Source organism: Klebsiella sp. CN_Kp088 (assembly GCF_040064335.1).
GTDB classification, from domain to species: domain Bacteria; phylum Pseudomonadota; class Gammaproteobacteria; order Enterobacterales; family Enterobacteriaceae; genus Klebsiella; species Klebsiella aerogenes.
Window position 1 is genome coordinate 285084 of sequence record NZ_JBEAIQ010000001.1, and the last position, 113584, is coordinate 398667.

Here is a 113584-nt window from a genome sequence, read left to right on the forward strand (position 1 = left end):
CCACCGTATCGTGGAAGCGACAAAACTGGCCTTCAGCCTGCGAGATAAACATATTACCGATCCGCTGCACCTGGACGTGGATATTCAAAGTTTGCTGTCCCCGCAGGCGTTACAACCGCTGGCGGAGAAGATCGACGACCAACGCGCCGCGCCATGGGGCGCTGGCAAAGGCCCCGGCGATACCGTCTGGATGGGGGTGATGGACAGTAGCGGGCTGGCGGTCTCCTTTATCCAGAGTCTCTATCATGAGTTTGGCAGCGGCGTGGTGCTGGCGGACAGCGGTATTGTCTGGCAAAACCGCGGCGCGTCGTTCAGCCTCGACCCGGCGCATTTGCTGGCCCTGACGCCGGGCAAGCAACCCTTCCATACCCTTAATCCCGCTGCCGCGCGCCTGCACGATGGGCGGGTGATGGTTTATGGCTCAATGGGCGGCGACGGGCAGCCGCAAACGCAGGCGGCGCTGTTCACCCGTTATATCCTGCAGAACATCCCGCTTCAGGAGAGTATTTCTCGTCCGCGTTGGCTGCTTGGGCGCACCTGGGGACAGACGTCGGACTCACTAAAAGTAGAAGGCCGCTTTGCGCCGCAAACCCTCGCCCGGCTCAGGGAACTGGGGCATGAGGTTGAGGTACTGGCCGACTTCAGCGAGGCCATGGGACATGCCGGGGCCATTGTCCGCCATCCTGACGGCCTGTTTGAAGGCGCGTCTGACCCGCGCAGTAACGGCGCCGCCGCTGGCTATTAGGGGGAGAAGCATGAAACAAACCGAAAAAGAGTGGCGCGACTGGCTTCGACAGATGGAGCAGATCCTCGCCCTGGAACTGGATGAATCGCGCCGAGCTGAGCTGCTGGCGCAATTTCGCCGCATTGCCGATATGGCTGAACCGCTGATGGCCTATCCGCTCGATCAGCGTCTGGAAATCGCCGGAGTGTATAAAGCATGAAGCTACATCAGATGACCATTGCCGGGATCCAGCAGTCGCTGAGTCGCGGTGAATTTAGCGCCAGAGAGCTGGCTCGCCAGACGCTTGATGATATTGCGCAAAGTAACCCACTGCTCAATGCCTGGACGACTGTCACCGGGAAACGGATGCTCGACGAAGCGGACGCCATTGATGCCCTACGGCGCACGAATCAGCCGCTACCTGCGCTGGCAGGCATTCCCTACGCGGTCAAAAATCTGTTTGATGTCGCGGGAGAAACCACCCTCGCCGGCGCCCAACTGTTCAGCAATAACCCGCCTGCCCGCGTCGATAGCTGGGCGGTAAGTCAAATCCAAAGCGCAGGCGGCCTGCTCAGCGGGATGCTGAATATGGACGCCTATGCTTACGGTTTTACCACGGAAAACAGCCACTATGGCGCGACGCGTAATCCGCACGATCTTAACCGCATTGCTGGCGGATCCTCCGGCGGCTCAGCGGCGGCGGTCGCCGCCGGGCTGGTTACTTTCTCGCTCGGTAGCGACACCAATGGTTCAATCCGCGTTCCGGCATCCCTGAGCGGGATTTTTGGTCTCAAGCCAACCTTCGGCCGTCTGTCGCGTACCGGCAGCCACCCTTTTGTTCCCAGCCTCGATCATATTGGTCCGTTTGCTCGTACGGTAGAGGATTTAGCCACAGTCTACGATGTTCTGCAGGGGCGAGACGTCAACGACGGGTTTCAGGCCGAACGCGGCGTCGCCCCAGCTACGCCGCATCTGCGATATGGCCTCCAGGGGCTGCGTTGCGCGGTTTTAGGCGGCTATTTCAGCCGCTGGTGCGATGACGATGCCCGCGCGGCGGTGGCTCGGGTCGCCCGCTATCTCGAAGCCTCTGAAGAGTATCTCTTCCCCGAGGCGGAGCTGGCGCGCGCTTCTGCTTTTATCATTAGCGCTTCTGAAGGCGGAAACCAGTACCTGCCAGCCTTACGGCGTGAGCCGGAGCGCTTTGAACCGCACTCGCGCGAACGTCTGCTGGCGGGAGCGATGATCCCTTCCGCCTGGTACCTGCAGGCGCAGCGCTTTCGTCGCCACGCTCAGCAGCAAGTCGCGTCGCTATTCACCCATGCCGACGTGCTCATCGCTCCGGCAACACCGTGCAGCGCCACGCTTATTGGCGAGCAGACGATGGAGATCAACGGCGAGTCTTTACCGATACGCGCCAGCATGGGCATGCTTACTCAACCAATCTCCTTTATCGGTCTGCCGGTGGTGACCGTCCCGCTACGTACCGCGACGGGGCTGCCTGTCGGGGTGCAGTTAATTGCCGCGCCGTTTAATGAACAGGCTTGTCTGCGCGCCGCCTATGCGCTGGAAGCGATGGGAATGACCGATTCCCGCCCGGTGGAGGTTGCCGCATGATCGCGTCGCAAGAAATCAATCTTCCGCAAGTGGTCGCCGAAGTTACGGCGGCCTTTTATCGCTATGAACAGGCGCTGGTGAGTAACGATATCGCAGTGCTGGATGCGTTGTTCTGGCACGATACGCGCACGGTTCGCCTCGGCGCCGGGGAGAATCTTTATGGTATTGATGAGATCCGCGCCTTCCGCGCCGCGCGCCCCGCCGCAGGGCTTGCACGGGAGCTACGCCATACGGTGATCACCACCTATGGGGAGGATTATGCGGTATGCAGTACCGAGTTCACCCGTGAAGGTAGCGAACGTATCGGCCGTCAGCAACAAACCTGGGTTCGGTTTGCCTGTGGCTGGCGTATCGTTGCCGCACAGGTTAGTTTGATGGGACATTGATGCCGTTGTTTGTCGTCCCCTGCTTGCGCTGCGCTTAGCAGGGCTACCAACTCACAATGGCACGGACCGTAGATACTGTTATCGATTTGCAACTTTTTTAAGAGGTTTTCCCGGACGCGGCGCGTTGCGCCTTCTCCGGGCTACCAAATCGCATTGTGCTGTAGCCCCGGTAAGCGGCAGCGCCACAGGGGATTTTGAGATCGCTAGCACCAGTAGTGTCAGTCATCATGGTGAATAAATTAAAGGCAGGCCGCACGGACCGTAGGTCGGGTAAGACGTTAGCCGCCACCCGACAAAATAACGGCGCAATGGGCCTGCCGCTATGGCTGGTACGGATGCACCTGCCGCCAGTGGTCGGCAATCTGCTGGCGGGTACAAATCCACACGCGCTCATGCTGCTGCACGTAATCGAGAAAACGTTGCAGAGCGCGAAAGCGTCCGGGGCGGCCCAGCAACCGGCAGTGCATGCCGATAGACATCATTTTCGGCGACGTTTCACCTTCCGCGTACAGCACATCAAAGCTGTCTTTCAGATAGGTATAAAACTGTTCAGCGGTATTAAATCCCTGAGCGGTGGCAAAGCGCATATCGTTAGCATCGAGCGTGTAAGGCACGATGAGATGCGGTTTACGCTGCCCGTCGGCGCAAGGCACTTCCGTCCAGAACGGCAAATCATCGCCATAATAGTCACTGTCGTAATCAAACCCGCCATGTTCCACCACCAGTTGCCGGGTGTTAGGGCTATCGCGCCCGGTATACCAGCCGGTGGGCGGTTTGCCAAACAGGTCGGTCAGCACCTGCACCGCTTTATGCAGATGGTCACGCTCCTGTTCAATCGCCATATGCTGATAGTGGATCCAACGCCACCCGTGGCTGACCACATCGTAGTTGGCCGCTTTGATCGCCGCGACGATATCCGGATGACGCGCCAACGCCATCGCCACGCCAAATACCGTCAGCGGTAACCCCCGCTCCTGAAAGGCATGATGGATACGCCAGAAACCCGCGCGGCTGCCATATTCATACAATGAGTCCATCGACATATGGCGATCGGGATAGCTGGCAGCGCCAATGATATCGGAGAGAAACTGTTCAGAACCCGCATCGCCGTGCAGGACGTGATTCTCGGCGCCTTCTTCGTAATTCAGCACAAACTGCACCGCGATACGCGCCTGGTTTGGCCACTGCGCGTGCGGCGGTTTTCCCGCGTAGCCGCGCAAATCGCGCGGATATAATTCTGCTGCAGGTATCATCTCCCACCCCTTCATTTAATCATTAAACACGGCAAATTTACCGCTAAGCGTTTTACGTTCCGGATAAGCTAAATCGCCGTGCTTGCTGGTTGTCAGGCCTAGCGACACCAGAGATTCGACCATCTTCACCGCCGCGCTGACGCCATCAATAACGGGTACCTGAAGTTCCCGGGTCAGTTGCTGCGCCAGGGTCGCCATGCCGCCGCAGCCCAGCACGATAGCGCCGCAGCCATCCTCCTGTAGCGCCTGAATACAGCGGGCGCGTACTTTTTCCTGCGCCACGCCGCTGCCATCTTCCAGCGCCAACACCGGTAGATCGATCGCATGCAGACCGGCGCAATGCTCATGGAAACCATACTGATGTAGCAGATGGCGAGCGATAATCAGCGTGCGCGGCAAGGTAGTGACCACCGAGAAGCGGGTAGCGACCAGCGTCGCCATATGCATCGCCGCTTCGGCAATACCAATAACCGGCCCCTGGGCCAGTTCACGGGCGGCAAGTAACCCCGGATCGCCAAAACAGGCGATAACGTGCCCGGAAACGCCCTGCTGCCGCCCGGCTTTTATTTGCTCTAGCACGCCGACGGCGGCGATGGCTTCGTCAAAATGCCCTTCAATCGACGGCACGCCGTCTGGTGGACAGACTGCGACAATATCGGTTCCTGGCGACGCCGCGGCGCGGGCCGCCTCGGCGATAGTTTGCGTCATACCGGGATCGGTATTGGGATTGATGACTTGTATACAGATGGTGGACATTACCGCTCCTTATAGCCGGCAAACAGCCGGGCGAAATCGGGGACTGACTCCCCCGTGCGGGAAAAACATAAACTGGCGACGATGTGTTCAAAGTGATGATTTAGCGCCTCGGTCAGCGCGGTCAGCGCTTTTTCGCGTAACAGGCCGACAAGGCGCTCGTGGTCATCGCAGCGGCACCCTTGCCGCCACGGCGCGCCCCAGGCGGCAATCACCAGCGATGAGCGTTGACTGAGCCGGGTGACCATCTCCGTTAGCACCTGGTTGCCGGAAATGGCCTGTAACTGAATATGAAAATTAGCGGAATGGCGGATAGCAGCCGGGCCATCATAGGCCTCATGCGCCAGTTGCTCCTGCTGAATAATGGCTTCCAGCGCCGCCAGATGCGGAGGCTGGCAGCGTTGAAGTACATCCGGCAGATTCGCTACTTCCAGTAGCGCGCGGGTGCGGAATATTTCCCGCGCCTCGTCAACCGTCGGACTGGCGACCTGTGCACCACGTTTGGGCGTTAATGTCACCATTTGCACAGCGGCGAGTCGTTGCAGCACTTTACGTATCCCCGTGCGGCTGACGCCGAACACCTCCGCCAGCGCCTCTTCCGGCAATTTGCTGCCAGGCAGCAGTTGTTGCTCGACAATCGCGGTCAGCAAGGCCTCGTAGATAGACTCATCCTTGTCATGCAGTCCGGCTGCGGCCTGCAGCGGATTTTCATTGCCCATTGGTCCACTCCACTTTCCATTTTGATATCAAATCGTATACATAAAATAAATATTTTGTATACAAGATTAACCATTCTGGCCTGAATCCTGCAACGCCTTCCGCTATCAACGGCACAACGTTTGTCTTCAGAGGAGCAGGATCCATGCCAAATACACAAAACACGCATCAGCTCAACGCCGGAGACCCGGCATCAGGCTACAGCCCGCGTCTTTGCAACGAGGATCTGGCGCCGACGCGCGAGCAAAACTGGAACTGGTACAACATTTTTTCTTTCTGGATGTCGGACGTGCATAGCATGGGCGGCTATGTGGTGGCGGCGAGTTTCTTTACGCTGGGTCTGGCGAGCTGGCAGGTACTTATCTGCCTGTTGGCCGGAATTGTTATCGTCCAGCTTTGCGCCAATCTGGTGGCCAAACCCAGCCAGATTGCCGGCGTGCCCTATGCGGTCATCTGCCGTCAGGCGTTCGGCGTCTTCGGCGCCAATATTCCAGCGGTGATACGCGGGCTGATTGCTTTCGCCTGGTACGGGATCCAAACTTATCTGGCTGCGAACGCCTTAATGCTGGTGCTGCTGAAGTTCTGGCCCTCGCTGGCGGCAATGACGCAAACGTCATTGCTGGGTCTTTCATCGCTTGGCTGGATCTGTTTCGCCACCATGTGGCTGTTACAGGCGATGGTGTTCTGGCACGGCATGAGCGCGATTAAACGCTTTATTGATATCGCCGGCCCGGCGGTATATGTGGTGATGCTGGCGCTGGCGGGCTGGATTGTATACAAGACAGGCCTCGACGGTATCTCCTTTACCCTCGCCAGTAAGACGCTGACCGCCGGTGAGCAAAGCTGGCAGATGATCACCGCCACCGCGCTGGTGGTCTCCTACTTCTCCGGTCCGCTGCTTAATTTTGGCGATTTCTCCCGTTATGCCAGAAGCATGGGCGAAATTCGCCGCGGCAACCGCTGGGGGCTGCCGTTTAACTTCCTGCTGTTCTCGGTGGTGACCGTAGTAATCGTCTCCGGGACGCAATCTTTATTTGGCCGGATGATCACCGACCCGATTGAAACGGTGAGCCATGTGGGTAACGATCTGGCGGTGGCCATCGGCCTGCTGACCATGATCACCGCCACTATCGGCATCAATATTGTCGCCAACTTCGTCTCGCCGGCATTTGATTTTTCCAACTGCGCGCCGCACAAAATCAGCTTCCGCACCGGCGGGATGATTGCCGCCGTCGGCTCGATACTGCTCACCCCGTGGAATCTGTTTAACTCCCCTGAGCTTATCCACTACACCCTGGATGTATTGGGAGCGTTTATCGGGCCGTTGTTCGGCATTCTGCTGGTTGATTTCTATTTGATTAAACGCGGACAGGTATCGATCGACGATCTTTTCGATGATACCCCGAAAGGCAAATACTGGTACCGCAACGGCTTTAACCCGAAGGCCATCGCCGCGCTGCTGCCCTCGGTGGCGGTCGGCCTGATTATCAGCTTTATTCCCGCTCTGCATGAGGTGGCCAATTTTAGCTGGTTCATCGGCGTGCTGTTAAGCGGCAGCCTGTATCGCTGGATTGCCCGCGACGAGCGGCAGGCCGCTTCCTCCGCCCGCTTTACCCCCGGCGCGCTGGCGCAGAAAGAATAATCCCGCCCGGCCGCGGTGCCTTCCGCGGCCTCCTGGCATTAAATTTGCAATATTTGCGCAATAGCTATCAACCTACTTATATAAGGCGGCAACATGCTGGAATACCACACCGCGCTACGCGGTGCGTTTTTTGATATTAGCCAACCCGCCGCCAGCGCTGACGATATCGCCCGCTACGCGCGATATATTGATGATGGCGTGCTGTTTATTTACGCCGGGAAGATTCAGGCGCTACTGCCATGGCAGGAAGGCGAAGCATTACTCGATCCACATAAAGGCTATCGCGATCTGCGCGGTAAACTGCTGCTACCGGGGTTTGTCGACGCCCATATTCATTATCCTCAAACCGAAATGATCGGCGCCTTTGGCGAACAGCTGCTGGAATGGCTGACCACTTATACCTTCCCGGTGGAAAGCCAGTTTGCCGATGAACGGTACGCGGCCGATATCGCCCGTTTTTTTGTCAACCAGTTGCTCAGCCATGGCACCACCACCGCGCTGGTGTTTTGTACGCTTCATCCTGCGTCCGTGGAGGCCCTGTTTACCGAGGCGTTGCGCCTGAACATGCGCCTGCTGGCCGGTAAGGTGATGATGGATCGCCATACGCCGGAGTATTTAACCGAAACCGCCGAACAGAGCTATCGCCAGACCCGCGAACTGATCCAGCGCTGGCACCAGCGAGGCCGTCTGGGCTACGCTATTACGCCGCGTTTTGCCCCCACCTCCACACCGGAACTACTACAAGCAGTTCAGCGGCTGCGGGAGGAGTTTCCTGATACCTGGCTGCATACCCATCTCAGTGAAAACCTTAATGAAGTTGCGTGGGTAAAGCAGTTATGGCCGGAGCATGAGCACTATCTTGATGTTTATCATCACTATCAATTGACCGGAGCGCGCAGCGTCTTCGCCCATGGGATCCATCTGGCGGAGAAAGAGTGGCGGTGTCTGCATGAGACCGGTTCGGCAATCGCCTTTTGCCCGACGTCAAACCTGTTTTTAGGTAGCGGGCTATTTCGCCTGCCCGCCAGCTGGCAACATCAGGTCCGGATCGGCATCGGCAGCGATGTTGGCGCCGGGACCACCTTCAGCCTGCTGCGTACCCTCGGCGAGGCCTATAAAGTGGCGCAGCTACAGAGCTATCGCCTGCGCGCCAGCGAAGCGTTTTATCATGCGACGTTGGGCGGCGCGCACGCGTTACGCCTGGATGACAAAATTGGTAATTTCCAGTCGGGAAAAGAGGCCGATTTGGTGGTTATCGACCCGGCGGTGACGCCGCTACAAAAGCTGCGCGGCGCACGCTGTCATGATGTCTATGAGCAGCTGTTCGTATTGATGACCTTAGGCGATGAACGAAACATTAGTGAGACCTGGGTCAATGGCCAACAGGTATGGTGTAACGAAGGCTGAACCGCTGCCCGGCGCTTCATTCTGACCGGGCGGCGGACTCAACTTAACTTCCGCGATAGGTCGACCAGCCGCCGGGGGCAATTAAAAACGGCAGATGAAAATGGTCGTTGTCCTCGACGGTGATCATAAAATCGATCTGCGCCTGCCGGTACAGGGTCTGACGACCATCGCGCGCAAACCACGATTGCAGTTCGGCCACCAGCTGATAGTTTCCGGGACGCAGTTGTCCCGTCGCCAGTTCGCCCAGACGGCCATGGCTGTCCGTCACGCCTGACGCCAGGCTGCGCCCTTCGCATATCAAGGTGACCGCCACGCCTTGTGCAGGCTTGCCGGTAGAAATATCAAGAATATGGGTGCTCAGGGTGATCATTCGCTAATAACTCCCGCCAGTCTGAGTAAGGTGATTTCACGTAATTGTTCCAGTGCCGCTTCAATTTCCTGCGCGTCATTATGGGTCAGCCGTTGGGTCAGCGCCTGCAGGATCTCGGCGGCGCTGCGCCCTTTGGCGCGGATCAGAAACACGCGGTCAAAGCGGGCTTCGTAACGGGCGTTCCCTTCTTTCAGCGCCCGAGCGATATCGGCATCATCGGCATTAACCTCCGCCTGCTCCTGGCGAGACAGCGCGGCATGCGCTTCCCCGCCCGTCGGCTTTTCCCCGATCCGCGGGTGGGCGCAGAGCGCCCGCGCCAGATCTGCCTCTCCCCAGTGCTGCATCAGTTGTTGCGCGCGGTCTGTTAAGGCCGTCAGTGTGGCATAGGGCCGCTCCAGCGCCAGCGCTTCGCGCCAGGCGGGGAGCGCCACGCAGGGTTCGAGCAGTCGCAGAGCTTGCGCCTGCGGCAACTGATTAAAGTGGTTGAGTGTTATCATCATTGCTCCTTGCCGCTGCCGTCATGGCGGCTTTCTCTTGCGGAATAATCAGATTCAGTACAATCGCCACCAGCCCGCCGCTGGTGGCCGCAGATCCAAACAGGTTACCGATGATGGGCGGGAAATGGGCAAGGAAAGCGGGAACCGCCTCAATGCCGAGGCCAAAACCAAATGCCAGGCCCACAATCAGCATATCGCGGCGGGTTAGCGGGTTCTGGGTGATAATGCGGATCCCGGCCGCCACGACACAGCCAAACATGACCATCGTCGCGCCACCTAACACCGGCGTGGGGATCTGGCGTAGGATCTCGCCGAATGGCGGAAACAGCCCAAGCAGAATCAGCAATACGCCAATATAACGCCCGACATAGCGGCTGGCGACGCCGGTCATCTGGATGACGCCGTTATTCTGTGCGAAGGTCGTATTGGGAAACGCGCAGATCGCCGCGGCGATCAGGCAGCTAATGCCATCCGCGAGGATCCCGCCTTTCAGGCGCGAATGAAACGCGCCGTCATCGATGGCCTGTTTTGAGATCAGGCAGTTGGCGGTTAAATCGCCGACGGCTTCAAGAATGCAAACCAGCGATACCAGCGCGACCGGTAAAAATATGGCGCTATTAAACTGAAAGCCAAAAGGAAATATCGCCGGCAGACGAAACCAGCTATCGCCGATCGGCGCCAGATGAAATTTTCCGCTCAATGCGGCGGCAATACAGCCCACCGCCATGCCGATGACCACCGACGATAAACGCAGCCAGCGGTTTTTCGCGCAGCTCAGCACCACGATAATCCCTAACGTTATGCCGCCCAATGCGATATTGCCCGGGCTGGCGAAATCCTTCGCGTGCTCGCCGCCGCTCCAGTTAATAATACTGACCTTTATCAGGCTAATGCCGATCAGCGCAATGACGCTGCCGGTAATAATCGGGGTAAAAAGTTTTTTCAGCGGTTCGATAAAGCGGCTGACGACGACCGGTACCAGCGCGGCAACAACGTTGACGCCAAACAGCATGGCCATAATGTCCTGCGGGCCGCCTCCCTGCGCTTTCACCCACATGCCGCCGGCAATCGCTACGCCGAGAAAAGCGAAGCTGGTGCCCTGCATACAGATCATCCCCGCACCGATCCCCCAGACGCGGTTAGCCTGCAGAAAGGTGCCAATCCCGGAAGCCATTAGCGACATACTAATTAAATATGGCAGCCATTCGCCAAGCCCCAGCGCGGCGCCAATAATCAGCGGCGGCGTAATAATGCCGACCAGCCCTGCCAGCACGTGCTGTAAGGCGCTAAAAAAAGCCGGCAGCGGCGGGATGCGCTGCTCCAGGCCATAAAGCAGGTTGCTGTTCTTTTCATCAGACATGGGGTCACCGTCTCGTCGTGGATAAGCGTTCACGATGTAGTGCACAAAGCAGGCCACATTGCTTATTCCCTCTATCTTTATCCACGTAACAATCGCTTTATCTTTTATTTATCAGCGAAATAGCTAAATTAAAGAGCGGGTATTCTGTAACGATCGTTGGCGCGGGGCGCTGAAACTTTTGATTCCTTAATTCATAAAAAGAAATCTTTGATTCATAAAAAGGCAACATAATCGCAACTTTGCCCTCCTTTGGTGCATCTCCCCGCCATCACCCGTCCGTTTTCCGCTGATTTCGCAGGTTCTGCTACCTGGTATGCAAATTGCTGAACCCCTTAAACAACACACCTAAGGGGAAGACAATGAAAGCAATCGTGATTGGCGCGGGAATCGGCGGGTTGAGCGCCGCGGTGGCGCTACGTAATGCAGGCATCGCCTGCGAAGTGTTCGAAGCGGTAAAAGAGATTAAGCCGGTTGGCGCCGCGATCTCTATCTGGCCCAACGGCGTCAAGTGTATGAACCGCCTGGGGATGGGCGAGATCATCGACGCTTATGGCGGCCCGATGCATTATCTGGCGTATAAGGAGTATCAACACGGGGAAACGCTCACACGGTTCAGTCTTGCGCCGCTGGTTGAACGTACGCAGGGCCGCCCTTCGCCAGTGTCGCGAACGGAACTTCAGCGTGAGATGCTTGATTTCTGGGGGCGTGAGCAGGTGCAGTTCGGCAAGCGGGTCACCCGCGTGGAAGAGCATACCGACGGCGTCACCGTCTGGTTTACCGATGGTAGCGAGGCGCACGGCGATATGGTCATCGCCGCCGACGGCAGCCATTCGGCACTGCGGCCATATGTGCTCGGCTATACGCCGGAACGCCGCTATGCTGGTTACGTCAACTGGAATGGTCTGGTCGACATTGATGAGTCCATTGCCCCCGCCGATCAGTGGACGACGTTTGTCGGCGAAGGCAAACGCGTGTCGCTGATGCCGGTGGCGGGCGGACGCTTCTACTTCTTCTTCGATGTGCCGTTGCCGGCCGGGTTAGCGGAAGATCGCCTCACCCTGCGCGACGATTTAACCCGCTACTTCGCCGGCTGGGCGCCGCCGGTGCAAAAGCTTATCGCCGTACTCGACCCGCAGACCACCAACCGGATAGAAATTCACGATATTGAACCTTTTGATAAGCTGGTGCGTGGCAAGGTGGCGCTACTGGGCGATGCCGGGCACAGCACCACGCCGGATATCGGCCAGGGCGGCTGCGCGGCGATGGAGGACGCGGTCGTGCTGGGTAATGTACTGCGCGACAATAGCGATATTGTCACCGCGCTGCGCCAGTATGAAGCATTGCGTTGTGAACGGGTGCGTGACCTGGTGCTCAAAGCGCGTAAACGCTGTGATATCACCCACGGTAAGGATATGGCGTTAACCAAAGCCTGGTATCAGGAACTGAAAACGGAAACTGGCGAGCGTATTATCAACGGCTTGTGTGAAACCATTCAGGGCGGGCCATTAGGCTGAGAGTGAGCAGCGCTACGCATCTCCTCCATCACCAGCGTTAGTTTTTGAATCGCCATTTGCGCCGGACGAGATAGCTGGCGCGATGGCGCGGTGCATAGCGCCAGAGTCAAAGGTCGCAGCAGCTTATTACGTAGCGGCACAAACGCCAGCAAACCGTTGTTTACCTCGTCCTGCACGTCCAGCAGGCTCAGGACCGTCACCCCGCCGCCTTTAAGCACCAGCGATTTAATCAGACGAATATCATTGCAGCTAACGGTGTTGGGCGGCGAAAAATCATAATGGCGATAGAGCATTGCCACCCGGTCATGCACTATTAACGGCGCGCCGGGAATAATATGCCGTTCATCGCTAAGTTCCCCCAGCGAGATCGCGGGCGCGGCGGCAAAAGGATGGTGCGGATGCAGTACCACCCCGACTTCCATTTCAATAAACGCCAGTACGTTGAGACCCGCCTGACCTTCAGGATCGAGGATCAGACCAAAATCGACATCGGCCTGACGCACTCTGTCGCTGATGCTCTGGCTATCGGCGACCTGCAACATCAGTTCCAGCCACTCGCACTGGTTGATAATCTCTGCCAGCGCCGCGGCAAAACTCCCTTCGGCCAGCGCCTGCACCATACCGACACTCACCGTTCCGCGTTTTAGCCCCTGCAGTTCATCAAATTTCTGTTGGGTCACGCGAAACTCTTTTTGCCAGCGCAGCAGATTGTCATACAACAGCTCGCCTGCGGTGGTCATCCGCAAACCTTCCGGCAGCCGTTCAAACAGCGGCGTGCCGAAGGACGCTTCAGCCTGCAGTATCTGGCGGTTAATCGCCGAAGCCGAAATATGCAGTTTTTCCGCCGCCCGGCGCAGGCTGCCGCTGCGGGCCACTTCCATAAAATAATGCGCAAAGCGCGAGAAAGGACTCATCGGTTACCTGTACTGATTTTTGCAACGGATAGCTGAATTAATGCTGATGGATGTCAACACCCTACTATGGCAACAATAAACTCACAACAATTAAACAATCAACTTAGCCATCAGGAAGCAAGACGATGAACAGACAACCGCTCGCGCCCCCCGCGCATTGCACCTTTGAACCCCAGGACTGGCTGCGGCTGGCAAAATGCTGGCATCCGGTGGCGCGCAGCGCTGATATCGGCCCGCAACCAGTGAAAGCCACCCTGCTGGATGAAAAACTGGTTATCTATCGCCTGCACGAACGAGTCGTAGTCGCCCGCGATGTCTGTCCCCACCGCGGGGTACCATTGACGTTAGGTTTTCATGACGAAGAAGGTATCATTTGCCCTTATCACGGCCTGCGCTTTGGGGAAGATGGCCGCTGTAACCGAATCCCCTCCAGCCCAAATCAGCCGATACCGGCGAAATTAAATCTGACCTGCTACGCGGCGGAAGAACACTATGGTCTGGTGTGGGTGTGTCTCGATTATGATGCTGACAATCCCCCGCGGTTACCGACCATGCCGCACTGGGCAGACGACGGATTCCAGCAACTGACCTGCCCGGCGTTTGAGGTCAATGGCTTTGCAGGCCGTCAGGTTGAAGGGTTTCTTGATGTGGCGCATTTTGCGTGGATCCATACCGACACCTTCGCCGATGCGGAGAATCAACAGGTTCCTGACTACCTGCCTGAGGAAACGGAAAACGGGTTTGTCGTCGACTACTGGAGCACGGTCGGCAATTATCCGGCAAGCGCCGGTTACCGGGCTCCGGAGGGTTTTCAATGGCTGCGTCGCTTTGAGATGCATTTGCCCTTTACCGCCACCCTGACGATTCATTTTCCCGGCGAAGCCCGGCTGGTTATTATGAATGCCGCCTCGCCCGTCTCATCACGGGTCACGCGGATGTTTGCCCCAATCGCCCGCAATTTCGACCTGCATGTGCCGGTGGAGGAGGTCTACGCCTTCAACCTTCGCGTTTTTGAAGAAGACCGGCTGATGGTCGAGAACCAGCGCCCGGAGACGCTACCTCTGGATCTTACCCTGGAAGCACATATTCCAGCCGACCGTAGCTCAATTGCCTACCGTCGCGGCTTGAAGCGGCTGGGTTTCGGTGAGTTTTTCCTGGTCTGAGCAAGGAGTTATACGATGAGTACTCTAATTGAGGTGGTTGTCGATGGTCTCTGGCGTGAAGGAGAACATAATCTGGCGGTCAGGCTGGTGACGCCTGACGGCGACCCATTACCCGCATGGCAGCCCGGCGCCCATATCGATCTGCACCTGGCGAACGGTGTGACCCGTCAGTACTCACTCACCGGCAGCCACCGCAGGCTGGAACGTTATCTGATTTGCGTGGCGCGATCGGCAGAGTCGCGCGGCGGTTCGCGCTACATCCATGAGACGCTGCGACCGGGTCAGAGGCTGATGATTTCGCTACCACGAAACCAATTTGCCCTGCAGACGGCGCGACACGTCACCCTGATGGCCGCCGGGATTGGCATTACGCCGCTGTATAGCATGGCCCGGGCGTTAGCGGCGCAAGGAAAGCCATTTACCTTACAGTATTACCTCAACCGACGGGAAAACGGCGCCCTGGTAGCCGCGATTGCCCGCAAGCTGGCACCTGAAAACGTGAGGATTTATAGCTCAGCTAAAGGCGAGAGCCCGCGAGAAAATCTGGCTGGCAGATTGCGCGCTCCTCACCGTGAGGAGCGGATTTACGTGTGTGGTCCGGCGGGATTTATGGCCGCCGTGCGCCAGGCGGCGGCCATACAAGGCTGGCAGGCTGAGCAGATCCATGAGGAGGCGTTTCAGGCGTCAATGCCCGCCAACGACGTTCGGCAGGAAGAGACGTTTACGGTAACGCTCGCCTCTTCTGGCCAGCGCTGGCCTGTCGCCGCCAATCAAACCATCGCGCAGGTATTGCAGGAAAATGGTGTGGCAGTGCCGCTCTCCTGTGAGATGGGGATTTGCGGCGCCTGTCTGACCAGGGTGGTTGAGGGAGAGGTGGATCATCGTGATACGGTGCAGTCAGCAGCAGAAAAATGCGCCATCGTGCAGCATGTCGCGCTGTGCTGCTCCCGCAGCCGCAGCACGAATTTGCTTATTGATTTATAAAATAAGGCCAGGCTAAAACTGGCCTGTTGCCGCCCTTTTCTAACGTGAAGCGCGGCGCAGCGTCTGGCGCTGAATATTAAGCTGTTTTCGCCAGACCCTGTTATGTAGATAAAGGGCGTTTGCACGGTAAAAAGTCTGGCTATTAATGCATCGGATACCGCCTAAAATGAATACTAGCCCCAGCACGGCGCTAATGAGAAATCCTGGTTTTAGTCCGGCGCCGAATAATGCCCCCAGGCAAACAGAAAGAAAATAAACAATCGCAACCAGACCGCTAAAAGCCATCAAAGCCAGTGATAATTTAAGCGCCAGAAAATTGCCTCTGGCAACGAAGTACATCGTCAGTACCATTATCAGACTATAAATTAGCGATACAGGCACAATCGCCGCCATCACGGCATACTGCGGCAGCCCAAATAGCTCGAACACCGCCAACCAGAGATAAGGTTGAGCCAGGGCAAAAGCGAACATGCTCAGAATCATAGCCCCTACCAGCGGTATTCCTGACATATGCCAGCCGACCGGTATACCCATCCGGTCTTTTAATCTGTCTTTAAGCTTTTCAAGCTGCTGCGGATCGTTAGTGTCCATTTTTCGAGAAACAACGGCACTTAAAATAAGGTTTCTGGTAATATATTTCATGATTATTATTAATGAGTTCCCAACAAGGAGAATGACTGAATAAGGCCAATGGCATATTGTGTTGAGGCCCTCATATTTTGCGGATTACGGATTGTTCCAGTCATGGCGCTACCCGCAAATGCGGAGGTATTCACTACCGCCGTGGTTAATTCACGTTGTAAGCTTCTCTGTAAGGCATCAGAAGGAAAGCGTTTGGGATAAAACCCTGCACGCATAGCGGCTTTAATTCCTGTATTCGATATTCCAGGGTTTTGCGCACGAATAATTTCTTCCGTAATTCGGCGACGTTCCGCACGGTTTAGCCCTTTAAGCCAGGTTATCACATTCGTTGAAGTGCTAGCTTTCATCATCTTATATGTTTCTATCGTGCTTCTCAGCCCAGCTCCGGCACCCGCAAGCGAAACAATATCTAATGCGGTACTTGTTGCCACATACCATGATTCGCTGTCGAGCCATGTGACTACATCATCATGATCTGTTGCAATCAGGGTAATACGACCTAAACCAATAAAACATTGCGCGACTGTAGCTACCGTTCCCGCAGTAATAATCGCAGCAACAACACCGGATGCCCCTGCGGTTATTGGAACGGCGGCACCTGCGCCGACAGCCAAAACTCCCGTTACGACAGCCGCACCGCATGAAATAGCCGTTGAGGTGATCTCGTTTGCCAGGGATGGCGTCTGAATCGTATGATTTAGTGCTTTGGTGGCATTATATGCCGAAGGTTGAGCATTTATTCGGGTAACGATAACGTGGGTGACGGTGCTTTTATTTTCCTGAGCAATATTTCTGGACGGTCTAACAAGCCACTGCTGGCTACCGTCAGAATAAATAATACCTGCATGGTTAAAATCTCGGGAACAATCCAATTGATTGGCCAGAGCCTTAAAATCAAAATCATTGCCTGAGGTCAGTCCCAGACTCCTTGCAAAACCATAATCGGGTAAATTGTTTTTTGCAAACTCTCCAGGCATTGTCATTGATTCTCTCCATGCATATGGGCATCTATTTTATGCCCTAAAGGTTAATTGCTATAGAAATATAAAAATTCAGGATTATTCCGAATGGCCGTTGTTACTCCACTTACCCCATCGCCTGGGACATCAGGCTAAACAGACGTACATCATAGCTGTGGCGGCAAATATCCCCCTTCACCATTGCCAACGGCCGATCCGCCAGCGTGAACCCGTTTTGCCCAAGCCAGTGGGTAAACGATTCATGCTGGCCTTCCGGGCAATCGAGGCGCACAAACTCGCCGGCAAGCGTCGTCAGAAAACTAGCGCATAACGCCTGCGCATGATCGCTTCGGCTGGCCACCACCGGCCCGATTACATAGCCTCGGCCCATGCGGCGACAGGCGGCCCAGGCGCAAATCTGCTCCTGGCTATTGCGGATAACGGCAAGGTGCGTGTTGGCCAGCAGCCAGCGGATAAGACGCTCTCGTTGGGCGCCCCAGGCCTTGCCATCCAACAGAGCTAGCTGTGATATATCGGCGACCGTCGCGGCAGAGATGCCGATGCCCGAAGAAGCAACGGCAGGTAATGCGTGGGCGTGCCATTGCTGGAGAAATCCTGCCGGACGGAAACCAAACTTACGATATAACGGTTCTCCGGCAGGCGTGGCGTGCAGTTGGATAGTGCGGCTGCCCAGCCTCTCTAATTGAGCGGCAAAGAGCTTCTTGCCAAGCCCTTTACCCTGCAGCTGTTTAGCCACCAGCACCAGGCCGATAGTGGCGTAATGTTGACCCCAGCGCCAGCATAGCGTCGTGCCACAGAGTTCGCCTCCTACTTCCGCCACAATACCCTCACCTAGCGTGAAGGCGCACAGCCAGTCTTCACGACGATGCGGCCAACCCATCTGCTGGCTAAGCATCAGGCCACCGCTAATATCGGAGGCCCGCATTTTTCTCAACACGATTGCCATCTCCCGGTCACCCCTCAGTTGGCGGCGGTGAACTGGCGCGGCTGGCGTTTTCCTGCGATAAGCGCCAGAAATCATGCCCGGCGGGATACTGGTAAAGACGCAGTGAAAACTGCCCGGCCACGGCGGTAATGTATTCAAAAATAGCAGACTGGGTGTTCTCGTAATCCATCCACAGCGTCGAGGAGGTAAAGCAGTAGATTTCCAGCGGCAGCCCGGACGGCGACGGTTTTAACGTTCGCGCCACGATGTACATATCTTTAATGATATCTGGCCGTTCGGCGAGATAGCTCATCAGGTAATGGCGAAACAGCGTCAGGTTAGTCAACCCGTTATCAATAAACCAGCGATCCGCGACGCCGCCCGGATCCCGGCCATCCAGTAATTTACTGAGCGGCTCACTCACCCCACGGATTGCCAGCATCGGGGTTAACATCTCCTGATTCAGAAAGGTTACCGAGTGCTGATCGATATTAATACTGCGCATGATCCTTCGTGCGCCGGACGAGAACATCGCCTGCCAGTTGGTATACGTTTCTGTAAGGAAATTCTTGGTCGGAATACGCGAAATGGTGTTGTCCCAGTTACGGATAGTAATGGTATGCAGCGCGATATCCGTCACTTCCCCGCTCAGGTTCTTGTCTGGCATTTCGATCCAGTCGCCCAGTTGCAGGACATCGTTGGACGATAGCTGGACGTTGGCCACCAGCGACAGCAAGGTATGTTGAAACACTAACATCAGCACCGCCGCGACGGCGCCGAGGCTGGAAATGATAATCACCGGTGATTTATTCGACATCACGGCGAGGATCATAATCGCGGCCAGAATGTGAACTAAGATTTTGCCTATCTGGATATAGCCTTTGATGGAGTGGTTTTTGCGCTTGGTCTTACGCAGATAAGAGCTATTGACGATATCCAGCATTTCGTTGAAGAAGATCGACAGAAAAATAAAAAACAAAATTCCGCAGATGGTATTAATCGCCGTTACCAGCGATGCCGGCATATTGGGCATAAACTGCAGAACATAGTAGACGATAATAACCGGAATGAAGTTTGACAGTTTCTCGGCGATACGGCGGTCTTTTTCCAGCGGTACGTCCTGTTTATGGCTGGCGAAGAACACCTTGCGTATCACTTTAATCAGCAAAAACTTGCACAAAAGATGGGCAAAGATGCCGGAGACGACCAGCAGAATAAGGTTAAAGCCGATCGCTAATGCCGGATTACTTTCAATAAACGTCAACAGATGATTCAAATACGCCATGCGTTATCGCCTGAATAAATATGCCCTTTTGTATTAGCCCTTCACTCTCGGCTATTAATACAAAAATTTAACCAATGTGCATCATGACATGTCAAAGCCGGATAAGTCCACGCTTTGCGCGGGTGATCACATTCATTGTATAAATATGTTCATTTGCATTAATGATGCTCTGCGCCCACTATTAAGGGGCCCGAAATGAGGACATATCAACTCCAGGAGGAAACATGTTCAAAGCACTTGCCGCCATCGTCGCACTCACCGCATCCGCCAGCGTTATGGCGCAAAGCGATGTTACGCTGACTTCACTTGCCAAAGATAATGCGACCAAAGCGTCGTTCAGCCAGATGGTAAAAGACCATAAGCTCCCGGCTTGGGTTAACAGTGGTGGTACCGGATCCCCGGCACAAACCGTGAAACTGGGATCTGAATCCTGGCAGGTATTAAGCGCCTGTAAACCACACGATTGTGGAAGCGAACGTATCGCCGTGATCTGGTCTGAAAAATCCAAACAGATGGCGGGCGTCTTCTCAGTGGTTGATGAGAAAACATCGCAAGAAAAACTGACCTGGCTTAACGTCAGCGATGCGCTGTCGATTGATGGTAAAACCGTGTTGTTTGCCGCGCTGAGCGGCAGCCTTGAAAACCATCCTGACGCGTTTAATTACCCACAATAAACAAAATCCCTGGCTATCCGTTGATAGTCAGGGGTTGCTCACCGCCTTTACCACTCCCTATTTGCGCTGCCGGCGTAGTTTGCCCGCGAGAAGAGCCAACCGCTGGCTACGACAATAAATCGTGAACAGCACGAATCCCTGGCGGTTAAATATTAGCCGGCAACACAGTAATGCCAGCGCGGCGAACGCCAGCGGCCAGAGACTTTCACCTGCGCTGACCATCGCTCTCAACGCTTGCGCCGCCGTTGACGCTGAGAGGATTAGAAATAGCGCCAGAAATCCCTTCAGCCCGAGGGTATAACCGCGAGCCAGCAACACGCCGCTGGTCAACAGAACAATAACCACCACTAGCGCTGGTACAAAGAAACTCGCTACCCGTATCGGCGCAGAGAATGACGGGAACGTCTGCAAAAATGGTAGCAGATTGAATGCAAAAGCCACTAAGAACAGTGGGAATAGCGCGGCGACCGGAAATGGGTTTTGCCGGGGACGTTCGCCAGGTGGACGCGAAAAGTAGCGTTCAAGTTCTGGCGTGGAGTGATTCAGTGAGGTGCCGTCCCGGCGCGCAATAGCGCGGTCTATCTCCCGGCCATGCTGCAGGAGATCGTAAAAAGGCTTCCCGAGAATGATGTTCAGGTATGGCATCTGGAACGTGTTTCCTACGGCGCCAGCATCAATACCTTGAACTGGCTGGGGACGATGCGCATACCGACCGCATTTGTCGAATTTTGCAGGCTAACGCTGGTTAGACGCGTCGCCGGCGTGCCTTTTAACAACACGGTAAATGCACCGGTCAGATGACGCGACGGCCCCATCACCGTACCTGACGCCACCCCGGTCGCCACGCCGGGGTTATCGCCGTTGGTGAGCGGCGTCACCGTCGCCATATTGTGCGCGGGCATGCCCATAAACAGAATATTGAGCGCGTTAGGGATCGCCGTCGGCCCCAGCGCGATGTCCGGATAGGGAATCGGCGTCGGCGCTGGCATCGGGGTCAGACAGACGTCGGGGAAGGCTAAATCGACCCCGAATAGCTGGCAGTTAGCAAACATGATTAGCTCCTTAACCCATATGGATCTGTTCTGAATCGACTTTGGTAATCGCTTTTGAGGTGATAACCGTATTGTGCGCATGCAGGCGGGCGTAATCTTCCGCTTTCATATCCAGCTGCCCGGCGCGCACCTGCTCGGTCTGCCGGGTAGTGCGCAGCAGATTGTGGCTAATTTGCGTCACCGTTTGCCAGACCGATTCGGCGCGTTTGCCTACAATACGTGACAGTGTCACCCATGCCGAGAGCTTATCGCCGCTGTAGTTCATCTCGCTGATATGGCAGTCCCCCTGCGCGGCATTGACGCACAGGCGCTGACCGCTGAGGCTGAGTTCCCCCTGACTTTGAATATGCAGGTCACCCGGTACGCTGAGCTCCGCCTGGCGGCTTTCATCACGCTCCAGCACCGCTAACAGCCAGATCTGGTTGTCCACGCTGCTGATGAGTACGCGATCCCCAGCCTGCGGCGCGATCAGACAACTGACCGCTCGCCGACAGTGCCAGCCGCGCCCTTCGCTCTCGACGGTCACGCTACCGTCGGCAAAGCAATGGGTCACCGTGCCGGAAGCCTGCGCCGGCGGCATCACCGCCTGGGCCAGTTTGTGATTAATGGTTGTCATCTGTTGTCTCCTTAACAACGGCTGTGGCGCTGGGCGCTCCACGCCTCAGCGGCTAATAACTCTTCATCGTATTCCAGGATCCCCTGGCGGCCAGTAAACAGCGCTTCGTCCTGGCGGGCGCGGTGCAGTCGGGTGCGGGAGAAGGTCGCGCCGCGCAGATCCGCCTGGCGCAGGTCGGCGGCGGAAAAATCGCTCCACGTCAGATCGCAGAGCGCGAATCGCGCCCCGGCGGCCTGAACCTGCTGTAAAACGCTCTGGAACAACCTGCTCTGGCTAAAGTCGGCCTGCTCCAGTATCGCGCCGACAAATATCGCCTGGTCGAACAGGCTGCCGCGACACTGGGCACCGCGCAGATCGGCCTCCATAAACAGCGCCTGGCTGGCGTTCACCTGATTGAGCTCTGCTTCACGCAATGACGCGCCTTTGAAATTGCACTGGGTTAGCTGGGCGCCGTTAAACTTCGCGCCGTCCAGCGGACAATCGGTGAACTGGCAGCCGGTAAAACCCTGCCTTGAATAGTCTTTGCCGCGCTGATCGCACTGGAAAAACACCAGCCGGTCGCACTGCATTCCGTCCAGCGCGGTGTCCCGCAAATCGATATGGTAAAAGGTGGTCAACAGGCCGCGGCTTTGCGCAAAGCTGGCGTGAGTCAGATCAGCCTCATAAAACACGCTGCGTTCCAGCGTTGAACCGCGAAAACGGCTCCTGCTCATCTGGCAACGCATAAACTGGCTGCTTTGCAGCGTCGTCGCCGAGAAATCGCTCTCTTGCAGGTCGCACTGATTAAACACGCAACTATCAAGCGTGGTTTCGACGGCCTGAAGATGGGCCATTTCACACTGATTGAAGGTCGTCTGCTTAAGTTGGGCGCCTTGCAGCTGCAGGTTCTGCAGCTGGCACTCGGTAAACAGGGTTTCATGCAAATTGGCATTTTGCAGATTAGCACCGCGTAGCGACACCTCCTGAAACAGACCGCCGGAGAGATCGCAGCCCTGCAGGTTGATACCATCCAGCGATATTTCATTGAGTGGCTCGCCGTTTTTGATGCGCTGAACGATCTCCTCCGGGCTCAGTATCGTCATATCACTTCTCCATCGCGCTTCGGCAGGGTTTTAATGCGTTTGGTCCATGCGCCGTCCAGCCGCGTGGTTTTACTGGTAAAGGATTGTGAAAGATCGGCGCGGAACAGATTGGCGCCTTCGAAATTAGCTCCGGCAAGCTGGCTTTTTTGCAGCAGCGCGCCCATCAGGTTGGCGTCGGTAAAATCGGCTTCGCGAAAATCGGTGCGAACAAACAGACTGCCGACCAGATTCGCGCGTATAAAGCTGGCATCGCGACAATCGGCCTCACTCAGATCGCTGTTTTCGATTTTTGCCAGCGCAAAGCGCGCGCCCTGTAATGGCGTCTGGCGTAAATTGCTCTGCTGCAGCGTCGCGTGGCTGAAGTCGGCTCCGATAAGTGAGCTTTCCGACACCGCAGCGCTGGCTAGCCATGTTGCAGCGCTAAAATCAGCGCGCTCCGCTATGGTCTGCACCAGCGAACAGCTTTCCAGCGTCGCCTGATGGAAAATGGCATGCTCCAGTTCAGATTGTAAAAACGAGCATTTGTGCAGCCGTGCGTGGCTGAAATCAGGTTGTGCCAGCGTCAGTTCCATAAAGACGCAGCCATCCAACTCGGCGCGATGAAAACGGCAGTCAATCAGGCTGATTTCCTGAAGGATCAGCGTTTTTAGCGTCGCGTTATCGAAAATGCATTGCGCAAACAGCGCGTTCTGTAGCTGACTATCTTCAAAGCGAGCGCCGGTGAAGTCGCTTTGATGGCACTCCGCCAGTACCAGGCTGGCGCCGCTAAAATCACAGTTACGCAGCGACGAATGCTGTAGCTCCGTTCTGGCCAGCACGGCCCCCTGAAAAGAGGCGTTATCCAGCTGACAGTGGCTGAGGTCCGCGCATTCCAGTAACGCCTTTTCAAAATTGGCGCCGCGAAAATCCATGCCGGAAAAATCAACGCCGGTCAGATCCATCCCGCTAAAATTGCCGCCCTGCGCCATGGTACGCTCGGCGCGTTGGCGCAGGATCATCGCCAGATCGCCCTTCAGCCGGACCGCCGGCGGCTGATGCTGCACCGCGGCCAGGTACATCTGATGTAGCGCCTCGCGCGTTTGCGCGCGCTTTTTCTCGCTCAGTTCCTGCTGGTGCTGATGCAGCATCTCCTGCATCCGGTGCATGGATTCGGGGCCGCGCGGTTGGCTTTCATCGTTATTCAACTGCGGATAGTGCGCCTCCATCTCACGCTTGCGCTGTTGTGCATCATTCTCCATTTCCTGCGCCTGACGCTCCATGTCGGCGATAAACTCCGGCAGGTCTTCAAGCTTAGGCAACGTGGGTTCGTCGATATCCGCCAACAGGCTATCGATATCACCGCCGCTGGCTTCAATGGCGGCGCGGTGCTGTTCACGCAGCAGACGAGCGCGGTTTTTCATATTCACCTGCTGCGGACTCGGCGACTGTTCAATTTCATTGTCGATCCACGGGCCGATGGTCTCTTCCGGTATGAGATCTTTTTCACGAAAGGAGAAGAGCGCGCCCTTCTCTTTATCCATTCGCTGGGCCAGTACCTTGCGATAGTGATTAAGCGAACGGGCGGCGCCCTCTTTTTCCAGCGCCGGGATCAGCTGCAGGATGTCGGCGGCATCGTCTTCATTGATACGAATGTGCCCCTGCCAGATAAGCATCATCTGTTCCCGATGGGGAAAGAACCATACCGTGGTGGCGCGTAAGGCAATTTCTTCAAATAGCGTTTCATCCGCGCGCTGGCGATGAATAAAACAGCGAGCCTGCCACGGCGGCAACTGGCCCTCCTGCATTGGTTTCTCAGGATTCATATTCCAGATCCGCCATTTCGCCCCTGGCGGCAAGGTATCCCGATCCTCCCACCATTGGTCCGGACTGGCGGCGTTAAAGACTTTCCAGTCAATATCGCGGGCAAACCCGGGAAACTCCTGTTGTAGCCAACTGGCATCATATTTTTTGCCCATTCGGCTAAAGCGCCGCGGCCACTGGATATCCAACGGGCCAAAACTTGCCGGCTGCGGTTTCTGCTGCGGCGAGCTTACTCTTCCCTCCAGCGGTTCAATATTCGGCAGAGGATGATATTCGCGCCCCTGCTGTTTTACCGGTGCGACACCAAGCCCGTGCGGGTTGTCGGCATAATCACCGCCGCCAAAGGCGCGGCTCCAGTCGAGGCGCATTTCGCTAAACGGCTGCGGTCGGGTCATACGTTGCCCCGTCCACTCGCGATCGCCGAACACCACCAACGACTTACTCAGTTTGTCGATATCGATGCGCGCCACGCAGGCGCTTTTTTCCTGCTGATGATGGGTATAGGCAAAACCGGTGGCAAGAAATTCGGCGCGGACTTTAGGGATGGCCATATCCACCACGCCGCCGCTGGTTTGTAGTTCGTCGGCGGCAAGCTGCCACAGTTCCATCTCGGGGCGCAGCTGCGGGTTTGGCCCCATATCCGTCAACGCCAGCACCGAAACGCCAAGATAATTTTTGCCCTGCCAGCGGAATGGCCGGTTCAGTACGCTCAGGCGTAAGGGTTTAATGATTTTCATAGGAGGTCTTTGTACGTTGCTGAGCAATCAGTGAAATGAGACTCGTGCATGGGAAAATAGCGGGATTACAAAAAAAGCGGCCTGTCGTATAGCGCAATTCTCTGCGGGTTCGCCGGATCGTATTTAATCGTTGTGCCATTACCCGGCTTAAAACGTTCAATGTCGCTGAAATTCAGGGTGTGATTCAGGCTAGCTTGAACTTCCACCTGCTCGCGGGTCTTAAATTTAAAGGTGATACGATAGATCGGTTTACTTCCGCTCCAGGCGCTGGTCTGGTGTGCGGCAATGATATCTGCGTTGACCGCAATCCCGGATTGCAGGACCTCACTGTGGGTGAAACTATCCTTTAAATACGGGTAAACATCCTGATAAAGAAAACGGGCCATGGGATAGATACCAAACACCAGGACAATCAGCCCCATGACGACAAAAAAGAGTATATCCATAGTGAATTAACCAGACTCCCCAATTTGCATTACGGCAATTTTATTGCCACGCCCTTTTTTAACGACAATAGGTAACCCTTCATGTAATAAATGTATTTGTGATGGTGATATTAGCGCCTTGGCGCAAAGCAGTTGGGGGATGCCATCGATGTGAAAATACAGATCGAAAAATAAATTATTACCAAGCATTACATTAGTTTGTTGCCAGAATTCAATCCGCGACCTCAGTAAGTCTCCTCGCCAGCGCTCGCGTTTTAAAAAGATTTTCACTGACTTTAGTTGTAACGATGACTTTCTGAATGTGAAATAGGTGGCTATCATGAATAATATACTTACTGATAAACCAATAATCAAGGGTATCATTTCCCCTGGAGACATATTGGTGATCCATTTTTCAAATGACATAATTATCCCTGGTGGGTTTCAGTTCAGGCTTCACAATTCATGATTTTAGGTAAAAAGACATCTTGGTTTTCTCACAATATAGAGAGACTCCATCACTCCATCTCCCAAGGTGTTGGTAATAACTCTTTGGGATTATCAGGCATGTAGTAGATGTAAATAGTATTGTTTCTCATGATTTTTACCATATTTTGCGGGGAAATATACTGTTTAGCCGTTGCCGTCACCAGACCTGAGTCAGTATTGAAAGATAATTCCATTTTAAGTTTAGTGCTCCCTCCGCCACTCGCGCCAATTTTTTCCATGCTTAATATTTTAGCCTCGGTACGAATGCCATTTGCCTTAAACTTATCATAATTGGAGCCTGAACGATAACAATATAAGAACAAACCAAACAAAATTAAAACGGCTAATATTAATGTTTCCCACATAGAGTCAAACATAATGATCCATTAATGATGAAGTTCACCACATATTAGAAATTCTGTGAGTGTTTTTAAGTGGCCACCTAAATGGCCACGAGCATAGAAGTCTAGTGGATACCCTGTTTATTCATAATCCACATCCATAACAGCCATTCGTTTTGGCGGAACGCCCTCATGCTTTATAGTTAATTGAAGCCCCGGTTTTAATTTTGGGATTTCTGAAGCACGTACTACGGCAGCAGCATTATACTGTTTTGTCGTACCCTCAATGTTCGCCTCAAAGGTAAATACAAAATAATAATCGAAATTATTGGTCGCTTTAGTTTGACGCCAACTTACCAGTGATGCATTTTTGATCTCACCGGGCCAGCGCTCACGGCTTAACCAGTTTTTTATTTCAGTAAGGTCCCCGCCCTCTCCTTTGAGACTTCGCAACGAACCGAACAACAGAAAAAAGCTAAATGCAACCGATGCAATGACAATTAACAAAGAGTGTTGATAAATAAAGTTCATTGTTAGCTCTTTTAGATTTTAAATATAAATAATTGTCACATTATAAAAATAATGGCCTGTCATAAATTACGATTCGTTTAGGATTTTTAGCGTCGTATTTTATTGTTGTCCCATTGCCGGGTTTAAATCTCTCAATTTCTTCAAAGCTTAGCCCCATATCAACACTCGCTTCGGTTTCAACACCTTCAAGAGTTTTAAATTTTAAGGTCAAATGGTATATTGGCTTATTTCCATCCCACATACTAGTTTGATGAGCTACAATAATATCGGCATTTACTGCGATTCCTGTTTTAAGAACAGCGCTTTCAATAAACCCTGCTTTGATCATAGGGATAACGGAACTACGAAAATCCCGCCCAATAATATAGAATGCTATAAAGCATGCTACAAGCAGTATATAAAACCATTTTGTATTTAGAAAATCCATTTAATCAATTCCAGGTTATGATTTTATAGGCAGAATAAAACATCAAATATTACAGCGCCATTAAACATTTAATAATTAACGGAAGTAACCGCTATCTTTACAGGTGTGTCATTACTGTACTTTACTGATAATAACATTCCTTTCTTTAATTTATGAATATCATCGGGTCTTACAATGCCTTTCGCAATGTATTTTTTCACAGAACCGTTTATATTTGCACTAAAATAGAAATCATAAATATAATCATTGCCGTACTTTGTTTCTGTCTGACGCCATGATTCTACCGGAACCTGGATTGTTTTACCGGACCACTTATCTCTCGACAACCAGTTTTTAAGTGCTGAAACTTCAGTTTTATTCGGTTTGAATGCAGCGAATGATATACCTAATGCTATGATTGTCACCACAATGCCAAAGATAAAAGATGGTTCCGTGATGACATTCATAGGGTTGCATCCGTGCTGTTAACAAAAACTATCATCAATAGTTTACTCCATATCTCCAGGAACAAGGTAGACTTTTTCAGGGGCACCGGGGAGGTAATATAAACAAACTGTATTTTTCCTACCAATTTTAACCATTTCTTCCGGAGTTATAAAGCGACGAGCATATGTGACGACAACTCCATCGGGAATCATAAATTCAAATTCAAAATCAAGTTTCATATTTCCGGTGCCAGAGGTACTTATATGTTGTTTACTAATAATTTTAGCTTCAACTTTAATGCCTTCCTTACGAAACTTCTCATCATTATTTCCTGACTTCATTATACTGTATAAGAACCACCCAAAAACTAAAATGGTAATAAAAGCAGGCCACAACATTGAATTTAACATTTAAAAAACTTACATTAACTAATGTTTGCACTACATGTTATGAAAAAATGTAAAGTCATTAAGCAGAGTATTTGTTACTTCCCCCTCTGCTTAATAATGTCAACCAAAATTCCTATCAAACATTTCTGAAGTCAATGAAATAAAAGTTATCTGGCTTATCTTTGTTAACTCTAACTCTAATAACCTTGCCAGAGATTACATCTTCCTTACACGATGTCGGAAAAATCATACCTCTACTGCCTACTACGTTTTCACCATTGTAATCAAATTTAATCGTCAAAATTGCCGAGAGATGGTTGTTTATACGTTGATCACGGTCATACTTCACCTCAACAATCATCGCATCAATATCAACTCCGTTGGCCTTTGTTTTTTTGTCTTGATTCGAAGATAATAAATTCTGGATCAATACATAGATAACAAAGACAAGGACCACAAGTGGAATTATCCAAGCTAATTTAGGCATGATATAAGATAAAAAATTCATATTTCCTTCTAAACAAACATTATTAATGCATGAATAAATTGACTGAAAGTTCCAATCTCAGTTTCAGTCCCCCCCACAGCAAACTTCACTTTTCCACCTATCCGGCGCAACGCAATTCCTTTATTCTCAATCTTTAAACCATTAATTGAAATCCCGACCATTGGTGTAATACCTATCGAGGTTAAATTCATAGTCAAGTCATTGAGCTTAATACTGGCAGAAGCATTTTTATATTCAAAATATTCACCAGGTGTTATTATTTCAACCTTTTCCGCACTGTTTATACTTATTTTATTAGGGGAAGTTATAGTTATTCCCCCTTTTACACTTTCATTCAAGCTTCCGAGGATATTTCTAGCAACATTCCCTTTAATGTCTACTATTTGATTATTATCCACGGTAAGTTTGTCAATACCTTGGATATGCGTTACAACCCCTTTTTTGTATGTCACTCTGGTGGCAGCGGAAACTGCGCTTGTAGAGGCTGCGGCCAAATAATCTGTTGCGTAGAGCTTGGTCCCTGGTGCAGCCATAATCTGCCCAGCGGTATTTTTAATATCAAAAGGTATATTGGGAACTGCACTTTCTGTACCTTTGGCATCGACAACCTGACCAAAGATAACATCTGGCGTTTCGTACATTATCTTCGATGCCGCCAAAGTGCTAACCGTATCACCGCTTTCGGTTACCACATTGCCGGTATAACTATTACTTGAATAACCTGTAACCGATTTAGTTTCACTATCGACAATGCTTTCATTACGTCCATTAGCCGTGATAGCGATGGTTTGCCCGGCATTAAAGGTTTGCGTATCGTGGCCTACCACACTAGTGGAACGCGTATTTAGATGTGAATAGATCGTTTGCTGATGAACAACTTCATTGTGCATCCCTTCAACAGACACGTTCATATTTTTTTCAGAATGCAAATCGACGGACTCTTCACCAAGCTTATCTTCAAAAAACAGGTAACTGGCATTGTCCTGATTCCCATCCTTACTCCGCGTCATAAAGCCCATCCGGGTGGCGTCGCCGGGGAGATCCCATGGCGGCATGCTGGCTTCATTATACACACGTCCGGTGACGATCGGGCGGTCAGGATCGCCGTTGATAAAATCAATGACCACTTCATCGCCGACGCGGGGAATTTGCACGCCACCAAAGCCCTGACCTGCCCAGGCGCTCGACACGCGAACCCAGCAGGAGCTGGTGTCATCGCCTTTAGCGTGGCGGTCCCAGTGAAACTTCACTTTGATGCGGCCATACCTGTCGGTCCAGATGCTTTCCCCTTCAGGCCCGACAACTTTCGCCGTCTGCGGGCCATAGGTGCGCGGCCAGTCGGTTACCTGCGCCGGGCGATAGACTACCGAAGAGGGGATCACTCTAAAATGGATTTGGTGCGAGATATCGCTATTACCGCCGCTGGCGTAGCTGTTCTCTTCAAACAAGTAATCTGCGGCCGTCGTCAAATATTCGCCGTTATCGCTAAAGAATGGCGCATTAGTTAGAGTAAACGTTGCGCCGGGAGCGATGCCCACCGCGGTGGCGGACGCCTGAATTTGCTGATGTTCTACCTGCCAGCGCTCCTGGCGGATACGGGCGTAGAATTCACCGTGTCCGTGATCGACAAACCGCCCCGGCCAGTCGTACACGTCGATACTGCCCGGCGAGGGCGACGCTGGGTTCTGCCGCGCCTGAAACAGCCAGGCGTTAGGTTTACGGAAATCATAGTCATCGAGGCTGTAAATCCCCGGCGTCACGCTATCTTCCAGCGCCCACTGGCCGATCCCCTCTTCAGTGGTAATACCGCCCGATGCCGTCTGGTGGTAGGGAATGGTTTCATAGCCGCTTACCGGTTGATGCTGGGTGGCTGAATCGGTCAGCACCATCGTATGTTTACCCGCCTCGTGACGGAAATGGTAGGCAATCCCCTCCAGCTCCATCAGGCGGCTGATAAAGGCGAAACTACTTTCCTGATACTGGACGCAGTAATCCCAGACGCGGTAACTGCCGTTCAGCTTATCCTCAACGTTGACCTGATATTCACTCAGCAACGTATTGATGATCTGCGGTACCGTCTGCCCCTGGAATATACGCAGGTTGCGGTCGCGTTTCATCGGCCATAAGTCGGGTTCAACGATCAGTTGGTAAGCGGCGTAGCGGATACCGCTCAGTTCAACGGCGCTCACCGCCACGCGGGTAATTTTACCGTTGAAATAACGCGAACTCAGCGCGTTTTGCGTCGGAATGGTCACGGTGACCGGCTGACCAAGCAGCTTGCTGCGATCCAGACGCGCATCGCTGCCAAGCAGCGTTAAGCTGAGCTCAAACATTTCCGACATGGCTTCATGTCCGCTGAGTTTCCAGAAAAGCAGCCCCTCAACGGGGAGCTGAACGGTGATCCTGTTAGACATAATATTATTCCATTCAGGGGGATACAGTTTGTGCAGCGCTAGCTGCGCGTTAACAGTGGGTTCGGCAGATCGACCAGCACCTGTTGCGGGTCAAGGCGCAAGTAGCGTAACGGAATCGGCTTTCCCGGTTGAAAGTTTTGGATACGCGTAATATCAATAACGATATCCCGCTGACCGGTCAGCAATTCACCTTTTTCGTTAACGTAATTAAAATCGACGCTAATATTAATAAACCCGGAATTACCGCCCGAGCGGCTTCTCACATTTGTGATGGTGCCAGACACCGCAACGCCATCATTGTGGATAGCCGCTTTGAGTTTTTTATTTTTCGCATCGCGAATCAGTAATGACGCAAAAATATAAATAAACAGTAGGACCACGGCCAGAACGATTACGTTAGTAAAAACACTCATTTTCCACTCGTCAGTTTTGGCTTATCGTTAATATCTCTTACAAACACAATGGCGTTATCTTTTGGATCTAGTTTTGCCTCATAAGTCACTCCGACCTGCCAGGCATCGAGTGTAATGAGCAAAACCGTTTCCTGGTGCTTTTCCACAAGCCACGTTTTTCCATTATTTAAATCCTGTACCCGCAGATCCATATCAATGACAGGATTGTTATTGATAAATAATCCGGTTTGCCGCATTGCGAGTATCGTAACCTGGATATCGTTTCCGTTTTCGATAATCCGCTGCTCTCGCCGTTGCGAGTTTTTTACTATGCGGTTGGCAAGGTAAAAGCCGATGAAAATAATAACAAACGTCAATACTGCGTTGATAATCCAGCCTGGCGTCATTAAACACTCCTTGTTGTTCGGTGATATCTCGCTAAATGATTAGCCCACCCGCCGTTCATTGCCGGCGGAGGGATTTCGCTGTCAATTGCGCCATCTAGCCCGATGGATTAATAAGCCAGGTTCCCGGTTTGGCGATCTCCAGCGTCTGCTCGCGGGTTTGTCCATTACCCTGCAGGGTAATTTCATAATGTCCCGGCGCCAGTTTCAGCGAGGCGAAGCCATTCGTGGCCGGTTGCGTATTATGTGGTTCACCATTGAGTTTAAGCTTTTCCCCTTCCCGCATGCGCACGTAAACCTGAGCAACAGGCGCCGCCGCCGCGGCAGGTTTGCTCTCTTTAACGGCAACGGACGGAGCGGGCTGCGCGTTAGCGGTCTGCGTTGTTACCGGTGGTGTAACCGCCGCTGGCGGCTGGGTGCTGGCGCTCTGTGCTGGTTGCGCCTCGCTGCCGCCGCCGCTGAACAGCATACCGCCGGCAATAATGCCGACCAGTACGCCTGCGGCGACCATCCCCGGAACCTTATAGCGCCGCCAGTCTGTCGTGGCCGGCGCCTGTTCTTCCTCTTCGACCAGCGCCAGCATGGTGCCGGTTTTTTTGACCGACAAGACGTCATCGATACTGGACACCGGCATTTCAATCAGCTCGGCAAACGCGTCGATTGACTGGGGACGATCTTCCACCCGCAGCGCCAGAGCTTTATCCACCGCCTGTAGCAGCGGCAGCGAGTAACCCGCCGGCTTCAGCTCCGCCAGCGGCTGATAGTTGTCCTGAATACTCCGCACCACGCTCACCGGCGGCGGTGAACCCACGATCAGCGTATGCAGCACCGCGCCGACGGCATAAATATCGGTCCAGGCGCCCTGTTCGCTGTCATTATCGTCGGTATACTGCTCGATAGGCGCATAACCCGGGCGCAGCATGGTTTCGGTTTCGTCGGAGAGATTACCGATGGTCCGGCGCGCCGAACCGAAATCGAGTAGCACCGGCAGGCCGTTATCCTGGATCTGGATATTTTCCGGTGAGATATCACGGTGCAAATAGCCGGCGTCGTGAATGGTTTTAATGGCGCCGAATAGCATCGGCAGCATCCGACGGATCCATGCCTCATCGATGAGGTTTGGCTGTTGTTCGCGCAGGCGGCTCAAGGTGGTGCCGCTATAAAACAGCGTACCCATATAGGCGGTGTCGTTCTGAACCCAAAAGCGCAGCACGTGCAGCAAGTTGGGATGATTAAAGCGCGCCAGCAGCCGCGCCTCCTGGATAAAGCTGTTTAATCCGGCGGAGAACGCTTTGCTGAAGCGCTCGCTACGCAGTACCAGGGTCATATCTTCGTTACGTACCGCCAGCGACGAAGGCATAAACTCTTTTATCGCGATGGTACGTTCCAGCTGATGGTCCCAGGCGCGATACACAATGCCGAAACCGCCGCCGCCAATCACTTCCTTTATTTCAAATTCGTTAAAACGATACCCGACCGGCAGCGCGTTCAGGACAGTCCGATTGTTTTCGTGATCCGTCATCTTAAGACTCACTTTCTGATGGTGTTACGCGGCAAACTGACAATGAAACTCGCCTTGCGCATAGCTGATGCGCAGTTGCGTAAACTGCTCATCGTTACGGTTGGCGGTTAACAGAATTTGGCTCATCTGCGGCAGCAGTGTGTTGGTCAGAATCGCATCGACCATACGCCCGCCGGATTCCACTTCGGTACAACGCTGAACCACCTGCTCGACGACGCTGTCGTCAATCTCGCAGACAATGTTGTGATTGTCCTGCAGACGGCGCTGAATACGCGCCAGCTGCAGACGCACGATTTGCCCCAGCATCGCATCGCTCAGCGGGTAGTACGGCACCACCAACAGGCGGCCAAGCAGCGCTGGCGGGAAGACCTGTAACAGCGGCTGACGCAGCGCGCCGCTCAGCGCTTCCGGCTCGGGCATCAGATCCGGGTCGGCACACATGGCGCTAATCAGCTCGGTACCGACGTTAGACGTTAAGATAATGATTGTGTTGCGGAAATCGATATGGCGGCCTTCACCGTCTTCCATCCAGCCTTTATCAAACACCTGGAAGAAAATTTCGTGCACGTCCGGATGCGCCTTCTCGATTTCATCCAGCAGCACCACGCTATACGGGCGGCGGCGTACCGCTTCAGTCAGCACCCCGCCTTCGCCGTAACCCACGTAACCCGGCGGCGCGCCCTTCAGGGTCGAGACGGTATGCGCCTCCTGGAACTCACTCATGTTGATGGTGATAACGTTCTGTTCGCCGCCGTACAGCGCTTCTGCCAGCGCCAGCGCGGTTTCGGTCTTACCTACGCCGGATGGCCCGCAAAGCATAAAGACCCCGACCGGCTTATTGGGATCGTCGAGCCGCGCGCGTGAAGTGCGCACACGTTTGGCGATCAGATCCAGCCCGTGGCGTTGGCCAATCACTCGCTGGTTGAGCGTGTCGGCCAGGCTCAGTACGGCGTCAACTTCATTTTTGACCATCCGCCCCAGCGGAATGCCGGTCCAGTCAGCGACCACCGCCGCCACTACGTTCTCATCTACCGCCGCGAACAGCAGCGGCATCTCACCCTGCAGGGTTTTTAGCGCCAGCTGTTTTTCATTAAGCGTCTGGCGCAGCGCCGGCTGGGCGTCGTCATCAGCCTCCTGCAATTGCGCGCGCAACGCGATGACTTCATCAACCAACGCGCGTTCCTGCTCCCAGCGACGACTCAAGGTATCGCGTTCGGTTTCCTGCTGCTGACGCGCCTGCTTGAGTTGCTCAATGCGCTGAGCATCGCCAATCGCCACCCGGTTTTCGCGTTGGGCAATCTCCAGTTCCACATCCAGGGCGGCAATGCGCTGCAGGCAATCTTCCAACTGCGGCGGCGGCGCGCTTTGGCTGACGGCGACGCGGGCGCAGGCGGTATCCAGCAACGCGACCGCTTTATCCGGCAACTGCCGCGCGGGAATATAACGATGCGACAGCTTCACCGCCGCGTTGACAGCTTCATCAAGCAGCAGCACCCGATGGTGTTTCTCCAGCGGAGATACGGTACTGCGCAGCATCAGCAACGCTTTCTCTTCATCCGGCTCGTGGATTTGCACCGTCTGGAAACGGCGGGTCAGCGCCGGATCTTTTTCAATATATTTTTTGTACTCCGCCCAGGTGGTCGCGCCGATGGTGCGTAACTGTCCGCGCGCCAGCGCCGGTTTCAGCAGGTTCGCCGCATCGCCGGTGCCCTGCTGGCCGCCAGCGCCAATCAGGGTGTGGATCTCGTCGATAAACAGCACGATCGGCGTCGGGCTGGATTGCACTTCGTTAATTAACGCCTGAAGACGGGCTTCAAATTCGCCTTTCATGCCCGCACCGGCCTGCAGCATACCGATGTCCAGCAGCCACAGCTCAATATTACGCAACGGCTGCGGAACATCGCCTGCGGCGATCCGCCGCGCCAGCCCTTCCACCACCGCGGTTTTGCCGACGCCGGCTTCCCCAGTCAGCAGCGGGTTGTTCTGCCTGCGCCGCATCAGGATATCCACCATCTGGCGGATCTCTTCATCGCGGCCAACCACCGGATCGATTTTGCCCTCCTGCGCCCGCAGCGTCAGGTTCTGTCCGTACTGGGCCAGTGTACCCTGCACCGTCGGCGTCGCGCTCGTGTTGGCCGCCTCCACCGCCGCCTGCTGGCTTTCTTTACTGGCGGCCAGCAGCGTCTCAAAGCTCTCGCTCAAGGCATCGACATTGATTTTGCTAAACTGCGGCGAAATGCCTTTCAGAACGTTAGCCAGATTCCAGGTTTTCAGCAGCCCTATTAACAAATGGCCGCCGCGGATGCGGTTGACGCCATATTTCAGCGAGCCATAAACCCACGCGCGTTCGACGGCGCTATCGATATGCTCAGAAAGGTCGGAGACCGAGCTGGCGCCGCGCGGCAGCGCATCCAGGGCCGCGATGATATCGCGGGTCAGCGCCTGCTCATCAAGGGCGAAATGGCGGATAATGTGTTGCAGATCGCCGTCCTGCTGCTGCATCAGTTGATGCAGCCAGTGCACCAGCTCAACGTAAGGGTTGCCGCGCAGTTTACAAAAGGCGGTTGCGCTTTCCAGCGAGGTAAACAACAGCGTATCCAGTTTGCCGAAGAGTACGGCACGGCTGATTTCTGACATGTTCGGTTCCATTGATAACATTAATAAAGGTGTCAGAGAGCAGACGACATCAAGCGTCGCTCTGCTCCACGCTAAACACTAAATCGCCACGCGGCGCGGGGGCTGGTTGGTGGCCAAGCCAGGTGCTGTAACCCAGTTTGCCGTCGCCGCTGAGGACCGTACCGGGTATTTCATCGCCGCGGATAAGTACCCTGACATCCCATGCATATTCGATCCCAAGATACTGGCGGATCCAGTCGCGTAATTCGTTTACCGCGTTTTCGCCCGGCAGAAAACGGGCGTATTCGGCGGCGCTAAGCGGGCCGATTTCAAGGCGGAATTTATGCTGAACATCGCGTACCGCGACGCCGAGAAACGCCGAGACGCCCAGGCGAGGTAAACGCCTTCCCGCCCCCAGTTGCGCTTGTTCTCGCGAGGTCAGCGGCATCCATTGCGGCACGTTGCTGATCATGTTGACCGGGACTTTGAAGTAATTTCGCAGGATCTTCTCCAGCCCTTCCGGATCCCGACCATGGCGGCTGAGATGGCCTGCGTGGGTGAAACGCGCATGCGGGCTCAGGTCGCCCTTCTCCAGTTGCCCCGGCTGACCCATGCCGATGAGTGAGGCGAGATAGCGCTCAAAGCGGCGGTTATCCGCACGGTCTAACGATACCGTTGGCTGCGCGTCGGCCCAGGCGCGGTAGAACAGTAGCGTCAGGCGGTGATGAAAGAGATCGGCAAAAGCGCTCAGGCTGTCGTCCTGATGATGATGAATACGCTCGCGGGCGTATTCGGTCATATGAACCGGCAGCGGGCCATTAGGGCCGAACAGACCGAAGCTGAGAGTCGATATCTCATGCACCGCGCTATTTGCCCGTTTTTGCGCGCTGGCTAGCGTTGCTGGCGCAAAACCCATTGATGGCGTTTGCCCGATGCGCAGCGATTCAAATTTCGGCAGCGGTGCGCGCCCAAGCGGATAACGTTCGCCCCCTTGTGCGTCAATGCGGCGCAGCAGATGAAAAAGATCGTAGCGCCAGGGCGCGGCGGTAACCTCGCGCCAGAAAACGTCCGCCAGCGGCGTCAGGCGATGAATGGTAGCCAACGTGTCACTCATATCAGCGCCCTTTTCCCCATTCGCGGCGCCCAGTAACCGATTTCGCCGCGCTGCTGGCTACATAAGGTGAATTCGGTAAAGCTGTTGAGCGACACCAACCGGGCAAAGACCCGTTCCAGTACGCTGCCAAACAGCCACGGGCTGGCGCCGGAAAAAGCGCGCTCGTCAACGGTCAAGGTAATGCCGATACCGCGGGCGAAGACGATCGGCCCCGGCTCCGGCACCCGGCGATGAACCGGCTCCAGCACGCAGTGGCGTACCCCTTCGATTTGGCGGGCCACGGCGGTCTCCGCCAGCCCGGCATACAGCCCAAGCAACTGGCGCAGCGCTGCTGCGCCTTCGCCATTTTCACCGTCCATCAGGCTGAGATAGTTCATCTGCAGCTGGCTTATCAGCCGCCAGGTGCTAAGCCCTTCCGCCAGCGCCGGTCGCGGCGGCGTCGGGCCGCTACGCATTTTCAATGTTTTTACCGGTAGCGAATCCGCCAGCACGAATTGCCCCAGCTCCTGTTGTAGCATCAACGGCAGGTCGCGGCTGGTGCACAGCACCTCGGCGGTGATGTAACGCAGATCTTCCTGCCACGGCGCATGCTGCTCATCGACCAGTGAGACAAAGGTCTCAGAGCCGGTATAGCCGGTACGCGTGCCATAGCGCAGCGCGTGTTCGGAAAGCACCCGCTGTTCGCGGCGCAGTGAAAAATAAGCGCCGTAATCTCCGGCATCCTTGCTCCATGAACTCCAGAATGGACGGAACTCGCGATCGTCGCGGTGGCCATCGGCGCTGCCGTGAATTTTACTCACCGAATAGATTTCGTAGTCCAGCGGGCGGATGTTATCGACCACCAGATGGTATTCATGTTGGCTGTCGCTCAGCGACTGGCGGGCGGCGATTTTCGGAAACAGGTTAATCACCGGCGTGCAGTGCAACGCGAAGTGGTTAGCTTCCACCACTTGTTCCAGCCGGTCGTCTGTTTTATCCAGCAGGATAATGATATCGAAGGATTTTTCTTCCTTGCACTGGCCGATTAACTTGCTGAGGCCGTTAATACTGATAAAGCGGAAGCGCGCCGGGAAGGCAAAGTATTCGTGCAGCAACCGGTAGCCGTCAAAATTGCGAAGATCTTCCGGTAGCAGCGCCTGATTGGCGGCGAAACCCTCTTGTTGTATAGCCTCTTCGCTCAGCGAAAAACGCAGCGGATCGCGCCCGGTGGTCTGGCACACCACGCCGACCTGGTGGGCAAGAATCAGCTCCAGCAGGCGCAGCGCCTCAATATCCGGGCCGCTTAAGAAAAACGCCAGCCGGTCAAAGGTCAGATGACCAAGATGTTGAGCCCCTTCACAGCTTATACGCAGGCGCAAAGCGCTGACGGCGCCGCGCTGGCTGAGCCCAAGCGCGGCCAGCGGCACATCGGCGGGGATCCCGCCAAGTTCGGCTTTCTCAATACGCAGCGGCAACAGCGTGACATCGTGCGCGGTGGTATAGCTACAGGTGACGCCGTTTTTCTTCAGTACCTGGCTGTCCATCATCGTACCGCGCGGCACCACGAAACCTTTACTCAGATCGCCTTTATTGATGTCCGGCTGCAGTTCGGCAATCGCCATCGACGGCGTAGGCGCCAGATAATTGGGCGCGATCATCTCAAGCAGGCGCTGTGAAAAACGCGGGAATTCGGCGTCCATTTTTAGCTGCACGCGGGAAGTCAGAAAGGCGAACCCCTCCATCATCCGCTCAACGTAAGGATCGGCGACCTCAATACCGCGCATGCCCAACCTGCCAGCAACCTTCGGATAGCGTTCGGCGAATTCAGCGCCCATCTCACGCAGATAGGCCAGCTCGCGGTTGTAATATTCAAGCAGTTTGCCTTCCATCGTTACCCCGCGTCTTTCAATTCAAAGTGGCCATTTTCGAGATCCACATCGGTACGGAACAGAAACTCTAATGGATACGGTACGCACCACAGCCGCCCTTTAATTTCAATCGACAGGACATTATGTAAATCCAGTGACTGGGTATCAGAAATACAGCGGACCTGCAGCCCCTGCGGCAGAATGCGCGGTTCGAAGCTGATAATCGCCTCGGTAAGTTTGCGCTGAATATCCTGCCACTCAATATCCGACATCCGTTTCCCGGCCAGCGGCGCGACGCCGAAATTAACCACCGAACGGCGCACGTGCGCCAGCGCGTCCAACGCCTGCGGATCGTCATGATTGATGGTATTAAACAGCCACTGCAGATCGCGCAGCACGTGACGGCGCAGCGTACTGTGGGTGATCAGGTTGCTGTTAAGCGGCTCCGATTTTTTCTGCGGCTGATTATCGGTCAGGCGGTCGAGCAGCGACGGCTGCATCTTATCGCGGGCACCAATGGTCTCTTGTTTGCTACGCGCCTGCCAGCCGCTGCGCAGCGCGTCACCGTCGCGTACCGGTTTGTTCATGCAAAACTCACCACGTCGAGAGAGAGAATCGGGAATTCATCGTTATCGTTAAGCCACACTTTCTGCCCATGGCCCTGATACAGCGCGCCTTCGTCGTCCAGCGGCTGCCACTCGGTGGCACGGCCCAACTGAAAGCGTGCTTCCGCCTGCGGCGTGACAGGGTAACGCGCGGGGATCTGACACACCTGCTCGCTTCCATCGGTCAGGCGCACCAGCGCATGGCGCCACACCAGATCGGTGACACTCGCCGGGGCCTGAAAACGAATTTCGGCGATAGCGGCAAACGGCAGCCAGCAATACCGGCCATTGACGATAAGTTCGCAAACCGGGCCCAGACGCGCGTCACCGTCCATCAACCAGTGAAAAGCGGCCGCGGGGGTATCCGCCTGATTGAGATTGCCAGGATTAAGGGGCGCCTGTTCAAAGGCGGCCAGCCGCTGTCGCTGGGCGGTTTCTGAATCGGAACAAAGCGCGGAGGCCAGCGCAGAAAGCCACGGCCACTGGCTGTCCGGCATCTGCGGGCGGGCGCTGCCGGCAAATACCGCATCGCGCTGCTGCTCGCCCTGAATGCTCTGTTCCAGCAGGGTGACCGTTGGCTGGGCCTGCGGCTTCAGCGCCAGCCAGCTTTTTAGCTGCGCCAACGCACGCGTCCAGTTACCGCTCAGACATAGAAACTGGACGAACGCCGCACGTAAATCGGCATCGGCGGGACGGCTTTTGATCTCGCTTTCCAGGCGCTGCAGCGCCGCGCCGACGCTTTCGCCAGCCAGCTGTTGATATAGCGTGTTCATCGTCGCTCCTTAGTTTGCCGCGCGCCATGCGCCGGCCGCCGGGTTACGCAGCAGCGGGTGCAGGCCGTCGATCAGCACAACGTTGAGTTTAATATCCGGCGCCAGCCACGGCGTCCAGACGCTACGCGCCGCCTCTATCCGCGCCTGTAGACGCGACGGATCGTTGGCCAGTTCCTGGGACATTTCGATAGCCAGCGTGCCGGTCATCTGCCAACCGTTTTGCCCGGCGACATAGGGCAGGATCATCCAGCTTTGTTGAGCGTTTTCATTGCTGACTACCATGCGTTGATTATTGACTGCAGTGATGAGTAGTTTATTGGGGTCAGCGGCGGCATTGAGACCCAGGACCGGGAAACCATGTACGAAGGTCACGGTGCTCTGCTTTTCTTTACCGTTAACGGATTGAGTGATGATGGTGCGACCGCTCAGCCAGCCGCCCTTTTCGCAACTACCGGATTCAACGGCGGGGATGAATAAGGCGGCGGCGTTTTCCTGCCAGAAGGTGCGCAGTCGACAGCCGCCCTGCAATGTGAACTCCTGCCACGGCGTGCGGTCGGCGGCGGGAGACAGTTTTTCCGCCTTCTCTTCCGGCGGCAGCCAGGCTGGCGCGACGGGCTTTTCCGCCGCCGCGGCGGTCTCGGCGGGCGCGACTTTTACCGCCCATTTTTTGTTTTTCGCCGCGCTTCCCTGGGCAATATGCCCATTGTTAGCGTCAACCAGCGTCCAGTTCAGCTGCTGTAAACGCGAACACTGATGCTCCATTAACGCGCCGACGCGTGGCAGGAAGTTATCCAGTATTTTAACGTTCTTGTTACCGTTGGCGACGATGCGTAGCGCCACTTCATTAGCGCACCAGCTCTGCGCGGTATTACCCTTGATGTTATCGATCCAGACATCCAGTTTTTGCGAAGGCGATTGCACGATACGGTAGTTTTCCGCCTGTGCGACGCCGGTGGCGGCAAATAGTGCCGCACCCAATATCCAATGTTTCATAAAAATCCTTCTTAGCCTGTCTCAATCCCGCAGGGGGAAAAATTGCGCGGCGTCGGCCAGCGAGTGCAGCAGCGTCGCCTCTTCCGGACTGCCCATCCATACCGCGACGGCGCTGTAGTTGTCTTGCGAAGCCTGGTCGCCGTCATTGTTTCTCTGAAGATACTGATTCATCAGGGTTAACCACTCCTGCGGGGTATTAACCATCTGCAGGGAGGATTTCATCTGCTCTTCGCCGACGCCGTGCCAGAAACCGTCGGTACAGAGCAAAAAGGCATCGCCGTCTTCGACCGGCACCACATCGCTATAGCTGGCTTCCGCACCGTCGCTGGCCATGCCTAACGCTCGGTACAGTAGGTTGCTGTTAATATCGTCGGTCTGATGTCCGGCATCTTTCATCTGTTGGACCAGACTGTGGTCAGTGGTGACGTGGTACAGCCAGCCGCGGCGAAACAGGTATAACCGGCTATCGCCGGCGTGGGCCCAGTAGGCCAGCTTATAATCGCGATCGATAAACAAGCTCACCAGCGTGGTGCCCATTCGCCGATAATCCGGCGTCGCCTGCTGTTGCTGGAGAATGGCGCCGTTGGCCTGCTGCACATACTGGCGAATGGTCTGGGCGTTCAGATGATTATCGCCGTCAAACCGATCCAGAATCGCGTTGCGCGCCAGTTCCGCCGCCACCTCGCCGCCGGGCAACCCGGCAATGCCGTCGCAGACCACAAAGCAGGCGGAGCGCTCACCCACGCATTCGCCGGTCTGATCCTGATTGCTGGCGCGCGTTCCCTGGCGGGAAAGAGAAGCCGTGGTAATGTCCATTATTCTTCCGATCCGCTCTGTGAGTCTTTGTACTGATTCACTTCCATGTCATAGGCATAGAGGAACGCTTCGCCAAACAGGGTGTGGAAATCGTCTTCAATTTCCCCGGCGGTTTCGCCGTAGGTACGGACAAAATAGTCCCATAACGCCGCTTTGCGGCTGGCCGGAAGCGCCAGGCGCGAAGTATGGCCATCGCGCTTAGCCTCTTCTTCCAGCTGCTCGGGATTAAAGGACTGCAGCATCGCGGCAATAATGGCGCGGATCCCCGAGATCATCCCTAACTGATGGGCCTGCAGGTCAATCAACGCATCGCGTACCGATTTTTTCGGCGGCATAAAGCCCGGCATCCGCGCGCCGAACATCTGCATCAGCACGGTTTTCCCGGAAGGCAACAGCTTGAACGGGTTATTGGCGTCGTCCAGTACCATGGTCATATCGGCTTTGACGCCGCGTTTGAGGATCGAACGCGAAGAGAGCAGCGCGACGGTTCCCTGCGAGAACATGCTCAGCATTTGACCAAGCTGCCGCATATTCTCTTTGTCGAACTGCGGCACCGGCTGCATATCGCCGAGCCCCATGCCTTCCAGTAAGGCTTCCAGTAGCTCTCCCTGCAGCACTTCGCCGTTACCCGGCTGCGGCGTGCTGGTCGCCTGATGTTCATGACGCACGGGATCGATACGCAAGCGCCCTTTTGGCGTTTGGGCGGCTTGCCGCGCCACGGCCTGCGGCGTCGGTAAGGTTATTTCCGGCGCTTCTTCACGCGCTGCCGCGGGCGGCTCCTGCGGCGGCTGGGCCATCAATAATGGCGAATCAAAAGCGGCATCAGGCTCGTCGGCAACCGTTTTAGCAGGCTCTTCGTTGCTGAAGGCATCTACCGATGTCAGCGGCGCGCCGCCCATTAGCCCCAGCGGATCGTCATGACGCGCGGTTTTGGCGCTGGCGTCGCCGCCAAAGAGCGCCAGCGGATCCAATTCTGCCTGCGGCTCATCGGCGACAGGCTGAGCCGGTTTTTCAACTGGCGGCACCAGCGTCGTTGGCGTAACGTCGGCAAAGATACTATCGCGATCAAATGGGGTGTCATCGGCAAACAGGTCGTCCGTCGCCACCGGCGGGCGCTCAAACAGAGGTTCACTATCAGCGAACATCGCCAGCGGATCTTCCGGATTACGTTCGGCAGTCTTCGGCTCGGCGAAGGGATTCGGCGCATTATCGGCCTGCGGCTTAGCCCGGCTGCTGGAGATGCTGTCGGCAATCGAGAATTCCTGCATCAGGCTATCCCAGATTTCTGACGGTACCGCGGTTGGCGCGGCTTCCGCCACGGTGGGCGCTGCGGATGGCGCTGGTGTCGACGGTTTCGCAGTGACAGGCGGCTGACCGCTCGCCGCCATTCGGCTTATCGGTTGGCTATCCTGCAGCAGATCGCTGACTTCGATGCGATAGTCGTCAATGGCGAGGATATCGCCATCCTGGAGTTCAACCTGACGCCCCCGCTCCAGCGGGATCTCGTTGAGTACCACCCGCGTCACGTTGCCGCGATTGGTAATTTTGCACTCGCCGTCTGCCGCCACGTGAACGATGGCCTGGAGGCGAGAAATGGCGCGGTCGTCATCCGGCAGCACCAGGTTATTGTCCGTACCGCGCCCAATGGTACCGCCCGGCGCGTAAAAGTCACAGCTGCCCTGCGGGGGCTGATGACCGGCTTTGGTCGAAATAATCGTGAATCGCATAGCCTATTCCTGCTGATATGATTGGCGCACAAACGCTGCCGCTCTCGGAATAAGAACGGCGGCGTTTGCGGGCGAGTTATTGATATAATCGATGATCTCTATGCGAATATAATGCTCACCGGTAAAAACCGGGTTCAGGAATTATTTCCTGAACCCGGCGACAGCAATATTATTATGCTTCTTTATTTTCTTTGATATTCCAGCCGGCGCTGCTTTCTGCCCCTTTACCGCCAGCGGAAGTCTGCTCCCAGTACTGCTGTTTCACTTTCGCCGCCTGGAAGGCATAGGTTACGCCAACGGTGTCGCCGTTATCGGCGCCGGTGTACTGCACGGAAGTCACCAGTACATCTTCGAGGGTGATTCGCGCATATTCAACCTGCTGACCACCGGCTTTGCAGACCGAAAGTTCAACTTTGGTCAGGTGCTTGCCGCTGGAGCAGTGCTTCAGAATCGCGGTGGTGGATTTGTCGATCAGCGCATTTACGTGCAGGTCGTTGAAATTCACTTTACCCGCACCGCCACCGCCGCCCACGCTCATATTACCCGGCTGGGATGCGCCCCAGGAAAAAGAGGTAATATCAGTCCAACCGGTGTGATTAGAATCTTTTGATTCACCGGTTACACCCTCGACCTTCAGAAACATATCAATAGCCATAATATCTACTCTTCGTTAATGAAAATTATTGCTTTCGAAAAAGCACTTATATGGCAAACAGGAAAGCATGGGGCTGAATAAAACCATCCATATTTTACCTCTGCCTCAAAGCAACAGGCTTAAGCCCATTGCTGGTCTTAACACTCATGCTGTGAAATAGCAGGAATGCAAAGTTGAAATTAATGCTAGTTATCCTGACTCCAGGTTTTATTAGGATCACCGATGATTATCTGGTAAGTTAATTTATTCAGTTCCGTACTATGATAAAGGCGCAAACAATTCAAAGTGACGCCCTGAATTGCGGGTTGTCTTTCGGAATGAAAGCCATTGGTGGCACTTTTGCATTGAGCAATAATGGCGTTAATTTTGTCATTACCGTTTTCAATATCGAAAGGCACCCACTCCAGCAACGCATTGCTACTGCGCGCAGCATCTACAGAAAACTGACTTTTATCATCGGCTACCTGCGCCAGACAGCGGGATAAAACCACGTCTTTAACAACCTGCTTATAAGGTAGCTGTTTAACAAACAATACCGGGTCGTCCCCGGCATAAGCCGACGCACTGCTAGCAAGCAGCAGACTGATAATGATTCTGTTCATAGCAACTCCCAAAAATTGGCTTTGGTTGCTACCTCAATTCCCAAAACCATATTTCTTTGCAGTCGGTGTAGCAATCAGAGTTGCATTGCATCATGTTGTCGCCAAGGGGTTCCAGTAGATCTATATGTCCACCGTTATAGTTGGTTATTCTATTAAAGAAGATAACGCCTTTGCGATTACGCAAACTCTCTGCTGCCTGACGTATCTCCTGATAAATCTCAGCTTTCCCAAACAGGTTATTTTTATACAGTTGGTCGGCCAATAGCTTGGCGCCCGGTTCAATCTTTTTACCCTTGTAAGCGCCTGCTTTTATGGGTAAACGCCCGCTAAAGCTCACATTGCATTTCAGCAGTGCGAGGCTCATACGTACCGCACAGGTATTCATATAACCAGGATTTGATTTAATGAGCGCACTGGCGTCATAGCCAATCTCATTAAATAGCGTTTCACGAGGTACATAGCCTGGGCGTGATTCATTCGCCGAATAATGTTGCATTTTGAGCTGTGCATAAAGAGGTCTCATGACGTCGCTCCCTTTTTGCAAGGCAACTCCTTCGCCAACGCTTCGGTAATCAGCATCGCCGCAGGCTGTTTTTTACGCTCGTCGGGCAGCTTTTTGAAATAGCTGTAGACGCTTTCTCGAAGCGATCCCGGCAGTGCCTGCTGATAACCGCACCAGGCTTTACCTTCTGTTGCATCCATCACGCCAAGCAGATACATATTGGCCTTTAACTGCTGCTGGGTATTGTCTTGCGCCAGCCAGGCCTTGAGAAACTTTTCGCCGCTCAACCGCACATCATTACGTGATAGTTGATTGGGATCGCGCAGTAAATTGGCGGAATCATCAGCCGCCTGGACGACAGTAAATGGCGTCAGCACCGTGAGCAGTCCCAGCGTGCAGAGTGGTAATAATTTCATTTCTTTACCTTCTTCCATGGCGTGGTACCTGCCGGGAGTCGCCTCCCGGCGGCATCATATTACGCTTCCTTGGTTTTCAGCGACGGTAGCTTGGAAACCAGACGCAGCGACACGGTAAGCCCTTCCAACTGGTAGTGCGGACGCAGGAAGAACTTCGCGGTGTAGTAACCCGGGTTGTCTTCGATCTCCGCTACCTGTACTTCAGCGGCCGCCAGCGGTTTGCGCGCTTTGGTCTCCTGTGACGAGTTAGCCGGATCGCCATCGACATAGTTCATCACCCAGTCGTTCAGCCAGCGTTCCATATCATCGCGCTCGCGGAAGGAGCCGATTTTGTCGCGCACAATGCACTTCAGGTAGTGAGCAAAACGGCAGCAGGCGAACAAGTACGGCAGACGCGCAGCCAGACGGGCATTCGCCGTGGCGTCGGCATCATGATATTCCGCCGGTTTCTGCAACGACTGCGCGCCGATAAAGGCGGCAAAGTCGGAGTTTTTGCGATGGATCAGCGGCATAAAGCCGTTTTTCGCCAGCTCCGCTTCGCGGCGATCGCTGATGGCGATCTCGGTCGGGCACTTCATGTCCACGCCGCCATCGTCGCTCGGGAAGGTGTGGCAAGGCAGATTTTCCACCGCGCCGCCGGATTCCACGCCGCGAATGGAGGTGCACCAGCCAAACTCTTTGAACGAGCGGTTAATGTTCGCCGCCATCGCATACGCCGAGTTGGCCCACGCGTAATTGTTGTGATCCGCGCCGTCGGTCTGCTCTTCAAAATCAAAACTGTCCACCGGGTTGGTTCGAATACCGTACGGCAGGCGCGACAGGAAGCGCGGCATCACCAGCCCCAGATAACGCGCGTCTTCCGACTCGCGCAGCGAACGCCAGGCGGCGTATTCGGTATTCTGGAAGATTTTGGTGAGGTCGCGCGGGTTCGCCAGCTCCTGCCAGGACTCCATCTGCATCACTTCCGGTGCGGTACCGGTAATAAACGGACAATGCGCAGCCGATCCGATTCGCGCCATTTCGCCCAGTAATTCCACATCCTGCGGACTATGGTCGAAATAGTAATCGCCGACGATGCAGCCGAATGGCTCGCCGCCAAACTGGCCGTACTCCTGCTCATAAATTTTCTTAAAGATCGGGCTCTGGTCCCAGCCCACCCCTTTGTAACGCTTCAGAGTGCGCCCCAGCTCCTGCTTGGAGATGCTCATAAAGCGGATTTTCAGCATCTCGTCGGTTTCGCTGTTGTTGACCAGGTAGCTCAGGCCGCGCCATGCGCTTTCCAGTTTCTGGAACTCATCATGATGCAGGATCTGATTCACCTGGCGCGACAGCTGTTCATCGATACCGGCAATCAGGTTCTGGATGGTGCGATAGGTGTCGTTGGAAAACGTGACGGTGTTTTCCAGCGCCTGCTGCGCGAGGGTTTTTACCGCGCTCTCAACGGCGGAACGCGCCTGGTCGGTTTTCGGGCGAAACTCTTTGTTCAGCAGCGCGCTGAATTCATCCTGGCTAAAGGCCTGGCTGGACTGCTGCTCATGTTGTTGAGTCGGGTTGCTCATCGATTACTCCTCGCTACCTTTCGCACTGTCATCTTGTTTCGGCATCTGGCTCAACGATTTGAGCAGCGTCGGATCCTGCAAAATTTTGGCAATCAGCTCTTCCGCGCCGTTTTTGCCGTCCATGTAGGTGAGCAGATTTGAAAGCTGGGTGCGGGCTTCCAGCAGTTTGTTCAGCGGCTCCACTTTGCGGGCCACGGCATCCGGCAGGAAGTCGTCCATGCTGTCGAAGGTTAAGTCGACGTTCAGTTTGCCTTCGTTGGTCAGCGTATTGTCGACCTGAAAAGCGACGCGCGGTTTCAGCGCTTTCATACGTTCGTCGAAGTTATCAATATCGATGTCGAGAAACTTACGTTCATCGACCGCGGGTTGGTTGTCGACCGGTTTACCCACCAGATCCGCCATTACCCCCATTACAAACGGAAGCTGGATTTTGCGTTCCGCACCATAAATCTCTACGTCGTACTCGATCTGTACGCGGGGCGCACGGTTGCGTGCGATAAATTTCTGCCCACTTTTACTTATTGCCATGATGTTCTCCATCGAAGATGCGCGGTAAAGGTTGAGCGCCAGACCTTATGCCTGTCGCCATAATGTCCGGACGCGTCAGTCGCGACGTCCAAAAATGTTTTCCAGTTGATGAACGCCGTCCGGCGCTAAATCGCGGATGATGTCCATAAAATCCAGCTCAATCAGCCGCTGTACCCGTTCAATCATCAGCGGCGCGGGGTGACTCGGTTCGTGCTGGGCGAAGTACTGTTTTACTTTTTCCAGCATCTGCTGCGCCTCGGCGCGGCTGCTGATTTGCGCGCTGCGCCAGTCAACGGCTGACGGCGCAAGCGCGTCGGGAATCGCTTGATGTTCACTCACGGCACTCTCCTCGCGGGACGCGTGAAAGGACGAAATATCGGTTATCTGGCAGGCGCCGGCGACGATACCGACGGTCTTCTGCAGCTGTTCCATTTCCGGCACGCCGCTTTCACCCAGACAATCGCTTAATATTTCGCGGATAGTCTGCAAGCGCTGGTGAATGGCGAGGATGGCGTCAATTCCCGGCTGTCCGCCGCGGGCCAGTTCATCAATCAATCGCGAACGGCCGCCGGGATAATCCGCGCATTCGGTTTTACTGCCATCGAGCAGCGCCTGCGCATCGCGCAATAGCAGTTCATCGCCATTACTGCGTAACAACACGGCATTGCGTAACGCGCTGGTCAGCGCTGATTTATCACTTAGCCCCGCGAGCGCATTGATACGGTAAAACGGGTCAATTTCGCCATACTCTTCCAGCAGCGGGTAGATTGGCTGCCAGTAAAGCGACAGCGCCTGTTGCACCAGCAGCAGGCCATCCGCGTAGCCACTCAGGCCGCGGCGTTTTGTCCACGCCTGAGTCAGCGCCAGCATGACGCGCAAATCTTTGGTGCGGCTAAGTAGCCCAGCCGCCAGCTTTTCTACCGTCGTCCAGTCAGCGGGTTCCGCCGGGATAATGGTGTCGCCAAACTGCTGCTCGGCTTTACCCTGCATCGCTTGTTCCATTGCCTGGAAATCAGCGTCATATTCTAGGTTTTCACCGCAGGGCTGCTCCGCGCTAACCGGAGCAAGGAATTCATCAATATTCATGGCCTACCTGCTTATTCAAACATCGGCGGATACAGACCGTGACGGCCCGGTCTCGCGCCCCCGGCGGGATCAAACAGCAGCGTGAACAGCTGGCCGGTCAAATTACCGCTATGGACGTGGGTATAGAGCGGATAACCATCGGCGCGGTTGGTCCACCAAAAACTGGTCTGACGCTGCGGATCAAAACAGTCCGCCGCCTGCTGCCAGCCAAGGGAGCTTTGCCCATCTTGCTGATAGCCAATCACGTCGAGTATTTCCGAACGCTTTTCCGTCTCTACCAGCTTTGGTGCCGGAATGGCGAGTAGCGCCTGGTCAAGTTGTTCAGCGGAAAAGCCATTGCGTACCGCATGCAGCAGCGTTCTGCCCACCTGCTGATACCACTCTCCGGCCTGAGTGAGGATTGAAGGCGACCACTCCAGCGGGTTGAAGGCCATTTGCGCGCAGATGGGATACTGGCGGCCTACCCGATCGCGTCCGGGGATCAGACACCCCATCTGTACCATCTGGCCGCTCAACATCGGCGGGACGATAAAATTCCACACCGGCGCGTTGCTGAACTGGCGTTCGCCGCTACGCTGTTGCTCCTGTTGCCAGGCCAACAGCCCCACCTGAAACCATTGCGACCACTGGCGAACCAGCATGTCCGGAAATCGACGTTGTAAAAAATCGCCGGTACTGGGGAGTTTCCCGTACCAGCTCATCGCAGGGGCGTGAGTCATTCGGCTTTCCTTGCGGTTATGGACATGAGAAACGGGGAAGCTGGAACGGATTGCGAATACTGTTCGGCGCAAACTCCAGCGTGACCTGATAACCATCGACGTTAAACGTTGCCTGACGGCTCAAACTGCTGCTGCCGGGCGCGGTGCGCGCTTTATCAAAAAAGCGGTTCAGCGCCCATGAGCCGCTGGTCACCAGCGTCGAGGTGGTACCATCGGCCAGACCGAGTTGCATACGCACCTGATTGGTGCCGCCCGGCCCTGGCCAGCTCATCATTTGCACCGCCTGCGGACCGTGGCTGTAGCGCAACTGCTGGCCATCAACATCCAGCGTCAGGTTAAGGATCCTGTTGTCCATGCTGATGGTGCGCACCGTCACTTTAAATGACGGCGTGGTCGCGCCATTGGCAAAGAACGCGTCGCGGATCGATTGCGCCTGCTGGAAAGGCCTTAATAACCCTTCACTACCCGGCAACGTTTTGCCATCGATGCCGGGCATAAAACGCCAGCTTGATTGCGTGGTATCGACTTTATTGGTCAGGTTATCACGGAAGAAGGTATCCATCATGCCGGTACCCGGCGCGAACATACGCGCCAGATCGTCCGGCGTGACTTCGCTTCTGGCGCTGCGAACCAGCGGATAGCGCCCGGCGATAGCCTGGCGGCAGAATCCGCCGACTTCCACGTTAATCCGTTTACGTACGTTATCGAGATCGCGGCGCTGGGTATCACTGCTGGCGCCGACCGCCATTTTGCTGAACATGGTTTGCAGGCCGCCCGGTAAACGCCCGGCGCTGGCCTGCAGACGGCTAATCGCATCGCCGCCCGGCGGTTGCATACCGCTGTTGGCGGCATCCTGTACCGCGGTCAAGTAGCGATAAAGTTCGTCGATCTGTTTGAGGAAGTCGTCAAACACAATCGTTTTGCCGCCCTTTTCCAACGGCTGCGCCAGCTCGATCAGCGGCGCGTAGTGTTCGGTTACCAGCTGTTCCGGCGTCTGGCTAAGCGCCGCGCCCTGGGTTGCGCCGCCCTCATCATGGCGAAAAAGCGCTTCCAGCGTTCGGGTCGCACGGTTGCCCTGCTCGGCTGAACTTTCGCTTTTAACCGTATCCGGCTCAGCGCGCGCCAGGTTCAGCACCTGGCTCAGGCTGATAACCAGCCGGCGCAGCGGCGAGTTACTGGCTGAAAGCAGGCGCGCGGTGTTGATCCGCGATGACAGATCGGCGCTATTGTTGAGCTGAATATCGGCGAGGAAGCGATCCCAGTTGGCGATAAAATCACGCATATAGAGCTGGCGGACGGCGTTATCGGTTTGCTGCTTATCTTCCGACGCGCTGGCGGCGCCCAGCACCCAAATATCATCTTCATGCAGCGCGCTGGTCACGTTATCGATCTGTTTATTGAACACCTGCCAGTAGCCATCTGGCGTGTACAGCCCTGGCACGCCTTCTGCGATCGGTGTACCGCTTTTACGCGAGAACACCAGTTCGCTCTGCGGCCCGCCGAGCGTCGCCAGCGAGACCGCTTTCAGATTGTCGTCATGCTCAAGCAGACGTTTCAGCCGACCATACACTCTTGAGGAGAGCGGTTGCTGGTTAATCAACGCCCGTTCGCGGGCGATCAGCGCATCGTCTTTGGCATACGGCGAGGACTGGATTTGCGGTTCCAGTAGCTGGACCAGATGCCCTTCCAGCTGTCGTAGCTGCGCCTGCGTCACGTTTTGCGGCAGGTTACGCTGCAGGTTAAGCATCACCCAGGAGAGTAAAAACTTGCCGTCATACTGCTTGGGCTGATAGAGCATTTGATAGGCTTTCAACGCCTCGTAGCTATATTCGGCGTCACTGCCGTTGTCGTTGCGCAACCAGGTAGTGATTCGCATGGCGACATCCGGTAGCAGCATTTGCTGCAGCGCTTTTTGATACAGCGTCTGCGAGGCGTCGCTGACATCATTACCGCGGTAGAGCCCCATCCGGCGGCTGACCGGCGGGTCGTTGACGTCAAAATCGGCGCTCTTCGGCAATTCCAGCAGGCCGTTGAGTAGCGGCAGCATGGCGAACAGATCGCGCTGCTCGGGGTTTTGCAGCGCTTTGCTCTGCTGCTCAACCTGCGGCACCTTCGCCGAGACTTCTTGCAGGTAGGCCTTGTTTTTGCCGTAGCTGGTCAGCCACAGTACGCATGAAATGATTAACAGCGCCGCGAGCGCCGCATAGCCTGACCAGATCGCCGCGCGGTTACGCAGTTCCCACCAGCGGTTCTGCCCGGCGATGCCGGCTTCCTGGAAAATCACGTTTTGCAGCAGGTTTTTAATGAAATAACTCTGGCCCTTGGCGCCGGGGATCGGCGCTTCTTTACTGACCGAGTCCCAGTTGTCGTTTTCATTTCCCTGCGGCAAAGACAGCGCGCGATTGAGTTCGCCCATCACGCGGTCGAACGGTAGCCCTTCCTGGGTGCCGCTGGCGAAATAAATGCCGCGCGGTGAAAACTCGGTTTCAAAGTTAGAGCGGGCAAAAACGGTACTAAGATAGTCCGCTAACAGCGGTCGCAACGCCGCAAACTCTTGCGGGAACAGCCAGGCTTCGGCGCGGGTTTTGGCATCATGCTCTTGCAGCATCGTATCCGGTAGCCCGGCTTCTAGCCGTTGTTGCAGTAACGCAAACTCCTGGGTAAAACGGCCCATCAGATCGAAGTCGGCAAGGCTTGCCTGTTCCCACGGGAAAGTGAAGCCCCAGATTTGATCGCGCTGCGCCTTGTCGTAACCGGCAAACCAGGCGCGGAAGCCTTTAAGCAGATCGGCCTTCGTCACTAGTACGTATACCGGGAAACGAATACCCAATTGTTCATGTAGTTCAGAGAGACGCTGGCGCAGATTAACCGCCTGCTGCCGCGAGGCCTCCGTCGATTGCGTTAACAGATCGGAGATACTTACCGTGACGATAACGCCGTTAATCGGCTGGCGGCGGCGGTATTTACGCAATAACCCCATAAACTTCAGCCACTCGCTGGCGTCCTGCGCCTGCTCGCTCTCCTGGGTGGTATAGCGCCCGGCGGTGTCCAGCAGCACGGCTTCGTTGGTAAACCACCAGTCACAGTTGCGCGTGCCGCCGATGCCGCGTAACGCCGTTTTACCGAAGCGGTCGGCTAGCGGAAACTGCAGCCCGGAGTTGGCTAAGGCTGTGGTTTTACCGGAGCCGGATGCGCCAATAATCACATACCACGGCAGCTGATACAGATAGTGGGTGCTAAAGCGCTGGGTCCACTGACCATTACCGGTTTTGCTGAAGTGCGCTTTTTTCAACATTTGCGCGGCTTCATCAAAGCGATCGGCGAGGATCTGGTCTTCGCTATTGAGGCGCTGCTGCGGATCGTTGCCCTTCGGCGTGTCTTCCTTCAGGTTATCCATCAGCTTGCGGTTGAGCCAGGCGTTGTACAGACGCGGCAGAATGTGGCTTTGCGCCCAGATGAGGTACACCAGCGCAATAGATATAACGCGGTTTTGTTCCGATTCTAGCGGCCTGGTATCGACAATCGACAATAGCGGGCCAATCATCCAGATGACGGCCGCCACCGCCGTAGCGCCGAGAAAACCCCACAGCAGCCGGTTGGTCAGTATGGAAAGCAGAAGTGTCAGCATCCTTAATTTCCTTGGGGCAATCCGTTCAGCTCAGCCCGGGTATTATCGGGCGACACCAGCAGAGTAATTTCCACACGGCGGTTACGGGCACGGTTCTCAGGAGTGGTATTCGGCGCGATGGGGTTCATTTCCCCTCGCCCTTCGGCTTTTACGCGTTCGGGCTGCGTCAGATGATTTTGCAGTTGTTTTTGTACCGAACGCGCGCGTTCCAGCGACAGCTCGTAGTTCGAGGCAAAGCGCGCGCTGCGGATAGGCACGTTATCGCTATAGCCGACCACCAGAATGCGGCCGCTGACGTTGTTCATCGCTTGCGCAATACGGTCAATGACCGGGTCGTAGCGATCGCGCACCACCGTTGAGGCCGAAGCAAAGAGCCCGTCGCCTTTGAGGATCACCACGCTGCGGTCCGCTTCGTCACGGACCGCAACCAGCCCTTCGGCAATTTCCGGGCGCAGAAAACCTCGCAGGTTAAGTACCGCCGGCAATTTTTCCGCCGGCTGAGCAATCGACGCTTCCGGCAACGGCGTCTGGTAAATTTTCGCCAACACCGGGTTGGTAGCATCGCCAAGCCGCCAGTTAAGAATGATATAGAACAGACAGGCGGCGAACCCCGCCAGCGCGACGCAGGCCCACAGCGGCACCACCGGACGCCACAGTTTACGCAGCACCGGGCGATCCTCGCCGTGAACCGATAACGGCGGCGCGTAGCCGCCGCGTACGCCGCAAATCATCTGCCACAGGCGCTGTTTGATAGTTTCCAACTGCGTGCGGCCGTTATCCATTACCCGGTAACGCCCTTCAAAGCCGAGCAATAAGCAGTAGTTGATCAGTTCCAACAGATTGATATGTTCGCGCGGATTCTGCGACAGGCGTGCAAGCAGCTGGAAAAACTTCTCCCCGCCCCAGGTTTCATTGTGAAAGGTCACTAAAAGACCGCTGCCCGACCAGACGCCGCTACTCCCCCATGGCGTCAAGGCCGCAGCCTCGTCCAGTGCGGTACACAGGCAGTAACGGGCGCCGACTATTACTTCGTAGGGTAACCCCGCCTGCTGACCGCGCACTTCAAAACGGCGGATTTCATCAATCAAACGCTGGCGCAAACCGGCCTGGTCATCGTGCGATACCGAATGACGGATCTGGGGAATCGCATTAAGTAATGGGTTGGCGGCCGTCACCAGGGGATTATTGCCGCTCACGCCATGGTTGGCATCGGCCTGTTGTTCCTGCATCATCAACGCTCGCTTTCTTATTCCGACGGGCTACGGATAGCCCAAAATTCCATATCCAGGCCGGGGAACTCGCCTGCCAGATGCAGGGCGAAGGCGCCAGATTTCTCCATGTCGTTCCACAGCTCGCCGCCCTTCTCGACTGCAAAGTAGTTGTAACCGGCATGCCACGGAATTTGCGGCGGCGCGGCGGGCATAGCGCGCAGAATTAAACCCGGAAGCTGTAGTTGCACCAGATCGCGAATTTTGCTCACCGGCGCGACTTTCATCTGCGCCGGGAAGTGCGTTTGCAGAACATCACCTGGTACGCTGGCTTTAACTGCCAATACGAATCCGAAATCACGCACCATGCTGCTCTCGGGTACCGTTGCGATGTTCAACCCATGCGATCGTTCTATCAGCGGCAGTTGGATGGCATTGTCTTCCATTACCTGTGATAACCCCTGGCGCAGCAACAGCATCAGTTTGCCGAAGCAGCTCGCGAGATCGTCATGGTCATAAATCGGCAACGCAGCATCCGGACCGCGCTGCGCCATCCAGGTCGTCAGCTCGGCGGCGAACGGCAGCCAGCTATTCCACAATGACTCGGGATGAACTAACGGCAGCGTTTTGAGATGTGAGAGATGGCCGAGATGGCGATTGACCAACGCAAGTAGAGTGAACTCAATTAATTCGGAAGTATTAAAACGCCCCGGCTGTCGGAGCCGGCTGCCGATTTGCTGGCTACGCTGCGCCAGCAGACCATGCAAGTCGTTGATCATCGCGTAAATCAAAGGATGATTGATGCCGTTAAGCATCGGCGGGATATAGCCATTATCGAGTTTTACGGCGTTATCGTTGCGCTTTTCGGCGATGAACGCCACGCCGATGGCCGTCCACTCGGCGGTTAAATCCTTTTCCAGCATCAGGGTGAGCCGCGGGCGGGCAAACTGCACGGTGGCATCGCCAACCGACAGCGCATTGTCATCTTCCACATCCTGTTCAAACGCGGTAAATCGCGCCAGCGAGTCTTTTTCCTCGCTGAAGATAACCTCTTCCCGACCGCCGCGGCGTACCGGCAAGGCCAATACGACTTTTTCGCCCGTGACGTTATCCGGGATTTGCAACGGCGCCGGGCCCTGACGAGCATCGCGAAACTGGAAGAACGTCCCATCCGGCAGCAGGCCGCTGGCATAGCTCAGGGCAATGCACCCCTGACGCAGCATCGCATCATCAAGTTCAATCTCAAGAAAACCCCACAGCCAGGAGCGCTGTAATCCGCCCCATTCGCGAATTTGCGTTTGCAGGTAGCTTTCTGCCCGCTGAAAGTGATGCGGACGCAAAAACATGCCTTCGGTCCAGACCACCTTTTCTGCTTTATTCATACAAATTTCCTGTTAGGGCTCGCGCTATTGCTGCACGACGCGGATCCCGTTAACGTCAAGATATAAATTGGCTTGCAGTTGATCTGCCGACAGTTTCCAGAACTGCCAGAAAGGGGTTTCGCCAGGCGTTGGCAGAGGAAGAGAAATGCGCCACTTTTTACCATCCAGAGATTGGTATTCCGCCATCACTCCGATATAACGCGCCTCCGGCGAGCTTTGCCCGCTGAGTTTTTTTGCCAGTTGCCCCGGCATCAGGAAAAATTCATCGCTGTTCAGCAAGTTGCCGGCGAGAACTTTTTGCGCGTTATTTTGTAAGGAGTAGAAATCGGCGGACATGAATTCCGCATCGGATTTCAGCACTAACACTCTGACCTTTAATGGCGCAGAACGGTTAATTTGCGGGTGGGCCTGGAACTGAAGATTGTATCGGGCAGGGTCGCTGTGTGAAGACGAACCACATCCACTAACCAACGTAAAAAGAAACAAATAAAACGCCAGCATGACCTGGCGTAAAAGAGAGTTATTATTCATACGGTGTCGCTCGTAAAGGCGGGATTAATCCAGAATCCAGGTACCGTTATTGCCGTTTTTGCAGGCTTTGGTATTTCCGTCGACGCTCACGCAGGTCGCTTTCTTACGCGCCTTCGGGCGCTTCGACTGTTCGCGAACCGTTTTATCATACAGCTCACTTTTGACAACGGCATTGGCCGGAGCATAGCCAATTAAATTTTCCTGACCTTCATTGGCTAACGCTATCCAGCCGTCCTGGGCCTGTCCCAATGCAATATAATTAGCACCTGGAACTAATTGCACAATCACTTTGCCGCCATACCCGGCCTGGCTCATTACCGCGGCGGAATACAGCGCGCGATATTCTGCGTTAATCGGGGTAAATTCCGTTGGAGGAACAACAATATGGCGATGGGTCAAATTGACGCCGTTAACCTGCGTGGTTTCAATGGTGTCATCGGTAATTTGCGGCTTCGGCGGCGCTTCGCACCCTGCCAGTGAAACCGCAATCATAGCGGCTAAAAACACTCGCGTTTTCATATGCTTTTCCATTGCAATGCTATTATTTTCTTAAGGGTTATCCCTGCTTGAATAACAAGTCTGAATATCCTTAATCACTGTGCGTAAAAGGGTTCCAGCTGTGATATGGCCATAGCTACCGCACGAATCTTCACCGCAGTGGATCCCTTTATTACATTTCATTAACTATCACCACACAATTTTACAGATCGATCGAGTCAATTCAACACGCAATTTCGCCTCGTAGTTATGGGTGGTTAGCGTATTTAAATTTTTAGGATTAATCTCACTCACGCATTTAGCGCTGAAAGACGAACAATCGCCAAAAAAGTGTAATCCCAAAAACCATACAAAATAAAGTGTAATTTAACCATGTGATTTAAAAGATATATTTAATTATTTTGCAAATCGGATTTTTCATTCGCTGTGAATATGGAATAGTCTTAAAAAATATTTGGCGGCAAAATTGCCCACCAATCTTGGTAGGCTATTTTTATTGTCATCAGGTAATGCTTACACTGTAAAAACTCAAAGCGATATTTGACATTATTGCGGTGGGCTTCTAAAGGCAGATTACGCGAAGCAACTACAACAGCGAATAATGAGTTGAATCTTAGGAGGATGAAATGCAGGAACTAAAACGGAGCCTGATGGCCCCGTTGTTGTTTTAGTGATGATGATTCTTGTGGTGTTTATAGTATTCTTTCTCACGCTTCTTCGCGTCTTTACGACCGTCGTGATAGCCCTTCTCGTAGGCTTTACGCTGTTTTTTCTCTAGCTTTCGCCAGTGCTTGTCACGATATTCATAATGACGATGCCAGTAGTCTTTGTCACGCCAACGGCCGCCATCCCAGTAATGACCGTAGGAATCCCGGTCGCCTATCTGCAGTTTAATAGCCGGTAAAAGCGTAATCTCCTCGGCCTGGGTGACGATCGGTGCGGATGCCAGCAAAACGGCGGCCAGCAATAATATTTTTCGCATCGGATTCTCCTTAGCTGTGCGTCTCGTAATATGTTGTAACACAACTGACCAGCTAATTATCCAGGTTAATTCTGCTTTTTCAGCTACCTGCTGAGAAAGGTTGTCGTTAGTTCTGCACGTTACGCGTACGGATAATAGACAAAATGCGTTTTATTTTTCTTTGCATCGGAGCGCGGCTTGCCCTGGTGGGGGAATCATAAGACAATGTGATTTTTCAAGCGTCTACATGCCTACGGGAGTAATGATTATCGCTTCTCGTCGCCTCCTCTCCGTCACCTGCATGACCCGGCTCGGCGCAGTTGCTGCCGCCGTATTGCTGCTCGTGACTTGCACCAGTAAAGCGCCAAAATCGCTGGTGACCGCCAGCAAACCGCCTGTTGCGCAAAAATCGGCAAAGAATCAGCAGCCAGTACGCGGCGTTTGGATCACCACGGTTTCCCGTCTCGACTGGCCCCCGGTGGGTTCAATTATCGCCAGTAGCCCGGAAAGCCGCATCAGCCAGCAGAAGCTGGCGCTGATCGCCAAACTCGACAATCTGCAACGCCTGGGCATCAATACCGTCTTCTTCCAGGTCAAACCGGACGGCACCGCGCTGTGGGATTCCCACATCTTGCCGTGGTCAGACATGCTGACCGGCAAAATTGGCGAAAATCCCGGCTACGATCCGCTGCAGTTTATGCTCGATGAAGCGCATAAACGCGGGATGAAAGTTCACGCGTGGTTCAACCCGTATCGGGTATCGGTTAATACCAAACCCGCTACCATCGCCGAGCTTAACCACACCCTGACTCAGGTCCCCGCCAGCGTATTTGTCCTCCACCGCAACTGGATACGCACTGCCAGCGATCGCTTTGTGCTCGACCCTGGGATCCCGGAAGTCCGTGACTGGATCACCAGTATCGTGGCGGAGGTGGTGCAAAACTATCCCATCGACGGCGTGCAGTTTGATGACTATTTCTATACTGAGACGCCGGGATCGACGCTGAACGATAATCAAACCTATCAGCGATATGGCCAAGGTTATGCCTCGAAAGCCGACTGGCGGCGTCACAACACCCAACAGTTGATAGCGCAGGTCTCACAGACCATCAAGAAACTCAATCCGCAGGTTGAGTTTGGCGTCAGCCCGGCGGGGGTATGGCGCAACCGCTCCCACGATCCGGCCGGTTCTGACACCCGCGGCGCGGCGGCCTATGACGAGTCCTATGCCGATACCCGCAGTTGGGTACAACAAGGGCTGTTGGATTATATCGCGCCGCAGTTGTACTGGCCGTTCGCCCGCGACGCCGCGCGCTATGATGTGCTGGCTAAGTGGTGGGCCGATGTCGTGAAACCCACTCACACCCGGCTCTATATCGGCGTGGCGCTGTATAAAGTCGGCGAACCGTCAAAAAATGAACCAGACTGGATGGTCGACGGCGGCGTGCCGGAGCTGAAAAAACAGATCGACCTCAATGAAACCACACCGGGTATTCAGGGGACGATTCTGTTTCGTGAAAACAACCTTAACCAGCCGCAAACCCAGCAGGCGGTTCAGTATTTGCAGCAGCGCTGGGGTAGCTAATTCCGGCTAATCACCCTCCCCGTTGTCGCAACGGGGAGTTTCTGTTTTCCGCATGAGAACGCGGGAAGGCAGATTAAACCGTCAGTTCCTCCACCACTTCCGCTACGCTCTTGATCCGCTGAATACTGCCGATGCCGGTTCCCAGTGAAATGTAGCCTTTGTCAGTGTTGCCCTCCAGCATACCAATTCGCAGGCCGCGTAAACCGCCCATTTCCGCGGCTATGGTTTCATTACTGGCGCCGGATTTATCTAACGCCACCAGCCTGGCGGCTAATTTACCCGGCAGCGAACGATAGTAATCTGGCAATGTGCGAAATAGCTGCAAATCCAGACCGTTAGCTTGCACGATCATCTCTTTCACCGATGGCGGCACGCGGCTCTCGGTGGTGCTGATAAACACGGAGCCGGCAAATACCCCCTGCGCGCCCAGCGCGTGGGCGGCCCTGGCGGTGCGCCGGTCGGTAATCCCGCCAGCCGCCAGCACCGGCACACGCTTCACCGCATCAACAATCAATGGCACGATTGAAAACGTCCCTAGCGCCGTTCCCGGAAGCGTTCCGCCTTCGTCGAAGCCGGTGGCGACAATAACATCAGCGCCCATCTCCTCGGCCTCGCGGCTGTTTTCCGGCGTCGGGTTGATATCACGATAAATAATGCTGATCCCGGCCTGCTTAAGCGTGGCAAACAGCGAGGGAATGATAGCTCCTTGACCATAGCCGGTATAAACCACCACTTTAACCCCCTCTTCCTTGACTACCTCTACAATCGGCGGCGTCCAGATATCGTTTTTAACCGTCGGAATGAGATTTACAGCGAAAGGTTTCTCAGTGAGTCGTTTCGTTTTACGGATCTCTTCACGCATCTTTTCTGCCGTTTCCTGCGGCGTCGAGACGGCGGTTTGTGCGGTTAAACCTGCGTTCGGCCCTAATACGCCCAGCCCGCCGGCATTACTGACTGCGGCGACTAACCGGGCGTCGGTTAGCCAGGATAGCGGCCCCTGAATGACAGGTTTTTCAATACCGAGAATATGGCTAACAGAATGGTTTTGCATGATGCGGCTTCCTTAGTGTGTTTTCTGGCGCTTAGCGCTGGGATGACGCCACTGTAGGCCGCTTTATTGTTGGGAAAAATAGTAAAAATTATCCTTCACTGTTATTAAATAAGTAATAATCAAAGTGAAATACGATGTTGTCATCGGAGCACATTGGCACAAATGAACTTAAATCTGTTTGAATCTATTAAGATTTTTATCGAGATTATCGAGTCTGGCAGCTTTACGCGCGCCGCCGAGAATCTGCAGATCCATCGCCCGGCGGTCACGAAAGCGCTACAGCAGCTTGAGCAGCACTGCGGCGTTCGGCTTCTGCAGCGTACCACCCGACAGATCCACCTCACCCCTGATGGCGAGGCGTTTTATCGTCGTAGTAAACCTCTGCTGGCGCAGGCCGATGACCTTATGGAATCTTTCGCCCCGCAGCGTCCGCTACGTGGTCAACTGCGCATAGATATGCCTATCGCCCTGGCGAAGTTAGTGGTCGTGCCGAATCTCCCCGCCTTTTATCAGCAACATCCGGAGATTGAAATTGTGCTGAGCAGCTCCGACCGGCGGCGGGATATGCTTCGCGAGGGCCTCGATTGCGTCCTGCGCATTGGCGAGCTTGAAGACGGTGACTATATCGCACGTCATCTCGGTACCGTTGGTATGAAAACCTGCGCCAGCCCGGCTTATCTGGCGAAATACGGCGTTCCCGCAACCCTTGACGACCTGCGGCATCATCAGGCGATCAACTGGCTGAATAACAGTAATCATCAGACCATGCGCTGGGTGTTTCAGACTGACGCCGGGCAGCAGAACATTTCGCTAGCGGGTAAACTGGTGGTGGATAATTCAGAGACTTACATCGCCGCTGGCCTTGCTGGACTCGGCATTATGCAGGGTCTGGATCTTTTCCTTCACCCCTGGTTGAAAAGCGGCGAGCTGATTGAAGTCCTGCCGAATAATCCGGTTCCCTCCAGGAAGTTATCGCTTATTTATCCCCATCGTCATGTTTCGCGCAAGGTGCGCGTCTTCGCCGAGTGGCTGGCGACAATGTTATAGAAATACAGATAAAATAAAGCCCGGCGCTATCTGCCGCCGGGCATGAATTAAGGTGCGGTAAGTTCATCGTAGAGCGTTCGCAAACGGCTGCGAAGAAACAGCACCGCTTTGTGTTTACGCGACAGCCACGCCTGCTCGCTAGCGCCGCTCTCTGCCGCCAGCTCCCTGTAGCTATAGCCCTGCAGCTCGGTTTTCTCGAAGGCTTCACGCTGCAGCGGCGGCAGCTCCGCCAGCGCCTCGGTTAAAGCCTCCCACAGCAGTTCTTTAAGATAGGCTTCCTCCGGCGTCTGCGCGACGCCAAACAGCGTTTCCGCCAGCTCATCCTCGGCAAAGCCGCCATCGCCATCTTCATCAGTATCGAATGTTAATGGCAACTCGCGCTTCTTACGCGACCGGTCGGTCATTTCATTACGCGCCGCCCGGAATAACCATGCCGCCACGTTCTCCACCGGTTGCTCGACCTTCATCAGTTGCAGGGTGACTTCCTGCAGGATGTCATCGGCATCGTCACGTACGGCGGTTCTACCGCGAATAAACGCGCTTAAACGCGCACGACAGGCGGCAAGCGCAGACAGCAGCCGTGATTCCCCCGCCATCGCATTGTTTACCTCGTTCACTCGGCATCCGGCGCTTTCGCCGATGGGTTATCGTCAGTCGGTTGCCCACCGCGACGTTCATGCCAGCCGCAACGGCCGCGATGTCCGTGGCGGCCGAAACGTTGGGCAAACTCCTCTCGCTGCTCCGGGGTCATGGTCATCCAGCGTTCATGCATGCGTCGACGCGCCTGCGCCATACCAAACATACCGCGATGAAAACCTAAACCGCCAAACAAGATACGGCACAGCGCCAGTAATCCCAAAGCCTGCCAGAAACCGATGCTTTTCACCCCGAAGATAGCTGGCAGCAATGCGTTCCATAGCGACATCACGACCAGACTCAGCACCACAACAATCACCGCGCCGATAATCAGCGGCCGCGCCATTCTGTGACGTCCAAAACCCTGGTGATGATGCCCGTGTCGTTCAAAATCTCTCATCGTCAATTACCTCATAAAAATGTATGTATCGAGGTAGACGAATCAGCGAAGAAAATATTGCCAATAAAAATGAAAAAAATAGCGCAATCATGAAAACGGGTAAATGACTCAGAAACTCATCGCTAAACCGAGGCCATACCCTTCGGTGTTATTACCGAACATATAGCGGGCCACCAGTCGGGTACGGGTGATAAATACCGGATACTGGCTGCTGTCGAGTTCCAGACCAATGCCGAGCGAACTCAGGCTATCAAAGCCGAGTTCACCGCGCTGGTCGCCAAGATAGATAGTATGAGCGCCTTCCAGCACGTAGCGCACCGGGCTTTTCAGCAGCGTCCAGTCGGCTATTGGCGCGCGTCGACGAAGGTAGATACCCAGATTTTCGGCGCTGGCCTGCCCCTGGACCGCTTCTGATGTGCTACCGAAGGTTTGCAAATTCATCGCGGAATAGCGCGCTTCTATGTCAATATCCTGCGTTTTGGAAAACAGTTCATAATCAAGCATTAACGAACCGCCCAACCCATAAGCGTTCAGTCGCCCACCATCGAGGAAGCGAATATCAACCTCCGTTTTACGTTCGAGCGCCCAGCGACCGAGGCGTGCATCGCTGGCCATGGTGCCCAGCATCATATTGAAGATAGGCCGTAGCACCAGTTTTCCGCCCCATCGGTCCTGATACAATGGAAAGTCCCAGCCGACGCCGCCGGTAGCGGTCAGACTGTTCCATTTGGTGGGAATGGTACGGCTCTGGGCACCATCGCTGACCACAAATTGCGGATCGTAGCGACTGTAACCGAGGGTGCCTTCCAGATAGAGCGGAAAATCCTCACTCAAGGTGGCGCCGCCGCCAAATTGCGTGAGGGTTAGTTCGTTTTTCTCATTCGCGCCGGAGCCAATATTCAGATCGCTGGCGGTAACGTCAGGTACCACGGTGTAACTCATTAAGGTGAGCACCGCGTCCGCGCGCTGCTTTAGCCGACTGCCGTCCAGGGCATAACATTCCTGACTAACTAATAGCACCGCCAGCAGTAGCCAGGACGCGCGCGGAACGACAAATACCATGGTCTGATACTACCTCAACGGGGGGATTCGTTTGATTGAGTATAGCCAGCAGCGTCCAAACGTTAGTTATTTTTCAATACGCTGCAGCTGAATGGCATCCGCCTGCTGCGCTTTATCAGCGAGCTCCTGGAACTGCTGCGGAGAATAAAAATTATGCGGCGCTGGCAGCGACTGCATATCCTGCCCCGGATGGATTTGCAGTTGACCCAGTTCCGCGAGCGTAAATCCGGCAACTTCCTTTGGCATCGTCAGGCGATACGGCGGCGTGCGTTCAAAAGGAACCGGCGTTGGCAGGCGATTTTCGCTGAGATCGTAATTCCGCTTCAGCACCAGAAATTTATCCGGCACTCGCCGTTTACTGTTCCACCAGTCGCCGTCGACTTCACGGAACATCCTCTCGGTCTCACTTTGCGGCGCGACCAACAGTTTGACCAGCGCCTGTTTTAACGCCGCTTCCATCGCCCGGTTATAAGCATCGACTGAACCCGCTTGCCCTTGCAAAATAACGTTAATCGCCAGACGCGCGCCAAGCAGATTGGAATAGAGGTCCTCCGGCGAAAAGGCGGAAATTTCTTCTGAAAAACCCGGAACCGACTGGAAACCATACCATTGGGCGATCTCATGCCATTGCGCAATTTCGAAGGCCAGATGGCCGGCAAGCCAGGCGGCAATCGTATATCGCTGCGGCATTGAAGCCGGCGGCGTAAAGGCATTTAACTGGACGCGGCGTACGCCCAGTTCCTCGCTATAAAAGATGCGTCCTGGCTGCCCCAGCGTCGGGTAAATTCGGCTGAATAAATAAAAGGTGTAATCAGCGGTATCACGCACATGGGCAATATCAATAAAACCGCCGCGGCGGGTATAAATAAGGCCATTATGCTCATCGCTTAAGCCAACCAGATTTTTGACCGCGCCGAGCGCGCTATCGTTGTAATGATGCTCACCTAAGGTATCGAGCGTCAGCACATTACCAATCTGATAAACCGGGATTGGCACGCCAATGGCGCGCACCCGCAGATCGAAACCGAAGGCGCAGCATGGGCGCAGCGATTCCGGCGGCGATAATTCACCCACTACCGGGCTGACATGGTTAACGGGAATCGTCGGTAATACCGGGTCCTGGGCAAATACCGAAAAAGCAGCCGCCAATAACCACCACAAACTCTTACGCATCAAAAGCGTTCTCCATGATACAAAAACAGCGCGCATCATACTCGCCGATGGCTACACGCCGTTAAGTCAAAAACGGTATTCACCGGCGACAAAGAAACTATTGCGATCGTTAAAGCCAAATTCGGTCAGAACGTTGAAGTTACGCGTGATTTCGTACTGGGCGCCGATCAGCATATTCCATGGTGAAGTGAGTTTCTGTTTGACATCAAACTTGCCGTCGCCGTCTTTATTGACCGCGGCAATCAATGGCTGCAGCTGTGGCGGCATATGCAAATCGGCCAGGTTGCCTTTAAATTCCTGCTGCACATCCTGATACATACTGCCGACCCACACGCTGAGATGCGAAGGGCCGGAAATCCCCTGAAGGTTGAAGCGATAGCCAACGCGAGGTGACACCGTCACGGCAGAAATACTGCCGTCGAGAATATCGAAATCGGTGCGGGTGTAGTTTGTATCGACGAGGGCAAACCAGTTCTCATAGCCGCCAGCCAGCGTGAACCCGCCTCCCCAGGTGGTACCTTTAAAATCGAGAACAAAATCGATATTTTGCAACTCGCCACTTTGATTAAGGTTATGCACTGCGCCGGCGATGATGCGATCCAGACCGCGGTATTGCGTTGGGTCGGCATCGACCGACACATTCGACACCGACGAACCGCGGGTGTGGCCTAAAATCCCGTAGACATTAAGGAAGGGAAACACCCACATATCGAGACGAAGATTCTCGGTTTTGCTCTTCTCCCGCGTGTGCCCGGCATCGATGGCGAACATGTCGCTGGGGATCGGATGGTTACCCAGCTTCAGTCCGGAAAAGGTGATGCTGTCGACCATAATATCCTGGCGCATATTCATATAGCTGAGATTGACGCCAAACGGCAGCGGGATGGAATAACCGCGGGCGCGGGCTTCGTCTCCCCAGATGGGAAAGTAGCTATCACTGTCGTCACTTTCCGCCGCACAGGCATTCCACACGGCGCCAGAGGTCAACAACAGCGTCATGACGGTTATTTTCCATCTCATTTTTATTCGTACCTTTACAGTCCGGAACCCACATTAAAATAGACCGCCTGTTCGTGTTCGCTAAATGCGACATCGACGCCGGTAAATAAACCATACTGACGGGCGACCAGATAACGAAACCCGGAGCCCCACGCAACTTCGGTTTGCTGCCACAGCGACCCCGCCTCATCGCTCGCGCTGCCGATACCGACAAAACCTTGCAGGATCCAGCGCGGCGCAAATTGCCAGGCCAGTTGCGTCTGGGCGACAGCAACATAATCGCCCTGATAGCGAAAACGCGAGATGCCGCGCAGTTCGATGTAAGGCCGGGCCATTGGCGTTAGATGCTTGTCATGATGAGTCAGCGACTGATAATTTGCCGCCAGCGCCAGGGTTAAGGTCGGCGCCAGCGGGATAAAGTATTTACCATCCAGCGACCACTGATTGTAATGATAGTCGCCGCCGAGAAGAGCGCGGTAAAAACGGTACTCGCCCTGCAGTGATAACCCTTTCTTAGGGTAGAAAAAATTATCAGTGGTGTCATATTCCGCCACCACGCCCAAGGCCGAAGAGGTGCTGTTTTCCCCCAACACCCGCTGCCACACCTTGTTGATCAGCTGATTGTCCGCGGTTACATCGGTGTGCGCATAGAATTGCGAGGCGCCGAGAAAAACCGGTGAGTCCCCCACGCGGAACAACAGCTTTTGCAGACCGCCAAAGCCTTTGGTATGGGTTTGCACTGCCACATTTTTGTTAAACCCGGCAATGTCACCCGAATAGATATCGAGATTGACATTGGCGTAGCCCGCGCCAACCAGATAACGAATACTGTCATGATTCCAGGTATGACGATGCGCGGCGCCGATGAACCAGGTACCATTTTGCGTCCCACCGCCGCCGAATCCGGTCAGCGCCGGTGGAATAAAACGATCGCCCTCGCGGGAGCCTTTACCATGCAGAAATAAACCAAACAGACCGCCGCCGTAGCCGATAGCCGGTTCGGTAATCATCACCGGCACCGGCAAAAAACCGTACGGGTTATCCTGCAGATACTGGCTCATATCGAGCATGCCATCTTCAGGGTCGAACAATTGGGCGGCACGAGACGCGCCAGGCGCGAGAGCAAGCATCAGTAAAAGAGTAAGGCCTGCCAGCTTCATGCGGTCTCCAGCACTGACGCATTCATAAGGGAATATTAAGGAAATGAGCTAAAAATATATCGTAAGCCCTTGTTCTTCGCCAACTTACCCTCTCCTTACTTTGCTTATTTTTGGATAAAAAAGCGTGGTTAATCACACAAATTGATAAATGTTATTTATCGTTCTGGTTCATGACCATTAATAAGTGACAGTGTCACCATGTGCGATGGTTTTTAGTTCGCCGCCGTTGTAATCAAAAAGTGAATGACGTATAACATGTCGCAACCGAGGGGTGTCCCGTGAGGGCTGAGATGGCGTAAAAGCCGAACCCTTTGAACCTGATCTGGGTCATGCCAGCGAAGGGACGGGTCGGCATGTTCGCCAGTTTTCAGTTTTGCCTGTTCACACTTCTGCACGCCCGGATCTCCCCCTATTTTCAGGAGGTCCCATGATGATTCCCGCTTTTACCCAAGGTCTTTACGGTCGACTGCGCGAGCAGGCCGGTGGCGAATGGCAACGCTACGTGTCGCACCCTTTCCTCCAGCAATTAGCCGCGGGTACGCTGCCGCAGGCAGCCTTTCGTCATTATTTAACCCAGGATTATCTGTTCCTAATCCATTTCGCCCGCAGCTATGCCCTGCTGGTCAGCAAACTTCGCACGTTGCCGGAGATGCGCGCCGCCGCCGCCTCGATGAATGCCATCCTTGCTGAGCTACCGCTACATGTAGGCTATTGCGAGCAATGGGGGTTGAGCGAAGACGCTATGGCCCTGCAAAGCGAAGCGATGGAAACCATCAACTACACCCGCTACGTACTGGATATCGGCCACTCCGGCGACGCGTTGGATCTACTGGCGGCGCTGCTGCCCTGCGTCGCGGGCTATGCGGAGATCGGGCTTGGTCTGCTGCACAACCCACAAACCAACTTGCACGATAACCCCTACGCGCCGTGGATCCGCAATTACGGCGACGAGAGCTATCTTCACGGCGTCAACGCGGCGATCGACCTGCTGGAAACGCTCTGGCAACAGCGCGGCGCGGAATCCCGGTTAGCCGGACTGAGCGACATATTCACTACCGCTACCCGGCTGGAAGGTAATTTCTGGCAGATGGGACTGAACGCCGCCGGGCAGGACCAGGGGTGATGGCGCCAGGTATTCACATTCGCGATTTATGTCTGCGCTTTGGCACCCGGCCCCTCTTTCGCGATCTCTCCTTTGATATTGCCGCCGGGCAATGGGTATCGCTGCTGGGGGCCAGCGGCGCGGGCAAAACCAGCCTGTTGCGTATTATCGCCGGGCTGGCGGCGCCAACCCGCGGAACCGTCGTCGCCAGCGATGGCCTTCCTGTTACTACGCGATTGGCGTGGATGGGGCAAAAAGATCTGCTCTATCCGTGGCTTAACGTGCGGGAAAATGTCGCCCTCGGCGCCAGGCTGCGCGGTGAAAAGGCCGATAACGCGCGGGTAAACGAGCTTCTTGAGCTGGTCGGGCTCGCCTCCTGCGCTGATGAACGCCCGGCCGCGCTGTCCGGTGGGATGCGCCAGCGCGCGGCGTTGGCACGCACCCTCTATGAGGATCGCCCCATTGTGCTGATGGATGAACCGTTCTCCGCCCTCGATACGCTTACCCGTACGCGGATACAGACCCTGGCCGCACGCTTGCTCACCGGGCGTACCGTGGTGCTCATTACCCACGACCCGATGGAAGCCTGCCGCCTCAGCCATCGGCTGCTGGTGCTTTCGCCGACGGGCAGGATTGATGATAGTCATCATTTAAGCGGAATCCCGCCTCGCGCCCCGGATGATCCCGCGCTGCTGGCAAGCCAGGCGCAGCTGCTGCAGCAATTGATGAGGGCGAACGGATGAGGGGCAAGTTACTGCGCGGGTGCAGCGTATTTTGTGGCCTACTGTTGCTCTGGCAGTTGGCGAGCTACAGCGGCATTCCCACTTTTTTGTTGCCTTCTCCTGCGGCGGTCGCTGAAGCGCTGTGGAATAACCGTAGCTATCTGGCCAGCCATACCCTTGTCACCCTGAGCGAAATTCTCAGCGGAATGGCGCTCGGCGTCGCGCTCGGTATGGTGCTGGCGCTCTGTATGACCATGTCTCCGCGATTACAACGGTGGGTAATGCCGCTGGTACTGACCAGCCAGGCCATTCCGGTATTCGCCCTCGCCCCGCTGCTGGTACTGTGGTTTGGTTTTGGTATGAGCGCCAAGGTTATGATGGCGGTGCTGGTTATCTTCTTCCCCGTTACCTCGGCTTTCTTTGACGGTCTGCAACGGGTCAATCGCGACTATCTCGATCTGGCTCGTACCATGGACGCCTCCTTTGGCGCTCAGTTGCGCCATGTTCGACTGATGGCGGCGCTACCCGCGCTCGGTTCCGGCCTGCGGATGGCCGCCGCCGTCGCCCCCATTGGCGCGATTATTGGCGAATGGGTCGGCTCCGCCGAGGGGCTTGGCTATGTAATGCTGAATGCCAATGCTCGCCTGCAAACCGATATCTGCTTCGCCGCATTGTTTATTTTAGTGCTGCTGACCATCGCGCTGTGGTTGGCGGTCGATGCCTTTTTGCACCGGCTGATCAATTGGTCGCCGGAATAACTTATCAACAGATAATAAGGAAGAGATATGCGTATACCTCTGTTGGCCGGCCTCACTCTGCTGGTTTGCGGCCAGGCATCGGCAAATGAAAAGCTGACCCTGGTACTGGACTGGTACATCAACCCGGATCATGCGCCTATTATGGTGGCGGAACAGATTGGCGCCTTTCGGGATGCCGGGCTGGATGTCAACATCATCCCCCCTTCCGACCCGGCGCTCCCTCCGCGCCTGGTTGCCGCTCGCCAGGCGGATTTAGCGATAACCTATCAACCGCAGGTTCACTTCTTCGCCGATGAAGGACTGCCGTTGATTCGCGTCGGGACGCTGATCCACTCGCCGCTGAATACCGTGATTGCGCTGGATCAGCGCATCAAATCTCCGGCCGATCTGCAAGGGAAAAAAGTGGGATACTCGGTGAGCGGTATTGAACAAGCGACGCTGGCCACCATGGCGCAGCACGCCAACATCGACCCTAACAGCATTAAACTGATCAACGTTAATTTCCAGCTCACCAGCGCTCTGCTGGCCGGCCAGGTCGATGCCGTTATCGGCGGTTATCGCAATATCGAAGCGCTGGAACTCAAACTGCAGGGCAAAAGACCGGTGGTCATGAATGTGGAAGACTATGGCGTGCCCGCTTACGACGAACTGGTGATCGTGGCAAACAAAGCCGAGGTCAACGCCCCTAAAATCAAAAAGTTTCTCGACGCATTACAGCAGGGAGTGAGCTATTTGCGCGCGCATCCGCAGCAAACCTGGCAGCGATTTGCCAAAGCGCATCCGGAACTCAATACCGAACTGAACCAGCAGGCGTGGTTGCAGAGTGTGCCGCTGTTCGCCACCGATCCGGCAGCGTTAGATAAGCCGCGCTACGACGCGTATGAACAATTTTTATATAACAATAAGTTGGTGAAAAAAGTAACACCTTTAGCAAATTATGCGATCGAACTGCGTTAAGTAACCATAAAACTGACGGAAGTATTTCCGTCAGTCATTCAGCGAAGCGGTAATAAAAATATATAGACTTTCTCACTAATAATTACACTTTCCATGGTTTTAAAAACAATCGAAATTTAGTTTTAAAATCAGCCAATTATATTGACATTCCTGTATGTAATAATCGCGTCAAAATAGCGCCTTAAATTAAAGATTGAATGCGGATTTAAAAAGCCATATATTGTGCGCGCTTTATGAATGCCGATTCAATTTTCTAAACCATTTTATTCAACCAGAGTTCAAACGTAACGCTGGTTGTGGGAGTGATATGATGACGGATAAAGTCCGTATTGATACTTTAAGTGCAGATTTATTGGACGCGAACAACGAAACCTTTTTGGCTCGTCAGGCTGAATTCGAATCGAATGTCAGGAGTTACCCTCGCAAGTTACCGCTCGCTATCACCAAAGCCGAAGGCGTTTGGCTGACCGATGCGGATAACAAACAGTACCTGGACTGCCTCGCCGGCGCCGGGACCCTCGCGCTGGGCCATAACCATCCTGAAGTACTGCAGAGCATCCAAAGTGTCATTACCAGCGGCTTGCCGTTACATACCCTCGATCTGACAACACCGTTAAAAGATCGCTTCTCTGAATACCTGCTCTCTTGCCTGCCGGGCGAAGGGAAAGAGTATTGCCTGCAATTCACCGGTCCTTCCGGCGCTGACGCCGTTGAAGCCGCGCTGAAACTGGCGAAAAAATACACCGGCCGTACGGCGGTGATCAGCTTCTCCGGCGGTTATCACGGGATGACCCACGGCGCGCTGTCCGTGACCGGCAATCTGTCGCCCAAAGCGGCGGTCAACGGCATGATGCCGGAAGTCCAGTTTATGCCTTATCCACACCTTTACCGTTGCCCGCTGGGTATCGGCGGCGAAGCGGGCGTCAAGGCATTGACCTACTACTTCGAAAACCTGATCAACGACGTGGAAAGCGGCGTTCGCAAACCTGCAGCGGTTATCCTTGAAGCCGTACAGGGCGAAGGCGGCGTGAACCCGGCGCCGGTTGAGTGGCTGCAGCGCATCCGCAAAGTCACCAAAGAGCACGGCATTCTGCTGATCATCGATGAAGTTCAGGCAGGCTTTGCCCGTACCGGTAAATTCTTCGCCTTCGAACACGCCGGCATCGAGCCGGACATCATCGTGATGTCGAAAGCCGTTGGCGGCGGTCTGCCAATGGCGGTTCTGGGCATTAAGAAAGAGTTCGATGCCTGGGAACCTGGCCATCATACCGGTACTTTCCGCGGCAACCAGCTGGCGATGGCCACCGGTCTGACCACCCTGCGCCATCTGCGTGATAACAAGATTGCCGACAAAGTCGCCGCCCAGGGCGAATGGCTGAAAGGCAAACTGGCGGAAATGCAGAAACGCTATCCGGTTATCGGTCACGTGCGTGGTCTCGGTCTGATGATCGGTATCGAAATCGTGAAGCCGAACGAGGCGCAGGATCATATGGGCTGCTACCCGGCTGACGGCGAACTCTCCGCGCTGCTGCAGAAGAAATGCTTCGAAGCTGGCCTGATCCTGGAACGCGGTGGCCGTCACGGTTGCGTACTGCGTCTGCTGCCGTCCCTGCTGATTAGCGACGCGGAGCTGGAAGTGTTCCTCGACAAGTTTGAACAGGCCCTGCTGGCCGCCGGCGTAAAACCGGTCTGAGTGGAGTAAGTGACCGCAATGTCCAAATTGAATCCGATTCTGGCTGGGTCCGCGGCAAGCATTGACGCTTACCAGCAGGTCATTTCCCAGGCCAGCCAGGCGGTTGCGCAGTGGCTGCAACAACCTGAAATGTATCAGGGGAAAAGCGTTGATGAACTCCGTGAGCGCATCACCCTTGATTTTAACGAACAGGGTCTGGGCAACCAGGCGGCGATTGAACGTGCGATCGAGTACTTCCTGAAAGACAGCCTGTCGGTGCACCATCCGCAGTGCGTGGCGCACCTGCACTGCCCAAGCCTGGTTATCAGCCAGGCGGCGGAAGTGCTGATCAACGCCACCAACCAGAGCATGGACTCCTGGGATCAGAGCCCTTCAGCCACCATCATTGAGATGAAGCTGATCGAGTGGTTACGTGCGCAGGTCGGTTATCCGGCTGGCGATGCCGGCGTCTTCACCAGCGGCGGCACCCAGAGCAATCTGATGGGCCTGATGCTGGCACGCGACGCCTTCTTCGCTCGTCAGGGGCATTCCATCCAACAGGATGGTATTCCGGGCGACATTCGTCAGTACAAAGTGCTGTGCTCGGAAAACGCCCACTTCTCGGTGCAGAAGAACATGGCGCTGATGGGGCTTGGCTACCGCTCGGTCACGCTGGTGAAAACCGATGAATTCGCCCGTATGGACGTCACCGACCTGAAGGCCAAGATTGCGCAAGCGCAGGCCAACGGCGAGCAGATCATGGCCATCGTCGCCACCGCTGGTACCACCGACGCGGGCGCGATTGACCCGCTGCGTGATATCGCCGGTATCGCGGCGGAGCACCAGATCTGGCTGCACGTTGATGCCGCGTGGGGCGGCGCGCTGCTGCTCTCCGAGCAGTATCGCGATTACCTCGATGGCCTGGAGTTAGTGGATTCAGTTACCCTGGACTTCCATAAGCAGTTCTTCCAGACCATTAGCTGCGGCGCCTTCCTGCTGAAAGATGCTCGCCACTACGAGCTGATGCGCTATCAGGCGGCCTATCTGAACTCCGAGTTTGATGAAGAACACGGCGTTCCGAACCTGGTCTCCAAATCGCTGCAGACCACCCGCCGCTTCGACGCGCTGAAGCTGTGGATGGGGCTTGAGGCACTGGGCAAGAAACAATACGCTTCAATCATCGATCATGGCGTGACGATGGCGAAAAACGTCGCGGAATTTGTGAAATCTCAGCCAACGCTGGAGCTGGTCATGCAGCCGCAGCTGGCAAGCGTGCTGTTCCGCTCACGTCCGGCGCAAATGGCTGGTAGTGATAGCGCCGCGATCGCCCTGCTCAACCAGCGCGTGGGCGACGCCCTGCTGGAATCCGGCCGCGCCAACGTCGGCGTGACCGAGCATAACGGCGTAACCTGCCTGAAGCTGACGCTGCTCAACCCGGTGGTGACGCTGGACGATGTGAAGGTCTTGCTGAGCCTCGTTGAACGCACCGCCCAGGAACTGCTGGCGAAATAAGACACTGCCGATTAGCAAGTGTCCTGCAAAGCCGATAACTGCTGTTATCGGCTTTTTTATTTCCCTCTCACGTCCGCGCTTCGCGCAGCAGTTGTTGGATCACCTGCTCCTGACGGGCATAATCGCCTTCGCCAAAGGCGGTATAACGCAGTTGCCCCCGCGCGTCGAAGAAATAATGCGCCGGCCAGTACTGATTACCAAACGCATTCCAGATGGCGTAGTTGTTATCTGCGACAACCGGATAGTTTAGCTGCCGCTGGCTGACCGCTTCACGAAGCTGCGGCAACGACCGTTCCCACGGATATTCCGGCGTATGTACGCCAATCACCACCAGCCCCGCATCGCGATACTTATTGGCCCACGTCCGTACATAAGGCAGCGTATGCTGACAGTTGATGCAATCGCGGGTCCAAAAATCAATCAGCACCACCTTGCCCTTTAACGCCGCATTGGTAAGGGGCGGGCTATTAATCCATGCGGTACCGCCTTGCAATTCCGGCATAGCGCTGGTTGGCCGCGGCGCAACGATCGGCTCCAGACGAACTCGTTGTTGATCCTGGGGCATAAACGCGCTGAGCCGCTGCTCCAGACGATGGGTTAAACCGCTGGCGCCCTGCAGATAACGATCGCTACCGCTGGCGATTAATGCCACTGCGGCCAACATTGCCACGCCAGCCAGTTGGCGTAACCGCCCACTTATCACCTGACCACCGCGCAAACGGGAAATCAGCCGCGCGCCGAACCACCCCAATAGCAGCAACATCAGCGCGCATCCGCTGGCATAGGAAAGCAGCAAGATACCGGTAATCACTGAATTTCCTTGCAACAACGCCAGGCTAAATATCGCCCCCAGCACCGGTCCCGCGCACGGCGCCCAAAGTAGTCCAATCGCCAGTCCGGCAAACACTGAAGCGAGACCACTGCCATAACGATAGCTCTGTTGGTTAAGTTGATTACCCAGCGCAACCGCTGGCGATCCGAGCCAGCCTGCAACGCGTGATGACAGCAAACTGATAGCCACAACGACCAAAAAGCCCAGCGCCAGCCAACGCCCGACGATAGTCAGATTGACTAACCATCCCCCTGCCGCCGTGGCCAGCAGCGATACAGCGGTAAACATCAACCCCATACCGAACAACAACAGGATCAGTTGCCCCTTACGCCCGCTTACGCTGGCAAACACCAGCGGGATCACCGGTAAGGTGCAGGGGCTGAGCAGCGTCAACATACCGGCCAAAAATGCAATCACAACAGCCATGATCATTCTCCTTCGCAACGTTGCCGAAGTGGCAACGTCAGCATTACAACAGGCGACTGTATGGCGGATATGTCCGTGAAACGGCGGTTTAGTATATGGATTTATCTGCAGTTGGAATGGATACAGAAGGATACAAAACGGCGGCATTGAGACGTACCCGCGCCTCAAGACCGCCCTGTTGCAGGTTGTGCAGGGTCAAACTTCCCTGCATCTGCCCGGCGAGCTGGGCGGCGATTGCCAGCCCCAAACCGGTACCGCCGGTATCGCGATTACGTGACTGCTCGAGGCGATAGAACGGCTGCAGTACGGCGGTGAGCTCTCCTTCCGGGATGCCGGGGCCGTCATCAACAACGTGAATGATAACATCGCCATTCGGCGGGTAACTCAGGCTGATTTCCACCTTTTCGGCGTATTTCAGCCCATTATCGATTAAGTTACTCATGATCCGCCGCAGCGCCTGCGGCTGAAGCGTCATGACGTCCACCCCTTTACCGGCACGAAAACTGACCGCTTTACCGATATCGGCATAATCACAGGCGATGCTATCCAGTAACGCATTGAGACTCATCCGCTGCGGCCCTTCTGCCAGCGGTTCGGCCGATCGTGCCAGCGCGATGCCTTCGCGAACCAGTCGGGTCATGCTATCGAGATCCTGTAACAGCTTATCGCGGAGTGCCGGTTGGTCGGCCATCTCGACTCTTAGCTTCATACGGGTAATCGGCGTCTGCAAATCGTGGGAGATCGCCGCCAGGATCCGCGCGCGCTCCTGCAAATGGTCCTGTATTCGCTTTTGCATCGCGTTGAAGGCGCGCGCCGCGCGCTGCACCTCTTGTGGTCCCTTCTCGGCCAGCGGCCCTGCAGCCGGAGTAGCCGGTTGCAGCGTATCAATGGCGCGGGTAAAGCGGGTCATCGGCGCGACCACCTGGCGGACGGCGTACCAGGCGCAAAATAGTAGTAACAGAAACTGCGCGACCAGCACCAGCGGTAGCCAACGTGCGATGGCCGGCAGCTTTGGCCACAGGTCAATGCTTAACGGCGCGCCGTCGCGCAGGGTCACGTGGGCCTGAATATGTTCGCGCGGTCCAGGGACGGCGATAATACTCACAGGATAGCGACCGCTCAGGGCTTCCTGTAACGAGCGTACCGCATCACGGGTACGCCAGCTGGTGGGATAATCGCCAGTTTGTCCGGCAGAAAGCTGATAGCGGTAGTTACCGCGCGCCAGACGCGCCAACCAATGCGGCCGTTCTTGCGCAGGAAGACGATCAAGGATAGCCACGCTGGTGGCGACATCGTATTCAAGGTTGCCCAGCATGACGCTACGGGCACTGCTCATGCGCTCGTAGAGCAGAAGCGATAGCGTCAGGGCATTAGCGAGCAGCAGAGCGAGAAAAATCATTATCATTAAGCGCGACTGCAATGACGCCGGCCACACTTTCATTATCGCGCCTCGCGGATCGACACCGGCACTGACAGCACGTAACCCTCGCTGCGCACGGTTTTGATATAGGCGGGCTCACGCGCGTCCTCCCGCAGACGCTGACGCAGGCGGCTCACCAACAGATCGATAGACCGTTCAAACAGTTCGGCATCACGCCCCTGGGTAAGATTCAACAACTGATCGCGGTTGAGCACACGTTGAGGATGATCAAGAAACACCCGCAGCAGGCGATATTCCGCCCCGCTTAGCGCCACAATTGTGCCACTCTCGTCCAGTAGATGCCGCGCCGAGGTATCGAGCAGCCAGTCGCCAAAGGCGATAAGCCTGCCGGCTTCGCTGATTTGTAAATTGGGGGGAAGCGCGCGAGCGCGGCGTAAGATGGCTTTGATCCGCGCCAGTAGCTCCCGGGCCACGAACGGTTTCACCAGATAATCGTCGGCCCCCATTTCGAGACCAAGTATACGGTCGCTATCTTCGCTACGCGCGGTCAGCATCAGCACCGGGATATCCTGTTGGCCATCATTGCGCAACTGACGACAAAGGGTTAAACCATCATCGCCGGGCAGCATGATATCGAGGACAATCAAATCGATTTGATGGTTTTTAAGTACAGACCACATCGCTTTGCCATTAGCTGCGCCGCTGGCGCGATAGCCCGATTTCTCCAGATACCCAACGATCAGTTCGCGGATATCGCGGTCGTCATCGACAACCAGGATGTGGTCAATACGTTCCAAAGGCGGCTCCTGCGGAAAAATAAGCTCATGAAAAGCATATGCGGCTTTTCCGCAAGCGCAACTCTGCGCTTGCGGCGTGGTGAGGCTTATAAGCGATCGGCATCAATAACCGCCTGAACAAATTCCGCTGGCGCCTCCTGCGGCGGGTTATGTCCCACTGCGCCTTTGAAATCCCGATGCTCATATTTACCGGTGAATTTCGCCCGATAGCTATCCGGCGCCGGATGCGGCGCGCCATTGTTTTCCCCCTCGATGGTAATCGTGGGTACGCTAATCGCCGGCAGTTTCGCGAGTCGCTGTTCGTAGGCCGCATATTTCGCTTCGCCCTGCTCCAACCCCAGGCGCCAGCGGTAGTTGCTGATGGTGACGGCAACGTGATCCGGGTTATCCAGCGCTTTCGCGCTATTGGCGAACGTGGCATCCGTGAATGTCCACCGCGGCGAAGCCTGATGCCAGATAAATTTGGCAAAGTCATGGGTATTTTGCCGGTAGCCCGCCTCGCCGCGCGGGGTGGCAAAGTAGAATTGATACCACCACGACAGTTCCGCCTGCGGCGGTAACGGCTTCTCGCCAATTCGCTGACTGCTAATCAGATAACCGCTCACCGATACCAGCGACTTAACCCGCTGCGGCCAGAGTGCCGCGACGATATCCGCTGTACGCGCGCCCCAGTCAAAGCCAGCGAAATCCGCTTGCTTAATATTTAGCGCATCCATCAGATGCACTATATCCGCCGCCATCGCCGATGGCTGACCGTTACGCGGCGTTTTAGCCGACAGGAAACGGGTGGAGCCGTAGCCGCGCAGATACGGCACGATGACCCGGTAACCCTTCTGCGCCAGCGCCGGGGCTACCTGCGCGTAGCTTTGAATATCATACGGCCAGCCGTGCAGCAAAATTACCGCCTGGCCATCGCGTGGCCCAATATCGACATAACCGATATTCAAATCGCCGGCGTTGATTTGTTGCACCTTGTCGAAAGCGCCTGCGTCTTCAGCAGCGCACACGCTGGCGGACCACAGCGTGGAGAGACACAGCGCCGTAGCGCTGACATGACGGATTGCGGATAATCTGTTCATCCTCATTTCACCTTTTATCTGGAAGCGTTAAGCAAGTACGTGAACAGTTAATCAGGCCTGTGTATCCAGCATGTGTGGGATTTATCGTGTTTTTGCATCGCCATGTATGAGGTTTGCCGATTGATACAGTGTGATACAAACGCCAGATTTGGCGATTGTTGCTAAGTTGTGAGTTTCCACTTGCCGCCGCGAACAAATCAGTTACCGTGTCAGGCATTTCCAGTACAACCACCAGATGGAGCGCGCTATGGCGATTTTTGATGGTCACAATGACCTGCTGCTCAATTTATGGCTTCACCATCGCGAGGATCCTTCAACTGCTTTCTTTGCCGGGATTGAGAACGGTCATCTCGACTATCCGCGCATGCTGCAAGGCGAATTTGCCGGCGGGCTATTCGCGCTATTCGTGCCACCGCAGGAATATATTGCCCGTATGGCGCCGCAATACGCCAGCCAACGATGGGATCCGATCGATATCCTCTGGCAGCAACTGGCCATCCTGAAACAACTTGTCACGCACTCCGCTGGACGCTTGCGATTATGTCTGAGCGCGGCGGATATCGAACGATGCCGCGAGGATAAGGTACTGGCAATGGTGGCGCATATTGAGGGCGCCGGAGGTTTTGATGGCGAGGGCGGCGACCTGCAGGCCTTCTATGCCGCCGGGGTCCGCAGCATTGGTCCGTTCTGGAACATTGCAAACCGCTTCGGCAGCGGCGTTAACGGTTCCTTTCCCGGCAGCCCGGACACTGGGCCTGGACTGACAGCGGCAGGTATCGATCTGATTAAGCAGGCCAATGCCTTGAAGATGCAGATTGACGTGTCTCATATGAATGAAAAAGCGTTCTGGGATACCGCCCAACACTCGACGTCACCGCTGGTCGCCACCCACTCGAATGCCCACGCGCTATGCCCGCAGCCGCGTAATCTCACCGATGAACAACTGCGGGCGATTCGCGACAGCGGCGGCGTGGTCGGCGTCAATTTCGGCAACGCTTTCCTGCGCGCCGACGGCAAACGCGACAGCGACACCCCATTAGCTACCATCGTTCACCATATCGACTATCTTATTAACATTATGGGCGACGATCACGTGGCGTTGGGGTCCGATTTTGACGGCATCACCCTGCCGGACGAATTGGGCGATGTTAGCGGTTTACCACGGCTAATCAACGCGTTGCGCCATAGCGGTTATGAACAATTGGTGCTGGATAAACTGCTTTGGGGCAACTGGCAAAAGGTATTAAAAAATGTTTGGCAACAATAGGTTATATTGTAAACATAAGGTTAAATGCTTACATGTTGCCGGTTGACCTTTGTCTCCCTGAGGGGCAATATTTGATGGCCATCACAAAACCGACACAACCGAAGACGTTGATGTCGCATTTTTATAGAGGAAAAAACGATGTGGAAGAAACCTGCTTTTATTGATTTACGTCTGGGTCTGGAAGTGACGCTGTACATTTCCAACCGCTAATCGCTCCGCCCGCCGTCCGTGCGGGCATTTTGTTTTTTTATCTGGTCCGTCTTCATGTTTATAAAAGTCCTCGGTTCCGCCGCTGGCGGAGGTTTTCCGCAGTGGAATTGTAACTGCGCCAACTGTCAGGGGCTGCGCAATGGCACAATTCAGGCCACCGCCCGCACCCAGTCTTCCATTATCGTTAGCGATAACGGCAAAGAGTGGGTGCTGTGTAACGCCTCTCCGGATATCAGCCAGCAAATTGCCCACACGCCAGAGTTAAACAAACAAGGCGTACTGCGCGGCACGCATATTGGCGGCATTATCCTTACCGATAGCCAGATTGACCATACTACCGGGCTGCTGAGCCTACGCGAAGGGTGTCCCCATCAGGTCTGGTGCACGCCGGAGGTACATGAGGATCTCAGCACGGGTTTTCCCATTTTTACTATGTTACGGCACTGGAACGGCGGCCTGATTCACCATCCTGTCACCCCGCTGAATAGTTTTACCGTTGACGCCTGTCCCGACCTGCAGTTTACCGCCGTCCCCATCGCCAGCAATGCGCCGCCCTACTCGCCGTTTCGCGATAGGCCGCTGCCGGGCCATAACGTGGCGCTGTTTATCGAAAACCGCCGCAACGGCCAGACGCTATTCTATGCGCCGGGGCTTGGCGAACCGGATGAAGCGCTCCTGCCGTGGCTGAAAAAAGCGGACTGCCTGCTGATTGACGGTACCGTCTGGCAGGATGATGAACTACAGGCGGCCGGCGTCGGGCGCAATACCGGTCGTGATATGGGCCATCTGGCGCTTGGCGATGAACACGGCATGATGGCGCTGCTGGCCTCACTCCCGGCGAAGCGCAAGATTCTGATTCATATCAACAATACTAATCCAATCCTTAACGAGCAGTCGCCGCAGCGTAACGCCCTGACGCAACAGGGAATTGAAGTGAGCTGGGACGGAATGCCTATCACGCTTCAGGACTAACTATGCAGATTCGCGAAACCCTATCGCCACAGGCGTTTGAACAAGCGCTACGGGAAAAAGGCGCCTACTACCATATCCATCATCCGTACCATATTGCGATGCATAACGGCGAGGCCAGCCGCGAACAAATCCAGGGCTGGGTGGCGAACCGTTTTTACTACCAGACCAATATCCCGCTAAAAGACGCGGCGATTATGGCAAACTGCCCCGATCCACACACCCGACGCAAATGGGTGCAGCGGATCCTCGACCACGATGGCAGTAACGGCCAGGAAGGCGGTATTGAAGCCTGGCTGCAGTTGGGTGAAGCCGTGGGGCTAAGCCGTGATGAGTTACTCAGCGAGCGCCACGTGCTGCCCGGGGTGCGTTTTGCCGTCGACGCCTACGTTAATTTTGCCCGGCGGGCCAACTGGCAGGAAGCGGCGTGCAGTTCGCTGACCGAACTGTTTGCCCCGCAAATCCATCAGTCGCGCCTCGACAGCTGGCCGCAGCACTACCCATGGATCAAAGAAGAAGGCTATTTCTACTTCCGCAGCCGCTTAAGCCAGGCCAATCGCGACGTCGAACATGGGCTGGAGCTGGCGAAGATCTACTGCGATAGCGCGGAAAAGCAGAACCGGATGCTGGAGATCCTGCAGTTTAAGCTCGACATTCTGTGGTCGATGCTGGATGCCATGACCATGGCCTATGCGTTGCAGCGCCCGCCCTATCATACGGTCACCGACAAGGCGGCCTGGCACACGACCCGACTGGTATAACTATGCAAAAAAGCGCAATCATCGCCTTTCGTCGCGGCTACCGCCTGCAGTGGGAAGCTGCTCAGGATAGCCACGTGATCCTCTATCCGGAAGGAATGGCGAAACTAAATGAGACCGCCGCCGCGATCCTCGAACTGGTCGATGGTCAACGCGACGCGGCAAAAATAATCGCCGAACTCAACGCCCGTTTCCCGGAAGCCGGCGGCGTCGATGACGACGTCATCGAATTCCTGCAGATAGCTTACCAACAGAAGTGGATTATCTTCCGTGAGCCAGAATAAACCCGCCGTTAATCCGCCGCTGTGGCTACTGGCGGAGCTGACCTATCGCTGTCCGTTGCAGTGCCCCTACTGCTCTAACCCGCTGGACTTTGCTCAGCAGGAGAAAGAACTCACCACCGAACAGTGGATTGAGGTCTTTCGCCAGGCGCGGGCCATGGGTAGCGTGCAGATGGGTTTCTCCGGCGGCGAACCGCTGACGCGCAAAGATCTGCCGGAGCTTATCCGCGCCGCGCGCGACCTCGGTTTTTACACCAATCTGATTACGTCAGGCATTGGGCTCACCGAGAGCAAACTCGACGCCTTCAGCGAGGCCGGGCTGGATCATATCCAGATTAGCTTCCAGGCCAGCGATGAAGTGCTTAACGCGGCGCTGGCGGGCAACAAAAAAGCGTTCCAGCAGAAGCTGGCGATGGCGAAAGCGGTAAAAGCTCGCGACTACCCGATGGTGCTGAACTTTGTCCTCCATCGCCACAATATCGACCAGATCGATAAAATCATCGATCTGTGTATCGAGCTGGAAGCGGATGATGTTGAGCTCGCCACCTGCCAGTTTTACGGCTGGGCGTTCCTCAATCGTCAGGGGTTACTGCCGACCCGCGAACAGATCGCCCGAGCTGAACAGGTCGTTGCTGATTACCGCCATAAAATGGCGGCTAACGGTAATCTGACCAATCTGCTCTTTGTCACCCCGGACTACTACGAAGAACGCCCTAAAGGCTGTATGGGCGGCTGGGGCTCAATATTCCTCAACGTGACCCCGGAAGGCACCGCGCTGCCGTGTCACAGCGCGCGCCAGTTACCGGTCGAGTTCCCGTCGGTGCTGGAGCAGAGCCTGGAATCGATCTGGTATGACTCGTTTGGCTTCAACCGCTACCGCGGCTTCGACTGGATGCCGGAGCCGTGCCGTTCCTGTGATGAAAAAGAGAAAGATTTCGGCGGCTGCCGCTGTCAGGCCTTTATGCTGACCGGCAATGCCGATAACGCTGACCCGGTGTGCAGCAAATCACCGCACCATCATAAAATCCTCGAAGCGCGGCGCGAAGCGGCCTGTAGCGACATCAAAATCAGCCAGCTGCAGTTCCGTAACCGCACCCGTTCACAGCTGATTTATAAAACCCGGGAATTGTGATGACCACCGCCACCCGCATCGTGGAACTGGCAGGCGGGATTCGCGCAACGCTGGTTCATCAGCCGCAGGCGACGCGTGCTGCGGCGTTGGTTAAGGTGGGTGCCGGAAGCCATCACGAAACCGATGCCCTGCCGGGGCTGGCCCATTTACTGGAACATTTGCTGTTTCGCGGCAGCCAGCGCTATCACGCAGACGAGCGATTAATGGCGTGGATCCAACGCCAGGGCGGCAGCGTCAACGCCACCACCCTTGCCCGCCACAGCGCCTATTTCTTCGAGGTCGCCGCCAGTAGTCTGGCCGAGGGCATCACTCGTCTACGGGATACGCTCCAGGCGCCGCTGCTGTCGCCTGAAGATATCCGTCAGGAACTGGCGGTCATCGATGCGGAAAACCGGCTTATCCAGCAGCACGATCCCTCCCGCCGTGAAGCCGCAGCCCGTCACGCGATAGCGGCGCCCGCGGCTTTTCGCCGTTTTCAGGTCGGCAGCATGGATTCGCTGGGCGGAAACTTGCCTGCGCTGCAGGTTGCGCTCGGCGAGTTTCACCAGCGCTATTATGTCGCCAGCCATCTGCAGCTATGGCTTCAGGGGCCGCAGTCGCTTGATGAATTAGCCGCATTGGCCCATTTTTTTGCCGCGGGGTTCCCTGGCGGCCTGCCGCCGGCAAACGCGCCGTCTACGTATTTTAGCAACAATGTGGATCTTCAACTGGCCGTTGAAGACAAACCGGCGGTATGGCGTTGTCCGCTCATTGCAGTAAGTGACAATGTCACTACTTTTCGTGAATTCCTACTGGATGAAGCGCCCGGCAGCCTGCTGGCCGGGCTGCGTGAATGCGGGCTCGCGGACGATGTCGCGCTGAACTGGCTTTACCAGGATGAACGTGTCGGCTGGCTGGCGCTGGTATTCAGCAGCGACCAACCCGACGCCATCAATCAGCATCTCGAGCGATGGTTGCAGGCATTGCGCCACACCTCGCCTGAACAGCAGTTGCACTATTACAGACTGGCGCAGCTGCGTTTTAACGCACTCACCCCGCTCGAACAGTTACGTCAGCGGGCATTGGGTTTTGCGCCCAATTCCCCGCCCGTCGACTTTGCCCGTTTCTGCGCCAGCTTGCTGACGGCGCCAGCCTCTTCGCTGGTGTGCCGCAAAATAGCGGCTGGCGATGGCGTGGCAACCCAGGGCTTTACCTTGCCGCTCGGCCGCAGGCAGCCACGGACAGTCGTGATTGATCCGCTGGCATTTAGCTTCTATCCGCAGGCGGCGACCGCTGCTGCGCCTGACCTGCCGCCAACGACCAGCCCGCTGCTGCATGTCATTGCAGATAATCAAACGCCAACGCTGATCGTTCGCAAGCCTTTCTATAGCGTGCTTAGTCAGGCGCAGGGAATGGCGATAAGCCAGCAGCTCCGTCCCTTGCTCGCGCAACTTCGCCATGCTGGCGGCAGCGGCGAGTGGCAAACGGTGGACGGCAACTGGCAGCTTACCCTACAGCTCCCGGAATCCGGCGGCGTAGCGGAGCGCGTCGTCACCGCGCTCATGCGCCGATTATCGCAACCTGCACTGGGGACGACGGTCGCACCTGAAACCATTGCGATTCGCCAGCTACTGCAAAAATTACCTGAACATCTGACTATCGCCCCGGCGCAAGAGGGTTGGCTGGCGGCGATGGTGGGCGGCAGCGGCAATCTGGCGCAGCAGGTTGCCCGTCAGTTGACGCTGCTCAATACCCCGGTTAACGCCGAACTTCCCTCTTCGGCGGGCTGTCGCCGCGGTATTCAGCGTATTCCTCACGCCAGCTCGGATAACGCGCTATTAGTTTTTATTCCATTGCCCGAGGGGGCATCGCTGGCCGCGCTGCAACTGCTGGCGCTACTTTGCGAGCCGCAATTCTTCCAGCGTCTGCGGGTCGAACAGCAGATTGGCTACGTGGTGAGCTGCCGTTATCAGCGGATCGCCGATCGCGATGGCCTGCTGCTGGCGCTGCAGTCGCCAGATCGTTCCATCAGTAACCTGCTACGCTGCTGTAAAACCTTTCTCCGCCAGTTAACGCTGTGTGGGCAAGCTGAGTTCAGCCAGTTACAACACCAGCTGGCTGAGCAGCACGGTCAGGCGCAGGACGCCAGCGCCACCGCACTCGCCGCCCTGCGCCAGCACTATCATCTCCCGGTAGCCACGCCGCAGAACGTTAACGACCTGCGGCTGGACGAGGTCATCACGCTATGGCGTGAGATAACTCGCCGTCGCCGCAGCTGGCGAATCCTGTATAGCGCGCCGACGACGTCCGCCACTTAAAGTGGTTACTGCGCATCGGCGCTTTCGACCTGCGGAACGTTACTTTGCGCGCTATCCGCGGCTGGCGCATTCGCCGGGTCGAAGATATGGTCGAGAATCGCACGCGCCGTCGGGCCGGCGACAACGCCATCGCCGCCGCCATTTTCGAGAATGAGCGCCATCGCCACTTTCGGATGCTGATACGGCGCAAACAGGGTATAAAAAATGTGGTCGCGCAGACGCACCGGGATCATTTTAGCGTTGTAGGTCTGGTTTTCTTTCAGGCTAAATACCTGCGAGGTCCCGGATTTCGCCGCAATCTGATACGGCGCTGTATGGAACAGCTTATATCCCGTTCCGTTCGGCAGGTTCGCCATGCCATACATACCATTGCGGACAACCCCCCAGTATGGCGATTTCGGATCGCCGACCTGCGGTAAATTGGCTGGCTGCTGATAGCGTTCGACCTTATTCCCCTGCTTCATTGAGTATAAAAGATGCGGGTTTTGTACCTTGCCGTTGTTGATTAGGGTGGTCAGCGCTTTCACCATCTGGATTGGCGTCGCGATCCAGTACCCCTGGCCGATACCGACGGAAATCGTATCGCCCTGATACCACGGTTTTTTATGTACCCGCTGTTTCCATTCGCGGCTCGGCAAAACCCCGGCGTATTCTTCATTGAGATCGATGCCGGTCGATTGTCCGTAACCAAACTTGCTCAACCACTCGTGTATACGGTCGATGCCCATCTCAAAAGCGACCTGGTAGAAGAAGGTATCCGCCGACTCTTCAATCGCTTTGGTCACATTCAACATACCATGTCCCGTTTTTAACCAGTCGCGGTAGCGGCGCTGAGTACCGGGAAGCGTCCAGGTTGGCGCGCCGAAGAAGGTGGTATTTGGCGTAATAACCCCGGCGGAAAGAGCTGAGAGCGCCATATACGGCTTGACCGTGGAAGCCGGGGGATACAATCCCTGAGTGACGCGGTTAATCAGCGGGCGATCCTGGTTATCGAGCAGCGATTTGTAAGCCTGGTAGCCAATCCCCTTAACGAAGGGGTTGGGGTCATAGCTGGGGCTGGAGACCATTGCCAGTACGCCGCCGTCGCGCGGGTCGACGGCCACGACCGCGGCGCGCTGGCCCTTCAGGACCGACTCGATGTACTGCTGCAAATGCAGGTCTAGCGTCAGATAGATATTTTTGCCGGCGACCGGCGGGACTTCTTTCAACAGGCGAACGACGCGACCGTGGTTGTCTACCTCGACTTCCTGATAACCGGTGGTGCCATGCAGCTCTTTCTCGTAATAGCCTTCAATCCCCTGTTTACCGATATTGCGATCGGCCGCGTAGTTTTCTGCTTCGCCGTTTTTCGCCAGCCGTTGTAAATCGTTATCGTTAATTTTCGAAACGTAACCGACAACGTGCGCCAGCTCCGCGCCATAGGGATAACTTCGCTGCTGATAACTCTCGACGGTAACGCCGGGAAAACGAAATTCGTTGACAGCAAAGCGCGCCACTTCCACATCGGTAAGATCGGATTTCAGCGTCACCTCTTTATAGCGGCTATTGTGGTGCATATCGTCGCGGAAACTGGCGATATCATCCGCCGTCAGGTCGACAATCGGGCTTAACGCCTGCAGCAGCGCCGACATATCGGCAATCTTGCTGGGGATCACCTGCAGGCGATACAGGGTGATATTTTGCACCAGCGGAATACCGTTGCGGTCGAAAATCAGCCCCCGGCTTGGCGCGATCGGCAACATTTTAATGTCGTTTTGATTGGAGCGGGTCTGATAAAAGTCGTGCTGCTCTACCTGGAGATGGTAGAGATTGAAAATCAACACCCCAAAGCAGACCACCACCAACAGGAAAGCAATAACGGCGCGGCGGATAAACAGCATCTCTTCTGCCGAGTGGTCGCGGATCTCATCTCTCAATAGGGCCATTGGCGGCAATTTACCTGCGTCACTGGAAAGCACAAAACAAAGGCGAAGAAGAATAGCTTTATTGACGCATTAGCCCTACTGAAAGGTTGCTAATGAACTGGCAGAAATGTATCAGTATGTTAGAACGTGAGATGCCTTTCTCAACGAGAGAAAGGCATAAAAACGCGTTGTCAGGCAGTAACGATTATTTTCTGGCCTCAAAAGCGATCTTTACCGCCATTCCGGCAAGTACCGTCGCCATCAGCCAACGTTGGAATTGTTGCCAACCCGGTCGCCGCCCAAGAAACAGCGCCACCTGCCCGGCCAGCATAATAATAAGCCCGTTAACCGCCACGCTTATTAGCACCTGGGTACAGCCAAGTATTAGCGACTGACTCAGCACGCTACCGAGCCCGGGAGTGATAAACTGCGGCAGCAAAGACAAATACAAGATAGCCACTTTAGGATTCGCCAGGCTGGTAAGAAAGCCCATCAGAAACAGCTTACGCCCGCTATCAGCCGGTAAATCGCGCACCGCGAAAATCTGCCGCCCACCGGGTTTAATCGCCTGCCACGCTAAATAGAGCAAATAAGCCACTCCGCAAATTCGCAACGCATCGTAGGCATAGGGTACGGCGAAAACCAGCGCGGTTATGCCAAAAGCCGCACACAGCATATAAAAGAAAAATCCCACCGCAACGCCAGCAAGGGATATAAAGCCGGCGCGTTTTCCCTGGCAAATCGACCGTGAAGTGAGGTACATCATGTTGGGGCCAGGAGTTAACACTAACCCCAACGCCACCGCGGCAAAAGCCGATAATGAAGCTAATTCAGGCATAACTTATCTCCAGATAGGGGTAATGCCCAGGCGCGCGGCGTACTTGACCATGCTCCCCAACAGTATTCTGTCTTTAGCGCCAGTCACATGGTGTCTAAGTATTAGCTTATTCCCGTTCGGTCGACAACCATTTCGCCTTTCCCGACCGTTTAGGAGGTGCAACTGCTCCTGATACGCCAGACGCGTATATAAAGTACAGCGCTAACGCCAAACATAGCACCGCCGCCAGGCGTTGTGGCGAAAAGTCAATAGCGCTATTTCCCAACCACCCGAAATTATCAATCAGCAAGCTCATCGCGAGTTGACCAAATATTACCGCCACCGTCGCCGTTGCCGTGCCGATTCGCTGTACTGCCAGCACCATGATGACAATATAGGGAACCCCGCAGAACGCCCCAAGCAGTTGCCATTTTGGTACATCCAGCAGCGTCATTGACTGCTGCGGAGCAAAGAAAACGATTAATAAACCGGTCACCAATGCGCCAATGGAAAAGGTCAAAAAGGCGCTACGCAATATTCCGACTTGCACGCCAAGACGGCCATTCACCGCAGCCTGTACGCTTAGCAATGCGCCGCCAATCAGCGACAAAATAATCATCAACATATTCATCTCAGCACCTCAATCAACGGCAATCAGCACTAATGCCGCCACAATGAACAACAGAGCAATAACCCGGCGGCGATCTATTTTTCGCCGCGGGCTACCAAACCAGCCAAAATGATCGATTAACAGACTCTTACATACTTGACCGGCGAGAACACCGGTAATCGTCATTGCGATACCGATCGTCGGAGTAACAATCGTTAATATCAGCACATAACCTGGCCCCAATAGACCACCGGTTAATTGCCAACCGGGGAGCGAAAAAAAAGAGGGACTCTGTCGCGGGCTAAAAAAAAGCATCAGTAAAAACGTTAATGCCGCGCCAATGGCGAAAATACTCATTGTTGCCCATAAATCACCGACCTGACCCGCCAGCGGCCCCAATAGACCTGCCTCTACGGACAGCCCCATTCCGCCGGCAATCACTAAAAAAATCAGCACACGCTGCATGTTAAATACTCTTCAGTTGTTAAGAGCGGAAGAGAATAGAACGACGCGCTAATGCAAAAAATAGTATAGTTTTGCAAACACCTTTGCAGGATTTGCATTAATGGCCGACGTAGGTAACATCAATCTCCGCGCCCTCCAGCTGTTTATCGCCGTGTATGACAGCCATAGTTTTTCCGTTGTCGCGCGCCGTGAAGGCGTGTCCCCTTCTCTGATTTCACGAGTCATCCAGCAACTTGAGGATGCGCTTGGCCAGCAGCTGTTCTACCGCAATACCCGTGCGGTCGTTCCAACGGAGGCCGGAAACCTGTTTGCTGACTATGCCCGCGGGATGACCGAGCAATTCGCTCACGCGCAACGCGAATTACAGGATCGCGCCCAACAACCTGGCGGACTCGTGCGCATCAACGCCCCGGTCTACTTTGGCCAACGGCATATCGCGCCATGGTTAGCGGGACTGGCCGATCGTTATCCCGAGCTGGAGTACGAATTAATCCTGACCGATGACTTTGTCGATCCTCATCGCCAGGCGACTGATATCATTTTTCGCATCAGCGCCCTGCCTGACGCCAGCTATCACGCAAAGGTTTTTGGCGCCCAGCGCTATTACCTCGCCGCAGCGCCTGGTTACCTTTCCCGTTTCGGCGCGCCGCAATCGCCTTCTGAGCTTAATCAACACCGCACGCTGGTGTATCGCGGTTCACAGGGTGCTAACCGTTGGCTTTTTCGCCAGAGGGAAGAAGAGTGGATCCATTACCCGCAAACACCGCGGCTAATCTCAAACAACGCCGATGCCCTTCTCACTTTAGCGATTGGCGGAATGGGCATTGTTTTGTTTCCGGACTGGATGGTGAGCGACGCGCTGGCGCAGGGAACATTAGTAGCGCTGATGAATGACTACAGCGTTGGCATTAACCATTTGCCCTCTTACATTGCCGCGATTTATCCGCATGCTCGTCATCCGTCGCTCAATGTACGCACCGTTATTGATTATTTTACCGACGTTTTCGGCACGCCGCTTTACTGGCAACGCTAATCCTTTCATCGCAGTAAAATTGTCATATCTCAAACAATTAGCGATCCGTAGCGGTTAACGCATCATAACGTTTCCTTTACCGCTGCGTTACGACTATGTTTAAAGGTGTGGTTTTGAATTTCGCCGAGTAAACACACTAAAACACTGGTTTTAATTATGTTTGTTGAACGGTAAAAGCTATTAAATCCGTAGACTCATTCAAATATCGCTTATTGGTAGCAGTGTATATCGTAATGGCATTCACAAAAGCAAACGGAGCCTGATATGAGCACGTCAAATGATCCCACTAACAACCCATCCGCAGGGAAATGTCCTTTCCACGCCGGGACGCCGAAGCAAAGCGCCGGCAGCGGTACCGCCAACCGTGACTGGTGGCCCAACCAACTTCGTGTTGACCTGCTGAATCAGCACTCCAATCGTTCTAACCCGTTGGGTGAAAACTTCAACTATCGGGAAGAGTTCAAAAAGCTCGACTACTCCGCATTGAAAGCCGACCTTCGCGCGCTACTGACCGACTCCCAGGAGTGGTGGCCCGCCGATTGGGGCAGCTACATTGGCCTGTTTATCCGTATGGCGTGGCACGGCGCGGGGACTTACCGTACCGTCGATGGCCGCGGCGGCGCCGGTCGCGGGCAGCAGCGCTTCGCCCCGCTTAACTCCTGGCCGGATAACGTCAGCCTTGATAAAGCCCGTCGTCTGCTGTGGCCGGTGAAACAAAAATATGGTCAGAAAATCTCCTGGGCCGACCTGTATATGCTGGCGGGTAACGTGGCATTAGAAAACGCCGGCTTCCGTACCTTCGGTTTCGGCGCAGGGCGTGAAGACGTGTGGGAACCGGACCTCGATGTTGACTGGGGCGATGAAAAAGAGTGGCTGAAACATCGCCACCCGGAAAGCCTGGAAAAACAGGCGCTGGGCGCCACAGAAATGGGTCTCATCTATGTCAACCCGGAAGGCCCTAACGCCAGCGGCGATCCGCTTTCCGCCGCGGCAGCCATTCGTGCGACCTTCGGCAATATGGCGATGGACGATGAAGAAATCGTCGCGCTGATCGCCGGCGGCCATACGCTGGGTAAAACGCACGGCGCCGCACCGGCAAGCCACGTTGGCCCGGAACCGGAAGCCGCCCCGCTGGAATCTCAGGGTCTTGGCTGGAGCAGTACTTACGGCAGCGGTGTAGGCGCGGACGCCATCACCTCGGGTCTGGAAGTGGTATGGACGCAAACCCCGACCCAATGGAGTAACTACTTCTTCGAGAACCTGTTCAAATACGAATGGGTGCAGACGCGCAGCCCGGCGGGGGCTATTCAGTTTGAAGCGAAAGATGCGCCTGAGATTATTCCAGATCCGTTTGATCCGAATAAAAAACGCAAGCCGACCATGCTGGTAACGGACCTGACGCTGCGCTTCGACCCGGAATTCGGCAAAATATCGCGCCGTTTCCTGAACGATCCGCAGGCCTTTAACGAAGCCTTCGCCCGCGCCTGGTTTAAACTGATTCACCGCGATATGGGGCCAAAATCCCGTTATCTCGGTCCGGAAGTGCCAAAAGAAGATCTGATTTGGCAGGATCCGTTACCGGCACCGACCCATAATCCAACCGCCTCCGACATCGCTACGCTGAAAACGGCCATTGCGGATTCAGGGCTGTCAGTTAGCGAACTGGTCTCCGTTGCCTGGGCTTCCGCCTCAACCTTCCGCGGTGGCGATAAGCGCGGCGGCGCTAACGGCGCGCGTCTGGCCCTGCTGCCACAGAGAGAATGGCCGGTCAACGCCATTGCCAGCAAAGTGCTGCCAACGCTACAGGCCATCCAGAAGGCATCGGGTAAAGCGTCGCTGGCGGATATCATTGTTCTGGCGGGCGTCGTGGGGGTTGAGCAGGCCGCAGCGGCTGCCGGCGTTCAAGTAAACGTGCCGTTTGCGCCGGGTCGCGTTGATGCGCGCCAGGATCAGACCGATGTTGAAGCAATGGATCTGCTGCAGCCGCTGGCCGACGGTTTCCGTAATTACCGTCGCATCGAAGGCGGCGTGTCGACGGAAACCCTGCTTATCGATAAAGCGCAGCAGCTAACCCTGACGGCGCCGGAAATGACGGCGCTGGTCGGCGGCTTGCGCGTGCTGGGCGCTAACTTCGATGGCAGCCAACATGGCGTCTTCACCGATCGCGTCGGCGTCCTCAGCACTGACTTCTTCGTCAACCTGCTGGATATGGGCACCGTATGGAAAGCCGCGGATGAACAGGCTGAGCTGTTTACCGGTCACGACCGTAAGAGCGGCGAAGAGAAATATACCGCCACTCGCGTCGATCTGGTGTTCGGTTCTAACTCGGTCCTGCGCGCGCTGGCCGAAGTCTATGCCTGTGCCGATGCGCAACAGAAATTCGTTACTGATTTCGTTGCCGCATGGACCAAGGTAATGAATCTGGACCGTTTCGATCTGTAATTCCCCTGCCCGCCGGTAAATCATCGGCGGCAGGTTACTCTGTTAAAGCGCCGCTCATTATCGAGCGGCGTTTTTTTATGCTTCCCGCGCGAGCTGCTGTAACCGACTGTAGGTGCGTTGAATATCATCCAGCTCCACATCCGCCACCAGTGTTTCCAGCCCGCAATCGGTAATTAATATTAAGCGGCACTGTTTTTCATACAAAATATCCACCACGTTGATAAAGCGCTGCTGCGCCGCTGGGCTAACTCGCGCCAACGGTGGAACATTCTCGACGAGCCAGTGCTGATGCTGCTCGCATAGCGTCAGATAATCCATGACCGAGGTGGGCGCAAGACAGAGCTGGTCGAAAGTGAAATGCAGAAAGGTACCTTGCGGCGATGCCGTTTGCAGGGTTCGATAACCTACTTGCAGAGCCTGCGCCTGCAGGGCAATAGCCGGCAAACCGAGCGCCGCGCGGCTGCTGAGAGTTGGCTGCACCAACAATTTTCCCTGGCAGAAATCATTCTCCAGCGAGGTATGTCGCTCGCGATAATCCTGTTCGCCGTTGAGCGCCGTTACCGTCATATGGCGTTTAATGAGGTTAATGGAAGGCAAAAAACGTTCGTGATAAAGCGGATTCGCCAGCAAACGGTCGGGCGGATAATTGGAGGTCGCTAATAAGACGATATTTTGCGTGAACAAATGTTCCAGTAGCACCTTTATCAACATCGCATCAGCCGGGTCATGAAGATGAAACTCATCAAAACAGAGCAGACGACAGTTGTCGGTCATTTGCGCGACGACCTCTTGCAACCGCGGCGCCGAAGGGGCGTTCAGCCGCTGATGGAGCTCGCGGAAAAAGTGATGAAAATGCACCCGCCGCTTTTCACGCAGCGGCAAGCTGGCAAAGAAGCTATCGAGAATAAAGCTCTTCCCGCGCCCGGTTCGCCCCCAGACGTACAATCCTTGTATTGCCGTTTGCTGCCGGAATAACTGCTGGCTCAGCATTTGCAAATCGGCGACCAACGCGAGCTGGTCGGCATCAAGGGTGAGATTTTCTTTTGCCGCCCGTTGAGCCATCACGGCGCTAAAACAGAAATCAGCGTACTGTTGCATGGGATTAACTAGCGCTATTTTTATTGAGAATGGTCGCCATGACGTTGTCAAAATGCGGCAGATCCTTAGCCACGGTAAATGCGGGATTCATCGCTTTACGGCCAATCAGACCATCGATGAATGCAAAGATGGTGAGCGTTGCTTCTTCGACGTTAACGTGTGGGCTGAGCTCGCCAGCGGCAATTCCTTGAGCAATAATCTGTGCCATTCCGTCGCGCATGATCCTGTCGCTATTGACGAAAATCTGCCGCAGCGCCGGCTTTCTTGCCGATTCCGCAATAATTTCCACCCACAGCTGGTGCGAAGAGGGATACCCCACTTCTTCTATACAGGAAACGGCTAAGGCGCAAATCTGCGCAAAATGGGAACCTTCGAAGCGCTCCTGATGCTTAGCTAATGCCGTTTTTTGCTCTTCAAGGATAATCGCCTCAATGAGTTCATCTTTGCCTTTGAAGTAGGTGTACATCGCGCCGAGGCTAATACCTGCGCGCAGTGCAATTTCGCGCACGCTGGTTCCATTAAATCCTTTTTCGGCAAAGCACGCCGCCGCGGCGACAATCAGCTTATGGTACGTTTCTGAATTATTTAACATTTCAACTACCTCCGGCGATGGGCAATTCTACCTGCTTCAAGCGCTTTTTGGCTAGCAGCCTAATGTTAGGGTAAATAACCCGTTTTTACTTGCCATCACCGACAGTGCGCCTCATTATTAATGAATGAACGTTCGTTCATTTGTGATGATAAATATGAGGAGAACCATGATGCCAAATACCCAATCCAGTCTGCGTTTGCTTTTTCCGCAATGGCAAGGCGGCAACAATCCGCCCTACTTCTTCGGCTCCCGGATGCTGTCCTGGCTGGCGCCGCCTGCGCAAGGCGTTGTCGAGGAGGTCTGTGTCCCCGAACCAGGACACGCTCAACTGGCAAATGAAGATGGAATTGTCGGCCGCCGGGCGATCGTTGAACAGTTGCTTGATGCACAAGACAAAATCACTCGAAATCAGCCAGAGACCATTGTCACCTTAGGGGGCGATTGCCTGGTCTCCCTGGCTCCTTTCGCCTGGCTTGTGGAAAAATATGGCGATAAATTGGGGGTATTATGGATTGATTCTCACCCGGACGTTATGACGCCAGAGCAGTTCCCACATGCCCATGCCCACGTTCTTGGGGCGTTAATGGGCAATGGCGACGCGGAATTAACCCAGGTGGTCAGAAAGCCATTATCACCTGGCAAAGCGCTCATTGCCGGGATCCATAGCCCGCTCGATGTCGAAAAACAGTTTATTAGTGAACGCGGTATCGCCACCTTAAGCCCATCAGAGCTGCGTCAGAATCCGCAGGCGATTGACGAGTGGATAGCGCGTGAACGTATTGAGTACCTGGCCATCCATCTCGATCTTGATGTCCTCGACCCGGCCCTGTTTCGAGCAGTGCTGTTTGCTCGTCCGGGGCGCTGCGTACACGATTTTGGCGATGTCGCCGAAGGGAAACTGACGATTGCCGAAGTGGTTAATCTTATCAATCAAACCGCCGCTCAGGCCAAACCGGTCGGCCTCACCGTCGCCGAACACCTGCCCTGGGATACCTTAAACCTGAAGAATATGCTCGAAGCTCTACCATTATTGAGTTAATCGACGTGTTCCCGTGGTGGAAAGTACCATTTGCCATGTTGCAGGAATACCGCAGGGACTTTAGGCCCGGAGCGATAACGCCCCGGGCCTTAAACTACCTAATCCAGACGGTGAGTAAGACTATCACCACCATCATCAACACGGCCTGGAGAAAGATTGGGTCTAATGATGTTTTGCGCATAGTCCCCCCGCTATTCAAAGATTTGCCGTATCGCCAGCGCCAGTACCAGCAAACCGGCCAGTAAAAACATCCAGGCGATGAGATCCTCTGGTGAACGATTCATCGTCATCCTCCTTTTTGTCATCAGAACCACTGGCCAAAGCGCTTGATATAGAAACGTTTCATACCCTGCGCCACCAGGCAGTAGCTCAGCAACGTGGCAACGAGCCACGGGAAATAACTCAGCGGCAGCGGCTCAAGCCCCACCATGGCGCCGAGCGGCGAGAACGGGATATAGATGCCGATGGCCATAATGGCGGCGGTGGTGAGCAAAACCGGCAGCGTCGCGCGGCTCTGGATGAACGGAATTTTCTGCGTTCTCAACATATGCACCACCAGCGTCTGCGACAGCAGCCCTTCGATAAACCAGCCGGACTGGAACAAGGCCTGCGCTTCCACATGATTGGCGGCGAAGACGTACCACATCAGAGCAAAGGTGGTGATATCGAATATCGACGACGTGGGGCCAATCCACAGCATAAAGCGGCCAATGTTCTTCGCATCCCACTTGCGCGGCTTACGCAAAAACTCCTTATCCATTTTGTCCCACGGCAGCGACAGCTGTGAGATGTCGTACATCAGATTCTGAATCAACAGATGAATCGCCAGCATCGGCAGGAAAGGGATAAAGGCGCTGGCGACCAGCACCGAAAACACGTTGCCGAAGTTGGAGCTGGCGGTCATGTTCAGGTACTTAATAATGTTGCCAAAGGTCTCGCGTCCTTTAATCACCCCCTCTTCCAGCACCATCAGGTCTTTTTCCAGCAGAATAATATCCGAGGACTCCTTCGCGATATCCGCCGCGCTATCGACAGAAATACCCACATCGGCATCGCGCAGCGCCGGGGCGTCGTTAATGCCATCGCCCAGAAAACCAACGGTATGGCCATTTTTCTGTAGCATCTGCAGAATGCGCGACTTCTGCAGCGGCGTCAGTTTGGCGAACACCGCGCGTTTCTCGACCTCCTGCTGAAGCTGGCGGTCAGTCATTGACTCAACCTGTTGGCCGGTGAGTATGTCGTGCGCATCAATGCCCACTTCAAGACAAATCCGCGCCGTTACAACCGGGTTATCACCGGTAAGTACCTTGACCGCGACACCGTTATCACGCAGTGCGGTAATGGCTTTGCCCGCGCTTTCCTTCGGTGGGTCGAGGAACGTCAACATGCCCTCGACGGTGAGCCCCTGTTCATCAGCTGCGGTGAGCGGCACGCTTAGCGCCGCGTCATCCAGCTTGCGGGTAGCGACCAGCAATACCCGAAAACCCTGAGCGTTATAATCTTCGGTTTTCGTCAGCAATAGTTCCCGGCGCAGCGCGTCCAGTTCAACGATCTTGTCGCCCTCACGAATATGGGTCGCGGCTTCGAGCATCTCTTCAACCGCCCCTTTACAAATCAGGCTTTTATCGCCATAGCGGCTGTCTTCCACCGAGACCGATACGCGGCGGCGTACAAAATCGAACGGCAATTCATCGAGCTTCACGAAACGCTCTTTTTCCGCCGGCGCCAGCCGCCCTTCCCCATAGCGCAACACGGCTCTGTCCATCAGATTGCGCGCTCCGCTTTGGCTGCTGCTATTCAGCCACGCCAGCATTAATACTCGATTGCTTTCCGCGCCGCCAACGTCGAGATGATGCTCAAGGATGATATTGTCCTGGGTCAGGGTGCCGGTTTTATCCGTACACAGCACATCCATTGCGCCGAAGTTTTGAATGGCATTGAGACGCTTAACGATCACCTTACGTCGCGACATGGCAATCGCGCCCTTCGCCAGATTCGAACTGACGATCATGGGTAACATCTCCGGCGTTAAACCGACCGCCACCGCCAGGGCAAAAAGCGAGGCTTCAACCCAATCGCCTTTACTGAAACCGTTAATCAACAATACGATCGGTACCATGATCAGCATAAAGCGGATTAACAACCAGCTGACGCTATTCACCCCGCGATCGAAGGCAGTCTGCGTGCGGGTACCGACGATCGATTTTGCCAGCGAGCCAAACCAGGTCCGGTCGCCGGTCGCCACCACCACCGCCTGCGCCCTGCCGCTGGTGACATTCGTCCCCATCAGACAGATATTGCCCATCTCTAACAGACTTTTATTTTTATCCGGCGTCGGTAAACGATCGCTGCATTTTCCCGACACGCTAGCCATGAGATCATATTTTTCTACTGGCAGTGATTCACCGCTAAGAATGGACTGACTGACAAAGAGGTCCCGTGATTCCAGCAGACGAACATCTGCCGGCACCAGATCGCCTGCGGCAAGGAAAATAATATCGCCTGGCACCAGCTCTTCAATGGGTATTTCCTCCTGGCTGGGGCCAATATTGCCCGGCCCGCGGCGCAGTACCGTTGCGGTGGTACGGACCATGGATTTCAGCGCCTGCGCGGCTTTATTGGTCCTGAACTCCTGCCAGAAGCGTAATAGCCCACTCAGGCTCACCATCGTCAGGATAATAATAACGCCGGTGAGGTCGGTCTCTTCACCGTTACGCAGCGGTAGCCAGTAATCGGTAATAAAACTGACTGCCGCCAGCGCCATCAGCACATAAATAAACGGATTATTAAATGCCTGCAGTAATTGAATAAAAAACGGCGGCGCGGTTTCACGCGCCACTTCATTGCGGCCATAGTCTTCCAGCCGCTCCAGCGCATCGGCGGTCGTTAGCCCCTGCCGACTGCTATTTAAACGCGCAAGCGTGTGATCCGGACTGTTAAAGGCCTCCGTTTCAATCGCAAAGCTCTTTTTATGCTGCTTATCATTTTCTGACGCAGACCGGTTTGCATTCCGGTTTTCTAATTTCATGTCAGTCATGATTCATCCCCAAATTTAGATGTGGTAATCCCTGCATAAATAAATCATGCATAGTTAGATGTTATTTTTTCACACTCACAAATTGCGCGTAGTAGATATTCCTGCGTAGATTGCTAAACCGCAGTGAGATAGCCTTAAGAGCCTGTGTGAGCGTGTGTTACCGCGTAAAAGGCGGAGGGAACAGGGCGTAGAAAAATAATAGCATGATAAATTACCTCGCAAAAAAGCGAATTCCAGTTCTCAGGAGGCAATCAGGATTGGGAAAGGATTGCTGCCTGCCGGTTGGCAAACAGCGCAGAATAGATAGCGTCAGTTTGCCTTGATGTTTAAATAAGGGTGACTGTCCAACGTATCTCTCCTGTGTAAAGTTGTGCTTAGTATAGCCCGCGAATAATAGCTGTAAAGTTTAATACTCGCCCCAGTGAGGATTGGTTTAAGAAAGAAATTAAATGTTTTAGAAAAGCAAAGCCCCGTTTACCACGGGGCCTCGATATTAATCAAATACGCTATTAATGATCGCGGTGACCACGGCGGTACTGAGCGCAATCAATACCAGATCGTTGCCAACGACCCGCCACTCATAGCCGGGATAATAAGGTAACTGATTAAGCATCGACGAGGGCACCGCTTTTTTAGCGATGCCCGGAGGTAACGGTTTTCCTCGCGCGAGATTTTTCGCAATTCCCGGAGGCAGGGCCTGATAGCCGGTCAAGCCGAAGTTCACTGCCAGCGCGCGAGCGGTACTATAGCTGATATCACTATCGACGTGATCCGGTTTGCCGTAGTTCTTACGCTGTCCCTTGCCGCCGCCGTTATCGCTTTGGCTGGCGCTATGACCATTATTGCTTTTATCGCCATGATAGATGTTTTTACCGCTATTGCCATGTTCACCATTGCCATTACCGTTCCCGGGATTAGCAAGCGCCGGTGCCGCGGCCATCGTTACTGACATCACCATTGCCAACGCCGTTTTTATTGCCTGACGCTTTAACATATTCTTTTCCTTGTATACACAGAATACACACTACAAATGTAGGTGATTTTCACCGAAATCACCATTTCGCTTCATCTGATTGTTCACTGCTGGTCGTTTACTTCAATTCTGCCGTCTGCGCTGACAAAAAAGCAGCATATTTATCATCTATCAGCGTATTAAACATGATTTCCAACTATTAAATCGCCACACCGCTCACAATTAAAAATTTAAAACCATTAACAACCAATTAACATTAGCAGGCAAACATTTCTCCTGAGGAAAATAATAATATGTCTACCACCCAGGTTCTCGGCGACGCCTCCTTTAGCCCGCCAGGACAACATCCCGATAGCTTAACCGCGCGTATCGACGCTCTGCCCTCCTCGCCCGGTCTTTGGTCTTTTATCACCCTGCTGGCATTAGGCGGTTTTTTCGAACTCTACGACCTGTTCCAGACCGGTTATATCAGCACCGGCCTGCTCGCCGAGAATATTTTCCATACCGGGAAAGACGGGGTATTCGGTATTGCCGATCAGGCAGCCTTCGCTTCCTCGACCTTTATGGGGCTGTTTATCGGCGCCAGTCTGCTCGCGCCGCTGGCGGACAGGCTCGGACGCCGCCTGACCTTTATGTTCGCCCTGGCATGGTATGGCATCTTTTCGCTGATTATGGCGCTGCAAAATAGCGCTGAAGGGGTTATTTTCTTTCGTTTCCTGGTTGGGATCGGCCTGGGAATTGAACTGGTGACTATTGATACTTATCTCAGTGAGTGGATGCCGACGCATTTACGTAATAAAGCCTTCGCTTACGCCTTTTTTATTCAGTTTCTCTCGGTACCGACGGTGGCGCTGATGTCCTGGCTACTGGTGCCAATGACCATTCTCGGCCTGAGCGGCTGGCGTTGGGTGATTATTCTCGGCGCACTGTGTTCACTGGTCATTTGGGTTATCCGCAAAAAGCTGCCGGAATCCGCCCGCTGGCTGGAAAGCAAAGGCCGCCACGATGACGCGCACCGGGTTATGGGTGAAATGGAACAGCGCTGCGGTTTATCGCCTTCCCGGCGCCATGCCAGTCCGGCAGTAGCGGCGCCACAACGCGGTAATTTTAAAGCGATATGGGCGCCGCAGTACCGTCAACGCACCCTCATGTTAATGGTGATGAACTTCTTCCAGGCCATCGGCTTCTTTGGTTTCGGTAACTGGCTACCCGCGCTGCTTTCCGGCCAGGGCGCCAGTATTACCCATAGCCTGCTGTACGCCTTCTTTATCACTCTAGCTTATCCCCTTGGCTGCCTGTTCTGCACTCGTTTCGTCCATCGTTTTGAAAACAAATGGCAAATTGTCCTGTCAGCGCTGATGACGGTGATCTTCGGCACACTGTTCGCTTTACAAAATAACCCGGTACTGCTGGTTATCTGCGGCTTTATGATCACCTGGTCCAATGCCTGGCTCACCATCAGCTATCACGCCTATCAGGCGGAGGTGTTCCCAACCCACATCCGCGCCCGGGCGGTGGGCTTCTGTTACTCCTTTAGCCGTCTGTCCACCGCGGTTACCAGTATTATGATTGGTGTGATCCTGCAATATGCCGGTACCCCAGGGGTGATTAGCTTTATCGTCGCCAGTATGCTGATGGTCATGCTGTCGGTAGGCGTATTTGGGCCAAGAACCCGGGGAATTCGCCTGGAAAATATTTAAAGCTCACCAACGCCGCCGTTTACCCGTTCGGCGGCGTTGCGTACGAGTATTTTTTCTTGATAGCGCAGTAAAAATGGCAGCAGCAAGGCGCTAGCTCCGCTAAATGCAATCAATCCAGTAGACGCCTGCTGACTCATCTCGCCGTCGGCCAGCCACAGTGAACAGAGCATAAAGGCAATCGCCGTACTGAAGGACATGAAACCTCCTTGCAGAGTGGTAAATCCCGCTCGCCAGTTATCGTCCGGGAACCGAATCGCCACCGCCGAGGAGGCAACCAGCCGGCTATAAGATGCCCCAAGAAAGGCAATCATGAACAACCAACTCGCGCCGTCCAGCCATAGCGCCATCAGCAAACTGATAATAAAAGCTGCGGTCGCCGCCAGGCTCAACCGATAGCCGCCAAAACGATGATATAGACTGCCGCTCAACTTTGTCGCCGCGAATCCCGCTATACCGCCGAGAAAGAATAACCAAGGTAGCGCCTCACTGCCTGCCCGCATATTGCCCATCAGCAAAGGCACCAGGATCGGCAGTAATAGCATCGGACTAAATTGGGTTAACGCATTGCCGCTGGCAAATAACAGCATCGTTGGCGTGATGCGTATCTGTGTTCCAGAACGTACGCCGCCGGGAATATTCGGCAGGCCAAGGTAGATCATGAATAGCGCCACCAGGCAAAGCACGCCAATCAATGCCGGCGCCGTCTGCCAGCCGAAACGTTCGCAGAGAAACAACATGGCGGGCATACCGATAATACTGACCAGGGAAAAGGCAGAGATGACCGTCGCTAACAAGCGCGCTCGGTGTTCCTGGTCCGCCGCGTTGATCAGTAAACTACTGGCCACACCCATCGTCATTCCGCCGAGGAGCCCGGCCAAAAAACGCAGTATCAGCAACAATATAAAGTGCTGGGTAGCCAGAACCATCAGCGTTAATGCTCCCAGTAACGCCATATTAACCAGTAGAAAATTACGCGGATTTAGCTTTCCCACCAGGCGCCACGCGCCTACTCCAGAAATGACCGATGCAAGCGTATAAATACCGCTGACATAACCTGCCCAGCTCACCGGCACTTGAAAAGTCGGCGCCATGTAGACAAATAGCGGATTGAAGATCATATATTCGAGCGCATTGGTAAATTGGATAAATGCGATTATCGCGCCCATTCGCCGTAGATTTATGGTCATTAGACTTCCTCTCATCAGGGGGAGCGTCAGTGTATCGGCTAGTAAAAAAGCGCATAAGGCGGTAAAAATGGGCTATTCAGTTATCAGAAATGGGATAATTAGCGGTGAGTAAATTAGATTTGAATGCACTACGCGTGTTTGTGAGTGTCGTGGAAAACGGCAGTTTCAGCGGGGCGGCGCGGGCATTACGTATGCCTTCGTCAAATGTCAGTCGCCAGATTTCTCAACTGGAAGAAAAACTGCAATTGCGCCTTATCCAGCGCAGCACCAGACACATGCATCTCACCGATGCCGGGCAGGCTTTTTTTAATAGTATGCGCCCCCTGCTTGATCAGCTCGCGGCAACCGAAGCGGCCTTAACTCAACAGCAGGCCGATCCTGAGGGGCTGTTGCGCTTATGTCTTCCCAACGAGATTGGACCGACGCTTTTTGGCCCCATGCTGGCGCGGTTCGCCATGCGTTATCCCAAAATCGAAGTAAGCTGTGTGGTCAGCCTTGCCGGAGCCGACGCGCTTAAAGAAGATATCGACATTGCCGTCGCCATCGTCCGAGGCAAAATGGAGGATGCCAGCTATATCGCCAGGCCGTTGGCGACATTTCCCTGTTGTGTTGTCGCTGCGCCTTCGCTGCTGGAAAAATGCGGACAGCCAGTACGTTGCGAGCAACTTACCTCGCTTCCCTGCATCACCACCGTCAGCGCGCTGAAGGGGCAAGCCTGGCAATTCATCACCGCACAGAACGCGTTTAAAAAAGTGAACGTCCAGGCTCATTTTCGGGTGAATAGCGGAGAGATCGCCCTTCATGCCGCCGTCGCCGGCGTGGGTTTCGCCATCCTTGCTGAACAGGCTTGCCGCCCGTTTATCGCCTCAGGTCAGTTAAAGGTGATTGAACTGGAACTACCGGCGGCACCGCTACATCTCGTGGCCCTGTATCGCGAACGCCACTTTTTACCAGCCCGATCTCGCGTCTGGCTCGATTTCATGCAGCAGCATTTGGCCGCCAATTAAGTGTGCGGCGCTTCGCTAAAAATCGCCTGCGCATCGGCGAAACATTTTTCCGCCAACGACGACACCGGCTCCTGGTTGCGCATGATAAGCGCAAGCGTGGAATCAACCTCGGTTTCCGCGATAGGAATAATCGCCAGATTGTCGCTCAGCGCTTCCAGGCCGTTATTGAGCGGCATGATAGCGCAACAGATCCCGGCCTGTACCGCCTGGATTATCTGAAATGTCGAATCGCTTTCAAAGACATATTTTGGCGTTAACCCTTTGGCTTTAAAGCTCATTTCAATCGATTCACGATAATACATTCCCTTGGTAAGGAAACCGAGCGGCAGCCCGGCTAATGTCTCCCACTCGGGAATGCCTGCGTCGAACTGGAAATGGCGACAGTCGTGCAGCAGGCCCATTCGCGTTTTCGGCAGCCAGGTGACGTTAAATAATGCGCTATCGACGTGGTGCAAATAGCAGATGCCAAGATCGAGCTGATTACGGCTGACGCCGTCGATAATTTGCTCAGAGGTCATCGACAGCAGACTGAACTGCAGTTCAGGGTATTTTTCCGCCAGCGGTTTGATCAATTGCATCGGGTTCAGGCTGGCTAACGGCACCATGCCTACGCGTAACTGGCCCACCATCTGGCCGCGACAAATCGCCGCTTCAGCCGCCAGGCCGTCGTGCGCCGCCAGCAGCGCCCGCGCCCAGGCGAGGATGCGCTCCCCTTCCGGGGTGAAGCCTTCGAAGCGTTGGCCGCGCTGAATCAGCGTGAGATTAAGTTCGTCTTCCAGGTTGCGAATACGCATTGAAAGCGTCGGTTGGGTGATATGGCAGGCCGCCGCGGCCTGACCGAAATGGCGCGTCTGATCGAGCGCGATCAGATATTTCAGCTGTTTAATGTCCATCTTAACTTCCAGAATAGTGACGTCCGCTGGTCAGTGGTGGACGCGATGCAGAACACAGCTGCGATAAGATATGTTATTTAAATGTTACTTGCGGTATGGGATGATTTCAAGATGCCATTTGCCAGTGGCCCGATCGCAGGCCACTGGCAATATTCAGCAAATTAACGCAGACCGGGGACGGCGCGCACCTCTTTCGAACGCAGCGTCAGGCGGATAGGAACTGATTTGTACGACGGCGTGCCGCTCTCTTCATCGATGTAATCCAGCGGCACCAGCACGTTGGCTTCCGGGTAATAGGCGCCAACGGTGCCCGGCGCGATGCTATAAGCAACCACGGTGATATCCTCAAGGCGCAGGTCGCTATCCGGCAGCGCGGTGAAAATATCGACGCGGTCGCCATGCTCCAGCCCCTGCTCGGCCATATCCTGCTCATTCATAAACAGCACATCGCGGCGGCCAAACACTCCGCGATAGCGATCGTCCATCGCGTAAATCGTGGTGTTGTACTGATCGTGACTGCGCAGCGTAACCAGGCGCATCACGTCGTCGCCGTCAACGCGGGAGTTCTCATGGACGCCTTTGAACACCGAGAACATCGCTTTGCCGGTCGGCGTCGGCCAGATCCGCTCGGTTGGCGGCAGCGGCATACGGAAACCACCCGGATGACGAATACGTTCGTTGTAACTCTCAAATCCAGGAATAGTCTGCTCGATGAGATCGCGGATGCGGTCGTAATCAGCCACCAGCGATAACCAGTCGATCTTGCTGTTCGGCAGCGTCGCCGACGCCATCCCGGCGACGATAGCCGGTTCCGAGCGCAGACGATCAGAGGCCGGTTTCAGTTTGCCGGATGAGGCATGCACCATCGACATCGAGTCTTCCACGGTAATCGACTGACGTCCGCTCTCCTGCATATCAAGTTCGGTGCGGCCCAGACAAGGCAGAATAAAGGTCTCTTTCGCCACCAGCAGATGCGAACGGTTCAGTTTGGTGCCGATGTGCACGCTAAGATCCAGCCCGCGCATCGCCGGGAACGCCCGCTCATGATCCGGCATCGCCACCGCGAAATTACCGCCAAGACAGACCAGCGCTTTCGCGTCGCCGGCAACCATTGCCTGCAGCGCTTTCACCGCATCGTGACCATGTCCGCGCGGTGCGACAAAGCCGAACACGCTTTCAAGATTATTCAGAAACTCGGTACTCGGTTTTTCGGTAATACCGACGGTACGGTTACCCTGCACGTTAGAGTGACCGCGCAGCGGGCAGATCCCGGCCCCTGGTTTGCCGATATTGCCGCGCATCAGCAGAAGGTCGGCAATCAACCGGACGTTAGAGGTGCCTTTGTTATGCTGGGTGATCCCCATGCCATAGGTCACGATAGTGGCGTTGGATTTGGCGTAGGCAACGGCAACGCGCTGCAGATCGTCGCGAGTTAATCCGGACTCACGCTCAATTTCCGGCCAACTGGTCTGGCGTAAATCTTCGGCAAAAGCGTCGAAGCCGAGGGTGTGCTCGTTAATAAACGCCTGGTCCAGCACCTGGCCCTGGTCCGCTTCGATCTCCAGTAATGCTTTAGCGATCCCTTTCAGCGCCGCGGCATCGCCGCCCGCTTTCACCTGGAAATAGGTCGAGGCGATATTCGTCGAACTGTAGGTTGCCATTTCGATGACGTTCTGCGGGTCGGCAAAACGTTCCAGCGCCCTTTCACGCAGCGGGTTAAAGACGATAATCGGCACACCGCGGCGGGACAGTTCATGCAACGTGCCCATCATGCGCGGATGGTTGGTTCCGGGGTTGTGACCGATGGAAATAACCAGTTCCGTTTTGTCAAAGTCGTCCAAAGACACCGTGCCTTTACCGATACCGATCGATTGCGGCAGACCAACGCTGGTCGCCTCGTGGCACATATTGGAGCAGTCCGGGAAGTTATTGGTGCCGAACTCGCGGGCGTATAGCTGGAACAGATATGCCGCTTCGTTAGAGGCGCGCCCGGAGGTATAGAACTCAACTTCATCGGGTTGCATACTCTGTAATACTTCGCCAATGCGGGCAAACGCGCTTTCCCAGGAGACCGGACGCAGCGTGTCGCTCTCACGATCGTAAGACAAGGGATGGGTAATACGTCCGTAACCTTCCAGTTCAAAGTCGCTTTTCGCCAGCAGCGAGGTCACGGTATTGGCGGCGAGGAACTCTGGCGTCACGCGTTTGCTGGTAGCTTCCCAGGTGACCGCCTTCGCGCCGTTCTCACAAAACTGGAAGGTTGATTTATGTTCTTTATCCGGCCAGGCGCAGCCGGGGCAGTCAAAACCGTCAGGCTGGTTGGTACGCAGCAGCGTGACCGGGGCGTCAAGCGCGTCCATTTGCGTACGCACGGCGATGGCGGTCGCTTTTAACGCCCCCCATCCACCCGCTGGACCATCATAGGGATGAACACCGGGGACAGCGCGTTTTTTCTTATTCATATGAACTCCTGAATACTCTCTTCAGCTAACGGATGTTATTAACAACATTGGTCACGTTTTTTTGCGGCGATGTTAAATAACCACAGTAATTAAGCGGGAAATACCGCTTTTCTTTTTTCAATGAATAGCAAATGACAGGGTTAACTCGTTGTTTTTAATCTTTAACTAAATGTCTGGTTAAAAAGAAATGAGTAACTTTATTCGTTAACTAAATAATAACATGTCATTTCGTGTTGTATAATAGATGTTATCTATCGGGTGTTAAATTTAACCTATTTGATAATTAAAGAATTATTTTTAAACTTTATTATCAAGGGCATTAACATATTTCAATGCCCGTCAACGCCGTAATTTAATTGTCATCAACAGGAGGCTTTGCGCAGGTAAAGCCGTATCCGCTATGCAGAAAATATTCCATAAATACAATGAAGTAATGTCGTACAGGGGTGAGCCATGTTCGGATTAGATGCCTTTTATTTAGCCAGGATACAGTTTGCATTTACTGTATCTTTCCACATCATTTTCCCCGCTATTACCATTGGTCTCGCCAGCTACCTTGCGGTACTGGAAGGGCTGTGGTTAAAAACAAAAGAGGATACCTACCGCCAGCTTTACCATTTCTGGTCAAAAATATTTGCCGTTAATTTTGGTATGGGCGTCGTTTCCGGGCTGGTGATGGCCTATCAGTTTGGCACTAACTGGAGCGGGTTCTCGCAGTTCGCCGGTAGTATTACCGGGCCGCTGTTGACCTATGAAGTCCTGACCGCCTTCTTCCTCGAAGCTGGCTTTCTTGGCGTCATGCTGTTCGGCTGGCATCGTGTCGGCCGCGGCCTGCACTTCTTCGCGACCTGTATGGTGGCGTTGGGCACGCTGTTTTCCACTTTCTGGATCCTCGCGTCCAATAGCTGGATGCATACGCCCCAGGGCTACATTATCGAGAATGGCATCGTGGTGCCGGTAGACTGGCTGAAGGTCGTTTTTAACCCTTCATTCCCGTATCGCCTGCTGCACATGTCTACCGCAGCCTTCCTTGCCAGCGCCTTTTTCGTCGGCGCTTCGGCAGCCTGGCATCTGCTGAAAGGCAATGATACGCCGGCAATCCGCAAGATGTTCTCGATGGCGCTGTGGATGGCGCTGATCGTCGCCCCCATTCAGGCGATGATTGGCGATGCGCACGGCCTGAATACGCTCGAACATCAACCGGCAAAAATCGCCGCGATTGAAGGGCACTGGGAGAATAAACCGGGTGAAGCCACGCCATTAGTGCTGTTTGGTCTGCCGGATATGGATGAGGAACGCACCAAATATAAAATTGAGGTTCCCTATCTTGGTAGCATCATCCTGACCCATAGCCTCGATAAACAGGTTCCGGCCTTAAAAAGTTTCCCGAAAGAAGATCGCCCAAATTCCACCATTATCTTCTGGTCGTTCAGGGTGATGGCCGGGCTCGGTATGTTAATGGTACTGCTCGGCGTGGTCAGCGCCTGGCTGCGTTGGCGAGGCCGGCTGTACACCTCAAAACCGTTCCTGCGTTTTGCCCTGTTGATGGGCCCTTCCGGGCTGATCGCGCTACTGGCAGGCTGGTTTACCACTGAAATTGGCCGCCAGCCGTGGGTAGTCTATGGCGTTCAGCGCACCCGGGATGCGGTCTCCGCCCATGGCGATCTGCATATGTCCCTCAGCCTGCTGGCCTTTATCGTGGTCTACGCCTCGGTGTTTGGCGTCGGCTACGTGTATCTGATTCGCCTGATAAAAAAAGGGCCGGAAAGTGCGCACACGCCGGAGGACCCGACTCAGAACCAAACCCCTGCCCGCCCGCTGTCTGCGGTGCGCGAGCCTATGAATACTTCGGGGAGAAAATAATATGGGTATCGACCTGTCAATTATCTGGTTCACGATCATCGTTTTTGCCACTCTGATGTATATCGTGATGGACGGTTTCGATCTCGGGATCGGCATTCTGTTCCCGTTTAATAAAAATGAAACCGACCGCGACATGATGATGAATAGCGTGGCGCCGGTGTGGGACGGCAATGAAACCTGGATGGTGCTGGGCGGCGCGGCGCTGTATGGGGCGTTTCCGCTGGCCTACGCGGTGATTATCGATGCCCTCAGCATCCCGTTAACCGCCATGTTACTGGGGCTGATTTTCCGCGGCGTGGCGTTTGAGTTCCGCTTTAAGGCGACGCCGGAACATCGTCCGTTATGGGATAAGGCGTTTATCGGCGGTTCGCTATTGGCGACGTTTAGTCAGGGGATCGCCGTAGGTACCCTGCTCAACGGCCTCAGCGTGACGGGTCGTGAGTTTAGCGGCTCGACTCTCGACTGGCTGGCGCCCTTCCCGCTGTTTTGCGGCATCGGGCTGGTGATTGCCTACGCGCTTTTGGGATGCACCTGGCTGATAATGAAAACCGAAGGCGCTCTGCATCGCAAAATGTCTGAGCTGGCGATCCCACTGACGCTGGCGTTGCTGGCGGTAGTCGCCATTATCAGTATCTGGACGCCGCTGACTCACTCGGAAATCGCTCACCGCTGGTTTACATTCCCCAATATCATCTGGTTTATGCCGGTGCCGTTGCTGGTGCTGGTTTGCTGCTGGGGGATTGTCCGTAGCGCCTACAATCGTCAGGCCAGCTATGGGCCGTTTTTACTCACTCTGGCGCTGGTGTTCCTCGGGTTCAGCGGCCTTGGGATCAGCATCTGGCCGAATATTATTCCACCGGCAATCTCTATCTGGCAGGCCGCTTCGCCGCCGCAGAGCCAGGGCTTTATGCTGGTCGGCGGGTTGCTGATCATTCCGGTTATTTTGATGTACACCTGCTGGAGCTACTACGTGTTCCGCGGCAAAATCAAACCCGATGAGGGGTATCATTGATGGCAACTCAATCTGATAAAACGTTAACGACGCATCATCGTCCGTTCTGGCGCAAACTGATGTGGCTGGTGATTATCTGGGGGGCCAGCGTGCTGGCGCTCGGCGTGGTCGCCACCCTCTTTAAGCTGTTGATGACGGCGGCAGGAATGCGCACTCACTAATACTAAACGCCGGACGGGCTGACCCGCCCGGCGTTTTTTTATGTAAGGTTGTAATAACGGTCAGGCTGCATTTTTTCCGGTAACGGATGTTGTCCGGTCATATCCATCAAATTACGTTCAATGGTATTGCACATTGCATTCAGCGGTAGATCGTTTGCCGAAGTGCCAAACGGATCCTCAAGCTCTTCCGCCAGGGAATCCCAGGACAGGAAGGTGTAGGAGATAAACACCGAAACAAACGGCGTCATATAATGCAAATCCCCCACCAGCGCGAACGGCAGCAATGTACAGAAAAGATACACCGTGCGCTGTAAAATCAAGGTGTAAGCAAACGGCACCGGCGTACTCGCCAGACGCTCGCAGCCGCCCAGAACATGGGCTAACTCATCAAGCTTATTGTCCATCAAGCCGTAGGTAATATCGCTGAGCTTACCCTGCTCACGCAGCCTACCTAACTCATTACCAATCAATAATAAAATTCGGTTAGTTGGCATTGAGCTGGCGAGAATTTCCGCCACTTTTTCTTTCGGCAACAGGCGATACAGATCGACCGCCGGGTCGGTTTTACGCAACTGGTGCTTAAGGCTCCAGCTGAACGCCACCAGATAACTGACTAACGTTTTATGCGTTTCCTCGTCACCGGGAAGGATATTTTTCAATTGCCTGACCAGGGTTCGTTCAGCAATCAGCACGGTTCCCCATAAATTACGCGCCTCAACGAAACGGCTGTAGCTCGCGCTATTACGAAAGCCGAGAAAAATCGCAATCGCGATCCCCAACAGGCTAAATGGCGCAACGGTTAAGTGAATGCCAAGTTGTTCATACCATTGATAACTGATGATGGCGATGACCGACATCAGAACGTTCAATAGCAGACGGAAAACAATTTTTGACAACACGGAACCGTGCCAGTCAAACAGACGAAAAAACCAGTGTTGTTCTGGCCGGATGATCATTGTATTACTTCCTGAAGACCCAATGATGCTTAGTACATACCCTAATGAAAGATGATGGGTATAGATATTATCTATTAAGCCATTGGTTAATTTTATTGTACACAAACACGACATCGCGTTGATAACCGCCATTAATTAGCGATGAATTAATGGTGGTTTAATTATGGGCTCTTTTTATTTTCCACGCAATATACGGCCTGCAAAGCAGGCCGGAGAAATAAACCATCAGTAGCGGCGTAATGGCCGATATTATGCAGGGTTATTCAGCCTGACGACTGGATAATTCTTCAAGTAGCGTCGCGGAAGGTACAAAGAACAGACTGCCGGTAACCGGGCGGCTATAATCGAGCAGTCGATCGTAATTACCGGCCGGGCGGCCGACAAACATGTTTTCCAGCATCTGTTCGATGGGCGCCGGGCTGCGCGCATAACCGATAAAATAGGTACCAAACTCGCCCATGCCGGGTTTGCCGAACGGCATGTTGTCGCGCAGGATTTTAATCTCCTCGCCGTTCTCTTCAAGGGTGGTCAGCGAACTGTGCGAACAGCTTGGTTTGACATCGGCATCCAGTTCGATGTTGGTCATTTTTTTTCGCCCAATAATACGTTCCTGCTGTTCGACGGTTAACGCATTCCAGCCCGCCATGTCGTGCAGATATTTCTGCACAATGACGTAGCTACCACCGGCGAAATCAGCGTCTTCTTCGCCGATAATGGTGAAATCCGCCGCCGCGCGCCCCTGCGGATTTTCACTGCCGTCAACGAAACCGATCATCGCCCGACGGTCGAAATAGCGGAAGCCGTGAACTTCATCGACAACTGTTACGGCGTCCCCCAACTTGTCCATCAGCTGCGTCGCCAGCTCGAAGCTAAGCCCCATATCATCGGAACGGATATGCAGCAGCAGATCGCCCGGCGTAGAGACCGCCACGCGCTCTCCGCTGCCTACGCGGCGGAAAGGATGCAGCTGCTGCGGGGTGGGCTGGCCAAACAACTGCGGCCAGATTTCAGCGCCAAATCCGCAGATGCAGGAAATCCCCGCCTCCGGCATGCGAGTGCCAACTGAACGCACCACCGCGGCAAAATCATCGCACCAGTCGCGCACGCGGCTCAGGCTCTCTGCGCTGCGCGCTATGGTCGCGACGATAAATATCGCCGTTCGCGGCAGCGGTAAAGTAATCGCCTGAGGTTCGTTAATTTTCATATCATCCTCTGTTATTGCCAATTAACGGCAAGGTAGCGTTGGCTCCTGCAGGCAGGAGTCGAAAGTTGTTTACGCGTGAGCCAGTTCGCCGCCGGGCGCTTCGTATGGATCAATGTGAATCATCACCTGTAGCACCTCATGACGCGCGAGCACATTTTCCCGCACCGCCAGCGCGATAGCATGGCCTGCACGCACCGACAGCTCGCCCGGAACTTCAATATGGACATCGACGAGGATCAGGTCGCCCGCCTTACGAGTTTTTAGATCATGCAGACCCACAACGCCGCCGGTTGCGGCGATGGTGTTGCGTATCGCATTCTGGGTTTGCGCATCGACCGAGCGATCCATTAAATCATGTAAAGCATCGCCGGCAAAAGTGTAACCCATTCGTGTAATCAATACCCCTACTAACAATGCCGCTACAGGATCCAACCAGACCATCCCCGCGAGATTACCAACGATCCCTACCGCCACCACTACCGACGACGCCGCATCCGAGCGCGCATGCCAGGCGTTCGCAATTAATAATGACGACTGAATACGCTTTGCTACCGCCAGCATATAACGGAATAGCGTCTCTTTTGCGATCAGCGCTGCAACGGCCACCCATAATGCCGTTACATGCACGGATTGAATGGTTCCCGGATGGAGTAGTTTATCCACCGCCGACCACAACATGCCCACGCCGACAATCATTAAAATTGCGCCCAATATCAGCGACGCGCCATTTTCATAGCGCCAGTGGCCATAATGATGATCGCTGTCGGAAGGTTTACGGCTTTTCTTATTGGCAATCAGAACCACAAAATCAGCAATTAAATCGGAAAGAGAGTGGATACCATCGGCAATTAGCCCTTGCGACCCTGAAAACAGGCCAGCGATAATTTGCCCGGTCGATAAAAACAGATTAACGACTACGCTGACCAGGGTGCTTTTTCGCGCGGCCTGTGAACGCTGATGATATTTATTATCATTCTGTTGCTTTTTATTTTCCATCATCCCTCCCGAATAAAGTGTGGATGATAGCCTGGTATTAATCAGCGATATTCAATATTAATGGCTCGTTGATAATAAATTTAAAATAAATAGCCTGAGTTATAATATATAAATGCGAATGATTACGTTTTTAAAATAACAGCCGCATTCAACGGCCATTATTGATCTTCTCTATTTATAATGTTGCCATTCGGCGCATAGCGCAGTGATAAGCCCCATTGCGCACCGAAGCGCGGAGTACCCGCGCCACGCCATTGACCGCCACTCTGGCGGTTCGCCGCTGCAGTGGATTGATGGGGATCGCCAGCATCTGCTGTGCCCAATCGGGAAGCAGATCGATACCGGCTACCATCATCCAGCGCCCTACCGGCTGGCTTAGCCGGCCCGGCAGACGGGTGGTAAGCAGCACCTGCGCCACCTCCCGCGTTCGTTCATCACAACGTAACTGGGGGCGCATATCCTGCAAATACTCCGCCACCTGACGTGGCGTTTCGGGGATGTCTTCGGCGCCAAGTCGCCGGGCGACCTCCGCCGCTTCGCGGTAGTATTGCTCCTGACGCGCGGCAGTGACGATGGTGCGCTTATAACGCAGATGAGAGGCCATAAAGCTGCTGCACTCGGCCACATGAACCCAGGTTAAGAGCGCCGGATCGCTGGCGCGATAGGGCCTACCGTCAGGCGTAACGCCGCTGATGCGCTGATGGATCCCCTGCACTTTGGCGATTAATCTTTCGGCATCTGCG

110 protein-coding genes, 2 pseudogenes and 2 riboswitches (2 of these 114 only partly in view) are annotated in these 113584 nt (G+C 54.8%); of the genes and pseudogenes, 33 read left to right on the forward strand and 79 right to left on the reverse strand.

All coding sequences use genetic code 11. The annotated features are described in order from the left end of the window. The 4 genes in view from hpxW to hpxZ are tightly spaced (at most 10 nt apart) and all read left to right on the forward strand, a layout consistent with a single transcriptional unit that may run on beyond the window. Positions 1 to 745, forward strand: partial view of an oxamate amidohydrolase gene (gene hpxW / locus ABLV08_RS01390; protein WP_348855462.1) — the final stretch only. 839 nt of this gene lie to the left of the window's left edge; only the last 745 of its 1584 coding nucleotides appear in the window; its start codon lies off the left edge, out of view; it ends in the stop codon at positions 743 to 745. Between the two features lie 10 nt (positions 746 to 755). Further along, positions 756 to 944, forward strand: a complete 189-nt coding sequence (gene hpxX, locus ABLV08_RS01395; protein WP_032708053.1) for an oxalurate catabolism protein HpxX — start codon at positions 756 to 758, stop codon at positions 942 to 944. Beyond that, a complete protein-coding gene (locus ABLV08_RS01400) occupies positions 941 to 2338 on the forward strand; it encodes an AtzE family amidohydrolase (protein WP_267984168.1) in 1398 nt (465 codons plus the stop codon). Before hpxX ends, ABLV08_RS01400 begins: the two co-directional genes overlap by 4 nt. After that, a complete protein-coding gene (hpxZ, locus tag ABLV08_RS01405; RefSeq protein WP_015705418.1) occupies positions 2335 to 2724 on the forward strand; it encodes an oxalurate catabolism protein HpxZ in 390 nt (129 codons plus the stop codon). The genes ABLV08_RS01400 and hpxZ overlap by 4 nt, the downstream gene beginning before the upstream one ends. A 320-nt stretch (positions 2725 to 3044) precedes the next feature. Here hpxZ and puuE read toward each other — a convergent pair whose 3' ends face one another. The 3 genes and pseudogenes from puuE to ABLV08_RS01420 form a co-directional block, all read right to left on the reverse strand. Then, positions 3045 to 3977, reverse strand: coding sequence for an allantoinase PuuE (gene puuE, locus ABLV08_RS01410; RefSeq protein WP_015705419.1), 933 nt, complete (start codon positions 3975 to 3977; stop codon positions 3045 to 3047). Beyond that, positions 3865 to 4733 (reverse strand): annotated as a pseudogene (locus tag ABLV08_RS01415) (aspartate/glutamate racemase family protein); the annotation flags it as partial. The pseudogene ABLV08_RS01415 and the gene puuE, both read right to left, overlap by 113 nt. Next, on the reverse strand, positions 4733 to 5449 hold the full coding sequence (locus ABLV08_RS01420; RefSeq protein WP_154105093.1) for a GntR family transcriptional regulator: 717 nt from the start codon (positions 5447 to 5449) through the stop codon (positions 4733 to 4735). The gene ABLV08_RS01420 and the pseudogene ABLV08_RS01415, both read right to left, overlap by 1 nt. 143 nt (positions 5450 to 5592) lie before the next feature. On the opposite strand from ABLV08_RS01420, the gene ABLV08_RS01425 reads away from it, so the two are divergent. Together ABLV08_RS01425 and guaD are read left to right on the forward strand one after the other, a co-directional pair. Next, on the forward strand, positions 5593 to 7089 hold the full coding sequence (locus ABLV08_RS01425; protein WP_154105092.1) for an NCS1 family nucleobase:cation symporter-1: 1497 nt from the start codon (positions 5593 to 5595) through the stop codon (positions 7087 to 7089). A 93-nt stretch (positions 7090 to 7182) separates the two neighbouring features. Next, complete coding sequence (gene guaD / locus ABLV08_RS01430) at positions 7183 to 8496, forward strand: guanine deaminase (RefSeq protein WP_042897439.1); 1314 nt, start codon at positions 7183 to 7185, stop codon at positions 8494 to 8496. A 43-nt stretch (positions 8497 to 8539) separates the two neighbouring features. On the opposite strand, the gene uraH is transcribed toward guaD, so the two are convergent. The 3 genes from uraH to ABLV08_RS01445 are packed head-to-tail and all read right to left on the reverse strand — an operon-like array spanning position 8540 to position 10723. Further along, positions 8540 to 8866, reverse strand: coding sequence for a hydroxyisourate hydrolase (gene uraH / locus ABLV08_RS01435; RefSeq protein WP_154105090.1), 327 nt, complete (start codon positions 8864 to 8866; stop codon positions 8540 to 8542). Beyond that, positions 8863 to 9363 carry a 2-oxo-4-hydroxy-4-carboxy-5-ureidoimidazoline decarboxylase gene (uraD, locus tag ABLV08_RS01440; protein WP_077203478.1) on the reverse strand — a complete coding sequence of 167 codons (501 nt, stop codon included), beginning with the start codon at positions 9361 to 9363 and terminating at the stop codon, positions 8863 to 8865. The genes uraH and uraD overlap by 4 nt, the downstream gene beginning before the upstream one ends. Then, positions 9341 to 10723, reverse strand: coding sequence for a nucleobase:cation symporter-2 family protein (locus ABLV08_RS01445; RefSeq protein WP_154105089.1), 1383 nt, complete (start codon positions 10721 to 10723; stop codon positions 9341 to 9343). Before ABLV08_RS01445 ends, uraD begins: the two co-directional genes overlap by 23 nt. 359 nt (positions 10724 to 11082) lie before the next feature. Here ABLV08_RS01445 and hpxO point away from each other — a divergent pair, with 359 nt between their 5' ends. Continuing rightward, complete coding sequence (gene hpxO / locus ABLV08_RS01450; protein ID WP_129242696.1) at positions 11083 to 12237, forward strand: FAD-dependent urate hydroxylase HpxO; 1155 nt, start codon at positions 11083 to 11085, stop codon at positions 12235 to 12237. Here hpxO and hpxR read toward each other — a convergent pair. After that, the gene (gene hpxR / locus ABLV08_RS01455; RefSeq protein ID WP_063410345.1) at positions 12216 to 13151 is read right to left on the reverse strand and encodes a LysR family hpxDE operon transcriptional regulator HpxR; all 936 of its coding nucleotides are present in this window, start codon (positions 13149 to 13151) and stop codon (positions 12216 to 12218) included. The two genes, hpxO and hpxR, sit on opposite strands and share 22 nt — an antisense overlap. Positions 13152 to 13276: 125 nt before the next feature. Between hpxR and hpxD the strand changes: the two genes are divergently transcribed. Both hpxD and ABLV08_RS01465 read left to right on the forward strand, forming a co-directional pair. Continuing rightward, complete coding sequence (gene hpxD, locus ABLV08_RS01460) at positions 13277 to 14314, forward strand: molybdenum cofactor-independent xanthine hydroxylase subunit HpxD (protein ID WP_149270834.1); 1038 nt, start codon at positions 13277 to 13279, stop codon at positions 14312 to 14314. Positions 14315 to 14329: 15 nt separating this feature from the next. Next, positions 14330 to 15298, forward strand: a complete 969-nt coding sequence (locus ABLV08_RS01465) for a PDR/VanB family oxidoreductase (protein WP_348855465.1) — start codon at positions 14330 to 14332, stop codon at positions 15296 to 15298. Between the two features lie 39 nt (positions 15299 to 15337). On the opposite strand, the gene ABLV08_RS01470 is transcribed toward ABLV08_RS01465, so the two are convergent. The 5 genes and pseudogenes from ABLV08_RS01470 to ABLV08_RS01490 all read right to left on the reverse strand — a co-directional run bounded on the left by ABLV08_RS01470 (position 15338) and on the right by ABLV08_RS01490 (position 19130). Beyond that, positions 15338 to 15940, reverse strand: a complete 603-nt coding sequence (locus ABLV08_RS01470) for a hypothetical protein (RefSeq protein ID WP_223575721.1) — start codon at positions 15938 to 15940, stop codon at positions 15338 to 15340. An 8-nt stretch (positions 15941 to 15948) separates the two neighbouring features. Next, the gene (locus ABLV08_RS01475; protein WP_015705429.1) at positions 15949 to 16923 is read right to left on the reverse strand and encodes a hypothetical protein; all 975 of its coding nucleotides are present in this window, start codon (positions 16921 to 16923) and stop codon (positions 15949 to 15951) included. Positions 16924 to 17026: 103 nt separating this feature from the next. After that, positions 17027 to 17866: a GNAT family N-acetyltransferase gene (locus ABLV08_RS01480; protein ID WP_049053210.1), complete on the reverse strand. Its 840-nt coding sequence runs from the start codon at positions 17864 to 17866 to the stop codon at positions 17027 to 17029. 7 nt (positions 17867 to 17873) lie between these two features. Next, positions 17874 to 18788, reverse strand: coding sequence for a mechanosensitive ion channel domain-containing protein (locus tag ABLV08_RS01485; protein WP_223575718.1), 915 nt, complete (start codon positions 18786 to 18788; stop codon positions 17874 to 17876). After that, a pseudogene (locus ABLV08_RS01490) lies at positions 18710 to 19130 on the reverse strand (hypothetical protein). Before ABLV08_RS01490 ends, ABLV08_RS01485 begins: the two are co-directional and overlap by 79 nt. Positions 19131 to 19354: 224 nt before the next feature. Here ABLV08_RS01490 and ivy point away from each other — a divergent pair. Further along, positions 19355 to 19804, forward strand: a complete 450-nt coding sequence (gene ivy, locus ABLV08_RS01495; protein WP_047038528.1) for an Ivy family C-type lysozyme inhibitor — start codon at positions 19355 to 19357, stop codon at positions 19802 to 19804. A gap of 57 nt (positions 19805 to 19861) precedes the next feature. On the opposite strand, the gene ABLV08_RS01500 is transcribed toward ivy, so the two are convergent. From ABLV08_RS01500 to ABLV08_RS01690, 39 genes are all read right to left on the reverse strand, one after another. Beyond that, positions 19862 to 20449, reverse strand: coding sequence for a hypothetical protein (locus ABLV08_RS01500; protein WP_045360869.1), 588 nt, complete (start codon positions 20447 to 20449; stop codon positions 19862 to 19864). 14 nt (positions 20450 to 20463) lie between these two features. After that, complete coding sequence (locus ABLV08_RS01505) at positions 20464 to 20856, reverse strand: DUF4150 domain-containing protein (RefSeq protein ID WP_015366584.1); 393 nt, start codon at positions 20854 to 20856, stop codon at positions 20464 to 20466. A 10-nt stretch (positions 20857 to 20866) separates the two neighbouring features. Further along, a complete protein-coding gene (locus ABLV08_RS01510) occupies positions 20867 to 21472 on the reverse strand; it encodes a DUF3540 domain-containing protein (protein ID WP_015366583.1) in 606 nt (201 codons plus the stop codon). A gap of 11 nt (positions 21473 to 21483) precedes the next feature. Then, on the reverse strand, positions 21484 to 22554 hold the full coding sequence (locus tag ABLV08_RS01515) for a pentapeptide repeat-containing protein (RefSeq protein ID WP_042897422.1): 1071 nt from the start codon (positions 22552 to 22554) through the stop codon (positions 21484 to 21486). After that, positions 22551 to 25091 (reverse strand): DUF2169 domain-containing protein, encoded by a 2541-nt coding sequence (locus ABLV08_RS01520; protein ID WP_047056845.1) that lies wholly within the window; start codon positions 25089 to 25091, stop codon positions 22551 to 22553. The genes ABLV08_RS01515 and ABLV08_RS01520 overlap by 4 nt, the downstream gene beginning before the upstream one ends. A 65-nt stretch (positions 25092 to 25156) precedes the next feature. Then, positions 25157 to 25537, reverse strand: a complete 381-nt coding sequence (locus ABLV08_RS01525; RefSeq protein ID WP_047038512.1) for a DUF3592 domain-containing protein — start codon at positions 25535 to 25537, stop codon at positions 25157 to 25159. Between the two features lie 6 nt (positions 25538 to 25543). Continuing rightward, on the reverse strand, positions 25544 to 25942 hold the full coding sequence (locus tag ABLV08_RS01530) for a hypothetical protein (protein WP_047038510.1): 399 nt from the start codon (positions 25940 to 25942) through the stop codon (positions 25544 to 25546). A gap of 92 nt (positions 25943 to 26034) precedes the next feature. Next, a complete protein-coding gene (locus tag ABLV08_RS01535; RefSeq protein WP_063410352.1) occupies positions 26035 to 26382 on the reverse strand; it encodes a DUF3592 domain-containing protein in 348 nt (115 codons plus the stop codon). Between the two features lie 105 nt (positions 26383 to 26487). Beyond that, positions 26488 to 26877, reverse strand: a complete 390-nt coding sequence (locus tag ABLV08_RS01540; RefSeq protein ID WP_047038503.1) for a hypothetical protein — start codon at positions 26875 to 26877, stop codon at positions 26488 to 26490. Positions 26878 to 26917: 40 nt separating this feature from the next. Further along, on the reverse strand, positions 26918 to 27304 hold the full coding sequence (locus tag ABLV08_RS01545; RefSeq protein ID WP_047465422.1) for a DUF3592 domain-containing protein: 387 nt from the start codon (positions 27302 to 27304) through the stop codon (positions 26918 to 26920). Between the two features lie 68 nt (positions 27305 to 27372). Beyond that, positions 27373 to 27750 (reverse strand): hypothetical protein, encoded by a 378-nt coding sequence (locus ABLV08_RS01550; protein ID WP_047038500.1) that lies wholly within the window; start codon positions 27748 to 27750, stop codon positions 27373 to 27375. Between the two features lie 42 nt (positions 27751 to 27792). Next, positions 27793 to 28140: a DUF3592 domain-containing protein gene (locus ABLV08_RS01555; RefSeq protein ID WP_227505135.1), complete on the reverse strand. Its 348-nt coding sequence runs from the start codon at positions 28138 to 28140 to the stop codon at positions 27793 to 27795. 115 nt (positions 28141 to 28255) lie between these two features. Next, positions 28256 to 28627: a hypothetical protein gene (locus ABLV08_RS01560; RefSeq protein WP_045366031.1), complete on the reverse strand. Its 372-nt coding sequence runs from the start codon at positions 28625 to 28627 to the stop codon at positions 28256 to 28258. 8 nt (positions 28628 to 28635) lie between these two features. Continuing rightward, positions 28636 to 31041, reverse strand: a complete 2406-nt coding sequence (tssI, locus tag ABLV08_RS01565; protein ID WP_227504960.1) for a type VI secretion system tip protein TssI/VgrG — start codon at positions 31039 to 31041, stop codon at positions 28636 to 28638. Positions 31042 to 31079: 38 nt separating this feature from the next. Further along, positions 31080 to 31454: a DUF3592 domain-containing protein gene (locus ABLV08_RS01570; protein ID WP_015366576.1), complete on the reverse strand. Its 375-nt coding sequence runs from the start codon at positions 31452 to 31454 to the stop codon at positions 31080 to 31082. Beyond that, positions 31451 to 31840: a hypothetical protein gene (locus ABLV08_RS01575; RefSeq protein ID WP_032711657.1), complete on the reverse strand. Its 390-nt coding sequence runs from the start codon at positions 31838 to 31840 to the stop codon at positions 31451 to 31453. The genes ABLV08_RS01570 and ABLV08_RS01575 overlap by 4 nt, the downstream gene beginning before the upstream one ends. A gap of 94 nt (positions 31841 to 31934) precedes the next feature. Further along, on the reverse strand, positions 31935 to 33359 hold the full coding sequence (locus tag ABLV08_RS01580) for a protein kinase (protein ID WP_032714522.1): 1425 nt from the start codon (positions 33357 to 33359) through the stop codon (positions 31935 to 31937). Positions 33360 to 33383: 24 nt separating this feature from the next. Continuing rightward, positions 33384 to 35996 (reverse strand): type VI secretion system ATPase TssH, encoded by a 2613-nt coding sequence (gene tssH / locus ABLV08_RS01585; RefSeq protein ID WP_348855466.1) that lies wholly within the window; start codon positions 35994 to 35996, stop codon positions 33384 to 33386. Positions 35997 to 36045: 49 nt separating this feature from the next. Continuing rightward, positions 36046 to 37089 carry a type VI secretion system baseplate subunit TssG gene (gene tssG / locus ABLV08_RS01590; RefSeq protein WP_047077551.1) on the reverse strand — a complete coding sequence of 348 codons (1044 nt, stop codon included), beginning with the start codon at positions 37087 to 37089 and terminating at the stop codon, positions 36046 to 36048. Continuing rightward, positions 37086 to 38957, reverse strand: coding sequence for a type VI secretion system baseplate subunit TssF (gene tssF, locus ABLV08_RS01595; RefSeq protein WP_015705451.1), 1872 nt, complete (start codon positions 38955 to 38957; stop codon positions 37086 to 37088). The genes tssG and tssF overlap by 4 nt, the downstream gene beginning before the upstream one ends. Positions 38958 to 38959: 2 nt before the next feature. Next, positions 38960 to 39523 (reverse strand): type VI secretion system baseplate subunit TssE, encoded by a 564-nt coding sequence (tssE, locus tag ABLV08_RS01600; protein ID WP_015366570.1) that lies wholly within the window; start codon positions 39521 to 39523, stop codon positions 38960 to 38962. After that, entirely contained in the window at positions 39520 to 40314 is a 795-nt protein-coding gene (locus ABLV08_RS01605) for a type VI secretion system accessory protein TagJ (protein ID WP_045360898.1), read from the reverse strand. Before ABLV08_RS01605 ends, tssE begins: the two co-directional genes overlap by 4 nt. 9 nt (positions 40315 to 40323) lie before the next feature. Further along, the gene (locus tag ABLV08_RS01610; protein WP_045360900.1) at positions 40324 to 41307 is read right to left on the reverse strand and encodes a hypothetical protein; all 984 of its coding nucleotides are present in this window, start codon (positions 41305 to 41307) and stop codon (positions 40324 to 40326) included. Between the two features lie 21 nt (positions 41308 to 41328). Then, positions 41329 to 42123 (reverse strand): protein phosphatase 2C domain-containing protein, encoded by a 795-nt coding sequence (locus ABLV08_RS01615; RefSeq protein ID WP_015705455.1) that lies wholly within the window; start codon positions 42121 to 42123, stop codon positions 41329 to 41331. Beyond that, positions 42123 to 43850 (reverse strand): type VI secretion system-associated FHA domain protein TagH, encoded by a 1728-nt coding sequence (gene tagH / locus ABLV08_RS01620; RefSeq protein WP_045360901.1) that lies wholly within the window; start codon positions 43848 to 43850, stop codon positions 42123 to 42125. The genes ABLV08_RS01615 and tagH overlap by 1 nt, the downstream gene beginning before the upstream one ends. Before the next feature lie 172 nt (positions 43851 to 44022). Beyond that, the gene (locus ABLV08_RS01625; RefSeq protein WP_015366565.1) at positions 44023 to 44505 is read right to left on the reverse strand and encodes a type VI secretion system tube protein Hcp; all 483 of its coding nucleotides are present in this window, start codon (positions 44503 to 44505) and stop codon (positions 44023 to 44025) included. A 185-nt stretch (positions 44506 to 44690) separates the two neighbouring features. Beyond that, entirely contained in the window at positions 44691 to 45107 is a 417-nt protein-coding gene (locus ABLV08_RS01630) for a T6SS amidase immunity protein Tai4 family protein (protein ID WP_032708088.1), read from the reverse strand. Between the two features lie 28 nt (positions 45108 to 45135). Then, on the reverse strand, positions 45136 to 45651 hold the full coding sequence (locus ABLV08_RS01635) for a T6SS effector amidase Tae4 family protein (RefSeq protein WP_225624796.1): 516 nt from the start codon (positions 45649 to 45651) through the stop codon (positions 45136 to 45138). Further along, a complete protein-coding gene (locus ABLV08_RS01640) occupies positions 45627 to 46025 on the reverse strand; it encodes a Rap1a/Tai family immunity protein (RefSeq protein ID WP_223575851.1) in 399 nt (132 codons plus the stop codon). Before ABLV08_RS01640 ends, ABLV08_RS01635 begins: the two co-directional genes overlap by 25 nt. Before the next feature lie 59 nt (positions 46026 to 46084). Beyond that, positions 46085 to 47584: a type VI secretion system contractile sheath large subunit gene (tssC, locus tag ABLV08_RS01645; RefSeq protein WP_015705459.1), complete on the reverse strand. Its 1500-nt coding sequence runs from the start codon at positions 47582 to 47584 to the stop codon at positions 46085 to 46087. A gap of 3 nt (positions 47585 to 47587) precedes the next feature. After that, positions 47588 to 48112: a type VI secretion system contractile sheath small subunit gene (gene tssB / locus ABLV08_RS01650; protein ID WP_015366559.1), complete on the reverse strand. Its 525-nt coding sequence runs from the start codon at positions 48110 to 48112 to the stop codon at positions 47588 to 47590. Between the two features lie 75 nt (positions 48113 to 48187). Further along, positions 48188 to 49198: a type VI secretion system protein TssA gene (gene tssA / locus ABLV08_RS01655; protein WP_032708090.1), complete on the reverse strand. Its 1011-nt coding sequence runs from the start codon at positions 49196 to 49198 to the stop codon at positions 48188 to 48190. An 11-nt stretch (positions 49199 to 49209) separates the two neighbouring features. Beyond that, complete coding sequence (gene tagF, locus ABLV08_RS01660; protein ID WP_032708092.1) at positions 49210 to 49917, reverse strand: type VI secretion system-associated protein TagF; 708 nt, start codon at positions 49915 to 49917, stop codon at positions 49210 to 49212. A 16-nt stretch (positions 49918 to 49933) separates the two neighbouring features. Next, positions 49934 to 53545 (reverse strand): type VI secretion system membrane subunit TssM, encoded by a 3612-nt coding sequence (gene tssM, locus ABLV08_RS01665; RefSeq protein ID WP_032708093.1) that lies wholly within the window; start codon positions 53543 to 53545, stop codon positions 49934 to 49936. Between the two features lie 2 nt (positions 53546 to 53547). After that, a complete protein-coding gene (locus ABLV08_RS01670) occupies positions 53548 to 54777 on the reverse strand; it encodes a DotU family type VI secretion system protein (protein WP_015705462.1) in 1230 nt (409 codons plus the stop codon). A 14-nt stretch (positions 54778 to 54791) separates the two neighbouring features. After that, on the reverse strand, positions 54792 to 56135 hold the full coding sequence (gene tssK, locus ABLV08_RS01675; protein ID WP_015366554.1) for a type VI secretion system baseplate subunit TssK: 1344 nt from the start codon (positions 56133 to 56135) through the stop codon (positions 54792 to 54794). A 24-nt stretch (positions 56136 to 56159) separates the two neighbouring features. Continuing rightward, positions 56160 to 56666, reverse strand: coding sequence for a type VI secretion system lipoprotein TssJ (gene tssJ, locus ABLV08_RS01680; protein ID WP_015366553.1), 507 nt, complete (start codon positions 56664 to 56666; stop codon positions 56160 to 56162). A gap of 24 nt (positions 56667 to 56690) precedes the next feature. Continuing rightward, positions 56691 to 57185, reverse strand: coding sequence for a hypothetical protein (locus tag ABLV08_RS01685; RefSeq protein WP_015366552.1), 495 nt, complete (start codon positions 57183 to 57185; stop codon positions 56691 to 56693). A 646-nt stretch (positions 57186 to 57831) separates the two neighbouring features. Beyond that, positions 57832 to 58146 carry a DUF2502 domain-containing protein gene (locus ABLV08_RS01690; RefSeq protein ID WP_015705463.1) on the reverse strand — a complete coding sequence of 105 codons (315 nt, stop codon included), beginning with the start codon at positions 58144 to 58146 and terminating at the stop codon, positions 57832 to 57834. Positions 58147 to 58426: 280 nt separating this feature from the next. Between ABLV08_RS01690 and ABLV08_RS01695 the strand changes: the two genes are divergently transcribed. Then, positions 58427 to 59710 carry a glycoside hydrolase family 10 protein gene (locus tag ABLV08_RS01695; RefSeq protein WP_026612305.1) on the forward strand — a complete coding sequence of 428 codons (1284 nt, stop codon included), beginning with the start codon at positions 58427 to 58429 and terminating at the stop codon, positions 59708 to 59710. A 73-nt stretch (positions 59711 to 59783) separates the two neighbouring features. Here ABLV08_RS01695 and ABLV08_RS01700 read toward each other — a convergent pair whose 3' ends face one another. Next, a complete protein-coding gene (locus ABLV08_RS01700) occupies positions 59784 to 60761 on the reverse strand; it encodes a nitronate monooxygenase (RefSeq protein WP_348855467.1) in 978 nt (325 codons plus the stop codon). A 162-nt stretch (positions 60762 to 60923) separates the two neighbouring features. Between ABLV08_RS01700 and ABLV08_RS01705 the strand changes: the two genes are divergently transcribed. Then, the gene (locus ABLV08_RS01705; protein ID WP_126033114.1) at positions 60924 to 61808 is read left to right on the forward strand and encodes a LysR family transcriptional regulator; all 885 of its coding nucleotides are present in this window, start codon (positions 60924 to 60926) and stop codon (positions 61806 to 61808) included. Positions 61809 to 61855: 47 nt separating this feature from the next. Here ABLV08_RS01705 and ABLV08_RS01710 read toward each other — a convergent pair whose 3' ends face one another. The 6 genes from ABLV08_RS01710 to ABLV08_RS01735 form a co-directional block, all read right to left on the reverse strand. Further along, positions 61856 to 62404: an RNA polymerase sigma factor gene (locus ABLV08_RS01710; RefSeq protein ID WP_015366547.1), complete on the reverse strand. Its 549-nt coding sequence runs from the start codon at positions 62402 to 62404 to the stop codon at positions 61856 to 61858. Between the two features lie 17 nt (positions 62405 to 62421). After that, a complete protein-coding gene (locus tag ABLV08_RS01715) occupies positions 62422 to 62844 on the reverse strand; it encodes a hypothetical protein (RefSeq protein ID WP_026612304.1) in 423 nt (140 codons plus the stop codon). Positions 62845 to 62952: 108 nt separating this feature from the next. Continuing rightward, complete coding sequence (locus ABLV08_RS01720; RefSeq protein WP_020078744.1) at positions 62953 to 63906, reverse strand: hypothetical protein; 954 nt, start codon at positions 63904 to 63906, stop codon at positions 62953 to 62955. A gap of 66 nt (positions 63907 to 63972) precedes the next feature. Beyond that, positions 63973 to 65079, reverse strand: a complete 1107-nt coding sequence (locus ABLV08_RS01725) for a DUF4056 domain-containing protein (RefSeq protein ID WP_015705469.1) — start codon at positions 65077 to 65079, stop codon at positions 63973 to 63975. Between the two features lie 66 nt (positions 65080 to 65145). After that, positions 65146 to 66099 (reverse strand): hypothetical protein, encoded by a 954-nt coding sequence (locus ABLV08_RS01730; protein ID WP_026612303.1) that lies wholly within the window; start codon positions 66097 to 66099, stop codon positions 65146 to 65148. Positions 66100 to 66113: 14 nt separating this feature from the next. Continuing rightward, complete coding sequence (locus ABLV08_RS01735; protein ID WP_348855468.1) at positions 66114 to 67238, reverse strand: BamA/TamA family outer membrane protein; 1125 nt, start codon at positions 67236 to 67238, stop codon at positions 66114 to 66116. A 257-nt stretch (positions 67239 to 67495) separates the two neighbouring features. Further along, positions 67496 to 67599, forward strand: a riboswitch (TPP riboswitch). Between the two features lie 66 nt (positions 67600 to 67665). On the opposite strand from ABLV08_RS01735, the gene tenA reads away from it, so the two are divergent. From tenA to ABLV08_RS01765, 6 genes are all read left to right on the forward strand, one after another. Next, positions 67666 to 68361, forward strand: a complete 696-nt coding sequence (tenA, locus tag ABLV08_RS01740) for a thiaminase II (protein WP_032708097.1) — start codon at positions 67666 to 67668, stop codon at positions 68359 to 68361. Beyond that, positions 68358 to 69083: an ABC transporter ATP-binding protein gene (locus tag ABLV08_RS01745; protein ID WP_032708098.1), complete on the forward strand. Its 726-nt coding sequence runs from the start codon at positions 68358 to 68360 to the stop codon at positions 69081 to 69083. The genes tenA and ABLV08_RS01745 overlap by 4 nt, the downstream gene beginning before the upstream one ends. Then, positions 69080 to 69820, forward strand: coding sequence for an ABC transporter permease (locus ABLV08_RS01750; RefSeq protein ID WP_348855469.1), 741 nt, complete (start codon positions 69080 to 69082; stop codon positions 69818 to 69820). Before ABLV08_RS01745 ends, ABLV08_RS01750 begins: the two co-directional genes overlap by 4 nt. A 27-nt stretch (positions 69821 to 69847) precedes the next feature. Continuing rightward, complete coding sequence (locus ABLV08_RS01755; protein WP_047056864.1) at positions 69848 to 70777, forward strand: ABC transporter substrate-binding protein; 930 nt, start codon at positions 69848 to 69850, stop codon at positions 70775 to 70777. A gap of 307 nt (positions 70778 to 71084) precedes the next feature. Beyond that, positions 71085 to 72470 carry a diaminobutyrate--2-oxoglutarate transaminase gene (locus tag ABLV08_RS01760; RefSeq protein WP_015366536.1) on the forward strand — a complete coding sequence of 462 codons (1386 nt, stop codon included), beginning with the start codon at positions 71085 to 71087 and terminating at the stop codon, positions 72468 to 72470. A gap of 9 nt (positions 72471 to 72479) precedes the next feature. Continuing rightward, positions 72480 to 73961, forward strand: a complete 1482-nt coding sequence (locus ABLV08_RS01765) for an aspartate aminotransferase family protein (RefSeq protein ID WP_161798787.1) — start codon at positions 72480 to 72482, stop codon at positions 73959 to 73961. 67 nt (positions 73962 to 74028) lie between these two features. Here the strand turns inward: ABLV08_RS01765 and ABLV08_RS01770 are convergent, their stop codons facing one another. The 4 genes from ABLV08_RS01770 to ABLV08_RS01785 all read right to left on the reverse strand — a co-directional run bounded on the left by ABLV08_RS01770 (position 74029) and on the right by ABLV08_RS01785 (position 78476). Then, positions 74029 to 75219 (reverse strand): cytochrome c biogenesis protein DipZ, encoded by a 1191-nt coding sequence (locus ABLV08_RS01770; protein ID WP_348855470.1) that lies wholly within the window; start codon positions 75217 to 75219, stop codon positions 74029 to 74031. 88 nt (positions 75220 to 75307) lie between these two features. Further along, a complete protein-coding gene (locus ABLV08_RS01775) occupies positions 75308 to 76660 on the reverse strand; it encodes an ATP-binding protein (RefSeq protein WP_047056868.1) in 1353 nt (450 codons plus the stop codon). Further along, the gene (locus ABLV08_RS01780; RefSeq protein WP_032708104.1) at positions 76660 to 77397 is read right to left on the reverse strand and encodes a response regulator; all 738 of its coding nucleotides are present in this window, start codon (positions 77395 to 77397) and stop codon (positions 76660 to 76662) included. Before ABLV08_RS01780 ends, ABLV08_RS01775 begins: the two co-directional genes overlap by 1 nt. Before the next feature lie 86 nt (positions 77398 to 77483). Continuing rightward, positions 77484 to 78476 carry an alpha/beta hydrolase gene (locus tag ABLV08_RS01785; RefSeq protein ID WP_042897365.1) on the reverse strand — a complete coding sequence of 331 codons (993 nt, stop codon included), beginning with the start codon at positions 78474 to 78476 and terminating at the stop codon, positions 77484 to 77486. A gap of 247 nt (positions 78477 to 78723) precedes the next feature. Between ABLV08_RS01785 and ABLV08_RS01790 the strand changes: the two genes are divergently transcribed. The 7 genes from ABLV08_RS01790 to pqqF all read left to right on the forward strand — a co-directional run bounded on the left by ABLV08_RS01790 (position 78724) and on the right by pqqF (position 85390). Then, complete coding sequence (locus ABLV08_RS01790) at positions 78724 to 79743, forward strand: dipeptidase (RefSeq protein ID WP_063421241.1); 1020 nt, start codon at positions 78724 to 78726, stop codon at positions 79741 to 79743. Between the two features lie 138 nt (positions 79744 to 79881). Then, a complete protein-coding gene (gene pqqA / locus ABLV08_RS01795; protein WP_002905689.1) occupies positions 79882 to 79953 on the forward strand; it encodes a pyrroloquinoline quinone precursor peptide PqqA in 72 nt (23 codons plus the stop codon). 54 nt (positions 79954 to 80007) lie between these two features. Beyond that, positions 80008 to 80925 (forward strand): pyrroloquinoline quinone biosynthesis protein PqqB, encoded by a 918-nt coding sequence (gene pqqB / locus ABLV08_RS01800; protein ID WP_047052390.1) that lies wholly within the window; start codon positions 80008 to 80010, stop codon positions 80923 to 80925. 2 nt (positions 80926 to 80927) lie between these two features. Further along, on the forward strand, positions 80928 to 81683 hold the full coding sequence (gene pqqC / locus ABLV08_RS01805; RefSeq protein ID WP_020078733.1) for a pyrroloquinoline-quinone synthase PqqC: 756 nt from the start codon (positions 80928 to 80930) through the stop codon (positions 81681 to 81683). 2 nt (positions 81684 to 81685) lie between these two features. Next, entirely contained in the window at positions 81686 to 81964 is a 279-nt protein-coding gene (pqqD, locus tag ABLV08_RS01810) for a pyrroloquinoline quinone biosynthesis peptide chaperone PqqD (RefSeq protein ID WP_015366526.1), read from the forward strand. Next, a complete protein-coding gene (pqqE, locus tag ABLV08_RS01815) occupies positions 81951 to 83093 on the forward strand; it encodes a pyrroloquinoline quinone biosynthesis protein PqqE (protein ID WP_032708109.1) in 1143 nt (380 codons plus the stop codon). The genes pqqD and pqqE overlap by 14 nt, the downstream gene beginning before the upstream one ends. Then, complete coding sequence (gene pqqF / locus ABLV08_RS01820; RefSeq protein WP_348855471.1) at positions 83093 to 85390, forward strand: pyrroloquinoline quinone biosynthesis protein PqqF; 2298 nt, start codon at positions 83093 to 83095, stop codon at positions 85388 to 85390. The genes pqqE and pqqF overlap by 1 nt, the downstream gene beginning before the upstream one ends. A gap of 5 nt (positions 85391 to 85395) precedes the next feature. Here pqqF and mrdA read toward each other — a convergent pair whose 3' ends face one another. The 4 genes from mrdA to ABLV08_RS01840 all read right to left on the reverse strand — a co-directional run bounded on the left by mrdA (position 85396) and on the right by ABLV08_RS01840 (position 89186). Then, positions 85396 to 87315: a penicillin-binding protein 2 gene (gene mrdA, locus ABLV08_RS01825; RefSeq protein WP_032711686.1), complete on the reverse strand. Its 1920-nt coding sequence runs from the start codon at positions 87313 to 87315 to the stop codon at positions 85396 to 85398. Positions 87316 to 87499: 184 nt separating this feature from the next. After that, on the reverse strand, positions 87500 to 88132 hold the full coding sequence (locus tag ABLV08_RS01830) for a LysE family translocator (protein WP_348855472.1): 633 nt from the start codon (positions 88130 to 88132) through the stop codon (positions 87500 to 87502). Positions 88133 to 88149: 17 nt separating this feature from the next. Continuing rightward, positions 88150 to 88229: riboswitch (ZMP/ZTP riboswitch) on the reverse strand. 9 nt (positions 88230 to 88238) lie between these two features. Further along, positions 88239 to 88742, reverse strand: coding sequence for a DMT family transporter (locus ABLV08_RS01835; RefSeq protein ID WP_045382289.1), 504 nt, complete (start codon positions 88740 to 88742; stop codon positions 88239 to 88241). Between the two features lie 9 nt (positions 88743 to 88751). Continuing rightward, positions 88752 to 89186 (reverse strand): DMT family transporter, encoded by a 435-nt coding sequence (locus ABLV08_RS01840; protein WP_015705485.1) that lies wholly within the window; start codon positions 89184 to 89186, stop codon positions 88752 to 88754. A gap of 100 nt (positions 89187 to 89286) precedes the next feature. On the opposite strand from ABLV08_RS01840, the gene ABLV08_RS01845 reads away from it, so the two are divergent. Further along, positions 89287 to 90219, forward strand: coding sequence for a LysR family transcriptional regulator (locus ABLV08_RS01845; protein ID WP_348855474.1), 933 nt, complete (start codon positions 89287 to 89289; stop codon positions 90217 to 90219). Between the two features lie 264 nt (positions 90220 to 90483). Beyond that, positions 90484 to 92661 carry a catalase/peroxidase HPI gene (katG, locus tag ABLV08_RS01850; RefSeq protein WP_015366518.1) on the forward strand — a complete coding sequence of 726 codons (2178 nt, stop codon included), beginning with the start codon at positions 90484 to 90486 and terminating at the stop codon, positions 92659 to 92661. 75 nt (positions 92662 to 92736) lie between these two features. Here katG and zapE read toward each other — a convergent pair whose 3' ends face one another. Together zapE and ABLV08_RS01860 are read right to left on the reverse strand one after the other, a co-directional pair. Then, complete coding sequence (gene zapE, locus ABLV08_RS01855) at positions 92737 to 93759, reverse strand: cell division protein ZapE (RefSeq protein ID WP_348855475.1); 1023 nt, start codon at positions 93757 to 93759, stop codon at positions 92737 to 92739. A gap of 4 nt (positions 93760 to 93763) precedes the next feature. Beyond that, positions 93764 to 94351 (reverse strand): TetR/AcrR family transcriptional regulator, encoded by a 588-nt coding sequence (locus ABLV08_RS01860; RefSeq protein WP_045382301.1) that lies wholly within the window; start codon positions 94349 to 94351, stop codon positions 93764 to 93766. A gap of 169 nt (positions 94352 to 94520) precedes the next feature. Here ABLV08_RS01860 and ABLV08_RS01865 point away from each other — a divergent pair, with 169 nt between their 5' ends. Next, positions 94521 to 95390 (forward strand): arginase family protein, encoded by an 870-nt coding sequence (locus tag ABLV08_RS01865; protein ID WP_348855554.1) that lies wholly within the window; start codon positions 94521 to 94523, stop codon positions 95388 to 95390. A 94-nt stretch (positions 95391 to 95484) separates the two neighbouring features. Here the strand turns inward: ABLV08_RS01865 and mgtU are convergent, their stop codons facing one another. From mgtU to ABLV08_RS01885, 4 genes are all read right to left on the reverse strand, one after another. Then, positions 95485 to 95571, reverse strand: coding sequence for a magnesium transporter protection protein MgtU (gene mgtU / locus ABLV08_RS01870; RefSeq protein WP_251009860.1), 87 nt, complete (start codon positions 95569 to 95571; stop codon positions 95485 to 95487). Between the two features lie 10 nt (positions 95572 to 95581). Continuing rightward, the gene (mgtR, locus tag ABLV08_RS01875) at positions 95582 to 95674 is read right to left on the reverse strand and encodes a protein MgtR (RefSeq protein WP_020078726.1); all 93 of its coding nucleotides are present in this window, start codon (positions 95672 to 95674) and stop codon (positions 95582 to 95584) included. Positions 95675 to 95694: 20 nt separating this feature from the next. After that, positions 95695 to 98427 (reverse strand): magnesium-translocating P-type ATPase, encoded by a 2733-nt coding sequence (gene mgtA, locus ABLV08_RS01880; protein WP_049057974.1) that lies wholly within the window; start codon positions 98425 to 98427, stop codon positions 95695 to 95697. A gap of 493 nt (positions 98428 to 98920) precedes the next feature. Beyond that, positions 98921 to 99421, reverse strand: coding sequence for an anti-virulence regulator CigR family protein (locus ABLV08_RS01885; protein WP_045382310.1), 501 nt, complete (start codon positions 99419 to 99421; stop codon positions 98921 to 98923). Between the two features lie 272 nt (positions 99422 to 99693). Here ABLV08_RS01885 and ABLV08_RS01890 point away from each other — a divergent pair, with 272 nt between their 5' ends. Then, positions 99694 to 101100: an MFS transporter gene (locus ABLV08_RS01890; RefSeq protein WP_348855477.1), complete on the forward strand. Its 1407-nt coding sequence runs from the start codon at positions 99694 to 99696 to the stop codon at positions 101098 to 101100. On the opposite strand, the gene ABLV08_RS01895 is transcribed toward ABLV08_RS01890, so the two are convergent. Continuing rightward, positions 101097 to 102287 carry an MFS transporter gene (locus ABLV08_RS01895; RefSeq protein ID WP_227506415.1) on the reverse strand — a complete coding sequence of 397 codons (1191 nt, stop codon included), beginning with the start codon at positions 102285 to 102287 and terminating at the stop codon, positions 101097 to 101099. The genes ABLV08_RS01890 and ABLV08_RS01895 overlap by 4 nt on opposite strands. Positions 102288 to 102391: 104 nt before the next feature. On the opposite strand from ABLV08_RS01895, the gene ABLV08_RS01900 reads away from it, so the two are divergent. Next, positions 102392 to 103294, forward strand: coding sequence for a LysR family transcriptional regulator (locus ABLV08_RS01900; protein ID WP_049057978.1), 903 nt, complete (start codon positions 102392 to 102394; stop codon positions 103292 to 103294). Here the strand turns inward: ABLV08_RS01900 and ABLV08_RS01905 are convergent. Both ABLV08_RS01905 and ABLV08_RS01910 read right to left on the reverse strand, forming a co-directional pair. Next, entirely contained in the window at positions 103291 to 104187 is an 897-nt protein-coding gene (locus ABLV08_RS01905) for a LysR family transcriptional regulator (RefSeq protein ID WP_045382322.1), read from the reverse strand. The two genes, ABLV08_RS01900 and ABLV08_RS01905, sit on opposite strands and share 4 nt — an antisense overlap. A gap of 161 nt (positions 104188 to 104348) precedes the next feature. Continuing rightward, positions 104349 to 106649: an FdhF/YdeP family oxidoreductase gene (locus tag ABLV08_RS01910; protein ID WP_045382325.1), complete on the reverse strand. Its 2301-nt coding sequence runs from the start codon at positions 106647 to 106649 to the stop codon at positions 104349 to 104351. A 453-nt stretch (positions 106650 to 107102) separates the two neighbouring features. On the opposite strand from ABLV08_RS01910, the gene ABLV08_RS01915 reads away from it, so the two are divergent. From ABLV08_RS01915 to ABLV08_RS01925, 3 genes are read left to right on the forward strand one after another with little or no spacing between them, the layout of a single operon-like run. After that, entirely contained in the window at positions 107103 to 108512 is a 1410-nt protein-coding gene (locus ABLV08_RS01915) for a cytochrome ubiquinol oxidase subunit I (RefSeq protein ID WP_045382328.1), read from the forward strand. A gap of 1 nt (position 108513) precedes the next feature. Then, positions 108514 to 109524 (forward strand): cytochrome d ubiquinol oxidase subunit II, encoded by a 1011-nt coding sequence (cydB, locus tag ABLV08_RS01920; protein ID WP_348855478.1) that lies wholly within the window; start codon positions 108514 to 108516, stop codon positions 109522 to 109524. Then, entirely contained in the window at positions 109524 to 109685 is a 162-nt protein-coding gene (locus tag ABLV08_RS01925) for a DUF2474 domain-containing protein (protein ID WP_064572208.1), read from the forward strand. Before cydB ends, ABLV08_RS01925 begins: the two co-directional genes overlap by 1 nt. Before the next feature lie 38 nt (positions 109686 to 109723). Here ABLV08_RS01925 and ABLV08_RS01930 read toward each other — a convergent pair whose 3' ends face one another. The 4 genes from ABLV08_RS01930 to ABLV08_RS01945 all read right to left on the reverse strand — a co-directional run. Then, positions 109724 to 110641 (reverse strand): bestrophin family ion channel, encoded by a 918-nt coding sequence (locus tag ABLV08_RS01930; RefSeq protein WP_045382331.1) that lies wholly within the window; start codon positions 110639 to 110641, stop codon positions 109724 to 109726. Positions 110642 to 110900: 259 nt separating this feature from the next. Beyond that, complete coding sequence (locus ABLV08_RS01935; RefSeq protein ID WP_047041335.1) at positions 110901 to 111845, reverse strand: Dyp-type peroxidase; 945 nt, start codon at positions 111843 to 111845, stop codon at positions 110901 to 110903. Between the two features lie 69 nt (positions 111846 to 111914). Beyond that, positions 111915 to 112841 (reverse strand): cation diffusion facilitator family transporter, encoded by a 927-nt coding sequence (locus ABLV08_RS01940; protein WP_110884385.1) that lies wholly within the window; start codon positions 112839 to 112841, stop codon positions 111915 to 111917. Between the two features lie 175 nt (positions 112842 to 113016). Beyond that, positions 113017 to 113584: the 3' portion of an oxygenase MpaB family protein gene (locus ABLV08_RS01945; protein WP_047041338.1), read on the reverse strand. 302 nt of this gene lie beyond the right edge of the window; only the last 568 of its 870 coding nucleotides appear in the window; its start codon lies beyond the right edge, outside the window; it ends in the stop codon at positions 113017 to 113019.

What these genes read in the sequence shown, in the direction of transcription:
- hpxX (WP_032708053.1), top strand. Translation starts at nt 756, where the DNA reads ATGAAACAAACCGAAAAAGAGTGGCGCGACTGGCTTCGACAGATGGAG.
- ABLV08_RS01400 (WP_267984168.1), top strand. Translation starts at nt 941, where the DNA reads ATGAAGCTACATCAGATGACCATTGCCGGGATCCAGCAGTCGCTGAGT.
- hpxZ (WP_015705418.1), top strand. Translation starts at nt 2,335, where the DNA reads ATGATCGCGTCGCAAGAAATCAATCTTCCGCAAGTGGTCGCCGAAGTT.
- puuE (WP_015705419.1), bottom strand. Translation starts at nt 3,977, where the DNA reads ATGATACCTGCAGCAGAATTATATCCGCGCGATTTGCGCGGCTACGCG.
- ABLV08_RS01420 (WP_154105093.1), bottom strand. Translation starts at nt 5,449, where the DNA reads ATGGGCAATGAAAATCCGCTGCAGGCCGCAGCCGGACTGCATGACAAG.
- ABLV08_RS01425 (WP_154105092.1), top strand. Translation starts at nt 5,593, where the DNA reads ATGCCAAATACACAAAACACGCATCAGCTCAACGCCGGAGACCCGGCA.
- guaD (WP_042897439.1), top strand. Translation starts at nt 7,183, where the DNA reads ATGCTGGAATACCACACCGCGCTACGCGGTGCGTTTTTTGATATTAGC.
- uraH (WP_154105090.1), bottom strand. Translation starts at nt 8,866, where the DNA reads ATGATCACCCTGAGCACCCATATTCTTGATATTTCTACCGGCAAGCCT.
- uraD (WP_077203478.1), bottom strand. Translation starts at nt 9,363, where the DNA reads ATGATAACACTCAACCACTTTAATCAGTTGCCGCAGGCGCAAGCTCTG.
- ABLV08_RS01445 (WP_154105089.1), bottom strand. Translation starts at nt 10,723, where the DNA reads ATGTCTGATGAAAAGAACAGCAACCTGCTTTATGGCCTGGAGCAGCGC.
- hpxO (WP_129242696.1), top strand. Translation starts at nt 11,083, where the DNA reads ATGAAAGCAATCGTGATTGGCGCGGGAATCGGCGGGTTGAGCGCCGCG.
- hpxR (WP_063410345.1), bottom strand. Translation starts at nt 13,151, where the DNA reads ATGAGTCCTTTCTCGCGCTTTGCGCATTATTTTATGGAAGTGGCCCGC.
- hpxD (WP_149270834.1), top strand. Translation starts at nt 13,277, where the DNA reads ATGAACAGACAACCGCTCGCGCCCCCCGCGCATTGCACCTTTGAACCC.
- ABLV08_RS01465 (WP_348855465.1), top strand. Translation starts at nt 14,330, where the DNA reads ATGAGTACTCTAATTGAGGTGGTTGTCGATGGTCTCTGGCGTGAAGGA.
- ABLV08_RS01470 (WP_223575721.1), bottom strand. Translation starts at nt 15,940, where the DNA reads ATGAAATATATTACCAGAAACCTTATTTTAAGTGCCGTTGTTTCTCGA.
- ABLV08_RS01475 (WP_015705429.1), bottom strand. Translation starts at nt 16,923, where the DNA reads ATGACAATGCCTGGAGAGTTTGCAAAAAACAATTTACCCGATTATGGT.
- ABLV08_RS01480 (WP_049053210.1), bottom strand. Translation starts at nt 17,866, where the DNA reads ATGGCAATCGTGTTGAGAAAAATGCGGGCCTCCGATATTAGCGGTGGC.
- ABLV08_RS01485 (WP_223575718.1), bottom strand. Translation starts at nt 18,788, where the DNA reads ATGCTGGATATCGTCAATAGCTCTTATCTGCGTAAGACCAAGCGCAAA.
- ivy (WP_047038528.1), top strand. Translation starts at nt 19,355, where the DNA reads ATGTTCAAAGCACTTGCCGCCATCGTCGCACTCACCGCATCCGCCAGC.
- ABLV08_RS01500 (WP_045360869.1), bottom strand. Translation starts at nt 20,449, where the DNA reads ATGCCATACCTGAACATCATTCTCGGGAAGCCTTTTTACGATCTCCTG.
- ABLV08_RS01505 (WP_015366584.1), bottom strand. Translation starts at nt 20,856, where the DNA reads ATGTTTGCTAACTGCCAGCTATTCGGGGTCGATTTAGCCTTCCCCGAC.
- ABLV08_RS01510 (WP_015366583.1), bottom strand. Translation starts at nt 21,472, where the DNA reads ATGACAACCATTAATCACAAACTGGCCCAGGCGGTGATGCCGCCGGCG.
- ABLV08_RS01515 (WP_042897422.1), bottom strand. Translation starts at nt 22,554, where the DNA reads ATGACGATACTGAGCCCGGAGGAGATCGTTCAGCGCATCAAAAACGGC.
- ABLV08_RS01520 (WP_047056845.1), bottom strand. Translation starts at nt 25,091, where the DNA reads ATGAAAATCATTAAACCCTTACGCCTGAGCGTACTGAACCGGCCATTC.
- ABLV08_RS01525 (WP_047038512.1), bottom strand. Translation starts at nt 25,537, where the DNA reads ATGGATATACTCTTTTTTGTCGTCATGGGGCTGATTGTCCTGGTGTTT.
- ABLV08_RS01530 (WP_047038510.1), bottom strand. Translation starts at nt 25,942, where the DNA reads ATGTCATTTGAAAAATGGATCACCAATATGTCTCCAGGGGAAATGATA.
- ABLV08_RS01535 (WP_063410352.1), bottom strand. Translation starts at nt 26,382, where the DNA reads ATGTTTGACTCTATGTGGGAAACATTAATATTAGCCGTTTTAATTTTG.
- ABLV08_RS01540 (WP_047038503.1), bottom strand. Translation starts at nt 26,877, where the DNA reads ATGAACTTTATTTATCAACACTCTTTGTTAATTGTCATTGCATCGGTT.
- ABLV08_RS01545 (WP_047465422.1), bottom strand. Translation starts at nt 27,304, where the DNA reads ATGGATTTTCTAAATACAAAATGGTTTTATATACTGCTTGTAGCATGC.
- ABLV08_RS01550 (WP_047038500.1), bottom strand. Translation starts at nt 27,750, where the DNA reads ATGAATGTCATCACGGAACCATCTTTTATCTTTGGCATTGTGGTGACA.
- ABLV08_RS01555 (WP_227505135.1), bottom strand. Translation starts at nt 28,140, where the DNA reads ATGTTAAATTCAATGTTGTGGCCTGCTTTTATTACCATTTTAGTTTTT.
- ABLV08_RS01560 (WP_045366031.1), bottom strand. Translation starts at nt 28,627, where the DNA reads ATGAATTTTTTATCTTATATCATGCCTAAATTAGCTTGGATAATTCCA.
- tssI (WP_227504960.1), bottom strand. Translation starts at nt 31,041, where the DNA reads ATGTCTAACAGGATCACCGTTCAGCTCCCCGTTGAGGGGCTGCTTTTC.
- ABLV08_RS01570 (WP_015366576.1), bottom strand. Translation starts at nt 31,454, where the DNA reads ATGAGTGTTTTTACTAACGTAATCGTTCTGGCCGTGGTCCTACTGTTT.
- ABLV08_RS01575 (WP_032711657.1), bottom strand. Translation starts at nt 31,840, where the DNA reads ATGACGCCAGGCTGGATTATCAACGCAGTATTGACGTTTGTTATTATT.
- ABLV08_RS01580 (WP_032714522.1), bottom strand. Translation starts at nt 33,359, where the DNA reads ATGACGGATCACGAAAACAATCGGACTGTCCTGAACGCGCTGCCGGTC.
- tssH (WP_348855466.1), bottom strand. Translation starts at nt 35,996, where the DNA reads ATGTCAGAAATCAGCCGTGCCGTACTCTTCGGCAAACTGGATACGCTG.
- tssG (WP_047077551.1), bottom strand. Translation starts at nt 37,089, where the DNA reads ATGAGTGACACGTTGGCTACCATTCATCGCCTGACGCCGCTGGCGGAC.
- tssF (WP_015705451.1), bottom strand. Translation starts at nt 38,957, where the DNA reads ATGGAAGGCAAACTGCTTGAATATTACAACCGCGAGCTGGCCTATCTG.
- tssE (WP_015366570.1), bottom strand. Translation starts at nt 39,523, where the DNA reads ATGAACAAACCGGTACGCGACGGTGACGCGCTGCGCAGCGGCTGGCAG.
- ABLV08_RS01605 (WP_045360898.1), bottom strand. Translation starts at nt 40,314, where the DNA reads ATGAACACGCTATATCAACAGCTGGCTGGCGAAAGCGTCGGCGCGGCG.
- ABLV08_RS01610 (WP_045360900.1), bottom strand. Translation starts at nt 41,307, where the DNA reads ATGAAACATTGGATATTGGGTGCGGCACTATTTGCCGCCACCGGCGTC.
- ABLV08_RS01615 (WP_015705455.1), bottom strand. Translation starts at nt 42,123, where the DNA reads ATGGACATTACCACGGCTTCTCTTTCCCGCCAGGGAACGCGCGCCAGC.
- tagH (WP_045360901.1), bottom strand. Translation starts at nt 43,850, where the DNA reads ATGCGATTCACGATTATTTCGACCAAAGCCGGTCATCAGCCCCCGCAG.
- ABLV08_RS01625 (WP_015366565.1), bottom strand. Translation starts at nt 44,505, where the DNA reads ATGGCTATTGATATGTTTCTGAAGGTCGAGGGTGTAACCGGTGAATCA.
- ABLV08_RS01630 (WP_032708088.1), bottom strand. Translation starts at nt 45,107, where the DNA reads ATGAACAGAATCATTATCAGTCTGCTGCTTGCTAGCAGTGCGTCGGCT.
- ABLV08_RS01640 (WP_223575851.1), bottom strand. Translation starts at nt 46,025, where the DNA reads ATGAAATTATTACCACTCTGCACGCTGGGACTGCTCACGGTGCTGACG.
- tssC (WP_015705459.1), bottom strand. Translation starts at nt 47,584, where the DNA reads ATGAGCAACCCGACTCAACAACATGAGCAGCAGTCCAGCCAGGCCTTT.
- tssB (WP_015366559.1), bottom strand. Translation starts at nt 48,112, where the DNA reads ATGGCAATAAGTAAAAGTGGGCAGAAATTTATCGCACGCAACCGTGCG.
- tssA (WP_032708090.1), bottom strand. Translation starts at nt 49,198, where the DNA reads ATGAATATTGATGAATTCCTTGCTCCGGTTAGCGCGGAGCAGCCCTGC.
- tagF (WP_032708092.1), bottom strand. Translation starts at nt 49,917, where the DNA reads ATGACTCACGCCCCTGCGATGAGCTGGTACGGGAAACTCCCCAGTACC.
- tssM (WP_032708093.1), bottom strand. Translation starts at nt 53,545, where the DNA reads ATGCTGACACTTCTGCTTTCCATACTGACCAACCGGCTGCTGTGGGGT.
- ABLV08_RS01670 (WP_015705462.1), bottom strand. Translation starts at nt 54,777, where the DNA reads ATGATGCAGGAACAACAGGCCGATGCCAACCATGGCGTGAGCGGCAAT.
- tssK (WP_015366554.1), bottom strand. Translation starts at nt 56,135, where the DNA reads ATGAATAAAGCAGAAAAGGTGGTCTGGACCGAAGGCATGTTTTTGCGT.
- tssJ (WP_015366553.1), bottom strand. Translation starts at nt 56,666, where the DNA reads ATGAATAATAACTCTCTTTTACGCCAGGTCATGCTGGCGTTTTATTTG.
- ABLV08_RS01685 (WP_015366552.1), bottom strand. Translation starts at nt 57,185, where the DNA reads ATGAAAACGCGAGTGTTTTTAGCCGCTATGATTGCGGTTTCACTGGCA.
- ABLV08_RS01690 (WP_015705463.1), bottom strand. Translation starts at nt 58,146, where the DNA reads ATGCGAAAAATATTATTGCTGGCCGCCGTTTTGCTGGCATCCGCACCG.
- ABLV08_RS01695 (WP_026612305.1), top strand. Translation starts at nt 58,427, where the DNA reads ATGACCCGGCTCGGCGCAGTTGCTGCCGCCGTATTGCTGCTCGTGACT.
- ABLV08_RS01700 (WP_348855467.1), bottom strand. Translation starts at nt 60,761, where the DNA reads ATGCAAAACCATTCTGTTAGCCATATTCTCGGTATTGAAAAACCTGTC.
- ABLV08_RS01705 (WP_126033114.1), top strand. Translation starts at nt 60,924, where the DNA reads ATGAACTTAAATCTGTTTGAATCTATTAAGATTTTTATCGAGATTATC.
- ABLV08_RS01710 (WP_015366547.1), bottom strand. Translation starts at nt 62,404, where the DNA reads ATGGCGGGGGAATCACGGCTGCTGTCTGCGCTTGCCGCCTGTCGTGCG.
- ABLV08_RS01715 (WP_026612304.1), bottom strand. Translation starts at nt 62,844, where the DNA reads ATGAGAGATTTTGAACGACACGGGCATCATCACCAGGGTTTTGGACGT.
- ABLV08_RS01720 (WP_020078744.1), bottom strand. Translation starts at nt 63,906, where the DNA reads ATGGTATTTGTCGTTCCGCGCGCGTCCTGGCTACTGCTGGCGGTGCTA.
- ABLV08_RS01725 (WP_015705469.1), bottom strand. Translation starts at nt 65,079, where the DNA reads ATGCGTAAGAGTTTGTGGTGGTTATTGGCGGCTGCTTTTTCGGTATTT.
- ABLV08_RS01730 (WP_026612303.1), bottom strand. Translation starts at nt 66,099, where the DNA reads ATGAGATGGAAAATAACCGTCATGACGCTGTTGTTGACCTCTGGCGCC.
- ABLV08_RS01735 (WP_348855468.1), bottom strand. Translation starts at nt 67,238, where the DNA reads ATGAAGCTGGCAGGCCTTACTCTTTTACTGATGCTTGCTCTCGCGCCT.
- tenA (WP_032708097.1), top strand. Translation starts at nt 67,666, where the DNA reads ATGATGATTCCCGCTTTTACCCAAGGTCTTTACGGTCGACTGCGCGAG.
- ABLV08_RS01750 (WP_348855469.1), top strand. Translation starts at nt 69,080, where the DNA reads ATGAGGGGCAAGTTACTGCGCGGGTGCAGCGTATTTTGTGGCCTACTG.
- ABLV08_RS01755 (WP_047056864.1), top strand. Translation starts at nt 69,848, where the DNA reads ATGCGTATACCTCTGTTGGCCGGCCTCACTCTGCTGGTTTGCGGCCAG.
- ABLV08_RS01760 (WP_015366536.1), top strand. Translation starts at nt 71,085, where the DNA reads ATGATGACGGATAAAGTCCGTATTGATACTTTAAGTGCAGATTTATTG.
- ABLV08_RS01770 (WP_348855470.1), bottom strand. Translation starts at nt 75,219, where the DNA reads ATGGCTGTTGTGATTGCATTTTTGGCCGGTATGTTGACGCTGCTCAGC.
- ABLV08_RS01775 (WP_047056868.1), bottom strand. Translation starts at nt 76,660, where the DNA reads ATGAAAGTGTGGCCGGCGTCATTGCAGTCGCGCTTAATGATAATGATT.
- ABLV08_RS01785 (WP_042897365.1), bottom strand. Translation starts at nt 78,476, where the DNA reads ATGAACAGATTATCCGCAATCCGTCATGTCAGCGCTACGGCGCTGTGT.
- ABLV08_RS01790 (WP_063421241.1), top strand. Translation starts at nt 78,724, where the DNA reads ATGGCGATTTTTGATGGTCACAATGACCTGCTGCTCAATTTATGGCTT.
- pqqB (WP_047052390.1), top strand. Translation starts at nt 80,008, where the DNA reads ATGTTTATAAAAGTCCTCGGTTCCGCCGCTGGCGGAGGTTTTCCGCAG.
- pqqC (WP_020078733.1), top strand. Translation starts at nt 80,928, where the DNA reads ATGCAGATTCGCGAAACCCTATCGCCACAGGCGTTTGAACAAGCGCTA.
- pqqD (WP_015366526.1), top strand. Translation starts at nt 81,686, where the DNA reads ATGCAAAAAAGCGCAATCATCGCCTTTCGTCGCGGCTACCGCCTGCAG.
- pqqF (WP_348855471.1), top strand. Translation starts at nt 83,093, where the DNA reads ATGACCACCGCCACCCGCATCGTGGAACTGGCAGGCGGGATTCGCGCA.
- mrdA (WP_032711686.1), bottom strand. Translation starts at nt 87,315, where the DNA reads ATGGCCCTATTGAGAGATGAGATCCGCGACCACTCGGCAGAAGAGATG.
- ABLV08_RS01830 (WP_348855472.1), bottom strand. Translation starts at nt 88,132, where the DNA reads ATGCCTGAATTAGCTTCATTATCGGCTTTTGCCGCGGTGGCGTTGGGG.
- ABLV08_RS01835 (WP_045382289.1), bottom strand. Translation starts at nt 88,742, where the DNA reads ATGAATATGTTGATGATTATTTTGTCGCTGATTGGCGGCGCATTGCTA.
- ABLV08_RS01840 (WP_015705485.1), bottom strand. Translation starts at nt 89,186, where the DNA reads ATGCAGCGTGTGCTGATTTTTTTAGTGATTGCCGGCGGAATGGGGCTG.
- ABLV08_RS01845 (WP_348855474.1), top strand. Translation starts at nt 89,287, where the DNA reads ATGGCCGACGTAGGTAACATCAATCTCCGCGCCCTCCAGCTGTTTATC.
- katG (WP_015366518.1), top strand. Translation starts at nt 90,484, where the DNA reads ATGAGCACGTCAAATGATCCCACTAACAACCCATCCGCAGGGAAATGT.
- zapE (WP_348855475.1), bottom strand. Translation starts at nt 93,759, where the DNA reads ATGCAACAGTACGCTGATTTCTGTTTTAGCGCCGTGATGGCTCAACGG.
- ABLV08_RS01860 (WP_045382301.1), bottom strand. Translation starts at nt 94,351, where the DNA reads ATGTTAAATAATTCAGAAACGTACCATAAGCTGATTGTCGCCGCGGCG.
- ABLV08_RS01865 (WP_348855554.1), top strand. Translation starts at nt 94,521, where the DNA reads ATGCCAAATACCCAATCCAGTCTGCGTTTGCTTTTTCCGCAATGGCAA.
- mgtU (WP_251009860.1), bottom strand. Translation starts at nt 95,571, where the DNA reads ATGCGCAAAACATCATTAGACCCAATCTTTCTCCAGGCCGTGTTGATG.
- mgtR (WP_020078726.1), bottom strand. Translation starts at nt 95,674, where the DNA reads ATGAATCGTTCACCAGAGGATCTCATCGCCTGGATGTTTTTACTGGCC.
- mgtA (WP_049057974.1), bottom strand. Translation starts at nt 98,427, where the DNA reads ATGACTGACATGAAATTAGAAAACCGGAATGCAAACCGGTCTGCGTCA.
- ABLV08_RS01885 (WP_045382310.1), bottom strand. Translation starts at nt 99,421, where the DNA reads ATGTTAAAGCGTCAGGCAATAAAAACGGCGTTGGCAATGGTGATGTCA.
- ABLV08_RS01890 (WP_348855477.1), top strand. Translation starts at nt 99,694, where the DNA reads ATGTCTACCACCCAGGTTCTCGGCGACGCCTCCTTTAGCCCGCCAGGA.
- ABLV08_RS01895 (WP_227506415.1), bottom strand. Translation starts at nt 102,287, where the DNA reads ATGACCATAAATCTACGGCGAATGGGCGCGATAATCGCATTTATCCAA.
- ABLV08_RS01905 (WP_045382322.1), bottom strand. Translation starts at nt 104,187, where the DNA reads ATGGACATTAAACAGCTGAAATATCTGATCGCGCTCGATCAGACGCGC.
- ABLV08_RS01910 (WP_045382325.1), bottom strand. Translation starts at nt 106,649, where the DNA reads ATGAATAAGAAAAAACGCGCTGTCCCCGGTGTTCATCCCTATGATGGT.
- ABLV08_RS01915 (WP_045382328.1), top strand. Translation starts at nt 107,103, where the DNA reads ATGTTCGGATTAGATGCCTTTTATTTAGCCAGGATACAGTTTGCATTT.
- cydB (WP_348855478.1), top strand. Translation starts at nt 108,514, where the DNA reads ATGGGTATCGACCTGTCAATTATCTGGTTCACGATCATCGTTTTTGCC.
- ABLV08_RS01925 (WP_064572208.1), top strand. Translation starts at nt 109,524, where the DNA reads ATGGCAACTCAATCTGATAAAACGTTAACGACGCATCATCGTCCGTTC.
- ABLV08_RS01930 (WP_045382331.1), bottom strand. Translation starts at nt 110,641, where the DNA reads ATGATCATCCGGCCAGAACAACACTGGTTTTTTCGTCTGTTTGACTGG.
- ABLV08_RS01935 (WP_047041335.1), bottom strand. Translation starts at nt 111,845, where the DNA reads ATGAAAATTAACGAACCTCAGGCGATTACTTTACCGCTGCCGCGAACG.
- ABLV08_RS01940 (WP_110884385.1), bottom strand. Translation starts at nt 112,841, where the DNA reads ATGGAAAATAAAAAGCAACAGAATGATAATAAATATCATCAGCGTTCA.